This is a genomic window from Pseudomonas sp. NCHU5216, assembly GCF_052156495.1.
Taxonomy (GTDB): Bacteria; Pseudomonadota; Gammaproteobacteria; order Pseudomonadales; family Pseudomonadaceae; genus Aquipseudomonas.
This window is the reverse complement of the sequence record NZ_JBQLIX010000018.1, coordinates 1-96,977: the sequence shown is the minus strand read 5'-3', so window position 1 is coordinate 96,977 and position 96,977 is coordinate 1. Positions and strand designations below refer to the sequence as shown.

The window sequence follows — 96,977 nt, the reverse complement described above, 5'->3', positions numbered from 1 at the left end:
AGCCTTTTTGCCTTCTTTTGTGGCGTTTGACAAAAGAAGGTCGCCGGGGGGCGAAACGGGAGACATCAGCTAAACACCGATAAGCAGCTTGAACACCGAAACCAACACACAAACTTGCCAGTCCGGTCTCAAAACTGACTTTCCCGAGATTCCGCGAAGAACCAAAAACAACGCCCCGACAGAGCGGGGCGTTGTTGGTCATGCAGATATGGTCAGGGCTTCTTCAGACCATAGCTCTCATCGAGCATGCCAGGGCCATCGCTCTTGGGCGCATAGTCCTTGGGCATTTCATAATTCTTCGGCGGGGTCAGTCGCTCGCGCTTCTCACCGCTTTCGGCATTGTTGAGGCTGGCCAGCAGGCGCTGCCGGGTCAGCTCGTCCAGGGCCAGGCGGTTGGCGCCGTCGGACAGGTGTTCCTGCACGTCCTGGTAGCTCTGGGTGAGTTTCTTCACCAGGTTGGCGGTGGTGTTGAAGTGGGTCACCACTTCGCTCTGGTAGGCCTCGAAGCGCGCCTGCATTTCATCCATCTGCCGCTGCGTCCGGCTCGGCGCGGCATTGGGCGCCAGGCGGGCGAGCACAAAGCCCACGGCGATGCCGACCACCAGGGTCAGGGCAGGTATCAACCAGGCTGTAACGGTCTGTTCCACGAGTCCTTCCTCTCAAAACGGCTTTGCTTTACGTTAGCGGCTTGAGCCTGTGCTGTATATGTTTACCGCGCAGGCAGTTTGCTAGACGAGTCGACCCGTTGCGGGGTCACGGAGTTCAGTGTTGCTCAGTCGCGAAACCCCTCTTTTCATTCAAGGCCCCGTGGGCCAACTCGAAGCCCTTCAACTGGAAGTGTCGGACGCCCGAGGCGTGGCGCTGGTTTGCCATCCCAATCCGGTGCAGGGCGGCACCATGCTCAACAAGGTGGTGAGCACGCTGCAGCGTACCGCGCGCGATTGTGGTTATCACACCTTGCGTTTCAATTATCGTGGCGTCGGCGCCAGTGCCGGCAGTCATGACATGGGCACCGGCGAGGTGGACGACGCCGAGGCTGTCGCCGCCTGGCTGCAGGCACAATACCCGAACCTGCCCATCACCTTGCTGGGCTTTTCCTTCGGCGGCTTCGTCGCTGCTGCACTGGGCGCGCGCCTGGAGGCGCAGGGCCGGGTGCCAAGCAAGCTGTTCATGGTCGCCCCCGCCGTGCATCGCCTGACCGCCGAGGCGCCGCCGGCCAGCCAGTGCCCGCTGGTGGTGATCCAGCCCGAAGCGGACGAAGTGGTCGAGCCCCAGGCCGTGTACGACTGGTCGGCCAAGCTCGGGCGTGCCCATGAGCTGCTGAAAGTGGCAGAATGCGGTCACTTCTTTCATGGCAAGCTGACGGATCTGAAGGAACTTCTTCTGCCGCGTCTGTGAGCCTGGCGTAGGGTGCGCCGCGCGCACCTGCATTCGTGGTGCGCATGGCGCACCCTACGACCAACCTGGCATTCGAGGCATTCCGCGAGCCGACCCGCGCGAGCGCCGAAACAGTTCAAGCAAAGCGAATCTGATCATGACCACTCGTATCCTTACCGGCATCACCACCACCGGCACGCCGCACCTGGGCAACTACGCCGGCGCCATTCGCCCGGCCATCGCCGCCAGCCGCGATCCGCAGATGGACTCCTTCTACTTCCTCGCCGACTACCATGCCTTGATCAAGTGCGACGACCCGGCGCGCATCCAGCGTTCGCGCCTGGAAATCGCCGCGACCTGGCTGGCGCTGGGCCTGGATACCGACAGGGCGACCTTCTACCGCCAGTCCGACATCCCCGAGATTCCCGAGCTGTGCTGGCTGCTCACCTGCGTCACCGGCAAGGGCCTGCTCAACCGCGCCCACGCCTACAAGGCCTCGGTGGACAAGAACGTCGAGGCCGGCGAAGACCCGGATGCCGGGGTGACCATGGGCCTGTTCAGCTACCCGGTACTGATGGCGGCGGACATCCTCATGTTCAACGCGCAGAAGGTGCCGGTCGGTCGTGATCAGATCCAGCACGTGGAAATGGCCCGCGATATCGGCCAGCGCTTCAATCACCTGTTCGGCAAGGGCAAGGAATTGTTCGTTCTGCCCGAGGTGGTGATCGAGGAAGAGGTGGCCACGCTGCCTGGTCTCGACGGGCGCAAGATGAGCAAGAGCTACGACAACACCATCCCGCTGTTCGGCACCGCCAAGCAGCTCAAGGATGCCGTGGCGCGCATCGTCACCGACTCCAGGCTGCCGGGCGAGCCCAAGGATGCCGAAGGCTCGCACCTGTTCACCCTGTACCAGGCATTCGCCAGCCAGGCACAGCAGGCCGAATTCCGCGCCGAGCTGGAGGGCGGCCTGGCCTGGGGCGAGGCGAAGAATCGCCTGTACCACCTGCTCGAAGACACGCTGGGCGAGGCGCGCGAGCGCTATAACGCGTTGATCGCCAAGCCGGCAGACCTGGAGGACATCCTCCTCGCCGGTGCCGCCAAGGCACGCAAGATCGCCACGCCATTCCTCGGCGAACTGCGCGAGGCGGTGGGCCTGCGTTCGTTTCGCGAGCAGGTTCAGGTTGCCAGCGGCGAGAAGAAGAAGGTCAGCAAGAGCGCGCGCTTCGTCAGCTTCCGTGATGACGATGGCAGCTTCCGCTTCCGTCTGCTGGATGCCGATGGCGAGCAACTGCTGCTGTCGAAAGCCTTCGCCGATGGCAAGTCTGCAGGTCTGGCCAACAAGCGCATGCAGTCTGGCGAGGCGCTGGACGTACGCGCCGAAGGCCTGGCGTTCTCGGTGTGGATCGATGGCGAAAGCGTGGCGAGCAGCCCCGAGTTCGCCGATGGCCAGGCGCTGGAGGCGGCCATCGTCCGCTTGCGCGAGGCTTTGGCGCTGCAGGAGTGAAGTAGCCCGGATGCAATCCGGGACGAGCGTCGCCAGCATTCCCCGGATTGCATCCGGGCTACGGCTACGATTGCCAATCCACGGGGGCGTCGCTAAAGTGACGCCCCCGTTTTTACTTGCCGGCCGAGAGCCTGTTGAAAGGCTCGCGAGCTAGAGGCATGCAAGGCAGAAACAGGCGAGGAGGCGGAGTGTACTGGTGTACATGAGCACTCCGAGCCTGTTTTTAACGCAGCAGGCCCGACGCGCAGCAGACTTTGAACAGGCTCTAACGAATCATGACTCCCCTCGAGCGTTATCAGGCCGACCTCAAGCGGCCCGACTTCTTCCATGATGCGGCTCAGGAAAATGCCGTCCGCCATTTGCAGCGTCTGTACGACGATCTGATCGCGCGTGACCAGGATAAATCCGGTCTGCTCGGCAAGCTGTTCGGCAAGAAGCCGCAGGGGCCGGTCAAGGGCCTGTACTTCTGGGGTGGCGTGGGGCGTGGCAAGACCTATCTGGTCGACACCTTCTTCGACGCGCTGCCCTTCGAGCAGAAGATGCGCACCCACTTCCACCGCTTCATGAAGCGCGTGCACGAGGAGATGAAGACCCTCAAGGGCGAGAAGAACCCGCTGACCATCATCGGCAAGCGCTTCGCCGACGAGGCGCGGGTGATCTGCTTCGACGAGTTCTTCGTCAGCGACATCACCGACGCGATGATCCTCGCCACCCTGCTCGAAGAACTGTTCAAGAACGGCGTGTCACTGGTGGCCACCTCCAACATCGTGCCAGACGGTCTGTACAAGGACGGTCTGCAGCGCGCGCGGTTCCTGCCGGCCATCGCCCTGCTCAAGCAGCACACCGACATCGTCAACGTCGACAGTGGCGTCGACTACCGCCTGCGCGCGCTGGAGCAGGCCGAGCTGTTCCACTTCCCGCTCGGCCCGCAGGCCGAGGAGAGCTTGCGCAAGAGCTTCCAGAGCCTGCTGCCGGACTGCACCCATATGGTGGAGAACGAGGCACTGATGATCGAGAACCGCGCGATCAATGCCGTGCGCGTGTGCGAGGACGTGGCCTGGTTCGAGTTCCGCGAGCTGTGCGACGGGCCGCGTAGCCAGAACGACTACATCGAGCTGGGCAAGATCTTCCACGCGGTGATCCTGGCCAACGTCGAGCAGATGGGCGTGGCCAAGGAGGATATGGCGCGGCGCTTCATCAACCTGGTGGACGAGTTCTACGACCGCAACGTCAAGCTGATCATCTCTGCCGAGGTGGAGCTCAAGGATCTCTACACCGGCGGTCGCCTGAGCTTCGAGTTCCAGCGTACGCTGAGCCGTCTGCTGGAGATGCAGTCGCACGAGTTCCTCACCCGCCCGCACCGTCCCTGAAGAAAAACGCCCGCACTGTTCAGTGCAGGCGCAGTGCGATCACTGCGGCAGCAAGCTTCGCCCCAGCTCCAGCGCTTGCGCGCCGTGCTGGACGATCAGTTCACCGCCGTAGGTGACGATAAGCAGCGCCACGACCATCACCGTCATCGGCAGAATCCAGCGCTCATAGCGGTAGTAGAAGCTCTTGTCGCGCACCTCCTCGTTGGCGGCGTCTATCTCTGCCTCACCCACCACCTGCCTGGCCAGTAGGTGGTTGAGCGCCACGGGTGGGGACAGGTAGGCCAGCTCCATGGCGGTCAGGGTGATCATCCAGAAATGCACCGGATGAATGCCGTTGGCATAAGCGATCGGGGCGATGGTGGCCGACACCAGGATCACCACGCCAAAGGCGTCCATCACCATGCCGATGAGGAACAGCACGACCATCAGCGCGGTCAGTGCCAGCCAGATGCTCTGGAAGTCATGTGGCATCAGCTCCATGAGGCCGGAGCGTTCGATCACCCCGCCGGTGGACACCGACAGAGCCATCAGCAGGGTCAGCGCGCCGATATGGCCGACGGTGTCGTAGGTCGCTGCGCCCACGGCCTGGGTGAAGTTGCGTTGGCTGTTGCCCTGGTCGTTCTCGACGGCGGTGGGCGCTTCCACCAGCTTTTCGCCGCGCAGCTTGTCGAAGATCAGCACCACCAGCAGGATCACCGGCAGCATCACCGGGGCGGTGAATTCGTTCAGGCGCGTGTCGAGCATGTAGCCGTAGATCCAGATCACCACGATGGCGATGAGCAGGTACGGCGCTACCGGCACCAGGGCGCGAGCCATGGCGGGCACGGCGTCACGCGGGTGGGCGATGTTGATGGGCTGTTGACGCAACACCTGCGAGGCGATGAAGAACAGCGTCGAGGTCAGGGCGAAAACGGCGATGCCCCAGTTGTACAGTTCGGCCGTGGTCACCTGCTTGTTCAGGGCCGCGACCACCACGATCAGCAGGCAGGGGCGCAGCACCACGCCGAGCGAGCCGGACATCGCCGACACCGCCAGGGCAAACTGGCGACGACCGCCTGAGAGCAGCACTTCGCGGTAGATGATGGCCCCGGCGGCGATGACGAAGATACCCGACGCACCGGTATAGGCCGTCGGTACCGCTGCGCCGATCAGCAGGATCCAGGTCAGCAGTTCCGGCGACAGACGCCAGGGACGAACCAGGTCGAGAAAGCGATCGACCACATTGGTCTGCTTGAGCAGCATGCCGGACCAGATGAACAGCGCCAGATTGAGGAAGATGCCCGAGAGCTCGACGAGCTGGCCCAGGTAGATGGCGATGCCGCCATAGTGGCCCTTCATCGAGAACGAGGTGAAGGAGCTGATCGCCATGATGGCGTAGAGCGGCGTGGAGAGCAGCGCCAGCCCCAGGTTGCCGCCTGGTTCGGCATCTGCCGGTGGTTTCAGGAAGTGATAGACGCTGATCAGGAACAGGCAACTGAACAGGGCGATCCACAGGCCGTTGAGATAGGGCTTGCTCAGTGGCAGGTCGGCGTTGATCAGGGTGTTCAGATAGTGGCTGCAGGAAAACACCAGCAAGGCGTTGGCGATGATCATGCCAGCAGACGAAACACGGTGGTCGAGCCGGGTTCTGGCTGGGCGCAGCGAAATATGATGGTGGCGCAGGGTAGTGGTGATACCGGCGATGGAAATGAGCAACAGCAGAAGCAGCGCGCGATTGTCGGTGCCGAAGCGAAAGATGCCGAAGAACGACGTTTCCAGGCCCCGGTACAGCTTCAGCTCGGGGGTGATGTGGGCGACGACGGCGCCGTACATCTCGTGGCGTTGGGCACAGAGCTGAGCGGCGCGCTGCAAGGCGCTGCGCTGCGCTTGCGGATCGACCTGAGTATCACCGAACAGGTCGTCGATATCGCTGCTGGCCTGGGCGGGTTGCTTGGCCATCAGGGCATCGATGTCGGGGTTGGGGTCGCAGGTCGGTGCCACCGGGTCGGCGCGCAGCATGAAGTACTGCACGCCGGCAGCCGGATCACCGAACAGGCGCTCACCCATGCGCAATAGTTGGCCATGAAGCATTTCCCCGGTGCCGATGACCAGGGTGAGGGTCAGCAGGAGGAACACCGGCAGCGTGGAAAACCACCGGCCAAGCCGGGTGCGCTCCAGAGGCTGGGGCGGTGCAGGTTGGTCATGGCTGGTCATGGTCGAGGCAATGGACATGGCGGGCTCTACGGTCAAGGCGGAGTGGGGGCGTGCACGCCCCCGTTTCGTTGTTCTTATGCGAGCTTATTCGAGGTTCTGCGCACACTCGGCGTCGGCCGGATTGAGCTGGCAGCGCACGCGCTTCATCACGGCCATCATGCGCTTGTCATAGATGCCTTCGTCGGTCAGCGAAATACGCGCTTCACGCAGCATCACGGTGTACTTCTCCATGTCCTCGGGCGGGATGTCGATCCAGTAGCGGTTGTCGATCTCGCTTTCCGACTGCTTGACGATACTCATGGCGCGGTCGTACTGGCCGAGGGCATATTCGCGGGACTTCTGCCCGAAACCCTCGGGGAAGCGATCCGGGCGGATGACCAACTGGTAGGTCAGTTGCAATACCGGGAAGCGCGCTACACCGCCGCGTTCACCCATGCCCTTCTGCAGCTCCAGCGGTTTGTAGGCGGCCGCCGGTGCGCCGACCACATCCACCGAGCCGTTGTTGAACTTGCCGGCGAAGTTGGTCACGTCGGAGGCGACTGGCTGGGCGCCGATGCGCTGCACCATCTTCGCCTGGGCATTGTCGTAGTCCATGATCGCGAACTTCTTGCCCGACAGTTTGCTGATGTTGTCGATGGTGCGGTCGTTGACGAACAGGTAGGCCGCGCCCATGGGGACGATGCCCGCCACTTCGTAGGGGCCGTTGATCATGAACTTGCTGGCCTTGGGCGCGCTCAGGGTGGTGATCACCGTCTTCAGTGCCGCGTAGCTGGGCAGGGCGCCCAGGGCCTCCAGGCTGCCGGTGAACTTGTTGAACTGGCGGGCGCGCAGGCCCATGATCATCACGCCGTCGCATTGCCCGGCCTTGAAGTCCTCTGCAGCGATCTTCTCGTCGGTATAGGGCTTGAGCTCGATGCTGGCGCCGAAATTATTGGCCGCTAGCTGGTAGTCCTTCATGATGCTGTAGATATCGCCCTGGGCACCGAGGATGTCGAACACGCAGATCTTCTGAGCGAAGGCCTGCGGGGCGGCGCCCAGCGCCAGGCTGAACAGGGCGGGGGCGACTAGGTTGGCAAACTTCATGGCAGATACTCCGGGTCATGCCGCTGAGGCGGATGGCTTGTGACGACCTGCCTCAGAGCAGGTCGTCGATCTCGATGCCGGTATCGACCGGCTGCTTCTCATCCCAGAAACGCAGCAGGCCACCGATCGGCGTGCGGGTGCCGGTATTGGCCGTCCAGTAGCGATCGGCATTGTTCATGACGATGCTGCTGCTGATGGCGTCGACCTGGGCATAGGTCTGGTCCAGCTTGAAGCTGCTGCCCGGCGCTTCGGTGGCGCCGAAGGCGCGCAGAACGGTGCGCAGGTGTTGTTCATCGTTCTTCGCCGTGGCGGAGATCGCATACAGTGCGTGAGCCAGGCGCACACCATGGCGCTCGGCGATCTGCCGCGACTGTTCCATTACCTGCCAGGGATCCTGCCCATCGCCGCTGCCCGGCAGCATGTTCCAGACCAGGGCACGGGCTGCCATCGGCGCACCCCACCACTTCTCGTTGTCCAGGCAGGTCATGGCGCGTTCGGTCTTGGCCGCGATGTCCTTGGGCACACCGACGGCGTTCTGCGAGTTGATGTCGTTCTGGATGGCCTGCAGCCCCTGAATCAGGCCGAGCAGGTAGATCAGCTCGTCGATGTCCTTGTCGAAGGCCGGGCAGCCGGCGCCGACTTTGATGTCGAAGCGCTGCTCGTAATAGCGGACGAAGTTCTGATAGGACTGGTACTGGCGCCGTGCTGCCAGTTCGGCATAGCGCTTCTGGGTGATGCGTGCGTCCTGCGCTTCTTCGACCTGCTTGCTGCGCGAGGCGCGCAGGTAGCGCAGTTCCTGCTCGAAGGCGGTCTGCTCGGCACAGCTACCGGCGGTGAGGTAGAGCAGGGTGAGCAGTTGATGGTTGTCTGCCCCCAGGCCGCTGGTGGCCTGGATCAGGGGGGCGACTGCCGCGCCGGAATAACAGGCCATGTCGGCATCATGACTTTCCAGCATGGGGCCGACCAGATTGTTCTCCACGAAGCGCAACGATTGGTTGGCACCAAAACGTTTGATCGGGGTACAGGCTGTCAGTAGCACCAGGGATACGAGGGCACCCAGGCGCAGCGCACGAGAAACTCCCATGACACTCTCCTTCTTTATTGTTGTTGTGAGCGCGCATCCAAGCGCACGGTCGCATGTGTCTACCACGCGGCAGCGGGCGACTTACGGCAATCACTCTACTGGTAGCGGGTTGGGCTGATACCCAATCTTCTGGTGGGTGTGGCTTGTCGGTAGACAGGCTGTCTAGTCGCAGGCGTTACCGCGCCGAACGAGTGCGGCGAGATGGGCTGCCGCGCTGCTCTTCACGGTTGCTGCTGGAACTGTCGGCGATAGTGGTTGGGAGACAGCCCGGTGTGTTGGCGGAACAGGCGGGCGAAGAAGCTGGCATCGTCGTAACCGATCTCGTAGCTGACGGTCTTGATGCTCTTGCGGCTGGAGGACAGCAGGCTCTTGGCCGTTTCGATGCGCAGCCGCTGCAGGTAATGCAGGGGCTTGTCGCCGGTGGCAGCCTGGAAGCGGCGCATGAAATTGCGGATGCTCATGCCGTGCTCACGAGCCACGTCCTCGAAACGGAACTTGTCGGCGTAGTGTTCTTCCAGCCAGTGCTGGATCTGCAATACGGCGACGTCCTGATGCAGCTTCTGACCGCCGAAACCGATGCGCCCCGGCGTGTAGCTGCGCTGCACCTCGTAGAGGATGTCGCGGGCCACGCCTTGCGCCACGCTGACGCCGCAAAAGCGTTCGATCAGATAGATGTACAGGTCGCAGGCCGAGGTGGCGCCGCTGGCGCAGTAGAGGTTGTCGGCATCGGACAGATGCTTGTCCCGATTCAGTTGCACCTTCGGGAAGCGTTCGGCGAACTCGCCGAAGAACCGCCAGTAGGTGGCCGCTTCCTTGCCGTCGAGCAGGCCGGCCTCGGCCATCCAGAATACCCCTGTGGCCTCGCCACAGATCGCCGTGCCGGCCGCATGCTGGCGCCTGAGCCAGTCCAATACCTGGGGATAACGCTGACGCAGGGCGTCGAAGTCGTCCCAGAAAGCCGGCAGGATGATCACATCGCAACTCTCCAGGCCACCGTCCACAGGCACCTGAACCTTGCTGAAACTGTTCATGGGCTGGGCGTCCGGGCTGACCAGGCGGATCTCGAAGGGCGGTTCAAAGCCCAGGCCTTGCTGCCTGGCGTAGCGGATGCCGGCCATGTGGAAGAAGTCCTTGGCCTGCATCATGGCCGACGCGAAGACACCGTCGGTGGCGAGAATGCTGACACGGCGCAAGGTCGCGTGGGGGGCTTGGGTAACCATGTTTTTTGTTCTTGTTGAAGGCTAAGTGGTCATGCACTGGCTGGATCGTCTTATTTTTTGGCGCATGTGTCCAGTGTGACCAAGCGTTTGCTTGGCTAAAGTCGAGCAACTCTTCACTGCCCCGGACTTCAGGTAGCGCCATGATTCCCAGAACGATATTCAGCTCCGACCATGAACTGTTCCGCGACAGCGTGCGCAAGTTTCTCGAGCGCGAAGCCGTGCCTTATCACTCACAGTGGGAGAAGGACGGCCATGTCGATCGAAGCCTGTGGAACAAGGCGGGCGAGGCTGGCCTGCTCTGCTCACACCTTCCCGAGGAATACGGCGGCATGGCCGCGGATTTTCTCTACAGCGCCGTGGTGATCGAGGAGATCGGTCGTCTGGGTCTGACCGGCATCGGCTTCTCCCTGCACTCGGACATCGTCGCGCCCTACATCCTGCATTACGGCAGCGAGGCGCTGAAGCAGCACTACCTGCCCAAGCTGGTGAGCGGCGAGATGGTTACCGCCATCGCCATGACCGAGCCGGGGGCTGGCTCCGACCTGCAGGGCGTGAAGACCAGCGCGGTGCTCGATGGTGACGAGTACGTGATCAACGGCTCGAAGACCTTCATCACCAATGGCTGGCTGGCCGACCTGGTGATAGTCGTGGCCAAGACCGATCCCAAGGCCGGCGCCAAGGGCACCAGCCTGTTTCTGGTCGAGGCCAGCACGCCGGGCTTTTCCAAGGGCAAGCGCCTGGAGAAGGTGGGCATGAAGGCGCAGGACACCTCGGAGCTGTTCTTCCAGGACGTGCGTGTGCCCAAGGAGAATCTGCTCGGCCAGGCGGGCATGGGCTTCGCCTACCTGATGCAGGAGTTGCCGCAGGAACGCCTGACCGTGGGGGTCGGCGCGCTGGCATCGGCCGAGGCAGCGCTGCAATGGACACTGGACTACACCCGCGAACGCAAGGCGTTCGGCAAGGCGGTGGCGGATTTCCAGAACACCCGCTTCAAGCTGGCCGAGATGGCCACCGAGCTTCAGGTTGGCCGGGTATTCATCGACCGCTGCCTGGAGTTGCACCTTGAGGGCAAGCTCGACGTACCCACAGCGGCGATGCTCAAGTACTGGAGCACCGATCTGCAATGCAAGGTACTCGACGAATGCGTGCAACTGCATGGTGGCTACGGCTTCATGTGGGAATATCCAGTGGCGCGCGCCTGGGCCGATGCGCGGGTGCAACGCATCTACGCCGGCACCAACGAGATCATGAAGGAAATCATCGCTCGTTCGTTGGTGTAACCGCAGCTACAAGCCTCAAGCGGCAAGCTCCAAGGAAAAGCATGTGCAGGCGGGAGTTTCCACCTGCACACTAGCTCTTTGCAGCTTGCAGCTTGCAGCTTGCAGCTTGCAGCTTGTTTTTATGGCGCCGGGTTGGGTTGCCCCTTATGAATCGCCTCGATGCCGGCGAGCACTTCATCGGAGAGCTTCAGCTCGGCGCTGGCCAGGTTGCTGTCCAGTTGCTCCAGGCTGGTGGCACCGATGATGTTGCTGGTGACGAAGGGTTGTGCGGTGACGAAGGCCAGTGCCATCTGCGCCGGATCCAGCCCGTGCTCGCGGGCCAGGGCCACGTAGCGCGAGCAGGCCGCCTCCGCCTGCGGGTTGGTGTAGCGGGCGAAGCGGCTGAACAGGCTGATGCGTGCACCGGCGGGGCGTGCGCCACCTTCGTACTTGCCACTGAGCATGCCGAAGGCTAGCGGTGAATAGGCCAGCAAGCCGCACTGTTCGCGAATCGCCACCTCGGCCAGGCCTACCTCGAAACTGCGATTGAGCAGGTTGTAGGGGTTCTGGATCGACACCGCACGCGGCCAGCCACGGCTCTCGGCCAGTTGCAGGAACTTCATGGTGCCCCAGGGCGTTTCGTTGGACAGGCCGATATGGCGGATCTTGCCTGCCTTGATCTGCTCGTCGAGCACTTCCAGGGTTTCTTCCAGCGGGGTGAAGTCGGCGTCCCGGTGCGTGTAGCCGAGCTGGCCGAAGAAGTTGGTGGGGCGCTCCGGCCAATGCAACTGGTAGAGGTCGATCCAGTCGGTCTGCAGGCGTTTCAGGCTGGCGTCCAGCGCCGCGACTATGTGCTGGCGATTGAATTTGAGCTGGCCGTCGCGAATATGCGTGATGCCGTTGCCGGGGCCGGCGATCTTGCTGGCCAGGATCCAGTCGGCGCGGTCGCCACGCTGCTTGAAGTAGCTGCCGATGATCTGCTCGGTCTTGCTGTAGGTCTCGGCGCGCGGTGGCACCGGGTACATCTCGGCGGTGTCGATGAAATTGACGCCACAGGCCTTGGCGCGTTCGATCTGCGCATGGCCCTCGGCTTCGCTGTTCTGCTCACCCCAAGTCATGGTGCCCAGGCAGATGGCGCTGACCTTGAGGTCGGTGCGGCCGAGCTGACGATATTGCATGGCGATCTCCTCGTTTTTTGCTCGCGGAAAAAAGGATGCATCAAAGCAGGTTGCTATTTTCGCTGCAATCGGCATAATTCCGCGGCTCTCGACGCGGGAACGCCTAGCTCGCCGACAGAGAAGGTGGGGATGCCTAGCCCACCGAACCCCCTGCCGTGGCGGACGCGCTGACCCGAGCCCCCGATAGCGTCTGTTTCCGGCTGTCTTTGACTTGTCAAAGCAAGCACCATTCAGTAAGATCCGCCGTCTTATTTTCAGGGCGGCCCCTGAGGCTATAGCGAATGAAGACTTTTACTGCAAAACCGGAAACTGTTAAGCGCGACTGGTACGTCGTCGACGCTGCAGGTCAGACCCTGGGTCGTCTGGCCACCGAAATCGCCAGCCGTCTGCGCGGCAAGCACAAGCCCGAGTACACCCCGCACGTTGATACCGGCGACTATATCGTCGTGATCAACGCCGAGCAGGTTCGTGTGACCGGCGCCAAAGCGAGCGACAAGAAGTACTACTCCCACTCCGGTTTCCCGGGCGGCATCAAAGAGATCAACTTCGAGAAGTTGATCGCTCGTGCCCCTGAGCGTGTGATCGAGACCGCGGTCAAAGGCATGCTGCCGAAGAACCCGCTGGGTCGCGACATGTACCGCAAGCTGAAGGTGTACAAGGGTGCCGCTCACCCGCACACCGCTCAGCAGCCCCAAGAACTGAAGATTTAACGGAATAGTTCACTATGTCGGCGACTCAAAATTACGGCACTGGCCGTCGCAAGACTGCAACCGCACGCGTTTTCCTGCGTCCGGGTACTGGCAACATCTCCATCAACAACCGCAGCCTGGATACCTTCTTCGGCCGCGAGACCGCTCGCATGGTCGTGCGTCAGCCGCTGGAGCTGACCGAGACCGTCGAGAAGTTCGACATCTTCGTCACCGTTGCCGGTGGTGGTGTCAGCGGTCAAGCTGGTGCGATCCGTCACGGTATCACCCGCGCGCTGATCGAGTACGACGAGACCCTGCGCAGCCCGCTGCGTAAAGCCGGTTACGTCACTCGTGACGCCCGTGAAGTCGAGCGTAAGAAAGTCGGTCTGCGCAAAGCGCGTAAGCGTCCGCAGTACTCCAAGCGTTAATCGCGACTACGCTTGTCAAAGCGCCCAGTTTCCTTACGGAGCTGGGCGTTTTTTATGGGGCTGGAAAAATCCTGCGACAACGTGCCGCATATGCGCAGGCCGCGCCCGACAAGGCTTTCGCTGGCCTAGTGCTAGGTAATTACCTTGTCAGAAAAGGGGCTTTTCTTTACCATTTGGCGAATTTTTTGCGCGGCCCGATTTTTACTTAGTAGAGGCCTGAACAACAGGCCACAAAGCTGATGGGAGACGACTGAATGAGCAATGACGGCGTGAATGCAGGCCGGCGTCGCTTCCTGGTAGCGGCCACCTCCGTGGTGGGCGCTGCAGGGGCGGTAGGTGCTGCGACTCCGTTCGTGGGGTCATGGTTCCCCAGTGCCAAGGCCAAGGCGGCCGGGGCACCGGTGAAGGTGAACGTCGCCAAGATCGAGGCGGGTCAGCAGATGGTTGCTGAGTGGCGCGGTCAGCCGGTGTTCATCGTGCGCCGTACCGAGGAGATTCTGAGCAACCTCGTCAAGATTCATGATCGCATGGCTGACCCTGAGTCCAAGGCCTCGGTACAGCCGCCTTACGTGGATCCGACCGTGCGCTCGATCAAACCCGAGCTGCTGGTAGTTGTCGGCCTGTGCACCCACCTGGGTTGCTCGCCGTCCTTCCGTCCGGAAGTTGCGCCTGCCGATCTGGGGCCTGACTGGGTGGGTGGTTACTTCTGTCCGTGTCACGGTTCCCGTTACGACCTCGCCGGGCGCGTCTACAAGGCCCAGCCGGCGCCGTTGAACCTGCCGGTGCCGCCGTATAGCTACGAGACGGATGACGTCATCGTCATCGGTGTGGACCAGGAGAAGGCCTGATGAGCAAATTCATGGAATGGGTGGATGCGCGCTTCCCCGCCACCAAGATGTGGGAAGACCATCTCTCCAAGTACTACGCACCGAAGAACTTCAACTTCTTCTACTTCTTCGGCTCCTTGGCACTGCTGGTGCTGGTCAACCAGATCCTCACCGGTATCTGGCTGACCATGAGCTTCACCCCATCCGCCGAAGAGGCCTTCGCCTCCGTCGAATACATCATGCGTGATGTCGAGTACGGCTGGATCATCCGCTACCTGCACTCCACCGGCGCTTCGGCGTTCTTCGTGGTGGTCTACCTGCACATGTTCCGCGGTCTGCTCTACGGCTCCTACCAGAAGCCGCGCGAGCTGGTGTGGATCTTCGGCATGCTGATCTACCTGTGCCTGATGGCCGAAGCCTTCATGGGTTACCTGCTGCCCTGGGGCCAGATGTCCTACTGGGGTGCCCAGGTGATCATCTCGCTGTTCGGTGCCATCCCGGTCATCGGCGACGACCTGACCCAGTGGATCCGTGGTGACTATCTGATCTCCGGCATCACCCTGAACCGCTTCTTCGCCCTGCACGTGATAGCACTGCCGATCGTCCTGCTCGGCCTGGTGGTGCTGCACATCCTGGCGCTACATGAAGTCGGCTCGAACAACCCGGACGGCGTCGACATCAAGAAGAAGAAGGACGAGAACGGTGTGCCCCTCGATGGCATCGCGTTCCATCCGTACTACACCGTGAAGGACATCGTCGGTGTCGTGGTCTTCCTCTTCGTGTTCTGCGCCGTGGTGTTCTTCTTCCCGGAGATGGGCGGTTACTTCCTCGAGAAGCCGAACTTCGAGCAGGCCAACCCGTTCAAGACCCCGGCTCACATCGCCCCGGTCTGGTACTTCACCCCGTTCTACGCGATTCTGCGCGCGGTGCCGGACAAGTTGCTCGGCGTCATCGCCATGGGCGCGGCCATTGCCGTGCTGTTCGTCCTGCCCTGGCTGGATCGTAGCCCGGTCAAGTCGATGCGCTACAAGGGCTGGCTGAGCAAGATCTGGCTGCTGATCTTCTGCGTCTCCTTCGTCATCCTCGGCGTACTGGGTGTGCTGGCTCCGACTCCGGGCCGTACCCTGCTGTCGCAGGTGTGCACCGTCCTGTACTTCGCGTACTTCATCCTGATGCCGTTCTACACCAGGATGGAGAAGACCAAACCGGTTCCGGAAAGGGTGACTGGCTGATGAAAAAGCTATTTGCTGCATTTGTATTCGCTGCGATGCCTGTTCTGGCGTTCGCTGCTGGTGGTGAGGATGTGCATCTGGACAAGGTCGATATCGACCTGACCGACAAGGCTGCCATGCAGGACGGCGCACGTACCTTCGCCAACTACTGCATGGGTTGCCACTCGGCCAAGTTTCAGCGTTACGAGCGGGTTGCCAAGGATCTTGGCATCCCCGAAGAAGTGATGATGAAAAACCTGGTCTTCACCGGCGCCAAGATCGGCGACCATATGAAGAACGGCATGCATCCGGAAGATGCCAAGGTCTGGTTCGGTGCCGCTCCGCCCGACCTGACCCTGGTGGCTCGTGTACGTGGCAACGACTGGCTGTACACCTACCTGCGCAGCTTCTACGCCGACCCGACCCGTCCGCTGGGCGTCAACAACACGGTATTCCCGAACGTGGGCATGCCCAACGTGCTGGCTGGTCTGCAGGGCAACCAGGTCATCGGTTGCAAGCAGGTTCAGGTGGTCACCGACGGCAAGAAGCAGTTCGACCCGCTGACCGGCACGCCGATCACCCATGAGGCCTGCGATCAACTCGTCGTCGAGCCCAACACCGGCACCCTGAGCGAGGCCGAGTTCGACGACAAGATCAAGAACCTGGTGACCTTCCTGGCCTACTCGGCCAACCCGGTCAAGCTGAAGTCCCAGCGCATCGGCACCTACGTGCTGCTGTACCTGGCGTTCTTCTTCGTGTTCGCCTACCTGCTCAAGCGCGAGTACTGGAAGGACGTTCACTAAGTCGTTGCGACTCTGCCCGAAACCTGCGCGCCCTGATGGGCGCGCAGGTTTTTGTGCTTGAGGATCCTGGTGCTGCCTAGCATGGCAAGTGCCTGCGAGTCAGGAGTTGCTCGAAGCGTTTGCGTCTCTCATCGCTTGCCGTGGCGGGCGATGGCAAAACCGCTTCTGATCATTTTTCGTGTTTCTGGAATATAAAAGCGAGGAGGATCGCCATGGCGGTGACCAATAGGTTGACCTGCTACTCCGACCCCGCCGACCATTATTGTCATCGGGTGCGTCTGGTGCTCGCCGAGAAGGGCGTCAGCGTCGAGATCATCGAGGTCGAGTCCGGGCGTTGCCCGCCCAAGCTGGCCGAAGCCAACCCCTACGGCACCGTGCCCACTCTGGTCGATCGTGACCTGGCGCTGTACGAATCCTCCGTGGTGATGGAATATCTGGACGAGCGTTATCCACACCCGCCGCTGTTGCCGGTGTATCCGGTGGCGCGGGCCAACAGCCGTCTGCTCATGCATCGCATCCAGCGCGACTGGTGTTCGCTGGTCGACCGGATTCTCGATGCGCGCAACAAAGAGGCCGACAAGGCCCTGGCGCGCAAGGAACTGCGCGAGAGCCTGACCGGCGTATCGGCGCTGTTCGCCGACAAGCCTTTCTTTCTCAGTGAAGAACTGAGCCTGGTCGACTGCTGCCTGTTACCTATACTGTGGCGCTTGCCCGTGCTGGGCATCGAACTGCCGCGGCCGGCCAAGCCGTTGCTCGACTACATGGAGCGCCAGTTCGCCCGTGAAAGCTTCCGGGCCAGCCTTTCCAGCGTCGAACGAGACATGCGCTGACGCGCGAGGAGGAGACACCATGAATTCCAGTCGTCCCTACCTGATCCGTGCCCTGTACGAATGGATCGTCGATAACGACTGCACGCCGCACCTGCTGGTCAATGCCGAATACCCCGGCGTGCGTGTGCCGCCAGGTTTCGCCAATGATGGGCAGATCGTGCTCAATGCGTCGCCCACTGCGGTGCGCGACCTGCACATGGACAACCAGGCCGTGAGCTTCGAGGGGCGTTTCGGTGGCGTGGCGCACAGCCTCTACCTGCCATCCGAGGCGATCCTGGCGATCTATGCGCGGGAGAACGGCCAGGGCATGGTCTTCGATGCAGAGCCACACACCGCGCCTCAGGGCGAGGAACAGGGCCCGGAAGACGATGGCCCGGATGATGGCGGCGAACCACCACGCCCGAGCGGGCGGCCGAGTCTGAAAGTGGTCAAATAAGCGGCAAGCTTCAAGCTGCAAGCGACAAGTAAGAGCAAAAACAACGGGCGCCCTGGGGCGCCCGTTTTACTTGCGGCTTGTAGCTTGCGGCTTGCAGCTCAGTTTGTGTACTCGAACAGTCGTACCACTTTCTGCACCCCGGAGACGCCCTGTACCACGTTGGTGGCGGCGTTGGCTTCGGCGCGGTTGACCACGCCCATCAGGTAGACGATGCCGTTCTCGGTGATCACCTTGATGTCAGCACTGGGGACACTGCTGTCGGTCAGCATCTGCGCCTTGATGCGAGTGGTCAGCAGCGAGTCGTTGCTGCGTGCCAGCAGCGAGGCGGGCTGTTGCACCTGCAGTTCGTTATAGACCTTCTTCACCCCCTGCACGCTGCGTGCGCGCTGCGCGGCGAGATCCTTGAGCTCGGCGCGCGGCGTCTGCCCGGCCAGCAGGATCACACCGTTGTAGGCGGTGACCACGATACGCGAGGTGGGGCTGCTCAGGTCGGGATTGGCGTTGCTGATGCTGGCGGCCACGTCAGGGCCGAGGAACTGGTCGTCGATCTTGTTACCGATGCTGCGGCTGCCACAGCCGGCCAGGCTCAGGACAACGGCCAGGGTGGCGAGGATAACGGCGGAACGCTTCATTCTTCACTCCCGAATAATTGACTGTCGATCAGGTCGCAGAGGCAATGGATGGCCAGCAGGTGAACCTCCTGAATTCGTGCGGTGACTTTCGCCGGTACGCGGATTTCCACGTCTTCCGGCAGCAGCAGCGAGGCCATGCCGCCACCGTCGCGGCCGGTCAGGGCGACGACGGTCATCTCGCGATCATGGGCAGCTTGGATGGCCTGGATGACATTCGCTGAGTTGCCACTGGTGGAAATGGCCAGCAGAACGTCTCCGGGCTGGCCCAGTGCACGAATCTGCTTGGAAAACACCTCGTTGTAGCTGTAGTCGTTGGCGATCGAGGTGATGGTCGAGCTGTCGGTGGTCAGGGCGATGGCCGGCAGGCTGGGGCGCTCACGCTCGAAGCGGTTGAGCAGCTCGGAGGAGAAGTGCTGGGCATCGCCGGCCGAGCCGCCGTTGCCACAGGAAAGAATCTTGCCTTCGTTGAGCAGCGCCTGAACCATGATCAGGCTGGCATGTTCGATGTAGGGCACCAGAACGTCCATGGCCTGCTGCTTGGTGTCGATGCTGGCTTGGAAGAGTTGGCGGATTCGCGATTGCATGTCCATCGGTTAAAACCTTGAGTGTGCGGCCGTCAGGCGTCGAAGGCGTTCTTGATCCAGTCGAGGTGCGCGGTATCGCCAGTGCTGATGGCGACCACGTCGAAGCGGCAGGGGTGGCGGGTCCAACGAGCGTGTTGCTGGAGAAACAGTTCGGCCGCGCTGATCAGCTTGTTGCGTTTGCGGGCATCAATGCTTTCCAGGGCGCCGCCCCAGGCGCTGTGACGACGGGCGCGGACTTCGACGAATACTACTGTATCGCCATCGAGCATGACCAGATCGAGCTCGCCGCGGCGACAGCTCCAGTTCTGTTCGATCAGGCGCAGGCCATTACGTTCCAGATGCTGCCGAGCCGCCTGTTCGGCGGCTCGACCCAGGTCGTTATGGGCGCTCAATTGAGGCTGTCGGGCAGGCGTTGCACCTGACCGTCGCGGAACTCGGCCCAGGGCAACTGACGCTCGATGCGTTGCGTGGCACTCAGGCTGAGGGTGCCGGAGAGGCCGTCGATGCGCGATTCCGGCAGGGCCTTGAGCTGGCCCAGGCGCGGTGCCAGGCGGTAGGCATCGACGCCCATGGCGTACAGACGGCCCAGGCTGCCACCCGCTTGCGGCCACTGTTCGGCAACCTGCTGACGCAGCGGATCCTGCGCATCCAGCAGCCACGGTGTTTCACAGAAGCGGATACCCTCCAGATCCTGATACTGCGCCTGGCTGTGGGCGCCGGTGAAGAGGTGCGAGGTGGCGTAAACCGGCACGTCGCCGGCGTACTGGAAGGCCAGTGTGGGTTTGATCTGCTGGGCCTGCTGCGGGGTGGCGGCGAGGAAGATGAAGTCGATGTCCTGGCGGCGTGCCGGCTGCGCATCGAGGCTGGTGCCGAGGGTATTCTGCAGGCGGCGGGCGCGGGCTTCGCTTTCACGCAATTGGAACAGGTCGGCGATCTGCCGGGCCAGCTCGACGGGTTGGTCGACGTGCTCGGCGGCGATCAGGGTGCCGCCCTGGGCCTGCCAGCTCTGGCGGAAGGCATCCAACACGCGGTCGCCCCATTCGCCACGCGGCACCAGGGCCACGGCGCGGCGCATGCCGTCTGCCCAGGCACGGCGGGAAACCTCGCGGGCCTCGTCCTCGGCGGCCAGGCCGAACTGGAACAGTTGCGCCGGGCCTTCCTGACCGGCATCGCTGTAGTTGAGTGCCAGGGTGGTGATCGGCAGCTTCTCGCGTTCACTGAGCTGCTTGACCAGCGGCTTCTCCAGCGGGCCGACCACCAGTTGCACGCCATCGGCCTGCGCCTGTTGGTAGAAGGCGTCCAGCGAACCGATGCGCGAGCTGTCGTACAGCTTGATCTGCGGTGGGTTCTGCCCGGCTTGCTCGGCCTGGAAGTGCGCGGCCAGGAAGCCGTCACGCAGGGCGCGGGCGACACCGGCCAACTGACCTTCCTGTGGCAGCAGCAGGGCGATGCGAGTCAGTGGCTGGCTGGCCAGCTCACGCAGCTTGACCAGGGCTTGCGGCAATTGCTCGGCGGCCGGGTGTTGCGGGTTTTTCGCCACCCAGTCGTCGATGGCGGCCTGCTGTTGCTCCAGGGTCGGCGTTTCCTTGATCAGGCGGGCCAGTTCCAGCCAGCCGGCCAGGTCGTTGTCGGCACCGGCACTGGTCTGCGGAGGCAGGCTGGAAACCAGTTCCCAGATTTTCTCCTGGTTATCACTGGCGACCTGGCCGCTCAGCAGCGGCGCGATGAACACGCGCTCGCGGGCTGCGGCCAGTATCTGGCCGTCGGCCTCCAGGGCGCGGGCGCGAACCAGTTGCGTGCGCACCTGTTGCTCCACCGGCAGTTCTGCCAGACGCTCCAGGCTGGGGTGCTGCAGGGCCTGCAGGGCACTCTTGGGCTGCTTGCGGGCCAGAGCTAGCTCGGCGCTCAGGGTGCTGGCGAAGATCTGCTGCGCCGGTTGCAGGCCGTTGAGGTCGAGTTGCTCGAGAATGCGCGAGGCACGTGCGATGTCTTTCTGCTGGTAGGCCTGGTCGGCAGCCGACAGACGCAGCAGGGCGGCTTGTTCCGGCTTGCTCTCGGCAGCCTGTTGCAGCATCTGCTCGATGCTGGCTTGTGGCGTACGCGGTAGCTGGCCCAGGTTGTTGGAGGGCGAGCTGGCGCAGGCGGCGAGCAAGCCCGCTAGGAAGAGTGCTGAGAGAGGGCGCAGGCTAGCGATCATCGGGTCATCCTGATACTTGAGCAAAACGAGCGGCGATTGTACCCAAGGGCTGAGGTCGGCGCGATGTCGCTGGGTGCGCAAGCCATCAGAATGAGCACCCATTCAAGCAACGAGCCGTTTTGCGCTCGCGGACGAGTGCTGAGCCTTGCCCTCAGCGCTCTGTCGGTTCATCGCCTCCCGCGCAGCCCTCGTCGCAGGCCTTTATCCGAAGGTCGAACCTGGCCAGTGCCTGGCCGATCTCTTCAAGTCGTTGCGGTGCGAGGCTCGAGCCGCCATCGAGCCGAATCTCTTTCCCTGCCGGGTCGTCGCAGCTGACGCCAATACCGGGCACCAGGCCTGCGATGATCTCGTTCGCGCGATATTCCACGGCCAATTGGCGCAAGCGAAATCTCGCCACCTTGGCGAACGGGGTCAGGGGGAGTTCATCGAGCATGAACACATGGCGGGGGCGCGCGGGCGGTTCCGCGATCCGGGCAGCGATGAAGGTCGTCAGCTCATCCAGCGCGAGCACAACCCCTGCTCGGGGCACGAGGTACAGCACCGGCACTTCACCGGCATAGTCATCCGGCATGCCGACAGCGGCTGCCTGTAGCACATCCGGGTGCGCCAGGGCGGCGTCCTCGATCATCTGCGGGTCGATGTTATGGCCGCTGCGTATGATCACGTCCTTGGCGCGGCCCACCACTCGCAGTTCACCTGCCGCTGTGACTTCGCCCAGATCCCCCGAGTGCAGCCAGCCCCCGTTGGGATCCCCGATGACCCCTTCGGCGGTCAGATAGCCTTTGAACACATTGGGGCCACGCACCAGGATTTCCCCTCTGGCTCCTGGGTGAAGACCACTGTCGGGGCTCCCCAGACAGATCTCGACGTTTGGCACGGGCTTGCCCGCGCTGAGTGAAACGGGGCGGCCATCGGTGCGTTGCGCCGTTGCGATGCCGCTGGATTCGGTCATGCCGTAAAGCTGGCAAACCGGCTTGCCGGTCTTTGCCTGCAGACGCAGGAACAGCTCCTGGGGTAAAGGTGAGCCACCTGTCATGAGCGCTCTCAATTCATGGAGATCGGCCCCTTCGGTTGAGGTTTCGGCGATGGCTGCGAGGGTAGTGGGCACCCCGGCGAGCAAGGTGATGCGCTGAGCGTCCACGATCTTCCATATGTCATCGATGACCTTGCGGCTGCGCATGCCGAGCAGTGAGGGAAATACCAGGGTCGCACCTGTCGACAAGGTGGCGAGCAGCGCGTCGATGGCGCCGCCGACGTGAAACAGCGGCAGGCCACTGAGCAACCGCTCGCTAGTGCCCAGGCCCAGGCCTGAAGCAGCCATGAGCGAGGCTGAGGCCATGTTGCGCAGGGAGAGCCGGGCCAGCTTCGGCAGGCCTGTCGTGCCACCGGTATGAATCAGCAACCCCACGCGCTCGGGGTCGTTGGCCGGCAGCTCCGCGGTCGATGGTGCAAGCAGTTCATCCCAGGGTTGCGCCGTGCCGCTGCCGCCGCCGACGGAGACTGCAATGACCTCAGGCGGGTTGCGCATGCCGTCGAGGGCCATCTGCAGGCGCTCCCACACATCCAATGCCGGATGCGGCCCCATGCTGATCACCACACGACAACCCGAGAGTGCCAATTGACTGCGTAGAGCCTCTGCCGACAGCAGCAGATTGACCGGGAACGCGACGGCTAAGCAGGTAGCGGCAATCAGGGCTGTCACCGCCTGGGGCACGAAGGGCAGCAGGATCGCCACGCAATCGTGGCGCTGGATGCCGCGTGCCGCCAGCGCCTGGGCGACTGCCCGAACCTCGGCAAGCAGTGCGTCATAGTCGAGCGTTGCGCCGGCTCCCATGCCGTCGGCACAGAGGTACTCGAGAGCCGGGTGATGGGGATGCTGCGCCGCCGAGCAGGCAAGCAGGTCGAAGGGAGTCGGGCACGACTGCATACGCTGTTGCAGGCAGACGCTGGTGTTCGGGAGGGTCGCTGACACAGAAGTCTCCTTCGCTGCGCAAGGCGCGCAGCAAGCCGTGCAGGCAGGCTGCGAACGAGCGTCGCCCGCAGCGCGGCGTGAAGTGGTCGAGCCTGCCGGGGTATCGGCATCGCTCAGGGCAGGCAGGCCAATTACCGGGTTATTGGCCCCGGCGCTGGTCGAGTTCGCGGATGCGTTCACGGGCCTCGTCGCGCTCGGGAATCGGCCGGCCGCTATCGCGCCATTCGACGGCGGCCTTGAAGCCTTCGGCCTGGGCGTAGCGGCGGAACCAGAGGCCCTCCGGGTTGTGGCGGGTAATACCGTCGAACAGGGTGGCCATCATCTGGCTCTGTTCGATGCCCATGTTCAGCATCACCTGATTCACCACCAGCTTGTGCATCGCCAGATGCGACTTGGGCACGCCGGCGATGCGATTGGCCAGGGCCATGGTGGCTGATTCCAGCTCGCTGTTTGGCACCACTTCGTTGGCCAGCCCCCATTGCGCCGCTTGCCTGCCATCGATCACATCGCCAGTGAACATCAGTTGCTTGGCCCGGGCGAAGCCGAGGCGGTACGTCCACATCGCGGTTGTCGGGCAGCCCCACACGCGGGTGGGCATGTAGCCGATCTTGGCGTCTTCGGCCATCACCAGCAGGTCGCAGCACAGGGCGATGTCGCTGCCGCCGGCCACCGCATGGCCATGAACCTTGGCGATGGTCGGCTTGCTGCAGCGCCACAGGCTCATGAAGTCTTCGGTGTTGCGCTTCATGGCAGCGTAATCGACCATCGGATCCCACGGATGACCTTCCTGCTGGCAGGGGTGGTCGGTGAGCTGTTCGGCGTAGTCGCTCAGGTCATAGCCGCCACAGAAGCCCTTGCCGGCGCCTTCGACGACGATGACATGAACCTCATCGTTGGCCTCCGCCCATTCCACCGCCGCCCGGATATCGCCGGGCGTCTGTTCGGTGATCGCGTTCAGGCGTTGGGGGCGGTTGAGCAGGAGGCGGGCTACGCGGGGCGACTGCGGGTCTTGCTCGATGGTAACGGTGGTGAAGGCGGGCATCGGAGGCTCCAGTGTTGTTCGTTCGGGGGTGGAACAGTCAGAATTGACTGTAGGAGTCCGTCGATAAACAGTCAATGCTGACTGTTTCTCTCATTCACCTCTTTGATGAGTCCTCATGCAGAACACCACGCCCCTCACTACCAAGGCGCAGGCCACGCGTCAGCGATTTCTGGATGCGGCGGTCGCCTCATTGATCGAATGTGGCGTTGCGCGCACCACCACGTTGGAAGTACAGCGCCGCTGCGGAGCCAGTCGGGGTGCGTTGCTGCACCACTTCCCGACCCATGCAGCGTTGCTCTCGGCCACCATCGCCGAACTGGTGCGGCGCAACGACGAGGCGGTGCGCCGGGCAGAGTCGGCCATGAGCCATATCGACAATCCTGTGGAGCGGGCCGTCCGCACCCTGGCCAGCATGAGCGTGCAGCCCGCCTATCTGGCGGAGCTGGAGCTCTGGGGAGCGGCCAGAACCGATGCAGATCTGCAGGCAGCGGTCAGGAGCGCGGAGCGCGATGCCCGGGTCGAGCGCGAGCGAGTGGTCGACAGCCTGTTCTCGGCCATCGTCGACAATCCCAACTATGCGGCAGTCAAGGCCTTGAGCATCGCTTTTCTGCGCGGCTTGTCGCTCTCGAGCGTTCTGGTCAGCCATCCGGAGCACGATCAGAGGCTGATCGGCCAATGGATCTGGGCGGTGGAAGCGTTGCTCCAGACACCGGCACAGTCATGATGTCTGTAGGTATGGCCGCATCAGAGGACAATGAGGCCGCGCTCGGTGCTCGCGTGCTCGCCTCGATGGGGTCAGGCTCGTTTGCCATGCACGAGCACGCATAATGGATGGTGGTCGGGTCGCAATCGTCTGCATTGGCAGGCAAGCTGTCGCCCTGGTGAACGAGGCCGAACGCCCGGATCGGGTAAGCTGCGGCTTCACAGCGGAGAAAGACATGTATCAGTTAGCGGGGCTGCAGGCCCCATGAGTCAGAGCGCCATTACCAGTGTCCAGCCCGGCACCCTCTATGTGGTCGCCACGCCCATTGGCAATCTCGACGATATCAGCGCGCGGGCGTTGCGGATCCTGCGCGAGGTGGCGCTGATCGCCGCCGAAGACACCCGTCATTCGGCGCGACTGCTGCAGCACTTCGGCATTCAGACGCCGCTGGCGGCCTGCCATGAACACAACGAGCGTGAGCAGGGTGGGCGTTTCCTCGCCAGGTTGCAGGCCGGTGAGGATGTCGCATTGATCTCCGATGCCGGCACACCGCTGATCTCCGATCCGGGTTACCACCTGGTGCGCCAGGTGCGCGCCGCGGGTATGCCGGTGGTGCCGGTGCCCGGCGCCTGTGCGCTGATCGCGGCGCTGTCGGCGGCGGGGCTGCCCTCGGATCGCTTCATTTTCGAGGGCTTTCTGCCGGCCAAGGCGGCGGGGCGTCGCGCGCGCCTGGAGCAGGTGCGCGAGGAACCGCGCACGCTGATCTTCTACGAAGCGCCGCACCGTATCCTCGAATGCCTGGAAGACATGCGCGCGGTGTTCGGTGGTGAGCGTCCGGCCTTGTTGGCGCGTGAGCTGACCAAGACGTTCGAGACCTTGCAGGGGTTGCCGCTGGCTGAGTTGTGCGAGTGGGTTGCTGCGGACACCAATCAGCAGCGGGGCGAGTGCGTGGTGCTGGTGGCCGGCTGGCAGGCGCCGGAGGGGGAGGAGGCGGTCAGCGCCGAAGCTCTGCGCGTGCTCGATCTGCTTCTGGCGGAAATGCCGCTCAAGCGCGCGGCCGCGCTGGCAGCGCAGATCACCGGGGTGCGCAAGAACCTGCTGTATCAGGTGGCGCTGGAGCGCCAGAAATAAGCCACAAGCGGCAAGCTTCAAGCTGCAAGAAAGAGCAGGGGACGGCACGCGTTCCGGTAGCTTGCGGCTTGCCGCTTTGTTACCCTTGGCAACGGAGAGTCGATCGGACAGTCGCTGCCTTCGCAAGAAGGGGGAGGAAAGTCCGGGCTCCATAGGGCAGAGTGCCAGGTAACGCCTGGGAGGCGCGAGCCTACGGAAAGTGCCACAGAAAACAACCGCCTAAGCACGCAAGTGCCGGTAAGGGTGAAAAGGTGCGGTAAGAGCGCACCGCACGGCTGGCAACAGTCCGTGGCTAGGTAAACCCCACTCGGAGCAAGACCAAATAGGGTTCCATCGGCGTGGCCCGCGCTGGAACCGGGTAGGTTGCTAAAGGCGTGCAGTGATGTACGCCGTAGAGGAATGGCTGTCCTCGACAGAACCCGGCTTACAGATCGACTCTCCTCCCTCCTTCCTTTGTGATGCGCTTCTAGTTCTCGTCGGTTTGATACCGAAAAAATCTTACTCTTAACAAATTACTTTAAGTTTGAAATTCAGCTCTATGGATTGGCTGGATTTTGCACAGTCTTGCCTGTTCTGGCATCGCTTTCTCCCTCGCTTTTATTCGCTAAATCTCCGTCCTGTAAGGATTTTTCCGTTCTGGCGCGCCTTGACTGTGGGGCGGCTGCGTTCCTATAGTGTGCGCGAGTGGTGAAAAGTGGTACGAAGTGGGTATTTATGGGCATGGGAAGCTAATTACAGGGGAAGCGCAGCCGTGTTTCGCGGAGCTAACGCCATCAGTCTTGACGCCAAGGGGCGCCTTGCGATGCCGAGTCGGTATCGTGATGAGCTCGTTGCGCGTTGTGCTGGGCAGCTTATCGTGACCATCGATGCCGTCGATCCCTGCCTTTGCGTCTATCCCCTGCCCGAGTGGGAGCTGATCGAGAGCAAGCTGCGTGAGCTGGCTTCCTTTCGTGAAGAGAACCGCCGCCTGCAACGTCTGCTGATCGGTAATGCCGTCGACCTCGAGCTCGATGGCAGTGGCCGTTTTCTCGTTCCGCCGCGCTTGCGCGGCTACGCCAAGCTGGACAAGCGAGCGATGCTCGTTGGCCAGCTGAACAAGTTTCAACTCTGGGATGAAGACGCCTGGAATGCCGTAGCCGAAGCCGACCTGGCTGCCATCAAGGAACCAGGTGCTCTTTCCGATGACCTCCGTGACCTGATCCTGTGACCATGACCGATAGCGACTTCCGCCATATCACCGTGCTGCTCGCCGAAGCCGTCGAGGGCCTGGCTGTGCGCGCTGATGGCTGCTATATCGATGGCACCTTCGGTCGTGGAGGGCACAGCCGGCTCATCTTGCACAAGCTTGGCCCGGGAGGACGGCTGCTGGGGTTCGACAAGGATCCCCTGGCAATAGCCACCGGGAAAGCATTGGCGGCCGATGACGGCCGCTTTGTCGTTGTACAGCGCAGTTTTGCTGAACTTTCCGATGAGTTGGCTGTCCGCGGCCTGAATGGCTCTATCTCGGGGATTTTGCTGGATCTGGGAGTTTCCTCGCCGCAACTGGATGACCCCGAGCGCGGCTTCAGTTTCCTCAATGACGGCCCGCTGGACATGCGTATGAATCCGCAGGTCGGGGTCAGTGCCGCCGACTGGATCGCCACGGCTGACGAAGAGGAAATCGCCCGCGTGCTCAAGGAGTACGGCGAGGAGCGTTTCGCCAAGCGCATGGCCCGTGCCGTGGTGCAGCGCCGTGCCGAGCAGCCGTTCACGCGCACCGCCGATCTGGCCAAGGTGCTGACCGATGCCAACCCCGCCTGGGAGAAGGGCAAGAACCCGGCGACGCGCGCCTTCCAGGGCATTCGTATTCACGTCAACAACGAGCTGGGCGATCTCGAACGCGGCCTCGAGGCGGCGCTGGACTCGCTGGAAGTGGGGGGGCGCCTGGTGGTGATCAGCTTCCACTCCCTGGAAGATCGCATCGTCAAGCAGTTCATGAAGCGTCAGGCCAAGGGCGAGGCGGACAAGCTGCCGCGTGACCTGCCGATCATCCCCAAGGCCTTCGAGCCGCGCCTGAAGCTGATCGGCAAGCCGGTATTCGCCAGCGAGGCCGAACTCAAGGCCAACCCGCGCTCACGTAGCGCAGTCATGCGCATCGCGGAGAAGCTGCGATGAGCCGGCGTTTCGGCAAGTCCATGCCCGGCGGCAGCCTGCTGTTGCTGGCGCTGTTTCTCGCCATTCTGGTGTCGGCGGTGGCCGTGTCCTACAGCGCCCACTGGAGTCGTCAGCTGCTCAATGACCTTTATGGCGAGCTGAGCGTGCGCGACAAGGCGCAGGCCGAATGGGGCCGCCTGATTCTCGAGCAGAGCACCTGGACGGCGCACAACCGCATCGAGACGCTGGCCAGCGAGCAGCTCAAGATGCATATTCCCGACCCCGCCGCCGTGCGCATGGTGCAGCCATGATCGGTCTCGAAGGCGCGCTCTATCCCTGGCGTTTTCGCCTGGTGCTGGCACTGCTCGCCTTGATGGTGGGGGCCATCGCCTGGCGCATGCTCGATCTGCAGGTGCTCGACCATGACTTCCTCAAGGCCCATGGCGATGCGCGCAGCGTGCGGCACATTCCGATTCCCGCGCACCGCGGCCTGATCACCGACCGCAACGGCGAGCCGCTGGCGGTCAGCACACCGGTCACCACCCTTTGGGCCAACGGCAAGGAGCTGCAGGCTGCGCGCGACAAGTGGCCGGCGCTGGCTGCCGCGTTGGGCCAGGATCCGGCCAGCTTCGCCGAGCGCCTGGAGCAGAACAAGGATCGCGAGTTCATGTATCTGGTACGCGGCCTGACCCCGGAGAACGGTCAGCGCGTGCTCGATCTCAAGGTACCGGGCGTTTATTCCATCGAAGAGTTCCGCCGTTTCTATCCGGCTGGCGAAGTGGCGGCCCATGTCGTCGGCTTCACCGACATCGACGACCGTGGCCGTGAAGGCATGGAGCTGGCCTACGAAGACTGGCTGGCTGGCGTGCCGGGCAAGCGCCAGGTGCTCAAGGATCGTCGCGGCAAGCTGATCAAGGATGTGCAGGTGGCGCAGAACGCCAAGGCCGGCAAGTCCCTGGCGCTGTCCATCGACCTGCGCCTGCAATACCTGGCCCATCGCGAACTGCGTAACGCGCTGCTGGAAAACGACGCCAAGGCCGGCAGCCTGGTGATGGTCGACGTGAAGACCGGCGAAGTGCTGGCCATGGTCAACCATCCCACCTACAACCCCAACAACCGCCGCAGCCTGACTCCGGCGGCGATGCGTAACCGCGCCATGATCGACGTGTTCGAGCCGGGCTCCACCATGAAGCCGTTGTCCATGGCCGCAGCGCTGGAGACCGGGCGTTGGAAGCCCAGTGATGTGGTGCAGGTGGGCAATGGCACGCTGCGCATCGGTCGTTACACCATTCGTGACGTGACCCGTTCGGAAGGGCCGGCGCTGGATCTGACCGGCATCCTGATCAACTCCAGTAACGTCGGCATGAGCAAGGTGGCCTTCGATATCGGCGGCGAGCGCATCTACGACACCATGAGCAAGCTGGGCTTCGGCCGTGATACCGGCCTGGGTTTCCCTGGTGAGCGGGTCGGCAACCTGCCCAACCATCGCAAGTGGCGCGAGGCGGAAACGGCCACGCTGTCCTATGGCTACGGCTTGTCTGTCACCGCGGTGCAATTGGCCCATGCCTACGCGACCCTGGCCAATGGCGGCTCCATGGTTCCGCTGTCGATGATCCGTATGGACGGCAAGCCCGGCTCGATGCAGGTGGTGCCCAAGGATGTCGCCACCACCCTGCAAGGGATGTTGCAGCAAGTGGTCGAGGCGCCGCGCGGCGTATTCCGTGCGCAGGTGCCGGGTTATCACGTGGCCGGCAAGAGTGGTACCGCGCGCAAGATCAGCGTGGGCAGCAAAGGTTATCGCGAGAACGCCTACCGCTCGCTGTTCGCCGGTTTCGCCCCGGCGCAGGATCCGCGCATCGCCCTGGTGGTGGTGATCGACGAACCCGGCAAGGGCGCTTATTACGGCGGCCTGATCTCGGCGCCGGTATTCAGCAAGGTCATGGCCGGTTCCCTGCGTTTGATGAACATCGCACCGGACAACCTGCCGTCGGACGAGCAGAAAGTGGCCGCAGCTAGCCAGGGAGGGCGTAACTGATGCCCATGCCGCTCAATCAATTGTTGCCTGTTGCCGAGAGCAGTGTGCTGGTGCGCGAACTGACCCTGGACAGCCGCAAGGTGCGCCCGGGCGATCTGTTCCTGGCCGTGCCCGGCACCCAGCAGGATGGCCGTGTGCATATCGCCGATGCCATCGCCCGTGGTGCCGCTGCGGTGGCGTTCGAGGCCGAAGGGGCTGCGCCCATGCATGCCGACAGCGCCGTGCTGGTGCCGGTCAAGGGGCTGGCTGGGCAGCTCTCGGCCATCGCCGGGCGCTTCTATGGCGAGCCGAGCCGCAGCCTGCATCTGGTCGGCATCACCGGCACCAACGGCAAGACCAGCGTCAGCCAGTTGCTGGCGCAGGCGCTGGATCTGCTCGGTCAGCCATGCGGCATCGTCGGCACCCTGGGCAACGGTTTCCATGGTGCGCTGGAGCAAAGCAAACACACCACGCCGGATCCGGTCGGCCTGCAGTTCACCCTGGCTTCGCTCAAGCAGGCCGGTGCCCGTGCGGTGGCCATGGAGGTCTCCTCCCATGGTCTGGATCAGGGGCGTGTCGCGGCGCTGGAGTTCGATGTCGCGGTGTTCACCAACCTGTCCCGTGATCACCTCGATTACCACGGCAGCATGCAGGCCTATGGTGCCGCCAAGGCCAAGCTGTTCGCCTGGCCGAACCTGCGTTGCCGGGTGATCAACCTGGATGACGCCTTCGGTCGTGAGCTTGCGCAGCAGCCGCACGAGTCGCGCCTGATTGGCTACAGCCTGGCGCACTCCGACGCCTACCTGTATTGCCGCGACGCGCAGTTCGATGATCATGGCGTGCGCGCTCACCTGGTCACGCCGCGTGGCGAGGGCATGCTGCGCAGTAATCTGCTCGGCCGCTTCAACCTGAGCAACCTGCTGGCGGTGGTCGGTGCCCTGCTGGGCATGGACTACGCCCTCGACGAAATTCTCAAGGTGCTGCCGCAACTGCAAGGGCCGGCTGGCCGCATGCAGCGCCTCGGTGGCGGCGACAAGCCGCTGCTGGTGGTGGATTACGCGCACACTCCGGATGCCCTGGAAAAAGTACTCGAAGCCATGCGCCCGCATGTCGAAGGCCGTCTGCTCTGCCTGTTCGGCTGCGGTGGTGACCGTGATCGCGGCAAGCGCCCGCTGATGGCGGCAGTGGCCGAACGCCTGGCCGATGGGGTATGGGTGACCGATGACAACCCGCGCAGTGAGGACCCGGCGCAGATCGTCGCGGACATCCATGCCGGCTTCGTCGCGCCGGACAAGGTGCAGTTCATTCACGGCCGTGGCGATGCCATCGCCCGCCTGGTCGCCCAGGCTGAGGCCCGCGACGTGCTGGTGCTGGCGGGCAAGGGGCATGAGGACTACCAGGAAATCATGGGTGTGCGTCAGCCGTTCTCCGATCTGATCGAAGCGAACAAGGCCCTGGCGGCCTGGGAGGCCGCTCATGCTTAAGCCCTGGCTGCTCAGCGACGTCGCCGCCGACCTCAGTGCGCGTCTGATCGGTGCCGATGTGGCCTTTTCCGCGGTTGGCACCGACAGCCGTACCATCGCGGCCGGACAACTGTTCGTGGCGCTGACCGGGCCGCGTTTCGACGGTCACGATTACCTGGCCGACGTTGCCGCCAAGGGTGCCGTTGCCGCGCTGGTCGAGCGCGAGGTGGAAGGCCTGACGTTGCCGCAACTGCTGGTTGCCGATACCCGTCTGGCCCTCGGTCAGCTCGGTGCTCTGAATCGCCAGGCCTTCACCGGCCCGCTGGTCGCCGTCACCGGCTCCAGCGGCAAGACCAGCGTCAAGGAAATGCTCGCCGCCATCTTGCGTGTCGGCCTGGGCGGCGCCGTGCTGGCCACCCGTGGCAATCTCAACAACGACCTCGGCGCCCCGCTTACCCTGCTGGAGCTGGCGCCTGAGCATCGCGCCGGGGTGATCGAACTGGGCGCCAACCATGTCGGCGAGATCGCCTACACCGTCAGCCTGACCCGGCCGCAGGTGGCCATCCTCACCAATGCCGGCAATGCTCATGTCGGCGAGTTTGGCGGGCCAGAGAAAATAGTCGAAGCCAAGGGCGAGATTCTCGATGGGCTTTCCGAGCAGGGCGTGGCCGTGCTCAATCTCGATGACAAGGCCTTTGCCATCTGGCAACGCCGTGTCGCTGGGCGCCAGGTGCTGAGCTTCGCTTTGCGCGACAGCCGCGCCGATTTCCACGGCGCCGATCTGGCCCGTGACCAACGTGGTTGCCAGGGCTTCACCCTGCGCAGCCCGGCTGGCAGCGCGCGCATTCAGCTCAATCTGCTGGGTGAGCACAACGTCGCCAATGCCCTGGCCGCCTGCGCCGCAGCCCATGCCCTGGGCATGCCACTGACGGCGATGGTCGAAGGTCTGCAGGGCTTGCAGCCGGTCAAGGGGCGCGCCGTGGCGCAACTGGCAGCAAACGGTGTGCGGGTGATCGACGACAGTTACAACGCCAACCCGGTGTCGATGTGCGCGGCGGTGGATATACTCGCCGGCTTTTCCGGGCGCACCGTTCTGGTGCTGGGCGACATGGGCGAGCTGGGCGAATGGGCCGAGCAGGGCCATCGCGATGTCGGCCGGCATGCCGTGGGCAAGGTGGACGCGCTGTATGCCGTCGGCCCGCTGATGCGCCATGCCGTCGAGGAATTTGGCGCCGCAGGCCGCCACTTCGCCAATCAGGCCGAACTGATCGCAGCGCTTCGCGCCGAGCAGGCCGGCAGCACACTACTAATCAAAGGATCTCGCAGCGCCGCCATGGAAAACGTGGTGGCGGCGCTGTGCGACGTAGCTGGGGAGAATCACTAAATGCTGCTGCTGCTGGCGGAGTACCTGCAACAGTTCCACAAGGGCTTCGCGGTCTTTCAGTACCTGACCCTGCGCGGCATCCTCGGCGTGCTCACCGCCCTGGCGCTGTCGCTGTGGCTCGGGCCGTGGATGATCCGCACCCTGCAGGTGCGCCAGATCGGCCAGGCCGTGCGCAACGATGGCCCGCAGTCGCACCTGTCGAAGAAGGGCACGCCGACCATGGGCGGGGCGCTGATCCTCACTGCCATTGCCGTCAGCACCCTGCTCTGGGCCGACCTGTCCAACCGCTACGTCTGGGTGGTGCTGGCCGTGACCCTGGCCTTCGGCGCCATCGGCTGGGTCGACGACTACCGCAAGGTGATCGAGAAGAACTCGCGCGGCCTGCCGAGCCGCTGGAAGTACTTCTGGCAGTCGGTGTTCGGCCTGAGCGCTGCTGCCTTCCTTTATATGACTGCGCAGAGCCCGGTGGAAACCACCCTGATCCTGCCGCTGCTGAAAGACGTGAGCATCCCGCTGGGCATCGGCTTCGTGGTGCTGACCTACTTCGTCATCGTCGGCTCGAGCAACGCGGTGAACCTCACCGATGGCCTCGACGGCCTGGCCATCCTGCCCACGGTGATGGTCGGTGGTGCCCTGGGCATCTTCTGCTACCTGTCGGGTAACGTGAATTTCTCCGAATACCTGCTGATTCCCTACGTGCCGGGCGCCGGCGAGCTGATCGTGTTCTGCGCCGCCCTGGTGGGGGCCGGCCTGGGCTTTCTGTGGTTCAACACCTACCCGGCGCAGGTGTTCATGGGCGACGTCGGCGCGCTGGCGCTGGGCGCCGCACTGGGCACCATCGCCGTGATCGTGCGTCAGGAAGTCGTGCTGTTCATCATGGGCGGCGTCTTCGTCATGGAAACCCTGTCGGTGATCATCCAGGTCGCCAGCTTCAAGCTGACCGGCAAGCGCGTGTTCCGCATGGCGCCGATCCACCACCATTTCGAACTCAAGGGCTGGCCCGAGCCACGCGTGATCGTCCGCTTCTGGATCATCACCGTGATTCTCGTGCTGATCGGCCTGGCCACCCTGAAACTGAGGTAAGAGCGCGTGTCATTGATCGCTTCCGACCAATTCCGCATCGTTGTCGGCCTCGGCAAGAGCGGCATGTCCCTGGTGCGCTTCCTGGCGCGTCAGGGCGTGCGCTTTGCCGTGGCCGATACGCGCGCGAATCCGCCGGAGCTGGAAGCGCTCAAGCGTGACTATTCGCAGGTGGAAGTACGCTGTGGCGAGCTGGACGTGGATTTCCTCTGCCGTGCCACGGAGCTGTACGTGAGCCCGGGGCTGGCGCTATCGACTCCGGCGCTGGCCGAGGCGGCGGCGCGCGGGGTGAAGCTGTCCGGCGACATCGACCTGTTCGCCCGCCATGCCAAGGCGCCCATCGTCGCCATCACCGGCTCCAACGCCAAGAGCACCGTCACCACCCTGGTGGGCGAGATGGCGGCTGCCGCCGGCAAGCGTGTCGCCGTGGGTGGCAACCTGGGTACGCCGGCGCTGGATCTGTTGGCCGACGATATCGAGCTGTACGTGCTGGAGCTGTCCAGCTTCCAACTGGAAACCACCGATCAGCTCAACGCGGAAGTGGCCACCTGCCTGAACATCAGCGAAGACCACATGGATCGCTACACTGGCCTGCCGGCCTACCATCAGGCCAAGCACCGCATCTTCCGGGGTGCGCGTCAGGTGGTGGTGAATCGTGACGACGCCTTGTCGCGGCCGCTGATCGCCGACCAGGTGAGCTGCTGGGAATTTGGCCTGGGCAAACCCGACTTCAAACGTTTCGGCCTGCTGGAAGAGAGCGGCGAAAAGTGCCTGGCGTTTCGTTTCGAGGCCCTGCTGCCGGTGAGCGAGCTGAAGATCCGCGGCGCGCACAACCAGTCCAATGCCCTGGCGGCTCTGGCCCTCGGCCATGCCGTCGGCCTGCCGATGGAGGCCATGTTGGCCACCCTGCGCCAGTTCGCCGGGCTGCCGCACCGCTGCCAGTGGGTTGGCGAGCGTGCTGGTGTGAGCTACTACGACGACTCCAAGGCCACCAATGTCGGCGCGGCGCTGGCAGCCATCGAAGGCCTGGGTGCGGATATCGCCGGCAAACTGGTGCTGATCGCCGGTGGCGACGGCAAGGGCGCCGATTTCTCCGCGCTGAAGCAGCCGGCCGCGCGCTTCTGCCGCGCCGTGGTGTTGCTCGGGCGCGATGCCGAGCGCCTTGCCGAGGCGCTGGGTGACGCCACGCCGCTGGTGCGAGTCACGACTCTCGACGAGGCAGTGCAGCGCTGCAGCGAGCTGGCCGAGCATGGCGACGCCGTGCTGCTGTCGCCGGCCTGCGCCAGCCTGGACATGTTCAAGAATTTCGAGGAACGCGGGCGCCTGTTCGCCCAGGCCGTGGGAGGGCTCGCCTGATGCTGAGCTTCCTGCGCGTTCGTCCTTCACCGCTGCTGGGGCGTGGCTTCGATGTCGACTTCCCCATGCTCGCCGGCTGCCTCGGCCTGCTCGGCCTGGGGCTGGTGATGATCACCTCGGCTTCGTCGGAAGTGGCAGCGGCGCTGTCCGGCAATCCGCTGTACTACATGATCCGCCACATCATTTACCTGCTGATCGGGCTGGGGGCGGCCGGCGTGGTGCTGATGATCCCCATGAGCTTCTGGCAGCGTTACGGCTGGATGATGCTGCTGGCCGCCTTTGCCCTGCTGGTGCTGGTGCTGATTCCCGGCATCGGCCGCGAGGTCAACGGTGCGCGGCGCTGGATCGGCTTCGGTGCCTTCAACGTGCAGCCCTCGGAAATCGCCAAGGTGTTCGTGGTGGTCTATCTGGCCGGCTATCTGGTGCGACGCCAGGAAGAGGTGCGCGAGAGCTGGATGGGCTTCTTCAAACCCTTCATCGTGCTGCTGCCGATGGCGGGGCTGCTGCTGCTGGAGCCGGACTTCGGTGCCACCGTGGTAATGATGGGCTCGGCCATGGCCATGCTGTTCCTCGGCGGTGTCGGTATGCTGCGCTTCGGCCTGATGGTGGCGCTGGCCGTGGGTGCGGTGTTCGTGCTGGTGCAGACTCAGGAATACCGCCTGCAGCGTCTGATCACCTTCACCGACCCCTGGGCCGACCAGTACGGCGCCGGCTACCAGTTGACCCAGGCGCTGATCGCGTTCGGCCGCGGCGAATGGTTCGGCGTCGGTCTGGGCAACAGCGTGCAGAAGCAGTTCTACTTGCCCGAAGCACATACCGACTTCGTGTTTTCGGTGTTGGCCGAAGAGCTGGGGCTGATCGGCTCGCTGGCGACTCTGGCGCTGTTCGTCTTCGTTTGCGTGCGCGGCCTGTACATCGGTTTGTGGGCCGAAAAGGCCAAGCAGTTGTTCTCCGCCTATGTCGCCTATGGTCTGTCTTTCCTGTGGATCGGCCAGTTCCTCATCAATATCGGGGTGAACACCGGCCTGCTGCCGACCAAGGGCCTGACCCTGCCGTTCCTCAGCTATGGCGGTTCGTCCCTGGTGATCTGCTGCATCAGCCTGGCGATCCTCCTGCGTATCGAGTGGGAAAGCCGTCACGTGCTGGGCAACGAGGATGTGGAGTTCGATGAGTCGGATTTCGCCATCGAGCCGCCTTCCTTCGTCCTGGAGGAGCCTCGTCATGCGCGGTAACGTCCTGATCATGGCCGGCGGCACCGGCGGGCACGTGTTCCCGGCGCTGGCTTGCGCGCGTGAGTTCCAGGCGCGCGGCTACAGCGTGCATTGGCTGGGCACGCCGCGTGGCATCGAGAACGAGTTGGTGCCGCAGGCCGGTCTGCCGCTGCACCTGATCAATGTCAGCGGCCTGCGCGGCAAGGGCAGGCTGTCCCTGCTCAAGGCGCCGTTCCAGTTGTTGCGCGCCCTGTGGCAGGCGCGACGCATCGTGCGTGAGTTGCAGCCGGTATGCGTGCTCGGCATGGGCGGTTACGTCACCGGGCCCGGCGGCCTGGCTGCGCGTCTGGCCGGCGTGCCGCTGATCATCCACGAGCAGAACGCCGTGGCCGGTACCGCCAACCGTTTGCTGTCGCGTATCGCCACGCGCATCTGCGAGGCCTTCCCCGACACCTTCGCGGCTTCCGCCAAGCGTCGTACCACCGGCAATCCGGTGCGCGAGGAGCTGTTCCTGGAAACCCCGCGCGAGCCGCTGGCGGGGCGCAAGCCCAAGCTGCTGGTGCTCGGCGGCAGCCTGGGCGCCGAGCCGCTGAACAAGCTGCTGCCCGCCGCGCTGGAAAAACTGCCTGGCGAGATTCGCCCGCAAGTGTTCCATCAGGCCGGCAAGCAACACGCCGAGATCACCGCGGAGCGTTATCGCGATGCTGCGGTCGAAGCCGAGGTCGCGCCCTTCATCAAGGACATGGCGCGCGCCTATGGCTGGGCCGATCTGGTGATCTGTCGCGCCGGAGCGCTGACCGTCAGCGAGCTGGCCGCCGCCGGCCTGCCCTCGATGCTCGTGCCACTGCCGCACGCCATCGACGATCACCAGAGCCGCAATGCCGAATACCTGGCGAAGGAGGGCGCTGCCGTCCTCCTTGCGCAACATGCCACTGACGCGGCCAAGCTCGCCGCGCAGCTCACCGAGGTTCTGATGCACCTGGAAAAACTCACCGCCATGGGCGCCACCGCGCGTCGCCTGGCCAAGCCCGATGCCACCCGCACGGTGGTCGACATCTGCCTGGAGGTGGCCCGTGGCTAAGTCTCCCGCTGCGGTCAAGGCCGAAGTCCGGCGCATGCGCCGCATCCGCCGCATTCACTTCGTCGGCATCGGCGGCGCTGGCATGTGCGGCATCGCCGAAGTGCTGATGAACCTGGGCTACGAAGTGTCCGGCTCCGACCTCAAGGCCTCGGCCGTGACCGAGCGCCTGGCGAACTTCGGCGCCACCATCTTCATCGGCCACCGCGCGGAGAACGCCGAGCAGGCCGACGTGCTGGTGGTGTCCAGCGCCATCAACACCGCCAACCCGGAAGTGGCCACCGCGCTGGAACGCCGGATTCCGGTGGTGCGCCGCGCCGAGATGCTCGCCGAGCTGATGCGCTATCGCCACGGCATTGCCGTGGCCGGCACCCATGGCAAGACCACCACCACCAGCCTGCTGGCTTCGGTGTTCGCCGCTGGCGGCCTCGACCCCACCTTCGTCATCGGTGGCCGACTGAACGCCGCCGGCACCAATGCGCAGCTCGGTTCCAGCCGTTTCCTCATCGCCGAGGCCGACGAGAGCGACGCCAGCTTCCTGCACCTGCAGCCGATGGTTTCGGTGGTCACCAATATCGACGCCGACCACATGAGCACCTATGGCGGCGACTTCAATGTATTGAAGAAGACCTTCATCGAATTCCTGCACAACCTGCCGTTCTACGGCCTGGCCGTGCTCTGCGTGGACGATCCGGTGGTGCGTGAGCTGCTGCCGCAGGTGGGCCGCCCCACCGTGACCTACGGCTTCTCCGAGGACGCCGACGTGCGTGCGATCAACGTGCGCCAGGAAGGCATGCGCACCCACTTTACCGTGCTGCGCCCGGACTGCGGTCCGCTCGAGGTGTCGGTGAACATGCCGGGCAACCACAACGTGCTCAACGCCCTGGCCACCATCGCCATCGCCACTGACGAAGGCATCGACGACAGCGCCATCGTCGCCGGTCTCTCCGGCTTCCAGGGCGTCGGTCGGCGCTTTCAGGTCTACGGCGAACTGCCGGTGGACGGCGGCAGCGTGATGCTGGTGGACGACTACGGCCATCACCCGCGCGAAGTGGCCGCGGTGATCAAGGCCGTACGTGGTGGCTGGCCGGAGCGCCGCCTGGTGATGGTCTACCAGCCGCACCGCTACAGCCGCACCCGTGATCTGTACGACGACTTCGTGCAGGTGTTGGGCGAAGCCAACGTGCTGCTGCTGGTGGAGGTGTACCCGGCCGGCGAAGAGCCGATCCCCGGTGCCGACAGCCGCCAGCTGTGCCACAGCATCCGCCAGCGCGGTCAGCTCGACCCCATCTACGTCGAGCGCGGCGTAGATCTGGCGCCGCTGCTCAAGCCGTTGCTGCGTGCCGGCGACATCCTGCTGTGTCAGGGCGCTGGCGATATTGGCGCGGTGGCGCCGCAACTGATCAAGCACCCTCTGTTCGTCGGGGAGTCGAAATGAGCCTGCACAGTACCCTCGATCCCAAGGCCTTCGGTCGCGTCGCCGTGCTGTTCGGCGGCAAGAGTGCCGAACGCGAGGTGTCGCTGAAATCCGGCAATGCCGTGCTCAGCGCCCTGCAGGCAGCGGGCGTGGACGCCTTTGGCATCGACGTGGGCGATGACTTCCTGGCTCGCCTGAACAGCGAGAAGATCGACCGCGCCTTTATCGTGCTGCATGGCCGTGGCGGCGAGGATGGCTCCATGCAGGGCCTGCTCGAATGCGCCGGCATTCCCTACACCGGCAGCGGCATCCTGGCCTCTGCCCTGGCCATGGACAAGCTGCGTACCAAGCAGGTCTGGCACAGCCTCGGCCTGCCGACGCCGCGCCATGCCGTGCTGTGCTCGCAGGCCGATTGCGAGGCCGCTGCGCTCGAACTCGGCTTCCCGCTGATCGTCAAACCGGCCCATGAAGGTTCGAGCATCGGCATGGCCAAGGTGGAATCCCTGGACGCCTTGATCGCCGCCTGGCAGGACGCCGCGCGCTATGACAGCCAGGTGCTGGTGGAGCAGTGGATCGCCGGCCCGGAATACACCATCGCCGTGCTGCGGGGCCAGGTGTTGCCGCCCATCGGCCTGGGTACGCCACATACCTTCTACGACTACGACGCCAAGTACCTGGCCGATGACACCCAGTACCGCATTCCCTGCGGCCTGTCCGCCGAGAAGGAAGCCGAGCTGAAGGATCTCACCGCGCGTGCCTGTGAAGCCGTGGGCACCCAGGGCTGGGCGCGCGCCGACGTGATGCAGGACGCCAGTGGCCAGTTCTGGCTGCTGGAAGTGAACACCGTACCGGGCATGACCGATCACAGCCTGGTGCCGATGGCCGCGCGCGCTGCCGGCCTGGATTTCCAGCAACTGGTGCTGGCGATTCTGGCCGACAGCGTCGAGGCGAGGGGTTAAGCCATGGTCACCGCCGTGCGTCATCAGGACTCGCTGAGGGCTCCGCTACGCGGCAAGCCCGTGCCGCGTGGCGCCAGCCGTCTGGTGGCCAAGGAGCCGGTGCGTCTGCGCCTGCCCAAGGCGGACTTCTCCTGGGTCGCACGCCTGGCCTGGCCGCTGTTGCTGCTGGGCCTCGGCTTCGCTGCCTACGAAGGCGCGCAACGTTTGCTGCCGTACATGGATCGGCCGATCGCGCGTATCAGCGTGCAGGGCGACCTGGCCTACGTCAGCCAGGACGCTGTGCAGCGGCGTATCGCCCCCTTCACTCAGGGCAGCTTCTTCAGCGTCGACCTGCGCAGCATGCGCGAGGAACTGGAGCGCATGCCCTGGATCGCCCACGCCGAAGTGCGCCGGGTATGGCCGGATCAGATCGACGTGCGCCTGGAAGAGCAACTGCCCATCGCCCGTTGGGGCGACGAGGCGCTGCTCAACAACCAGGGCCAGGCCTTCGCCCCGCAGGAGCTGAACAACTATCAGCACCTGCCGCAGTTGTCCGGCCCCAAGCGTGCCCAGCAACAGGTGATGCAGCAGTACCAGATGCTCAGCCAACTGCTACGGCCCATGGGCTTCACCGTGGTCGGGCTGCAGTTGCGCGAGCGCGGCAGCTGGTTCCTCTCGGCCACCGAGAACGCCAGCGGACAACGCATCGAGATACTCCTGGGGCGTGATCACATCGTGGAAAAAATGCGTCGGTTCGCGGCTATCTACGAGCGCGAATTGAAGGAACAGAGCGCGAACATCGCGCGCATCGACCTGCGTTATGCCAACGGCCTCGCCGTGGCCTGGCGTGAGCCGGTGGAGCCGGCTGCGGCCGAGCAGAAAGTGAATTAAGAAGAGGCAGGACACTATGAGTAGCGCGCAAAGCGGCAAGATGATCGTCGGCCTGGACATCGGCACCTCCAAGGTGGTGGCGCTGGTGGGCGAGGTGACGGCCGATGGCCAGCTGGAAATCGTCGGCATCGGCACTCATCCGTCGCGCGGGCTGAAGAAGGGCGTGGTGGTCAATATCGAGTCCACCGTCGCCTCCATCCAGCGCGCCGTGGAAGAGGCGCAACTGATGGCCGGCTGCCGTATCCACTCGGCCTTTGTCGGCGTGGCCGGTAACCATATCCGTAGCCTCAACAGCCACGGCATCGTCGCCATTCGCGACCGTGAAGTCAGTGGCGCGGACATCGAGCGCGTGCTCGACGCCGCTCAGGCCGTGGCCATCCCGGCCGACCAGCGGGTGCTGCACACCCTGGCGCAGGACTACGTGATCGACAACCAGGAAGGCGTGCGTGAGCCGCTGGGCATGTCCGGCGTGCGTCTGGAGGCCAAGGTGCACGTGGTCACCTGCGCGGTGAACGCGGCGCAGAACATCGAGAAATGCGTGCGCCGCTGCGGCCTGGAAGTGGACGACATCATCCTCGAGCAACTGGCCTCGGCCTACTCGGTACTGACCGAGGACGAGAAGGAGCTGGGCGTGTGCCTGGTGGACATCGGCGGTGGCACCACCGATATCGCCATCTTCACCGAGGGCGCCATTCGCCATACGGCGGTGATCCCGATTGCCGGCGACCAGGTCACCAACGACATCGCCATGGCCCTGCGTACCCCGACCCAGTACGCCGAGGAAATCAAGATTCGCTACGCCTGCGCCCTGGCCAAGCTGGCCGGCGCCGGCGAAACCATCAAGGTGCCCAGCGTCGGTGATCGTCCGCCGCGCGACCTCTCGCGCCAGTCCCTGGCCGAGGTGGTCGAGCCGCGTTACGACGAGCTGTTCACCCTGATCCAGGCCGAGCTGCGGCGCAGCGGCTACGAAGACCTGATTCCCGCCGGCATCGTCATGACCGGCGGCACGGCAAAGATGGAAGGCGCAGTAGAACTGGCCGAGGAGATCTTTCACATGCCGGTGCGCTTAGGCGTGCCACATAGCGTCAAGGGCATGGCCGATGTGGTGCGCAACCCGATCTATTCCACCGGTGTGGGCTTGCTGTTGTACGGGCTGCAGAAGCAGCACGACGGCATTTCCATGTCGGTTGGCAGTCCTTATCAGGACGAAGGCAAGACCCCGGTATTCGAGCGCATCAAGCGCTGGGTACAAGGCAATTTCTGATTTTTGCAGTAGGCGTTACACAACTAGAAGGGAAGGAGAGAGATCATGTTTGAACTGGTAGATAACGTTCCACAAAGCGCGGTGATCAAGGTCATCGGTGTCGGTGGCGGCGGCGGTAACGCGGTCAATCACATGGCGGTCAGCAACATCGAGGGCGTCGAGTTCATCTGCGCCAACACCGATGCGCAGGCGCTGAAGAACATCGGTGCGCGCACCGTGCTGCAGCTCGGCCCGGGCGTGACCAAGGGCCTGGGTGCTGGCGCCAATCCGGAAGTCGGTCGTCAGGCCGCGATGGAAGACCGCGAGCGCATCGCCGAAGTCCTGCAGGGCACCGACATGGTGTTCATCACCACCGGCATGGGCGGTGGCACCGGTACCGGCGCCGCCCCGGTGATCGCCGAAGTGGCCAAGGAGCTGGGTATCCTCACCGTTGCGGTGGTGACCCGTCCGTTCCCCTTCGAGGGTCGCAAGCGCATGCAGATCGCCGATGAAGGCATCCGCTCGCTGGCCGAGAGCGTCGACTCGCTGATCACCATTCCCAACGAGAAGCTGCTGACCATCCTCGGCAAGGACGCCAGCCTGCTGTCCGCCTTCGCCAAGGCCGACGACGTGCTGGCCGGCGCCGTGCGCGGTATCTCCGACATCATCAAGCGTCCGGGCATGATCAACGTCGACTTCGCCGACGTGAAGACCGTGATGAGCGAGATGGGCATGGCCATGATGGGCACCGGCTGCGCCAGCGGTCCGAACCGTGCGCGTGAAGCCACCGAGGCGGCCATCCGCAACCCGCTGCTGGAAGACGTCAACCTGCAGGGCGCTCGTGGCATCCTGGTGAACATCACCGCCGGCCCGGATCTGTCCCTGGGTGAGTACTCCGACGTGGGTAACATCATCGAGCAGTTCGCCTCCGAGCACGCCACCGTCAAGGTGGGTACCGTGATCGACGCCGACATGCGCGACGAGCTGCACGTCACCGTGGTCGCCACCGGCCTCGGCGCGCGCATGGAGAAGCCCGTGAAGGTGGTCGACAACACCGTGCAGGTCGCTGCCAGCCAGCCGGTTGCCCAGCAGCCGGTGACCCAGCCGCGCGGCGAGCAGTCGGTCAACTACAAGGACTACGAGCGCCCGACCGTGCAGCGTCAGAGCCACAGTGGTGCGGCCACCGCAGCCAAGCTCAATACCCAGGACGATCTCGATTACCTGGATATTCCGGCTTTCCTGCGTCGTCAGGCCGATTGATGGAATGTATCAGGAGTATGAAGGTGATTGGTGTTCAGCAAAGGTCGGTTCTGCTATCATCCCCGACCATTGTTGAAAACAGTTCGCAACTAGCGATATAGCGGCCAAGCCATGATCAGACAACGCACCCTGAAGAACATCATCCGTGCCACCGGCGTTGGCCTGCATTCGGGGGAAAAGGTTTACCTGACCCTGAAGCCGGCTCCGGTGGATACCGGCATCGTGTTTCGCCGTACCGACCTCGATCCTGTCGTGGAAATCCGCGCACTGGCCGGGAACGTCGGCGAAACCACCATGTCGACCACATTGATCAATGGTGATGTCAAGGTAGATACGGTAGAGCACCTGCTTTCGGCCATGGCAGGCCTGGGCATCGATAACGCCTACGTCGAGCTCTCCGCATCCGAAGTGCCGATCATGGACGGCAGCGCTGGTCCCTTCGTATTCCTGATTCAATCGGCTGGCCTGCAGGAGCAGGAAGCGCCGAAGAAGTTCATCCGCGTTCTGCGTGAGGTCACGGTGGAGGAGGGCGACAAGCGCGCCACCTTCGTGCCTTTCGACGGTTTCAAGGTGAGCTTCGAGATCGACTTCGATCACCCCGTGTTCCGCAATCGCACGCAGAGCGCCAGTGTGGATTTCTCCAGCACCTCTTTCGTCAAGGAAGTCAGCCGGGCCCGCACCTTCGGCTTCATGCGTGACATCGAGTTCCTGCGTTCGCAGAACCTGGCGCTCGGTGGCAGCGTGGAAAACGCCATCGTGGTCGACGAGTATCGCGTGCTCAACGAGGACGGCCTGCGTTACGAGGACGAATTCGTCAAACACAAGATTCTCGATGCCATCGGTGACCTGTACCTGCTGGGTAACAGCCTGATCGGTGAGTTCAAGGGCTTCAAGTCTGGTCACGCACTGAACAACCGTTTGCTGCGTACGTTGATCGAGCAGACCGATGCCTGGGAAATGGTGACCTTCGAGGACGCCACGCTCGCGCCGATCTCCTACATGCGCCCGGCTGCGGCGGTGTAAAAAACTCTCTTTCCAGCTTTATTTGAGGCCACCTTCGGGTGGCCTTTTTTTATGATCCTTTGCGGAGGTCTCGGGAAGTCCAGTCTATACATCGGGCTGGCAATTATGTGTTTTCGGTGTTCAAGCTGTTTATCGGCGTTTAGCTGATATCTCCCGTTTCGCCCCTCGGCGACCTTCTTTTGTCAAACGCCACAAAAGAAGGCAAAAAGGCTTGCCCCGCCATCCGGCCCCGGCTGCGCCGGGGTTCGTGACTCGCTTCGCTCGCCCTTCGGGCCAGCCTTCGGCTGTTACTTCGCTTCGCTACGTTTCGCTCCATCGTCGCTCCGAGGGTCGGCGTACATGGGCCATCCCTGGCCCATTTCGCGGGGCCGCCATCGGTATCTCGTGGCATCCATGCTGCTCGCCCCTCTACGCAACGATTCCACTTACCCTCCTGAAGGGGCCATTCGCGCGCCTGAACGAACAGGCATTCCAGAATATACCTGGCGTGTTCTGTGAAGCAGCTGTGTAGGGCGTACTCGCGAAGCAGTACGCCGTTGGGGGTTGGACGTAGGCTGCGGTGCCGAACTGGGCATGGCCCGGCGGACTGTTCGCTTAGGCTCCTGAGTCCGCCCTACGGCTGCCCTCTCAAGCACTCTGCGCTACTTCTGGGTTATCTCGGGTTCAGGCGCGTGCAGAGCCCGCCCAGGAGGGTGAACGGAATCGTCGTGGAAGAGGTTGAGCGACATGGATGTCGCGACGACTGCATGGATGCAGGAGGTAGAGCGACGCAGGATGCCAAAGCCGAGAGCCGCGATGGGCCATGGATGGCCCTTCGTCGGTGGGCCGCATCCGGTCGGGCCTCTGGAACGGCGATGGAGTGAGCGAACCCTGGCGTAGCCAGGGCCGGATGAAAGGGCGGAGGTTTTGGTTACTTTTGCCCCAAAAGTGACTCGCCCGGGTGGGCGAAACCAAAAACATCAACGAAAACGCGGCAATCCGGAACAGGCACAAGAACAACCAACACAAGCTCGCCAGCCCAGCATGAACCGACCCCTGGCCATAACGAAATCAGGCCACTAGCCATGGCCAGTCGGCCTCAATCACATCATTCCGGTGCCTGCTGGCGATTTGATGTCAAGTTTGCCGACGAGCGGCAGCAGCCTCATTCGTCCTCACGAACATGACTGGCCAGTCGCTCGAGAGCCGCACGCAGCCTGGGGTCGCTGATGCCTTCGGCGCTGGTCTGGATACCTTGCGCGGCGCCCTTTGACAGGTAAGGGGCGTGACGAGTTCCACGATTATGTCCGCTTTGTGGTTGCACCTTGAACAGGATTTTCGTTAAGGTCGCGAATTCTTCCAGCGTCTGTAGCTGCCTTTGCAGTCTGCGTTGCTGGTAGCGCAAACGTGTTGCCCAGTGACCATCGGTCACGATCAACAACAGACAACCGCCTCGCCAGGACGCGACATGACAGTGTTCCCGGGCGGCAGGTTGTAGCTGGCTTTCGACAAGACGCTGCAGATGCGCGAGGCGTTGGGCCTCATCGAACAGCGCTTTCAGGGGCTTGGCTTCGCGTAACAGCGTAGCGGGTGCCTGGGCCGGCAAGGGACGGAACGACATGGCAGGAAGCCTTGAGTTACGGAGTCGCCATGGTAGCAGAACCCTCCATCGGCTGATCCTCCGTCATTAGGGGAAGCCATGCACATCATCTTGCTCAATGGCCGACAGGGTTCGGCTCGCTCCATCCATCTCAATCTGCGTTGGCTGTCGCTGATCGCAGTTCTTGCTCTGTCGCTGAGTCTGGCAGCAGGTGCGGCATTGGGGGCCAAGTGGTTGACGGCCGAGCCGCTGTCCGACAGCCGCCTGGCCGCGGCGCTCGATCAGCAGCGCCAGCAGGTGGGGGCGGTGCGCGAAGATGCCCAGCGTCAACTGGACGCCTTCGCCGCTCACGTGGCCGAGCTGCAGGCTCGCCTGACTCGCCTCGATGCCCTGGGCGAGCGCCTCACCGAGCTGGCCGATCTCGATTCCAGCGAGTTCGATTTCTCCCTCGATGTCGGCCAGGGTGGCGCCGAGGATTCGCTCGGCGCTTCGGTTTATGCGCCGCCGCCTTTCATGGCCGCACTCGATGAACTGGCGCTGCGCGTGGACAGCCGCGAACAACAACTGGAAGTGCTCGAACAACTGCTCGGCGAGCGTCGCCTGAATGAGGCGGAAACCCTCTCCGGGCGGCCCGTGCTGCAGGGCTACATCTCTTCACCCTTTGGTCGACGGGTGCATCCGCTGACCGGGCGGGTCAGCATGCACAAGGGCATCGACTTCGCCGCCAAGTCCGGTAGCGATGTGGTCGCCGTAGCGGCAGGCGTGGTGACCTTCGCCGGGCGCAAGTCGGGTTACGGCAATGTAGTGGAGATCAGCCACTCCGACGGCTACACCACCCTCTACGCGCACAACCGCGGCAACGTCGTTCAGGTTGGCGATCTGGTGCAGCGTGGCCAGACCATCGCCAAAGTGGGCAGCACCGGCCGTTCCACGGGCTCGCACGTGCACTTCGAGGTGACCAAGAACGGGCGCGCGGTCAACCCGGCGCTGTACATCGCTCGTAACAGCGGCGTCGAGTGATGCCTTGTCCTGTCACGACCTTGAATTCTCCTTGCGCGCCCCCATCTAGAACCCCGTGATCACTCGCCTCGGCGCTACCGAGGCGGTGTGGCGTGCCTCGGCCAATGCCTGTAGTGGGCTGAGAACGTCACTTTCCTCCCGGGTTTTTCCGGGTAGAATGCTCCCTTCGTCCAGCAGCCATGCTGGCTGCCAGGTCGCGATTTGCGCCGACCTCCATCCATTTCGCCGGAAGACCCTGCCGATATGTTTGCGCCTTTGTTGAAAAAACTTTTCGGAAGCAAGAATGAGCGTGAAGTCAAACGCATGCTCAAAGCGGTGCAGTCCGTGAACGCCCTGGAAGAGCAGATGATCGCGCTCTCGGACGAGCAACTGCGGGGCAAGACCGAAGAGTTCAAGGCCCGTCTGGCCAAGGGCGAAACCCTCGATCAACTGTTGCCCGAAGCCTTCGCCGTGGCCCGTGAGGCCGGCAAACGGGTGATGGGCATGCGCCACTTCGATGTGCAGTTGATCGGTGGCATGACCCTGCACGAAGGCAAGATCGCCGAGATGCGCACCGGCGAGGGCAAGACCCTGGTGGGCACTCTGGCCGTCTACCTCAACGCACTGTCCGGCAAGGGCGTGCACGTGGTCACGGTCAACGAATACCTGGCGCGCCGCGACGCCAACTGGATGCGTCCGCTGTACGAGTTCCTCGGCCTCTCCGTGGGCATCGTCACTCCCTTCCAGCCGCCGGAAGAGAAGCGCGCGGCCTACGCTGCCGACATCACCTACGGCACCAACAATGAATTCGGTTTCGACTACCTGCGCGACAACATGGCCTTCAGCCTGGAAGAGAAGTTCCAGCGCGAGCTGAATTTCGCCGTGATCGATGAAGTCGACTCCATCCTCATCGACGAAGCCCGTACTCCGCTGATCATCTCCGGCCAGGCCGAAGACAGCTCCAAGCTGTACATCGAGATCAACAAGCTGATTCCGCGCCTCAAGCAGCACATCGAGGAAGAGGAAGGCGTGGTGACCCAGGAAGGCCATTACAAGGTCGACGAGAAAACCCGTCAGGTCGAGCTCAACGAGGCCGGCCACCAACACGTCGAAGAAATGCTCACCGCAGTCGGTCTGCTGGCCGAGGGGGAGAGCCTCTACTCGGCGCACAACCTCGGTCTGCTGACTCACGTCTATGCCGGCCTGCGTGCGCACACCTTGTTCCACCGCAACGTCGAGTACATCGTGCAGAACGGTCAGGTCATCCTGATCGACGAGCACACCGGCCGTACCATGCCGGGCCGCCGCCTGTCCGAGGGCCTGCACCAGGCCATCGAGGCCAAGGAAGGGGTGAACATCCAGGCCGAGAGCCAGACCCTGGCCTCGACCACCTTCCAGAACTACTTCCGTCTGTACACCAAGCTCTCCGGCATGACCGGCACCGCCGACACCGAAGCCTTCGAGTTCCGCCAGATCTACGGTCTGGACGTGATGGTGATTCCGACCAACAAGCCGGTCGCGCGCAAGGACTTCAATGACCTGGTCTACCTGACCCAGGAAGAGAAGTACCAGGCCATCATCGCCGACATCAAGGACTGCCAGGCCCAGGGCCGGCCGATCCTGGTCGGCACCGCAACCATCGAGACCTCCGAATACGTCAGCCAACTGCTGAACAAGGAAGGCATCGAGCACAAGGTGCTCAACGCCAAGTTCCACGACAAGGAAGCCGAGATCATCGCCCAGGCCGGTCGCCCGGGCGCGCTGACCATCGCCACCAACATGGCCGGTCGCGGTACCGACATCCTCCTCGGCGGTAACTGGGAAGTGGAAGTCGCTGCCCTGGAGAACCCCACCGACGAGCAGATCGCGCAGATCAAGGCCGAATGGCAGAAGCGTCACCAGCAGGTGATCGAGGCCGGCGGCCTGCACGTGATCGCCTCCGAGCGTCACGAATCGCGGCGTATCGACAACCAGCTGCGCGGCCGTGCCGGTCGCCAGGGTGACCCGGGTTCCAGCCGCTTCTACCTGTCGCTGGAAGACAACCTGATGCGCATCTTCGCCTCCGACCGGGTGAAGAACTTCATGAAGGCCCTCGGCATGCAGTCCGGCGAGGCCATCGAACACCGCATGGTGACCAACGCCATCGAGAAGGCGCAGCGCAAGGTCGAGGGCCGCAACTTCGACATGCGCAAGCAACTGCTCGAGTTCGACGATGTGGCCAACGAGCAGCGCAAGGTGATCTACCACATGCGCAACAGCCTGCTGGCGGCCGAGAATGTCGGCGACACCATCGCCGAGTTCCGCGAGGAAGTGCTGACCGCCGCCATCAACGGCCACATTCCACCGCAGTCGATGCCCGAGCAGTGGGATATCGCCGGCCTGGAGTCCACCCTGCAGAGCGACTTCGGCATCAAGCTGCCGATCCAGCAGTGGCTCGACGAAGACGACAAGCTGTACGAAGAGACCCTGCGCGAGCGCATCCTCGCCGAGCTGATCGCCGCTTACAACGAGAAGGAAACCCAGGCCAGCGCCGAAGCCCTGCGTACCTTCGAGAAGCAGATCCTCCTGCGCGTGCTGGACGACCTGTGGAAGGATCACCTGTCCACCATGGATCACCTGCGTCACGGCATTCACCTGCGTGGTTACGCGCAGAAGAACCCCAAGCAGGAATACAAGCGCGAGTCCTTCACCCTGTTCCAGGAGCTGCTGGATTCCATCAAGCGCGACACCATCCGCGTGCTCTGCCACGTGCAGGTACGCCGCGAAGACCCGGCCGAGGAAGAGGCCCGTCTGCGCCGCGAGGCTGAGGCCATGGCCGAGCGCATGCAGTTCCAGCACGCCGACGCCTCGGCCCTGGCCGCTGAAGAGGGCGCGGCCGAGGAAGGTGATGTCGCCGTGGCCGCCGCTCCCGTGCGCGTCGAGCAGAAGGTCGGCCGCAACGAGCCCTGCCCCTGTGGCTCGGGCAAGAAGTACAAGCACTGCCACGGCCAGATCGGCTGATCGCGCCACTTGCAGTAGCAGGCGCTTCGGCTATGCTGCCAGCGCCCTGACAACGCCGCGACGGCTTTGCCGCTCGCGGCGTTTTACCATCTCATCCGGTCGCCGAGGCGATCACCGCATACTTGAAGGAGCGCATCTCATGGCTGTTGGTCTTGGCCCGCTGTCTACCCTGCACCCGGTTCCCGGTTTTGAGCTGGGCATCGCCTCGGCCGGCATCAAGCGTCCCGGGCGCAAGGATGTGGTGGTGATGCGCTGCGCCGAAGGTTCGCGCATCGCCGGGGTGACCACCACCAATGCCTTCTGCGCCGCGCCCGTGCTGCTCACTCGTGAGCGCCTGGGTGGTGAGGTGCGTTACCTGCTGACCAACACCGGCAACGCCAACGCCGGTACCGGCGACGATGGCCTGGCCCGTGCGCGCCGTGCCTGTGCGCGCCTGGCCGAGCTGACCGGCGTGGCCGAGAGCGCCGTGCTGCCATTTTCCACCGGGGTGATCGGCGAGCCGTTGCCGGTGGAGAAGATCGAAGGTGCGTTGCAGGCCGCGCTGGATGATCTGCGCAGCGACAACTGGGAAGCGGCGGCCACCGGCATCATGACCACCGACACCCTGCCCAAGGGCGCCAGCCGTCAGTTCCAGCACGATGGTGTGACCATCACCGTCACCGGCATCTCCAAAGGCGCCGGGATGATCCGCCCGAACATGGCCACCATGCTCGGCTACATCGCCACCGACGCCAAGGTCGCCCAGGGCGTGCTGCAGGATCTGGTGCGCGACGCGGCGAACAAGTCGTTCAACCGCATCACCATCGACGGCGATACCTCCACCAACGACTGCTGCATGCTGATCGCCACCGGCCAGGCTGCACTGGCGGAAATCACCGACGCCAGCGGCGAACTGTTCGCCAAGCTCAAGCAGGCGGTGTTCGAGGTGTTCATGGAAGTGGCGCAGGCCATCGTCCGCGATGGTGAAGGCGCGACCAAGTTCGTCACCGTGCAGGTCAATGGTGGTGGCACCCATCAGGAGTGCCTGGATGTGGCCTACGCCGTGGCCCACTCGCCGCTGATCAAGACCGCGCTGTTCGCCTCCGACCCCAATTGGGGGCGCATCCTCGCCGCTGTCGGCTATGCCGGCGTGGCGCAACTGGACGTGAGCAAGATCGACGTCTTCCTCGGCGAGGTGTGCATCGCCAGCAAGGGTTGCCGTGCTAACACCTACACCGAGGAGCAGGGCGCCGCGGTGATGGCCCGCGAGGAAATCACCATCCGCATCGAGCTGGGCCGTGGCGACTGCAGCGAAACCATCTGGACTACCGACCTGTCCCACGAATACGTCAAGATCAACGCTGAATATCGCACTTGAAAGCAGCTCCAAGCTGCAAGCCATAAGCGGCAAGTAAAAGCCAGGGACGACCATCTGCCTTGCAGCTTGCAGCTTGCAGCTTGCAGCTGCCCTGCCATTCCCGCGCCTTATGACCCCATGACGCGCGGGAATTTGCCATTTGCGGCTCGGGCTCTTAACGTCGAGCGACTACCCACTTCGAGGATGCGAAATGGCTTTGCAATTGGTGATCGGCGACAAGAATTACTCTTCCTGGTCGTTGCGTGCGGCGCTCGCCGTCGAGCTGGCGGGGACTGCCTGCGATGAGGTAAGGGTGCGGCTTTACCAGCCTGACAGCCGCGCCCGCCTGCTCAGCCATTCGCCGGCGGGCAAGGTGCCGGTGCTGCTCACCGAGCATGGCCCGGTGTGGGATTCCCTGGCCATTGCCGAATACCTGGCCGAGCATTTTCCCGAGGCCGGGCTTTGGCCTCAGGACGTCGCTGCCAGGGCCTTGGCTCGCAGTGTCTGTGCGGAAATGCACAGCGGCTTCGTCGCCTTGCGCAGCCACCTGCCGATGGATCTGGCCCGTGACCAGGCGCTGGCCGAAATCCCGGCGGATGCCAGGGCCGATATCGAGCGCGTGTGTGCGATCTGGGCTGACTGCCGCGAACGTTTCGCCGATCAGGGCGACTACCTGTTCGGCCAGGCCTGCATCGCCGATGCCTTCTACGCGCCAGTGGCCGCACGCCTGCGCAGTTACCGGGTGGCCCTGCCACCGGCAGCGGCGGCCTATGTCGAAACCATCTACCGCTGGCCGGCCTTCCAACGCTGGCATCAGGCGGCCTTGCAGGAGGTGAAGGGTTGAAGCGTGTACATGTCGCAGCGGCGGTGATTCGGGGTGTCGATGGTCGCATCCTGATCGCCAAGCGCCCGCAGGACAAACACCAGGGCGGCCTGTGGGAGTTTCCCGGCGGCAAGGTGGAGGAGGGCGAGGCGGTGAGCCTCGCTCTGGCCCGTGAGCTGGAGGAGGAGCTGGCCATTCGCCCCACAGCGGCGCGTCCGCTGATCCAGATTCGCCATGACTACCCCGACAAGCAGGTATTGCTGGATGTCTGGGAAGTCACGGCCTTCACCGGCGAACCGCACGGCGCCGAAGGTCAGCCGCTGGCCTGGGTCAGCGAGCGGCAGTTGCTGGAGTACGAATTTCCCGCAGCCAACAAACCCATAGTGGCGGCGGCTCGCCTGCCCGAGCGCTACCTGATCACCCCCGATGGCCTTGAACCGGGCGAGTTGCTGGCCGGGGTGCGCAGTGCTCTCGCAGAAGGTGTGCGGTTGATCCAGTTGCGCGCCCCGAAGATGTTCGACGCACAGTACCGTGACCTGGCAGTGGACGTGCAGGGCCTGTGTGCCGGCAAGGCGCAACTGATGCTCAAGGGGCCGCTGGAATGGCTGGGGGATTTCCCGGCGGCCGGCTGGCACCTGACCGCCGAGCAACTGCACAAGTACGCCGCTGGTGGTCGTCCCTTCCCTGAGGATCGCTGGCTGGTGGCCTCCTGTCACAGTGCCGAGGAGCTGGAGCTGGCGGCCAAGATGGGCGTGGATTTCGTCACCTTGTCACCGTTGCAGGCCACCGCCACTCACCCCGAGGCGCAACCCTTGGGCTGGGAGGCCGCCCGCGAAATGTTGCAGGCCTGCAACCTGCCGGCTTACCTGCTCGGTGGCGTCGGCCCGACGGACATCGAGCGCGCCTGGCAGATCGGCGCTCAGGGCGTAGCCGGCATCCGCGCGTTCTGGCCGGCCAACGGCTCGTAGGGCGGACTCAGGAGCGCCAGCGAACAGTCCGCCAGTCCATGCCAGGTTCGGCACCACGACTCCCGCCTCGCTCCTACCGTCCATGCGTGATGTTTCAGGCTTACTGCTTCGCGGGCTACGGTTTGTCTGCCGCCTGCCACAGCACTTCGTCGATACCCTGTCGCCTGGCGATCAGGCGGGCGGCAACGAACAGCAGGTCGGAGAGGCGGTTGACGTAGGCCAGGCCTTCGGCACGCAGCGGTTCCACGGCATTGAGGTGCTGGCAGCGGCGCTCGGCACTGCGGGCGAAACTGCGGCAGACATGGGCCTGGGCGATCAGTCGCGAGCCGCCCGGCAGAATGAAGTTCTGCAGCGGGCCGACTTCCTCGTTCCAGCGGTCAATGGCCGCTTCGAGGCGTTCCACCTCTCCCTGCTGCAAGGCCTGATACTCGGGCATCGCCAACTCGCCGCCAAGGTCGAACAGGCGGTGCTGGCAGGGGCTCAAGACGTCGATGATCTCCGCGAGCCCCTGACAGTTCGCAGCGGCTTCGCTCAACTCGGCCAGCAACAGCCCCAACTGGCTGTTGAGGGTATCCAGCTCGCCGATGGCTTCGATGCGTGGGTGATCCTTGCCTACCCGGCGCCCCTCGGCGAGGCCGGTTTCACCCTTGTCGCCGGTGCGTGTGTAGATCTTGGTGAGGCGCTTGCCCATTCTTGCTGGTTCCTCGTCGCTGCGGTCAGGTTCTTGTGGCGTTTAGAATAACGTCTTTTCACTCAGCTCCAGGCGATGCTCATGATCTTTCCCCGCTTCCTGGCCGCTCTCTCGCTATTGAGCATGGCCACCGCTTTTGCCCAGCCAGAACCGTCGTCCACGACCTTGTCGGTACGCGAAGGTGTGGCGTATGACCGCGCTAATGGCCTGGCGTGGATGCGGTGCAGTCATGGCATGCACTGGCAGGATGGCGCATGCCAGGGGCAGGTGGAGTTGATTGACTGGACGCGCGCGCAGCAGTGGGCCGAATCGCTCGGCGATGGCTGGCGACTGCCTGCGGTAGATGAGCTGGACGCTCTGTTGCGTTCGAGCGCCGAAGGGCCGTTGCTCGATCCGCAGATATTTCCAGGTATCACCGATCAAGGGGAAGGCGAGGCGCCGTACTGGACGTCATCGCTCTATGAGGGAATACCTTCGATGGTCATATACCTCGACCTGCTGAGCGGGCGCCTGGATGTCCACAGCCCGGGATTCGCTCTGGGGGCTTTGCTGGTACGTAATGTCCCGGGCAACGAGCTCTAGTGTCTAGGCATGTGGGGACAGGGGCAGGCGCAGGGTGAAACAGGTGCCCTGACCCTGGCGCGAGTGCACCTCCATCTGCCCCTTGTGGTTGTTGGTGATGATGAAATACGACACGGCCAGGCCCAGGCCGGTGCCCTGGCCGACTTCCTTGGTGGTGAAGAAGGGCTCGAAGATGCGCTTGCGGGTGGCCTCGCTCATGCCGGTGCCGTTGTCTTCCACCTGAATCTCCGCCCAGTGCCCGACCTGACGGGTGCGCAGGGTGATGCGCCCCGGTTCGCTGCGCTGCTCGACCTGATGAATGGCCTGGGCGGCGTTCTTCAGCAGGTTGAGCAGCACCTGTTCCAGTTCGTTGGCGGTGGCCGGCACCGGGCCCAGGTGCGGGTCGAAGTCGCGGACGATGTGCAGGGTCTTGAAGTCGAAACGGTCGGCCAGGTCGAAGTCGTTGCCGGCGATCTCCAGCGCCTGGTCGATCAAACCAGGCAGGTCACAAGGGGCCAGTTGCCGGTCGCTGCGACGACTGAAACTGAGCATGTGGCTGACGATCTTCGCCGCGCGCTGGCCGGCCTGCTGGATACCGTCGAGCAGCCGCGGGATGTCCCGCGCCTGCAGATACTGGTCGATGGCCTGCAGGCTCACGCCCGTCTGTTCGGCTTGCTCCAGGTTCTTTTCCAGCTCCGGCGACAGGCGCCTGCGGATGTTCTGCACGTTGTGCAAGATGGCGCCGAGCGGATTGTTGATCTCGTGCGCCATGCCGGCGGCCAGGCCGCCGACCGAGAGCATCTTTTCCGATTGCACCATCATCTCTTCCAGTGACAGGCGCTGGGTGATGTCGTCGATGCGGATCACCACGCCATGGCCGATGCCGCCCATCAGCGGGTAGAAGGTCAGGGCGTAGTAGCGCGGTTCGTCGTCCTTGGGCCAGGTGATGCGCTCGATCTTCTCCACTCGTAGCTGCTCGGCGGTGCGCTTGAGTTGCGGCAAGAAGGGCTTGAGCAGAGGGAAGGCGAGGAACACCGGCTGGTTCAGTGCCTCGTTCATCGGGGTGCCGGAAAGCGCGCTGGCCTCCTGGTTCCATTGGGTGACGTAGAGCTGCTCGTCGAGGGCGATCAGCGCCGAGGGCATGGAGTCGATGATGCTGTTGAGGTAGTTCTGGAAGCCGGTGAGTTTCTTCTCGATCTTGCTGCGCACCTGCACTTCCAGTTCCAGCTTGCGGTTGGAGTGGCGGGTTTCCTCGGCCAGGCTCTGGGCCTGATCGAAGGCCTGCTGGGCATCGTCGCGCGCACGCTTGAGCTGTTGTTCGCGCGCCTCCATGCGCATCAGCATGGTATTGAAGGCGTCGGCCAGGCTGCCGATCTCGTCCTTGTGGCCACGCTGGGCGCGCAGGGCGTAGTTTTCTTCGCGGGTGACCTGGCGCGACAGTTCTTCCAGGCGGCGGATGGGTTTGGTCACCAGGCGGCGAATCTGCCGCGCCACCAGGAACCACAGCGCCACGCTCAGCGCCAGGATCGCCAGGCTGGCGGTCAGGGTGCCGGTGTAGAAGGCGCCGGGCAGCTCGCTGGAGGCCACCAGCAGCAGGGCACCCGGGCGGCCGCTGGGGTGCGGCAGCTCCACCAGCAGGTTGGTGCGAAAGGCCGTTTCCCGCCAGCTTTCCAGTTCGCCGAGGTGTTGTGGCAGTTTCAGTTTCTCGCCGCGTTGCAGTTGCGCCAGGCTGTCGCCATTGCTGTCGTAGATCACCGCCGCGCGTAGCGGCGCATAGTCGTCCAGGCGACGCAGCACGGCCTGGGCCGAGTTCGCCGAGTGCAGCGCCTCACCGCTCAGCGCCGGGCTGGCGATCAGCCGGCCGAGGGTGTGCAGGGCTTGTGGTGCCATGCTCTGCTGGGTGATCCAGTAGGCCGCGCTGATGAAAGCCAGGTTGGCGATCAGCAGCACCGCACTGAGCAGCACGAGCAAGGCCGCGAGCAACTTGCGGCCGACGGGCAGGTTTTCGAGGTGCTGGCGCAGGGTCATGGGGGCGTGAGGTCGTCGGGCGAACTGGCAGGTTAGGCTTCATACGAAAAGTGCCTGCGCTCGGTGATGCTGCGTTGAAATCACTCTCAGAATGCTCATTTACAACACGTAAACTGCGCTTCTTCGAGTAATTTCGCCTTGCCTGACCTTCGCTCGACGACTTTTCGTACAGAGCCTAGCGCGCTCGCGTCGTCATTGCCATCCACTATCTGTTGCGGTGCGTTCGCGATCGCGCTGCTAGTCCAGGGGCAGGCCGCGTTTGGCCAGATGGGCACGCAGCCGTTGCAGCAGGGCTTCGAGCCGTGGCAGGTGCAGATCCTGCTGCCGAGCTGCGGTGCAGGCGTAGCCGAGCAGGTAGCTGATTTCGGTACGGCGCCCCTGAGTCACGTCCTGATGCATCGATGAGTAGTTGGCGGCGGTGGCGTCGATGACGCGCAGCACCTCTTCGTGCAACTGCTCGGCGGCGGCTGCCTGGCCGCAGTGCTGCAGCAGCTCGCTGAGTTCCTGGCACAGGCCGGCCACTTCGTCGGCATGCGTGCGCAGGCCGCCGTTGCGGCAATCATGCAGCACGGTCAGCGGGTTGATCGCGCAGTTCAGCGCCAGCTTGCGCCACAGCCGGCCGAGGATGTCCGGGCTCCACTGGTGGGGGATGTCGGCGGCCTGCAGATCGGCCAGGCAGGCCGGCGGGCTGGCATCCTGCGGGTCACCCAGCCAGGTATGCCCGGCGCCGGCGAACACCACCTGGAAATCCGCCTGGCGAAAGGCACCTTCGGTACTGGAGAGGAACAGGCAGCGTTGACTCGGCAGATGGCGCGCCACGGCGTCCTGACTGCCGAGGCCGTTCTGCAGCAGGAGGATCTCGGCGTCAGGCTGCAGGCGCGGCAGTACTTCGAGGATCGCCGCTTCGGCATCGTAAGCCTTGCAGGCCAACAGCAGGCGCTGGATTGGCGTCTCGGCATCGGCCAGCTCGGCGCCCATGGCATGGTGTTGCGCCTGGCCTTGCTCGACCAGGGTCAGGCCACCGGCCTGCGCGAAGGCCGCCAGGCGTTGGCGGTCGCGCAGGATCAGGCGTACGGGCAGGCCGACACGGGCCAGGCGGGTGGCCCACAGGGTGCCCAGGCTGCCGGCGCCGAGTATGTGCCAGCTCATGCCAGCGGCAGGCGCGTGGCGGCGACCCGGCCGCTGGCATAAGCGTCGGGCAGCGCCTTCTCGGCATGCTGCATCAGGTTGTCGGCCTCCAGTGGCAGTGCCTTGGCATCCAGGCCCACCAGGCTGATGCCAGCCTTCAGCGTGATGAAGCCCTCGCTGGTCTTGAAGGCCTTGAGGTTGAGCCCCTCGTGCAAGCGTTTGAAGCTGCTCGGTGAGCACTCGTGGAGGTCTTCGAGCAGGGTCAGCAGGCCGAAGTGGTTGCCGTCCAGGCGGCTCAGTACGTCGAGCGGGCGCACCAGTTGCTGCAGGCGCCTGGCCACGCCGTGGATCAGTTCGTTGTAGAAGCGCTCGCCATGCTTGCTGCGCAGTTGCTCCACCTCCTGCAGGCCGATCAGCAGGTAGCACAGGGCGCCACCGCGCGATTCGATCTGGCGCAGGCTGTCGGTCATCTTCTGGCGTAGATAGCGCAGGTTACCCAGGCCGGTAAGCGGATCCACCAGATTGCGCCGTTCCAGGCTGGCGACGCTCTGGGTGAGCATGCGGTTTTCCTGCAGCAGGCGCTGCAGGGTGTTGCACAGACGGTCGGCGGCATACACGCGCGGCACCAGTTGCTCGTTCATCGCCGCCTTGCTGATGAAATCGTCCACGCCTCGGTCGAAGGCTTCGCCGAGCACGTTCTCGCCTTCCTTGCCGGTCAGGAGGATGACGTAGGTGTAGTGATCGGCGGTTTCGTCCAGTTGGCGTACCCGGGTGGTCAGCGCCAGGCCGTCCATTTCCGGCATCAGCCAATCGGCCAGGAGCACACTGGCCGGGCGCTGCTCCAGTTGCTGCAGGGCTTCGGCGGCGCTGCTGGCGAAGCGCACGTCCTGATAACCGGCCTGGGCGAGCGCGCGACCGATCATGGCACTGGAAAACTTGGCGTCGTCCACCACCAGAATGCTGAGATGGGGGTTGGGCATGGGGCTGGCTCACGGCAGAAGGAAGGACGCCAAACGGCGATAATCAGTCCGGGTATAATGAGCCGGCTACAGTTATCGTCAAGTCAGGCGTGCTCCCTCCGTGAAGCGGATCGCGCCGTCCATCAGGAGCTTACTCATGCCTTCGTTCGACGTGGTGTCGGAACTGGACAAACACGAACTGACCAATGCGGTCGACAACGCCATCAAGGAACTCGATCGTCGTTTCGATCTGCGCGGCAAGTGCAGCATCGAGAGCAAGGACAAGGCGCTGACCTTGACCGCCGAAGCCGAATTCATGCTCGAGCAGATGCTCGACATCGTGCGCAGCAGCCTGATCAAGCGCAAGATCGACTGCCAGTGCATGGAGACCAAGGAGCCCTACGCCTCGGGCAAGGTGATGAAGCAGGAAGTCACCTTCCGCGAAGGCATCGACAAGGAACTGGCGAAGAAGATCGTCGCTCACATCAAGGATGCCAAGCTCAAGGTGCAGGCCGCCATTCAGGGCGAGCAGGTGCGTGTCACCGGCAAGAAGCGTGATGATCTGCAGGAAGCCATCGCCCTGTTGCGCGGTCACGAATTCGGCATGCCGCTGCAGTACAACAATTTCCGCGATTGAACCTTTGCGCCGCTTCGCTATCGCACTCTAGGTTGATAGCACTTTGACCGCCATGGCCCGCCATGGCGGCTTCGTTTCATGTACGGGAAACAGGAGCACCCAATGGAGATGAACGTCGATGAACTGGTCAAGCTGTCCGAAGCCTGGCTGCCCGTGGTGCTGGAGTACAGCGGCAAGCTGACCCTGGCACTGTTCACCCTGCTGATCGGCTGGTGGCTGATCGGCAAGCTGACCGGCAGCATCGGCCGCCTGCTGGAGGTGCGCAAGGTCGACCGTGCCCTGAGCAGTTTCATCGGTAGCCTGGTCAGCATCATCCTGCGCATTCTGCTGCTGATCAGCGTGGCCTCGATGATCGGCGTGGAGACCACCTCTTTCATCGCCATGATCGGTGCGGCCGGCCTGGCCATCGGCCTGGCCTTGCAGGGCAGCCTGGCGAACTTCGCCGGTGGCGTGCTGATCATGCTGTTCCGCCCGTTCCGCGCCGGCGACTGGATCGAGGCGCAGGGTGTGTCCGGCAGCGTCGACAGCATCCATATCTTCCACACCACGCTGAAGACTGCCGACAACAAGGTGGTGATCGTGCCCAATGGCTCGTTGTCCAACGGCCACATCACCAATTACTCGCGTGAATCCACGCGGCGTGCCGAGATCGTCGTCGGCATCGATTACTCCAGCGATATCAAGCGTGCCCGCGAGGTGCTGCTGGAGATCGCCAACGACCCGCGCGTGCACCGCGATCCGGCCCCGGTGGTGTTCGTCACCGGGCTGGGCGACAACGCGGTGAACCTGTCGATGCGCGTGTGGGTCAACACTGGCGACTTCTGGCCGGTGACCTTCGAGTTCATCGAACTGGCCAAGGAGCGCCTGACCGCTGCCGGGATCGGTATTCCCTTTCCGCAGCGTGTGGTGCATATGGCCAAGGCCGACTGAAGGCCCGAGCGCACAAACGAGAAGCCCCGGTTTACCCGGGGCTTCTTGCATTCAGGCTCAGGCTTTTTCGGTTTCGCTGAGCGTGTCGCTCGGCTGGCTGGGTGCCTGCTGGTCGCGGCGCCACTGCAGGACGATGAGGATGAGCGTGGGAATACCCAGCAGCGCGGTGGCGAGGAAGAAGTGGGCATAGCCCAGTTTCTCCACCATGACCCCCGAGTAGCCGCCGATCAGCCTGGGCAGCAGCAGCATGATGGAGCTGAGCAGGGCGTACTGGGTGGCGGAGAACTTGAGGTTGGTCAGGCTCGACAGGTAGGCGACGAAGGCCGAGGTGGCCAGGCCGGCGCTGAAGTTGTCGCAACTGATGGTCACCACCAGCATCTGCAGGTGGGCGCCCATGCCTACCAGGGCCATGAACAGCAGGTTGGTCGCCGCCGAGGCCAGGGCGCCGAGGAAGAGGATCGGCATGATGCCGAAACGCACGATCAACAGGCCACCGGCGCCAGCGCCGAGCAGGGTCATGATCAGGCCGAAGACCTTGCTGACGCTGGCGATCTGCTCCTTGGTGAAGCCCTGGTCGATGTAGAAGACGTTGGCCATCACTCCCATCACCGTATCCGACAGGCGATAGGTGGCGATCAGCGTCAGCAGCAGCAGGGCCTGCCAGCGGTAGCGCAGGATGAAGTCGTTGACCGGCGTCAGCACCGGCGCCATGCCGCCCCAGAACAGGCTGGAAATCGACAGGCCGGTGAGCAGGGTATAGAGCAGCGCACGGAGGAAGGCGCGGTCATGGTACAGCAGTTCCTGCAGGCTCATCTGGCCCTGGAACACCAGGCTCAGGTCGCTTTCGTAGAACTGCGTGAGCATCGCCGGCACCGAGATCAGCAGGATGATCAGCAGCAGCACCGAGAGCAACTGGTGGAAGAAACCGTATTTGGCCGCCGCCGTCTTCAGCACCGGCGCCAGGCCACCCCAGAACAGCCCCGAGGCACAGACGCAGGCCAGGGTGGTGTAGAGCATGGCACGCAGGAAGGCGCGGTCGTTGTACAGCAGCTCCTGGGCGCTGACGTTGCCCAGCAGCATTGGCACCAGGTCGCTCTGGTAGAACTGGATGAACATGGTCGGCACCGAAATCACCAGCACGATCACCGCCAGCAGCGACAGCAACTGGTGGAAGAAACCATGCTTGGGCGGCGCTGCATGGAGATGTGGCGGTGCTGGCGGCTCGCGCATCCAGATCGAGGTGAGCAGGCCCGGCAGCATGAGCAGGGCGAACACCAGGTAGGTGCCGGTCCAGGCGCTGAACTGGTAGTCCTGCGCGGTGGAGCCGAAACCCTCGGCGAAGTACAGGGCGCCGGCCGTGGCCAGCAGGGCAGCGACCCGGTAGCCGGTCATGTAGGCCGCAGCCAGGGCGGCCTGGTGGGTGTCGCCGAGAATCTCCAGGCGGTAGGCATCGACGGCGATGTCCTGGGTGGCCGAGGCGAAGGCCACCAGCACGGCCAGGGCGATCAGCCAGGACAGGTGCGTCTGCGGGTCGAAGTTGGCCATGCCGATCAGGCCGATGGCGACCAGGCTTTGCGACAGCACCAACCAGGAGCGGCGCCGGCCAAGCTTGCCCAGCAGCGGCAGGCGCCACTGGTCGAGCATCGGCGCCCACACCCACTTGAAGGCGTAGGCCAGGCCGATCAGGCTGGCGAAGCCGATGGTCTCGCGCGCCACACCGGCCTCGCGCAGCCACACCGAGAGGGTGGAGAACACCAGCATGTAGGGCAGGCCAGCGGCGAAGCCCAGAAGCAACAAGGCCAGCGTGGCGGGATTGGCATAGGTAGCGAGAGCTTCTCGCCAGGATTTGCGTGGCATCAGACTCGAATCAGGGCTGGGTCAGCGGATCGGTAGCGCACTCTAACTGCTGTGCTCCATCGCGCGCCAGCCATGACGACGCATATCCACCCGTTCGTTCAGTATGCTGATGCCCTCGGCGCGCAGGCGCGCGCGTTGTTCGGCGCCGGAGGCGCTGCCGGCCGGCAGGCTGAGGCGCCCACCGGCGGCGATCACGCGGTGCCAGGGCAGGCGCGTGCCTTCCGGCAACTGGCTGAGGGTGCGCCCGACCCAGCGCGCGGCGCGCCCGAGCCCGGCCAGCGCCGCCAGCTCGCCGTAGCTGATCACCCGCCCAGGGGGGATCTGCGCCAGTGCCAGGTACAGGGCTTCGCGACGGGTATCGGGGCTGGCCGTGGCCAGGCCGTGCTCTGCTGTTCTCTCCATGCTGGTCGCTCTTGTTCGGCTGACGGGTTCGTCATCAGGTGTGGATCATAGCCCGCGCCTTGCTGCGTGTTCGACACTGCCATTGGGCGGGCGGCGCTGAACTCTGCTGCGCTACGTCGGTCAGCTCTTGCTCTGCTGCCGGGTATCCGCATAATCCCCGGCTTTTCGCCCAACCGAGCTGATTGTCTCTTATGCCGCGCCCAACTTCGTTGTCCCTGCTCAGTCTGAGCATCGTCCTGTTCAGCGCCCCCGTCCTCGCCGATACCGTCTGGATGAAGAATGGTGACCGCCTCAGCGGCACCATCCGTGTCTTCGATGGCAGCAAGCTGCTGCTGCAGACCGACTATGGTGGCTCCATCCCCCTGGATTGGAAGAAGGTCGCCACCCTGGAAAGCGATCACGAGCTGCTGGTCAAGATGGGGCCGGTCGATGGCGAGCGTGCCAAATCTCTGCTCGCGGCCGAGCCGGGCAAGGTCACCCTGGCTAATGGCGAGGCGCCGAAGACCGTGGAGCTGGCGCAGATCGAGCAGATCATGAAGCCCAAGCCGCTGGTCGAGGACTTCGTCTGGAAGGGCAATATCGATCTGGCCCTGGACTACAAGCGGGCCGAGAGCGATACCGACGATTACAACGTGGATATCAACACCAAGGCGCGTCATGGGCTGTGGCGGCACAACGCACAGGTCGAATACAACCGTGAGTTGAAGAACGAGGTGGTCAGCACCGACAACTGGTCGACCGAATATGCCCTCGACCGCTTCCTCGGGGAAAAGCTCTTCTGGCAGGGGCGTGCCGAATACAAGCGTGACCGGGTCGAGGAGCTGGAGCGCCAGCGCACCCTGGGTACCGGCCCGGGTTACCAGTTCTGGGATGACGAGCTGGGCGCGCTCTCCTTGGCCACGCTGGTCAACCGTAGCGACTACAGCTTCAGCAACGGCGAGCAGAATCGTTTCTACGAACTCAGTGTGAAGTGGGACTACAACCGTTATCTGATCGGCAAGACGGTGGAGTTGTTCAGCACCGGCGAAGTGGGCCGGCCGCTGAGTGGTGCTGCTGATTTCAGCCTGGATGCCGAGGTCGGTCTGCGCTACAAGGTCACCGACTGGGCATCGCTGAACATGAAGGCCGAGAAGGATGTGGTCAGCGGTGCCGAAGGTGATCTGGACGAGACCCGCTACACCCTGGGGTTCGGTGTCGGCTGGTAAGCCTGGCCGCTGGAAAGCAAAAGCCCGCGAATGGATCGCGGGCTTTTGCGTTTTCAGCCTCGCTCTTATTCCGGCTGGCGCTTGTTCCAGCCCTTGCCGCCGGGCAGCAGCAGGTTGAGCAGCAGCGCGCTGATGGCGCACAGGGAAATGCCCGAGAGGGCGAATTCCTCGCCGCCGATGACCATGCCGCCGATGCCGAACACCAGGGTCACCGAGACGATGATCAGGTTGCGCGCCTCGGACAGATCCACCTGATGGCGAATCAGGGTGTTGAGGCCAACCACGGCGATGGAGCCGAACAGCAGGCAGAGAATGCCCCCCATCACCGGCACCGGGATGCTCTGCAGGGCCACGCCGAACTTGCCGATGAAGGCCAGGGCAATGGCGAACAGCGCCGCCCAGGTCATGATCTTGGGGTTGTAGCTCCGGGTCAGCATCACCGCGCCGGTCACTTCGGCGTAGGTGGTGTTGGGCGGGCCGCCGAACAGGCCGGCTGCCGAAGTGGCCAGGCCGTCACCGAGCAGGGTGCGGTGCAGGCCGGGCTGCTTGATGAAGTTCTTGCCGGTGACGTTGCCGATGGCCACCACGCCGCCGATGTGCTCGATGGCCGGCGCCAGTGCCACCGGCACCATGTACAGGATGGCGCCCCAGTGCAGTTCGGGGGCGATGAAATTGGGCATGGCGAGCCAGGAGGCGGCCGCCACGGCCTTGGTGTCGATCACCCCGAGCAGGGCGGCGATGGCGCAGCCCACGGCGATACCGGCGAGGATCGGCACCAGGCGGAAGATGCCACGACCGAGCACGGCCACCAGCAGGGTGGTGAGCAGCGCCGGCATGGAAATCATCATCGCCGTGGCGTAGGGCACCAGCACTGCGCTGCCGTCACCGGCCTTGCCCATGGCCATGTTCACCGCCACTGGCGACAGCGCCAGGCCGATGGAAATGATCACCGGGGCGATCACCACCGGTGGCAGCAGGCGGTCGATGAAGCTCGGCCCGCGCAGTTTCACCAGGGCCGAGAGCAGGATGTACACCAGGCCAGCGGCGACGATGCCGCCCATCACCGCAGGCAGGCCGAACTGGCCCTTGGCGGCCAGGATCGGCGCGATGAAGGCGAAGCTGGACGCCAGGAACACCGGCACCTGGCGTTTGGTCACCAGTTGGAACAGCAGGGTGCCGATACCGGCGGTGAACAGCGCCACGTTGGGATCCATGCCGGTGATCAGCGGCATCAGCACCAGGGCGCCGAAGGCCACGAAGAGCATCTGCGCGCCGGAGATGATCTGCCGTGGCAGCGGATCGTTGTACTCGCTCATGCTCAGGCGTCCTTCTGCTTGGTGCCGAAGATCTTGTCGCCGGCATCGCCCAGGCCGGGGATGATGTAGCCCTGTTCGTTGAGGTGCTGGTCGATGGAGGCGGTGTAGATCACCACGTCCGGGTGGGCATCGTTCACCGCCTTGATGCCTTCTGGCGCGGCCACCAGCACCATGGCGCGGATTTCCTTGCAGCCGGCCTTCTTCAGCAGGTCGATGGTGGCGACCATGGAGCCGCCGGTAGCCAGCATCGGGTCGATGATCAGCGCCAGGCGCGAGTCGATCTCCGGCGCCAGTTTCTCCAGATAGGTATGCGCCTGCAGGGTTTCTTCGTTGCGCGCCACGCCCACGGCGCTGACCTTGGCACCGGGGATCAGGCTGAGCACGCCGTCGAGCATGCCGATCCCGGCGCGCAGGATCGGCACCACGGTGATCTTCTTGCCGGCGATCTTCTCCACTTGCACCGGGCCGGCCCAGCCCTGGATCTCGTAGTGCTCCAGGGGCAGGTCGTTGGTGGCCTCGTAGGTGAGCAGGGCACCGACTTCCTGAGCCAACTCGCGGAAGTTCTTGGTGCTGATGTCGGCGCGGCGCATGAGGCCGATCTTGTGGCGGATCAGCGGGTGGCGAATCTCGCGAATGGGCATGGGGGCATCTCTCCGGCTGGCTGAACGTCCACCCACGGCCTCGCCTCTTCGTACCAGGCGTTCGGGCAGGAGGGAGGCGGTGGGCGGATTTTGAAAAAAATCGCGATAGAGTAAAGCATTGCTGCGGCCAAGTGTTGACCGACAGGCCCGGCACACGGCAAAACTCGGGCAAGGCGCTACGCTTGTCCGTCCGGGCTTGTTCAGTGCCGCGCGGGTCTGTACCTTTGCCCGCTTTTATCTGACGGCTCGATCAGCTTTCATGCTGCTCGGCCGCCGCCATTGCCAGCCGAAGAGAGAAAACCTCATGTCCGCCGATCTCGCGCACATACGCCAAGTCATGGAGCAAGCCGATTGCCTGTTCAGCGAAGCCCAGGTGGAGGCTGCCATCGACCAGGTGGCGACGCGCATCAATGCCGAACTGGCCGAGCGCAACCCCGTGGTGTTCTGCGTGATGAACGGTGGGTTGATCTTCGCCGGCAAGCTGCTGACCAAGTTGAACTTCCCGCTGGAAGCCTCCTACCTGCACGCCACTCGCTACCGCAATGAAACCAGTGGCGGCGAATTGTTCTGGAAGGCCAAGCCGGAAGTGTCGTTCATCGACCGCGACGTGCTGATCATCGACGACATTCTCGACGAGGGGCACACCCTCGGCGCCATCATCGACTTCTGCCACCACGCCGGCGCGCGTGCCGTGCACACGGCGGTGCTGATCGACAAGGAGCACGAACGCAAGGCGCGCCCGGATCTGCAGGCCGACTACGTCGGGCTCAAGTGCATCGACCGTTACATCTTCGGTTACGGCATGGACTACAAGGGCTACTGGCGCAACGCCGCCGGCATCTTCGCCGTCAAGGGCCTGTAAGGCATGCGCTACGCGCACCGAGACGTCACCGTGGGGGCGCGCACGGCGCACCCTACGTGTCCATGTCATGCCATCCAGCGAGTAGCCCGGATGCAATCCGGGGCCGGCCGCCGCCGGACTACGCCGGCTGCCGCTCGCCCAGCCAGCGCAGGGCCTTCTCCCGCGCCTGCGCCAGGTTGCGCACGTAGGCCAGTTCGCCCTCATGACGCTGCACCCCGGCGCGCCGCAATTTCAGGCGTACCTGGGCGGTGGCGCCGCTGAGAATCAGCGCCACGCCCTGCTGGCGATAATCGCGCAGCACATTGTCCAGGGCGGCGATGGCGGTCATGTCCAGCAGCGGCACAGCGCTGATGTCGACGATCACCACCTTTACCCCGGGGCTGAAACGGCGCAGCACGCTCAGCGCCTTTTCCGCCGCGCCGAAGAACAGCGGGCCGCGAATGCTGTAGGCCAGCACCTGCTCGGGCATGTCGAGCAGGGCCTGGCGTTGCTGGCGATCCAGCGCGGCGGTGTCAGTCAGCTCGCTCATGCGCTTGATGAACAGGCCGGCGGCCAGCAGCAGGCCGACGCCCACCGCTAGCACCATGTCGAACAGCACCGTCAGCACCAGGCAGGTGAGCAGCACCAGCACGTCGCCCCGTGGTGCGATGCGCAGGGTGTGGGCCACGTGTTGGGGTTCGCTCATGTTCCACGCCACCCGCAGCAGCAAGGCTGCCAAGGCTGCCATCGGCAGGTAGCTGAACAAGGGCGCCAACAGCAGGATGGCGGCCAGCACCACGCCGGCATGAACGATGGCCGCCACTGGCGAGAAGGCCCCGGCACGCACGTTGGCGGCGGTGCGAGCGATGGCGGCAGTGGCGGTGATGCCACCGAAGAAGGGCGCGGCCAGGTTGCCCAGGCCCTGGCCGATCAGCTCGGCATTGGGGTCATGTTTGCTGCCGGTCATGCCATCGGCAACCACGGCGCACAGCAGAGACTCGATGGCACCGAGCATGGCGATGGCGAACGCTGGCGCGATGAGTTGGCGGATCAGCTCGAAGTTCACCGCCAATGGTTGGCCGTCGGCGCCCGGCAGTGTCCAGGGCAGCGCCAGGCTGGGCAGGAAAGGTGGGATGCCGGGATGTTCGATGCCATCGAGGCTGTAACTGAAACGCTCGCCCAGCGTCGCCACGTGCAGACCGAAATGCTCCAGCAGCAGAGCCAGCAAGGCGCCCAGGGTGAGGGCGACCAGATGTGCCGGCACTCTGGGCACCAGGCGTGGCCAGAGCAGCAGAACGATCAGGCTGCACAGTGCTACCAGGCTGTCGCCCAGGCTCAGGCTGGGCAGGCTGCGCACCAGCAGCACCAGGGTGTCGGTCAGGTGGGTGGCACTGCCGGGCAGGGTCAGGCCCAGCAGATCCTTGACCTGCAGTACGGCAATGACGATGCCGATGCCGGCAGTGAAACCCAGGGTCACGGGGTAGGGCACGAATTCGATCAGGCGCCCGGCGCGCAGCAGACCCATGGCGATGAGAATCAGCCCGGCCATCAGTGTGCACAGCAGCAAACCGCCGAGCCCGTGCTGCTGGGTGATGGGCAGCAGAATCACCACGAAGGCCGCCGTGGGGCCGGAGATATTGAAGCGCGAACCGCCGCACAGGGCGATCAGCGGGGCGGCGATCAGCACGGTATACAGCCCATGCTGCGGCGGGGCGCCAACGGCAATGGCCAGCGCCATGGCCAGAGGGATGGCGATGATGCCCACGGCCAACCCGGCGCTGAGGTCGCCGCGCAGGGCCTGCCAGGAATAGCCGAGGCGCAGAACCTGGCGCCAGGCGGAGAACAGCGGTAAGGATTGGCGCGACATGATGGCCCCCTGAAAGCTCGCAGGCATTATAAGGCCAGTGGCCCTGTAACCGGCATTGACCTGGATCGCCTCTGTCACGGGCGTTGTGGCATGTGGGTGCGTTGAGCGTGGCGGGCGGCGGCGTTACACTGCCGCCCCTTTTCTACAGTTGGCGGAGTGGGCGATGCGTAAAGACAAGAAGCAGGTGATCGGCGAAGAGATCAGCGACGACGCCATCAAGCTGTTCCTCGACGTGGAGCCGGCCGATGCCACGCCGGCGTCCCTGCACAAGCTGATCAAGGCCTATCGTGGCCTGCGCGTCGATGACTTCGAGCGTTTCGTCGGCTTTTTCGTCGAGGCCGGCTACGACCTCTCGGCGCGTGATGCGCAGGGTCACGACTTCGTCGCTCTGATTCAGGATCAGCGCAATGCCGAGCCTTATATCGAGGTGATCAAGGCAGCGCGCGGCTGAAGGGGCTCTCTGGAGGCGACCTGCGATGCCATCGCGCTCATCGGGTTGCGAATGAATTCGCTCCTACAGGTTTTCTTCGCGCTTTGGGTGTTCGGGCGCACGGTCGGTAGGAGCGGATTTATCCGCGAAAGGGGTTGGCGCCGTGCTCGCCAGGATCGCGAATGAATTTGCGCCTATGCGGGTATCTCGCCTGTCGGCACTATTTCTTGCGGCCAATAAAAAACCGGCCACGAGGGCCGGTTTTTTAAGAACCTGCGCGCGACTTAGGCGGCAGCAGCTTCGCCCAGCGCTTTGATGTGCGCGTTCAGGCGGCTCTTGTGACGAGCGGCTTTGTTCTTGTGGATGATGCCTTTGTCAGCCATGCGGTCGATGACCGGAACGGCAGCGGTGTAGGCGGTTTTGGCAAGCTCGAGATCCTTGGCAGCAATAGCCTTGACCACGTTCTTGATGTAAGTACGAACCATCGAGCGCAGGCTGGCGTTATGGCTACGGCGCTTCTCAGCCTGTTTGGCGCGTTTTTTGGCAGAAGGTGAGTTGGCCACCGTCAAGCTCCTCGAAAACTGGGGGGTTACACAAATTAAGGCCGCGAATCTTGCCGGGCCGCTGGGCCAATGTCAAGTCCGCTGGCAGTTTTCGCCGCTGGCCTGACCAATGGCGGCTCGCTACACTCGACGCTTTTGCGCGGGCAGGGGATTCTCCGCTCTCGCGCTCGATCGGGAAAGCCCCACGTTCATGAATCTGCTCAAATCCCTGGCTGCCGTCAGCTCCCTGACCATGGTTTCGCGCGTGCTGGGTTTCGTGCGCGACACCCTCATTGCCCGCACCTTCGGCGCCGGCGTGGCCTCCGACGCCTTCGTGGTCGCCTTCAAGCTGCCCAACCTGTTGCGGCGGATCTTCGCCGAAGGTGCGTTTTCCCAGGCCTTCGTGCCGATTCTGGCCGAATACAAGATGCAAAAGGGCGAGGAGGCCACGCGCACCTTCGTCGCCTATGTCAGCGGTCTGCTGACCCTGGCCCTGGCGCTGGTCACCGCCCTCGGCGTGCTGGCCGCGCCCTGGGTGGTGTGGGTGAGCGCACCGGGCTTCGCCGAGGATGCCGAGCGCTTCGCGCTGACCGTCGACCTGTTGCGGGTGACCTTTCCTTATATTCTGCTGATTTCCTTGTCCTCGCTGGCCGGGGCCATCCTCAATACCTGGAACCGTTTCTCCGTGCCGGCCTTCGTGCCGACCCTGCTCAACCTCAGCATGATCCTCTTCATGCTGTTTCTCGCCCCCTATTTCGACCCGCCGATCATGGCCCTGGGCTGGGCGGTGCTGGCCGGTGGCCTGGCGCAACTGCTGTGGCAACTGCCGCATCTCAAGCGCATCGGCATGCTCGTGCTGCCGCGCCTGAACCTGCGCGATACGGGGGTGTGGCGCGTGCTCAGGCAGATGGGGCCGGCGATCTTCGGTGTCTCGGTGAGCCAGATCTCGCTGATCATCAATACCGTGTTCGCCTCCTTTCTGGTGGCCGGCTCGGTGTCCTGGATGTACTACGCCGACCGCCTGATGGAGCTGCCCTCGGGGGTGCTCGGCGTGGCCCTCGGCACCATCCTGCTGCCGGCCCTGTCGAAAACCTACGCCAGCCAGAATCGCGACGAGTACTGCCGCCTGCTCGACTGGGGGCTGCGCCTGTGCTTCCTGCTGGTGCTGCCTTGCACCCTGGCGCTGGCGGTTCTCGCCGAGCCGCTGGTGGTGGCCCTATTCCAGTACGGCAAGTTCGGCGCCGAGGATGCGCTGATGACCCAGCAGGCGCTGATGGCCTATGCGGTGGGCTTGCTGGCGCTGATTCTGATCAAGATTCTCGCCCCCGGCTTCTATGCCCAGCAGAACATCAAGACGCCGGTGCGCATCGCCGTGATCAGCCTGCTGGCGACCCAGGCGATGAATGCCTTGTTCGTCTTCGGCCTGGAGCTGGCGCACGTCGGTCTGGCGCTGTCCATCAGCCTGGCGGCCTGCCTCAACGCGGGCTTGCTGTTCTGGCAACTGCGCCGCGCGGGCATCTTCCAGCCGTTGCCGGGCTGGGGGGCATTCCTGCTCAAGCTGCTGCTGGCGGTGGCGGTGATGGTCGCCGCGCTGCTGGGGCTGCTGCAGATCATGCCGGCCTGGGCCGAGGGCGAGATGCCTTTGCGCCTGTTGCGTCTCGGCGCGCTGGTGATGGTGGGCGCAGCGGTATACTTCGGCATGTTGTTGCTGCTGGGTTTCCGCCCGCGCGACTTTGCCCGCAAGGCGCTGTGATGCCTGTTGTACGCCACGCGCTGTGCGTATAATCGGCCACTTTGTGAACAAGAAGCCTGTTATGCAGCTGGTTCGAGGTCTTCATAACCTGCAGCCGCCCGAGCGGGGCTGTGTGGTCACCATCGGTAATTTCGACGGCGTTCATCGTGGGCACCAGGCCATCCTGGCGCGTCTGCGTGAGCGTGCGGCGGAGTTGGCCGTGCCCAGTTGCGTGGTGATCTTCGAGCCACAGCCACGTGAGTACTTCGGCCCCGACACCGCGCCGGCGCGCCTGACCCGCCTGCGTGACAAGCTGGCGCTGCTGGCGGCCGAAGGCGTCGACCTGGTGCTGTGCCTGGCCTTCAATCGCCGCCTGCGTGAACTGTCGGCCGCCGAGTTCGTCCAGCGCGTGCTGGTGGACGGTTTGCGGGTGAAGGATCTGGAAATCGGCGATGACTTCCGTTTCGGCTGCGACCGTGCCGGGGACTTCGAGTTTCTCAAGGCCGCTGGCCAGCGCCATGGCTTCAGCGTCGATGCCTCGACCACCATCGAGGTGCGCGGTGGTCGCGTCAGCAGCACCCGCGTGCGCGAGGCGCTGGCTGCGGGCGATTTCGACCTGGCCGAAGCCCTGCTGGGGCGGCCGTTTCGCATCGCAGGAAGGGTGCTGCACGGGCAGAAGCTCGGCCGCCAGCTTGATGCACCAACGGCCAACATCCAGCTCAAGCGGCGCAAGGTGCCGCTGACCGGCGTTTATCTGGTGAGCTGTGAAATCGATGGCGTGATTCAACCAGGCGTCGCCAATATCGGCGTGCGCCCCAGCGTTGCCGGCGACGGCAGCGCCCATCTGGAAGTGCACCTTCTGGATTTCGCCGGCGACCTCTATGGCCGGCGCCTCTCGGTGGCTTTCCACCACAAGCTGCGTGATGAGCAGCGTTTCGCCTCGCTGGAGGCCTTGAAGGCGGCGATTGCCGCCGATATTGCCGCTGCCCGTGAATATTGGCAGAGCCACCCGCTGATGAAGAGCCCGACATGACCGATTACAAAGCCACGCTGAACCTGCCCGACACCCCCTTCCCGATGAAGGCTGGCCTGCCGCAACGCGAGCCGCAGACCCTGCAGCGCTGGATTGATATTGGCCTGTACGAGAAGCTGCGCAAGGCGGGCGAAGGTCGCCCGAAATTCATCCTGCACGATGGCCCACCCTACGCCAACGGCAGCATCCATATCGGCCACGCGCTGAACAAGATCCTCAAGGACATCATCACCCGCTCCAAGACCCTGGCCGGGTTCGACGCGCCCTACGTGCCGGGCTGGGACTGCCATGGTCTGCCCATCGAGCACAAGGTGGAGACCACCTTCGGCAAGAACCAGCCGGCCGACCTGACCCGCGAGCGTTGCCGCACCTACGCCACCGAGCAGGTGGAAGAGCAGAAGGCCGGTTTCGTACGCCTCGGTGTGCTGGGCGACTGGAACAACCCCTACCTGACCATGAACTTCGCCAACGAGGCCGGCGAAATCCGCGCCCTGGCCGAGATGGTCAAGAACGGCTTCGTGTTCAAGGGCCTCAAGCCAGTCAACTTCTGCTTCGATTGCGGTTCGGCACTGGCCGAGGCCGAGGTCGAGTACATGGACAAGAAGTCCGAAGCCATCGACGTGGCCTTCCCGGTCGCGGATGCCGACAAGCTGGCCGCCGCCTTTGGCCTGGCCAGCCTGAGCAAGCCGACCGCCATTGTCATCTGGACCACCACGCCCTGGACCATCCCGGCCAACCAGGCGCTCAACGTGCACCCGGAATTCACCTACGCGCTGGTGGACGTGGGCGACCGCCTGCTGCTGCTGGCCGAGGAAATGGTCGAAAGCTGCCTGCAGCGCTATGGCCTCGAAGGCCAGGTGGTCGCCACCGCACAGGGCGCGGCACTGGAACTGATCAACTTCCGCCATCCGTTCTATGACCGCCTGTCGCCGCTGTACCTGGCCGACTACGTCGAGCTGGGCGCCGGTACCGGCATCGTCCACTCGGCGCCGGCCTACGGCGAGGACGACTTCCATAGCTGCAAGCGCTATGGCATGAGCAATGACGAGATCCTCAACCCGGTGCAGAGCAACGGCGTGTACGTCGACTCGCTGCCGTTCTTCGGCGGCCAGTTCATCTGGAAGGCCAACCCGGCCATCGTCGCCAAGCTCGAGGAAGTCGGCGCGCTGCTCAAGCACGAGACCATCAATCACAGCTACATGCATTGCTGGCGGCACAAGACGCCGCTGATCTACCGCGCCACGGCGCAGTGGTTCGTTGGTATGGACCGGGCCGCGCCAGGCAGCCAGCCGAAAGCGGGCGGCACCCTGCGTGAGCGCTCCCTGGCGGCCATCGAGCAGACCAAGTTCGTCCCGGCCTGGGGCCAGGCGCGTCTGCACAGCATGATCGCCGACCGCCCGGACTGGTGCATCTCGCGTCAGCGCAACTGGGGCGTGCCGATCCCGTTCTTCACCCACAAGGAAAGCGGCGAACTGCACCCGCGCACTGTCGAACTGATGGAGGAGGTGGCGGGGCGCGTCGAGCAGGAGGGCATCGAGGCCTGGTTCAAGCTGGATCCGGCCGAGCTGCTGGGCGCCGAGGCCGAGCAGTACGACAAGAGCCGCGACACTCTGGACGTGTGGTTCGACTCCGGCACCACCCACTGGCATGTGCTGCGTGGCTCCCACGCCGAGCTGGCACACGCCAATGGCCCAGTCGCCGACCTCTACCTGGAAGGCTCCGACCAGCACCGCGGCTGGTTCCATTCCTCGCTGCTGACCGGCTGCGCCATCGACGGCCACGCGCCGTACAAGGAACTGCTGACCCACGGCTTCACCGTCGACGAGCAGGGCCGCAAACAGTCCAAGTCCCTCGGCAACGTGGTCGCGCCGCAGAAGGTGATCGACAGCATGGGGGCCGACATTCTGCGCCTGTGGGTGGCCTCCACCGACTACTCCGGCGAGATGGCGGTTTCCGACCAGATCCTGCAGCGCAGCGCCGACGCCTACCGCCGTATCCGCAATACCGCACGCTTCATGCTGGCCAACCTCAACGGCTTCGAGCCGGCCCGGGATCTGCTGCAGCCGGAGCAGATGCTCGACCTCGACCGCTGGGCGGTGGACGCCACTGCACGGCTGCAGGACGAACTCACCGAGGCCTACGCCGAGTACCGCTTCTGGAACGTCTACTCCAAGGTGCACAACTTCTGTGTGCAGGAGCTGGGCGGCTTCTACCTGGACATCATCAAGGATCGTCAGTACACCACCGCGGCCGACAGCGTGGCGCGTCGCTCCTGCCAGAGCGCACTGTTCCATATCTGTGAGGCGCTGGTGCGTTGGGTCGCGCCGATCCTGGCCTTCACCGCCGAGGAAATCTGGCAGTTCTTGCCGGGCGAGCGCGCCGAGTCGGTGATGCTGGCCACCTGGTACGAGAACCTCGCCCGCCTGCCGCAGGGCTTCGAGCTGGATCAGGCCTACTGGCAGCGCGTCATGGCGGTCAAGGGGGCAGTGAACAAGGAGCTGGAGAACCTGCGCGCGGCCAAGGCCATTGGCGGCAACCTGCAGGCCGAAGTCACCCTGTATGGCGATGACGCCCTGCGTGCCGACCTGGCCAAGCTGGGCGACGAGCTGCGCTTCGTGCTGATCACCTCCGCTGCCGAGGTCGCACCGCTGGCCGATGCGCCGGCCGATGCGGTGGTTACCGAGGCGCCGGGGCTGAAACTGAAAATCGTCAAGTCGGCTCATAGCAAGTGTGGCCGCTGCTGGCACTTCCGCGCCGATGTCGGCAGCCATGCCGAGCACCCGGAGCTGTGCGGGCGTTGCGTAAGCAACATCGAAGGCAGTGGCGAGGTGCGCAAGCATGCGTGAAGCCCGTTTCGGCAAACTGCCCTGGCTGCTGCTGAGCCTGCTGATCCTGATCGGTGACCGCATCACCAAGGACATTTTCGAGGGCGGCCTGAGCATGTATCAGCGCATCGAAGTGATCCCGGGCTATCTGGACTGGACGCTGGCCTACAACACCGGTGCCGCGTTCAGCTTCCTGGCCGATGCCGCTGGTTGGCAGCGCTGGTTCTTCGCCGGCATCGCCGTGCTGGTCAGCGCCGTGCTGGTGGTCTGGCTCAAGCGCCTCAAGCCCAGCGAAACCCTGCTGGCGGTGGCCCTGACCATGGTGCTCGGCGGCGCTCTGGGCAACCTCTATGACCGCGTGGTGCTGGGCCATGTGGTCGATTTCGTCCTGGTGCATTGGCAGAACCGCTGGTATTTCCCGGCATTCAACCTGGCCGACAGCTTCATCACCGTCGGTGCCATCCTGCTGGCGCTGGACATGTTCAAGAGTGACAAGTCGGCGAAGAAGGAGGTGGCGCAATGAACGAGGTACGCATCGGCCCGGATCGGCAAGTGACCCTGCATTTTGCCCTCAAGCTGGAAAACGGCGACGTGGTGGACAGCACCTTCGACAAGCAGCCGGCCACCTTCAAGGTCGGCGATGGCAACCTGCTGCCTGGCTTCGAGCAGGCGCTGTACGGCTTCAAGGCCGGTGACAAGCGCAGCGTGCAGGTGCAGCCCGAGCAAGGCTTCGGCCAGCCCAACCCGCAGAACGTGCAGGTCATGCCGCGCAGCCAGTTCGAGGGCATGGAGCTTTCCGAAGGCCTGCTGGTGATCTTCAACGACGCCGCCAATGCCGAGCTGCCTGGCGTGGTCAAGGCCTTCGACGAGCAGCAGGTGACCATCGATTTCAACCACCCGCTGGCCGGCAAGGTGCTGGACTTCGAGGTGGAGATCATCGAAGTCAAAGCGCTGTAAGCGTCAGTAGCCCGGATGCAATCCGGGTGCTGCCATCGATGCCTCGGATGCGTCCGGGCCATGCCAAGCGGGAACGATGCTCGCTCCCGCGTTACACTTGCCTCCTCCTGCAACGACCGCGTGCCGAGAGTCATCATGCATATCAAACTCGCCAATCCCCGCGGCTTCTGTGCCGGTGTCGACCGCGCCATCGAAATCGTCAATCGCGCCCTGGAAGTCTTTGGCCCACCGATCTACGTGCGTCACGAAGTGGTGCACAACAAGTTCGTGGTGGAAGACCTGCGCGCCCGTGGCGCCGTGTTCGTCGAGGAGCTGGATCAGGTGCCGGACGACGTCATCGTTATCTTCAGCGCCCACGGCGTCTCCAAGGCCGTGCGCGACGAGGCGGCCCGGCGTGGCCTCAAGGTCTTCGACGCCACCTGCCCGCTGGTGACCAAGGTGCACATGGAAGTGGTGCGCTACAGCCGCGAAGGGCGCGAATGCATCCTCATCGGCCATGAAGGCCACCCGGAAGTGGAAGGCACCATGGGCCAGTACGACGCCAGCAATGGCGGCGCCATCTACCTGGTGGAGGACGAATCGGACGTTGCCGAACTGCAGGTGCGCAATCCGGAAAATCTGGCGTTCGTCACCCAGACCACCCTGTCCATGGATGACACCAGCAAGGTGATCGACGCCTTGCGTGCCAAGTTCCCCGCCATTGGTGGGCCGCGCAAGGACGACATCTGCTACGCCACGCAGAATCGCCAGGATGCGGTCAAACAGCTCGCCAGCGAATGCGACGTGCTGCTGGTAGTGGGGAGCCCCAACAGCTCCAACTCCAACCGCCTGCGCGAACTGGCCGAGCGCATGGGCACCCCGGCCTACCTGATCGATGGCGCCGAGGATCTGCAGCCCGAGTGGTTCGAGGGTGTCGGCGGAGTAGGTATCACCGCCGGCGCCTCCGCCCCGGAAGTGCTGGTGCGCGGCGTGGTCGAACGCTTGCGCGCCTGGGGTGCGACGGGTGAGACCGAGCTCGATGGCAGGCCAGAGAACATCACGTTTTCCATGCCCAAGGAGTTGCGGGTGAGGGCGGTTTGATTCAATAAAAAGGCGACCCTTGGGTCGCCTCTTTATTTATAGAGTGGCATTAACGACGCCAGCAATCGGCGGTATCCCCTTTGCTATTGCCTTTCACGCCCTTGCTTGTCAGCGTCAAGTTACCGCACTTGTCATCGGCCATGGAGTTCTTGGCGGTGGCGGTCAGTGTGTAGCTGAACGCATCCACAGCGGATAGGGCAAGGCTGTAGTTTTCACTCCCACCGTCCTTGGGGGCTTTGCTGAATGGCAAGTCTGGGCCTGTTCCGTCGCTCTTTGTATATTTCCCGTTCGCGGTGTAGTAACGCTCCATGAAGTGCGAGAGTTCCATCAGTGCAGCCTGCGCGTCCGCTCTTTTGCTCTTGCGCACGTACTCCTGATAGGAAGGGTATGCAATGGCCGCTAGAATGCCGATGACGACAACAACGATCATCATTTCGATCAAGGTAAAGCCTTTGTTTCTGTTCATTGCTCTTATCTCTTGGGCGCGCAGGTGATGGTCTGTTGTCATCTTGATTCTTGCCAGGCATGGCGTCCATAGCGCTGTGATCCTGCAACCTTGATGCACTGTGGTGTGGCCGCCGCTGAACTCGCGTAGCAAAGCCACCGGTACAGAGGTGTGGCCCCCTTGATTACACCGATATCGGGGTCAGATATGCCAGAAACAGGGATCTGGTCATTCCCTTTGCCGATATTGTCTGCCTCACTCAAATTGCCATCTTTGTTGGTATCGAAGTAGGTGTAATTGAGTCTTGAACCACTGGTGATATTCAGCGCCATGACCCAGCTTGTACCGCCAGCCTTACAGGGATCCCTTGATGGCGTCATGCTGGTGAATATGACCCGATCCGAACGTAATGTCGCCTTGGATATTACTCGTTCGCCTTTAGCGCCTGATCCGCCTCGGCTAGATTTCCAGGCCAGATCCAGATACCAGCCTTTCTGGTTAGTTAAGTTGTTGTTGCTGACTGTGCGTCCCTGAAAACTGTTGGTCTGAACTTCCGAAAGAATCTCTTGGGCAAGTAAATTGGATCTAGTAACGGTGGTGCCGTCATCAACGATGGCATAGAAGCTCTGCGTGGGCGGTGACTCGGGAATTTCATTGTCACCAACTTTCATGTAGGAGCCCGTACCAAAAAACACCATGTGCTGGCCTTTTTCGTTGAAGGTCGAAGCCAATGGTGCAGTGATAGGTTGCCGGTTGTTTGCAGCATCTTGGGCAACAAAGAACGGGGCGGAAGGCGCTGTCCAGTTATCGACGTTGCTGCTAAGGTCAATACGCCACAGATTGCCTTTCGTGTCGCCAACATACAGGCGTTCAGCCACCTGGTCGCCATTCAGATCCGTCAGCAACGGCGCGCCCAAGTCGCCAGTGGTGTTAAGAGTGATGGTTTTAAGAACATTGCCGTTGGCTGCATCAAGGAACCAGATCTTGGCTGTGCTCTGTTCGGTACTATGGTATCCGCTGGTGACCACAACAGAGAACTTGCCATTGGGTAGTGCCACGATCGCAGGTTGACCAATCGGTGCCCCCATATCCGGGTGGCTGAACTCCCAGAGGAATTTGTTGGTGCCCATGTTCGTTGGATCTGTGATGTCCAGAGCAAAGACGCTACGTCCCCCTGCTCCGGTGGTACCAGCAACGATGGTTTTCCAGCTACTACCCAGCCATGCATCGGAAACGCGCGGTGTGCCGTCAACATAGTAGCGGTGGGAGTAAGTCGGGCTGGTCAGATCGATCAAGTTGGCAAAGACGCCATTTGGAATAAAGGCGAATAGCTCCTTACCGCCATTGCCATTTTCCGCCATGCTGGCGTTGAAGCCATGCAACATGCCGTCATTGGCGCCCACGATCACCATGGGCGTACGGTTGGCATTGTTCGCCCGGAACTGCGCATAAGCTTCGCGTGCACTTGTCCAACTGCTCCCTATCAGGCGCGTATAGCCGTAATCCTGATTGGCGACGAACTGCGGATCGGAGTTGATGATATCGCCCAAACGGCTTGCGCGCTGGCGGAATTGCTTGCTCTGATCATCTGTTGTGCGCTCCAGGCTGCGGTTTCCACGCAGGAACTCGAGTCGCCTTTGCGCATTTGTTGCATCATTTGCAATCCGTTCGCTATCGGTATGCAACAGGCTTTTAAGGGCATCGCCTATTCCGTTACTCCAAGTGAATGTGGTCGCGCTGGTGCTGATCATGCCGTTGCCTTCTGGGCTGGCATTGACCAGAGGCACCGGAGTGAAAATCTTGCGGTTATCGGTATCTTCGTCGCTTATTGAGTCGAGTGCAGCGGCTGCGCTCCAGGTCGCGCTTGTCGCAATTGTGCCGTTGGTGTTGACTTTCTTGGCCAGCAGGTCGCCGCTCCACAGCTTGCTGTTCAGCGAGGACTGGAACACAGCAGTGTCGGTTTCCAGACGCGTTGAGTTGGTTGCGAGAGTGGTAGTGGTGCTGTTCACTTCTTGGGCAATCTTCGCGAAAGCAGTCTTAAGGCTTTCAACCATGCGAGTTGCATCACTGGCTACGAAGAAATTGTCGGGACGTGGGTAATTATCAGCCAGCATGTCAGTAGTGGTGTGCCACCAGGCTTCCGGTAAGGCGGTACTGCGTGCATAGGGATCACCAAAGTCCTCTGGTACTTTGAAACCGCCATATTTCGTCGCTAGCCAGTACTGGTTTCTATTCTTGGATGCCAGAACCTGATTTTCCCTCACGTCTACCCAGAACGTGGAAATGGATTGTTTGCCCGCTAAGCCAGGACGTATGTCTGTGGTATTGGCCAAATAGGCGAGTCCAGCGATATAAGCCGAGTTGTCTCTACCAGTAAATGCTTGGGCCGAAGCACTGGTGGTAACGCCCTCGAGGTTGAAGATAGTCTGTGTAGCGCGCACAGCATCCATCGCCGTGTTGCTATTGATTGTAGTGTCGCCACTTACTTCACTAGGCTTGTTTGGCTCGCTAGAGCTATTGGTGTTGCCGGGCAGGTTCTTGTCATTCCAGGTATTGACATCGCCTATGCCAAGAATCACGTTTTTCTGGCAGGCGTATTCGATGGGATCATCCCAGGCAGTAATTACCGGGAAGTTGTCCGCCCAACGTGCGCGTGTGTTGCTATTGGCGTCGTTGTTGCTGGAATAAGCATCCACACTGGGAAGTCTTCTGAAATAGCGCATGGCTGTGTAATACAACTCACTAACCGGGTCGTAGCTCTTGTAGTCGTTATTGTTGAGCTGGCCGAATTTGTTGATGTAATTTAGTACCCCGCTATCATTAATAGTCACACCCATGGCAGTGCTGATGCCGTCCGGATTTTGGACTTGGATGCCTGTTTGTGGATCCCACTCCCTTGCAGCGTTATTCTCCTCTCCAACGTTGCGCGTGATTTTTTTGTCACCAATGAACTTCTGTTTCGCCCGCAGTACGCCACCGTCACGGGTAGACGACGGGTCATTTAGGTAGCCGAAGGCACTGTATCTCAGGGTGCCTGAGTATTGCTGTAGTAGACCTTCTGGCTTGTAGTTGCCATTCGGGTATTCTTTGCAGTTCGCTTCCAATCGGTCTGGCACGCAAACCTTGACGCGCATGTTAATCTTGTAAACGCTTTTCAGGTTAGGACGCCTGCCGTAGTCGGTGACAAGTCTGCCGTCGTTAAATTGTTTAGCATTGCTAGGGTCATAGTCGGTTTGCTCACTAACGGAGTTTGCGTCATCCCAAAGCTTGTCGCTCCAATTGGAGAAATAAATATAGGTTCCCAATCCTTGCTGGCGAATATTGAAATTGCTCCAATTTGAGTTTGCAGGGGTTGCCCCTTGGATTTCACTGGTAGGTACTCGGCCTTGGGCATCGGTGATTCGGTTGCCTGCGTCGTAACCGGGGTTTCTCGACTTGCTGAGAACGGTCAGATTGTTCTCATCTCTTACTCTGTAACCACCAGTGAGAGCACTACGAAATGGGTCGATGGTTGGCGTGCCTGCCCAGTTGAGGAAGTTGCCACTCCATTGGTAGCGGCCGCCGCATTTTCTATCGGTAGCGGAGTTGTTTGCGCCGGGCTCAAACCATTCATCGACTTTATTATAGGTGTAGCATTTGTTCGAGTCGAAATACCCCACGTAGGTTTTTGCCGAGCTGTAGTTGCCCAGGTTCGCCACGCTGACCAGCGTGGGCCATTCAACCGAAGGCACTAAGGCCAGGTTGCCAGGCACGCTGCCGCCGCCCAGCAATAAGGGAACCTGTGATACTTCGGCAGAATAAGCTGGTGCTGAAAGCAATATGCCGCTGGTTAGCAGGAAGGCCGTTGCTGTTTTAGCTACTTTGAAAGTCATCGCAAGGCGATTCATTGTGGAGGCTCCACGTGAAATTCGGAGAAGGGCAGGGCGCTTCATTGTTCAACCAGAAATACAGAGCTCAGCTTGCTCGTTGTGCTGGGAGTATTGGCATCATCCTTGGCCATGCCGAAGCCAGTGGCTGTAATGCGTACGATGGTGCCTTCTTCATCAGTCGGAACTCCCACTTCGGTACTGGTTCGGATGGTGGCTAGCTGCCTGAGCGTGTAGGTCGGGTCTTTGGCCACGCCTGGGAAGGATGCGTAGCTGCCGGTTTCGTCTGCGACCGATAGGGTGCCGAGAGTATTGGCTTCAAATTTATTGGTTACGACGCTCTCACCTTCACGCAGGGCAGCTTCTGCGGCCTGCAATGCCAGTTCCTGGTCTCTAAGGTTGCCTGCCATGCGTTCTTGCAAAGAGGTACCGCGCATGCTGGCAAGGCCGATGATGGTGACAAGCAACAGCATGATCAGTGCTACTATCAAAATAGCACCCTGTTGTTTTCTGGTATTCATAAGAGAACCTCTGTTCATGGCAGTCTATTGCGCAGGCTGACCACGGCTGTAAATACCTGACCAAGTCGGCGATCTGGAATGTCGATGCTGTCGGCCGATGTGCAGGCGCTGCCGCCCTTCTTGCAGATCAAGCCTTTTTCTCGGTCATAAACCTGGGCTTCGGGCGATACGTTCACTTCGTTGCCAAGCGCGAGGAGTCGAATTTTTACCGCTGCTACATTGTCCCAATTAGTGACCGCATCGGCTTTGACGAATGCATTATCAGAGATGGCGCGGTTTTCACCGGTGCCCGTGCTGATACCATATTCAAATTGCAGGTCTTGAATGCCCTCGATCAACTCCTGAGTAGAAGGCGTTGTGGTGCCAGTTTTCCAACTGGTTCGCCAGAGCGCAGGAATAGAACCATTGGCACCGTTCTTGATGTAGTACTGATTGCTTTGAAATAGTAGAACCTTAGTGATGGTGGGGGTGTAGGATCGGCTCAGATTGCCACTGCTGGATTTGCCGATAGTGGTGGCTGTGATGTCCCCGCTTTTAAAAATATCGCAACCGAGCGCGCTACTGATGAGCACATTGGTATTCTTGGCCTCACTATTGGTGCTGTTCATAGTGATACTTGTTGCGTCGATTGCTATATCTGAAGTGCCAAGTTCTCCAGCGCTGGTTGCTGCGTGTTTGATCAGTATGCTGTCAGTGCCGGGCGTTTTATCTGTGCCAAGATTGGCTGGCCAATCTGGCAGGTTGGTCTGGGCCTCCCAGCCTTTCAAAGCTTGATTGATGTTCAATCGGTCATCACTTGAACTACCGTCTACATCAGAAAAGCACTCGCCCTTGTAGCCTGCATTCCGCAGATCATAGGTAATGAAATCTATAGCGAAACGGCCGCTTTCTTGAACGCGGGAGAGTGCGCTATTGACTGAGTAGGTCTGCTTGCTGGACAGAAAGATCTGTAGCACCCCAAGCATCAGTAACAGGCTCAAGGCCATGGCGATCATCAGCTCGATAAGCGAAAGGCCGTGTTGTAGATGGACTGTGCGCATGCTCATATCTCTGTTCGATAAACGAAGTTAGCGGTTGCGTCAGCTGTTGCTGTAGTGCCATCTGATTTCTTGATCGCGCCACGGCTTTCATCCCAGTTGATGGTGATGGTCACGAGGCCAGTAGAATTGTCTCTTTCTATGCGGGCCTTGCCACTGGGCAACTTGGTGACAAGGGATATCCATTCACTTAGGTCTTTGTCCTTGCGAGTCGTTGTCGTCGTGTAGGTATTGGTAAGGCTGCTGAGGTTGTAGTCGCCGGCTTGGGCAGCCTTACGATTGGCACGCATGCGGTCAGTGATGTCTGCTGCCAGTATCGAGGCTTGAGAGCGATAATATGCGCTCTGGTTAGCTTGGATACTGGTCGCCTGCAGGCCTGCCAGGCCGAGCAGGCCGATGGACAACACCACGATAGCTACCAGTACTTCGATAAGCGTGGCGCCCGCTTGCGCTCGATGGGACAAGCCTGTCATGAGCAGTTCACCTTGGTTGTGCTGGTCGTACCAATGATGGATACCTCGACCTTGCGTTTTTGCTGATCAACGCAAGTGCTGGCGTTGACCGAGAAAACTGTGGTTGCCGCTGCCGAAGTCATGCCGTTGGGCCTGAAGGTCAGGCCCGCGTTAGGGCCTTCGACGACAAGGCTGCCTGCGCTGTCCCAGCTTTTGATTACCAGATTGCCTGCCATGATGATCCAGCCACCTGCCCAGTCGGTGCCATTCTGGCAGCCGTTACCCGCGGCGTTGCGACGGCAGATGGTGATGTCTTTGCCTCGTTTCACCGCTTCGGAGCGTGCCAGTTGCAGTGCGCCTTGCAGTTCGTTGGTAAGAGACAGGGTGCGGTTCTCCTGTAGGATGTTGCTGAAGGAGGGGGCAGCAATACTCACCACGATGGCCAATACGGCGATCGTTACCATTAGTTCGATCAGGGTGAAGCCTCGGTTAAAGCGCATGGCGGATCTCGCTGATTCTTGGCCAACAAATGATCGCAATTTACTGTCTGACAAGGCAGGGGGGGAGGATATCCGGTTGGTTAATCTGGCTGAGTGGTCGTTTACTCGCACCGGCTGTCATCAGAGGTGGATTCAAGTCTCGTTCTGCCTGCGATGTTTATCACAATGGCATATTTTGCCGTTGCCCCGTGGCACAGCGTGAGGGTGCCATTCAGGCTGTGGGTCATTCCGTTGGATTTGAAGGCGATATGATTCTGGTTGCGGAAATTAGACCAGTTCCAGCTATATGGCGGACTGATTGGCAGTGTACGTAACGCGATCTCGCTTTCATCCAAGCGTCCGCTCTGGTTGCTATCGATGAATACCACGAGTTGATTCTGCCAGCGGTTGCTGCATGCATCGATGTTATCGCAAAGGCTGACGGTGGTTCGCCTGGTAACCGCTTCAATACGAGAGAAGTGCAGCGCAGCTAGCATATCATCTACGTATGCTTTCTCTTGGGCTTGCTGCACATGACTGCTGAATCCAGGAATTACGATGGTCATGAATATGCCGAGAATAACCAGGCTAATCAGCAGCTCGACCAGGCTGTACGCCCTCTGTCTATTTTGAATCATCGTTCAAGTCCCTTTGCACGTATGATTGATGGCCTCCTGGCCAGCTTTTTCTTTACAGTCCTTGAGGCTCCGTTGTCAAGGCCAGTCATCCGTGTTTGAGGGGGATTGTGGCGGTGGATGTGATCGTTACTGGTGGTGGGGTTGTTGGGTTGTTGTCGGCTTATCAACTGGCGCTGGCCGGCAAGCGAGTACGGCTTGTGGAGCGCAGTTGGGTTGGTTCCGAATCCTCCTGGGCCGGTGGCGGCATCGTTTCGCCGCTCTATCCCTGGCGCTACAGTGCGGCGGTAACGGCGCTGGCGCATTGGTCGCAGGATTTCTACCCGGGTCTGGCCGATGAGCTGCTGGCCATGACGGGGATCGATCCGCAGGTGCATGTCACGGGCCTGTATTGGCTCGATCTGGACGACGAGGCCGAGGCGCTGGCCTGGGCGCGGCGGCAGGGGCGGGCGCTCGATCCGGTAGCGATGGAGCAGGTATATCGGCAGGTGCCGGTGCTGAGGCCTGGCTTCGAGCGCGCCATTCATATGCCGGGCGTGGCCAATGTGCGCAACCCGCGCTTGGTCAGAGCACTGCGTGCGGCGTTGGCGGCCTTGCCCAACGTGCAGGTGCATGAACACTGCCCGGTGCGTGGCTTCATCCAGGAGCAGGGGCGTGTATGCGGCGTGCTCACCGACAGCGGCGAGATGCGCGCCGAGCGTGTGGTGCTGGCGGCCGGGGCCTGGAGCGGAGAGCTGCTCAAGACGCTGGGCCTGGCGCTGCCGGTCGAGCCGGTGAAGGGGCAGATGATTCTTTACAAATGCGCCGAGGATTTTCTGCCGAGCATGGTACTGGCCAAGGGGCGCTACGCCATTCCTCGGCGCGATGGCCATGTATTGGTGGGCAGCACTCTGGAATATGAAGGCTTCGACAAGACCCCGACCGATAGCGCATTGGCAAGCCTCAAGGCGTCCGCCGAAGGGTTGTTGCCAGCGCTGGCGAATGCCGAGGTGGCTGGGCACTGGGCGGGGCTACGGCCCGGCTCGCCGGCTGGGGTTCCCTTCATTGGCGAGCTGGCGTCGCACCCGGGGCTATGGCTCAACTGCGGGCATTTCCGCAACGGACTGGTGCTGGCGCCGGCGTCCTGTCGACTGCTGACCGATCTGATGCTGGGCAACAGGCCGATCATCGATCCGCGTGCTTATGCAGTCGATGGCCGTCTGGCAGGCAGTTGAAAAACTACCTGCGTTGACAATACTGCATTAAAAACAACCTCAAAATGCTCATTTACAACACGTAAACTGCGCTTTTTCGGCTGTTTTTGCCTTGTCTTGTCTGCCTCGCCTACGTTTTTCAACGGCCTGCCGGCCTGACGCATGAAAGAACGCCGCGCCCATACGCATGGGCGCGGCGTTATTGCTTTCACACCAGGGTATTCAGGGCTTCGCGGCTGAAGGGCTGGATGTCCTGTTCGCGACCTTCACGTACCTTCAGCGCCCAGTCCGGATCCACCAGCAGGGCGCGGCCCACGGCCACCAGGTCGAATTCCTGCTTGTTCAGGCGTTCCAGCAGGTTTTCCAGGCTGGCCGGTTCGGCCATCTTATCGGTCTTGACCATGAATTGCAGGAATTCGCCATCCAGGCCGACACTGCCCACGGTAATGGTCGGCTTGCCGGTGAGCTTGCGCGTCCAGCCGGCCAGGTTGAGGTCGCTGCCCTCGAATTCCGGCTCCCAGAAGCGCCGGGTCGAGCAGTGGAAGATATCCACGCCAGCCTCGGACAGGGGCTTGAGGAAGGCTTCCAGCTCTTGCGGAGTCTGCACCAGGCGCGCGCTGTAGTCCTGCTGCTTCCACTGCGAGTAGCGCAGGATGATCGGGAAGTCCGGGCCAACGGCGGCGCGCACGGCCTGGATCAGCTCGATGGCGAAACGCGAACGCGCGGCCAGGTCGCCGCCGTAGCTGTCGGTACGCTGGTTGCTGCCTTCCCAGAAGAACTGGTCGATCAGGTAGCCGTGGGCGCCGTGGATCTCCACGCCGTCCATGCCGATGGCCTGGGCATCGCGCGCGGCCTGGGCGAAGGCGGCGATCACCTCGTCGATATCGGACTGGGTCATGCCATGCACCACCACTTCGCCGTCCTTTAGCTTTTCCATCGGGCCATAGCCGGGCACGCTGGCGTCTGGCTCGGTGCCCAGGCGGCGCACGTTGCCCACGTGCCAGAGCTGCGGGACGATCTTGCCGCCTTCACCGTGCACCGCCTCCACCACCTGCTTCCAGCCGGCCAGTGCATCCTCGCCGTAGAAACGCGGCACGTTCGGGTAGCCGTTGGCAGCCTTGTGGCCAACGGTGGTGCCTTCGGTGATGATCAGGCCCACACCCGCAGCGGCTCGGCGACGGTAGTACTCGACCACCTTGGCATTGGGCACGCCACCGGGCGAGAAGGAGCGGGTCATCGGGGCCATGACCACGCGGGTCGGCAGTTCCAAGTTACCGAGGCGGAATGGGGCGAACAGGGCTTGAACGGGAGCGCTCATCATCTTTCCTCTGGGGTTGAAGGGTCATCAGGCCTGCAGCAAACGCTCCAGGCGGGTGACGAAAGCATGCAGCGGTTGCAGGTTGCGGCCGACCTTGAGGCGGGCCAACACGCCCTGCCAGGCGTCGCTGATGAAGGTGGCGAGATTGCCGCAGTCCTCGTCGCTCGGCAGTTCACCGGCGGCCTGCGCCTGTTCCAGGCAGTCGCGCAGGATATCCACCGAGGCTTGCTGGATGGCTGCAACCTCAGCGCCGATCGCCGGCAGCATCTCGCTCATCTCAAAACTCAGGCTGCCGATGAAGCAGTGGTACTGCGGCGTCTCCTGCCGGGCGAAGTGCGCCAGCAGTTCGCGGTAGTAAGCGAGAATGCGTGCGCGCGGACTCAACGCCGGGTCATTGAGTGCCTGGGCATAACGCGCCAGGCGCGGGCGATAGATGAAGGCCAGCGCCTGCAGGGCAAAGTCTTCCTTGCTGGCGAAGTAGTGATAGAAGCTGCCCTTGGGAATCCCGGCTGCCTGGACGATCTCCAGCACGCCGGTGCCGTGATAACCGCGTCGGGTCATCACCGCCGAGCCTTTGCTCAGGATCAGGTCGCGCTTGTCGAGTCGAATGCTGTTCATGGCGTCGAGCATATGACCGGTCGTCTCGCTCGGCACAGCACTATTGATGTTGGTGATTAAGGGCTAGAAGAACACTAGGCGAATGCCCAAGCCAGAACAGGTAGGAGTGAGCTTTTGGGCAGGATTCGCGAGCAGAGCTCGCTCCTACGGATCAATTCAGGGCTGCAACCAGACCAGCGAGGCGAAGCGCCCGGTGCGAGCGCTGCGGCGGTAGGAATAGAAGCGCGGGTCGTTATAGGTGCACAGGCCGCCACCGCTGACTGCCGTGACGCCGATGGCGGCCAGACGAATGCGTGCCAATTGATAGATATCGGCCATGAATTTGCCTTCGCTTGCGCCCGGAACGAAGGCGCGCTCGGCCTCGGCATGCTGGCGCAGGAAGGCTTCGCGCACCTCGCCACCCACCTCGAAGGCCGCCGGGCCAATGGCTGGGCTGAGCCACACCAGCAGTTCCTGTGGTGCCACGTCCAGCGCCTTTACGGTGGCTTCCAGTACCCCGCCAGCCAGCCCGCGCCAGCCGGCATGGGCCGCGGCCACACGGCTGCCGGCACGGTCGCAGAACAGGGCGGGCAGGCAATCGGCGGTCATCGCCGTGCAGGCGATACCGGGGGTGGTCGTCCAGGCACCGTCGGCTTCGATGACTGTCGCCGGATCGGCTTCGGTCACCGCAATGCCATGCACCTGGCGCAGCCAGGCGGGCTGGCAGCCCAGGGTGTCGACCAGATGGGCGCGATTGGCGGCGACGGCTGCCGGGTCATCATCGACATGATCGCCGAGGTTGAAACTGTCGAATGGTGCCGCGCTGACCCCACCGCTACGCGTCGTCACGCAGGCGCGCACATTGGCCGGCGCGGGCCAGTCGGGCGTCAGCCAGTCGTGGGCGCTCACCCGACGAAGGCCTCGCGATCCTGACGCAGCAGGGTCAGCAGCCAGACCAGATCGTCCGGCAACGGCGATTCCCACTTCATGCGCTGGCCGCTGGCCGGGTGGTCGAGTTCGAGAAAGCGTGCATGCAGGGCCTGGCGCGGAAACTCCTTGAGGCTCTGTACCAGACTCTGGCTGGCCGCCGGCGGAATACGGAAGCGCCCGGCGTAGACCGGGTCGCCTACCAGCGGGTAGCCGACATGGCTCATGTGCACGCGAATCTGGTGAGTGCGCCCGGTTTCCAGCTTGACCCGGGCATGGGTGTGCGAGCGGTAGCGCTCCAGCACGCGGTAATGGCTGATAGCCGGTTTGCCGCCATCGGTCACCGCCATGCGCTGGCGCTGGCTGGAACTGCGGCCGATGGGCGCGTCGATGGTGCCACCGGCGGTAATCACGCCGATGCAGATGCATTCATAGATGCGGCTGACGCTGCGCTTCTGCAGTTGCTCGACCAGATTGGTCTGCGCCTGCAGGGTCTTGGCCACCACCATCAGGCCGGTGGTGTCCTTGTCCAGGCGGTGAACGATGCCGGCACGCGGTACGTTGACGATGTCCGGCACGTGATGCAGCAGGGCGTTGAGCAGGGTGCCGTCGGCATGCCCGGCAGCCGGATGCACCACCAGGCCGGCCGGCTTGTCGATCACCAGCAGGTGTTCGTCCTCATAGACGATGTTCAGCTCGATGTCCTGCGCCACCCACTCGCCCTGGGCCTCCTGCTCGGCATCGAGCACCAGCTTCGAGCCGGCATGCACGGTGTCGCGCGGGCGTGCCACGGCGCCGTCGACGGTCAGGCGGCCGTCCTTGATCCAGGCGGAAAGACGCGAGCGGGAGAACTCGTCGAACAGTTGTGCGGCGACCTGATCGAGGCGCTGGCCGCCCAGTTCGAAGGGCACTTCGGCCTGGAGTTGGATGGGCTGTTTAATGGTGGAAGTCATCTTCGGCAACGGCGGGCGCCCGGCCTTTGGTTTCGGCGACGGGCTTGTGGTTAAATACGGCGTCTTTGCCCCAGGGGGTTCCAGGGGGCGCTCATCATAACAGGACGGCCCTGCAGCCGTCACAGGGACGCAAGCCGCTATGCAAGTGAAACACCTGCTGCTGATCGCCATCCTCGCCCTTACCGCCGCCTGCTCTTCCAAGCAGCCGGAGGTCGATGAAAACCTCAGCGAGGCGGAGCTGTACCAGCAGGCCCAGGCCGACCTGGACAACCGCAGTTACACCCAGGCCATTGCCAAGCTCAAGGCGCTGGAGTCGCGCTACCCCTTCGGTCGTTATGCCGAGCAGGCGCAACTGGAGCTGATCTACGCCTACTACAAGAACGTCGAGCCGGAGGCCACCAAGACCTCGGCGGAGCGTTTCATCCGTCTGCACCCGCAGCACCCCAATGTCGACTACGCCTACTACCTCAAGGGCCTGGCCTCGTTCGACCAGGATCGCGGCCTGCTGGCGCGCTTCCTGCCGTTGGACATGACCAAGCGTGACCCAGGCGCGGCGCGTGACTCCTTCAACGAGTTCGCCCAGCTCACCAGCCGCTACCCGACCAGCCGCTACGCGCCGGACGCCAAGCAGCGCATGATCTACCTGCGCAACCTGCTGGCGGCCTACGAAATCCATGTCGGCCACTACTACCTCAAGCGCCAGGCCTACGTGGCGGCGGCCAACCGTGGTCGTTACGTGGTGGAAAACTTCCAGGAAACCCCGTCGGTCGGCGATGGCCTGGCGATCATGACCGAGGCCTACCAGCGCCTGTCCCTGGACGAACTGGCGGCCACCAGCCTGGAAACCCTCAAGCTCAACTACCCGGATCACCCCAGCCTGCAGGATGGCCAGTTCGTGCCGCTGGAAGAGGGCGACGACGAGCACTCCTGGCTGGCCAAGGCCACCCTCGGTCTGTTCGACTCCGCGGCTCCGCTGCCACCGGGCGAGACCCGCGCCAGCCAGGACGTGATTCGTCAGTACGAAGACGCCGAGCAGCAGATTCCGCGTGAGCTGCAGCAGGATGCCAAGACCGGCCAGACCGAGAAGAAGCGTTCCTTCTGGAGCTACCTGACCTTCGGCCTGTTCGACTGATTCTTAGGCAGCACGCAGACAAAGGAGGCTTCGGCCTCCTTTTTCATGGGCGTGAGAAAGCGCCAGGGGCGCGCTGCCTTTGCCGAACTGCGCACGGCTTGCCATTTGGCCTCTGTGCCGACGGCCTGCGCTTGGCTAAACTGCCAGCCTCGACCAAAGGAAAGCATGCACCATGGGACTGTTTCGCCTGTTGTTCTGGATCGCCATCATCTGCGCGGCAGTCTGGGTCTGGCGCCGTTACATCAGCGCGCCGAAACCTCGCCGGCAGGCGCCGCCGGCCGATGCCGCCGCGCCCATGGTGCGCTGCGCCCATTGTGGCGTGCACGTCCCCCAGAGCGAGGCGCTGAGCCAGGATCAGCAGTGGTTCTGCAGCCAGGCACACCTCGAGCAAGGCCCGCATGCCGGTGATCGCTGAGAGCTTCGCAGGCCTGGATAGCGTACCGGCCCGGCGGATTCTCAGGCTTTATCACTTCTATCGGCTGAGCATCGGCCTGGCGCTGGTGCTGCTGATATCCAGCAAGCTCGACGAGCAGTTGCTCGATCTGGTGCACATCGAGCTGTTTCGCACCGGTAGCTGGATCTACCTGATCACCAACATCTTCATCGCCGTGCTGGTGCACAAACCCCGGCACATGCTGCAACTGTTCAGCCTGGCGCTGGTGGATGTGATCTTCCTCTCGGCCCTGTTCTATGCCGCCGGTGGCACGCCCAGCGGCATCGGCAACCTGCTGGTGGTGGCGGTGGCCATCGCCAATATCCTTCTGCGCGGCCGCATCGGCCTGCTGATCGCCGCCATCGCCGCGCTGGCGCTGATCTTCGCCACCTTCTACCTGAGCCTGCGCTACCCCGCCGCTTCGTCCCAGTACGTGCAGGCGGGTGCCTTGGGCTCGTTGTGTTTCGCCGGGGCCTTGTTCATTCAGGGCGTCACCCGGCGCCTGCGCCTGAGCGAGACCCTGGCCGAGCAGCGCGCAGCGGATGTGGCCAACCTCGAAGAGCTCAACACCCAGATCATCCAGCGCATGCGCACCGGCATCCTGGTGCTCGACACCCAGCACCGCGTGCTGCTGGCCAATCAGGGTGCCACGCAGTTGCTGGGGCAGGGCGAACTGGCTGGCAAGATCCTCGACCCGCATTGCCCCGAGCTGGTCAAACGCCTGCAGCAGTGGCAGCACAACCCCACCCTGCGCCCGGCAAGCCTGCAGACGCAGGTCGATGGCCCCGTGCTGCAACCCAGTTTCATTTCCCTGCAACGCGGCAGGCAGCAACACACCCTGGTGTTTCTCGACGATATCTCGCAGATCGCCCAGCAGGCGCAGCAGCTCAAACTGGCCTCGCTCGGGCGCTTGACTGCCGGCATCGCCCATGAGATTCGCAACCCGCTCGGCGCCATCAGCCATGCCGCGCAATTGCTGCAGGAGTCCGAAGATCTGCAGGGGCCGGATCAGCGTCTGGCGCAGATCATTCAGGATCACTCCAAGCGCATGAACCTGGTGATCGAGAACGTGCTGCAGCTTTCCCGGCGACGTCAGGCCGAGCCGCAACTGCTCGATCTCAAGTATTGGCTGCATCGCTTCGCCAGCGAGTTCCGCAGCTCGGCGCCGGCTGACCGGCAGATTCACCTGCACACCCAGGGTGGCAGCCTGCAGACGCGCATGGATCCCCAGCAACTGAACCAGGTGCTGACCAATCTGGTGCAGAACGGCCTGCGCTACAGCGCGCAGCAGCACCGGCTCGGCCAGGTCTGGCTACGTCTGTTCCGTGACGAGGTCAGCGATCTGCCGGTGCTGGAGATACTCGACGATGGCCCCGGCGTGCCGCCCGAGCAGAAGCAGCACATCTTCGAGCCGTTCTACACCACGGAGAACAAGGGCACCGGCCTGGGCCTGTACATCTCCCGCGAGCTGTGCGAAAGCAACCAGGCCCGCCTCGATTACAAACCCCGCGAAGAGGGCGGTAGCTGTTTCCGCATCACCTTCGCCCATCCGCGCAAACTGAGCTGACCATGACCCGCCAGAGAGCCTTGATCGTCGACGACGAACCGGATATCCGCGAACTGCTGGAAATCACCCTGGGCCGCATGAAGCTGGACACCCGCAGCGCACGCAACGTCAAGGAAGCGCGCGAGTGGCTGGCACGCGAGCCCTTCGACCTGTGCCTGACCGATATGCGCCTGCCCGATGGCACCGGCCTGGATCTGGTGCAGCACATCCAGCAGCGTCACCCCCAGGTGCCGGTGGCGATGATCACCGCTTACGGCAGCCTCGATACCGCGATCAATGCGCTCAAGGCCGGCGCCTTCGACTTCGTCACCAAGCCCGTGGAGCTGGCCCGGCTGCGCGAGCTGGTGGCCGCCGCCATGCGCCTGCGTACCCCGGAAGATCAGGAGGCGCCCGTCGACAGCCGCCTGCTTGGTGAATCGCCGCCAATGAAGGCGCTGCGCAAGCAGATTCACAAGCTCGCGCGCAGCCAGGCACCGGTGTACATCAGTGGCGAGTCGGGCAGCGGCAAGGAGCTGGTGGCGCGCCTGATTCACGAACAGGGCCCGCGTGCCGAGCAGCCCTTCGTGCCGGTCAACTGCGGCGCGATTCCCACCGAGCTGATGGAAAGCGAATTCTTCGGCCACAAGAAGGGCAGCTTCACCGGCGCCATCGAAGACAAGCAGGGCCTGTTCCAGGCGGCCAACGGCGGCACCCTGTTCCTCGATGAGGTGGCCGACCTGCCATTGCCGATGCAGGTCAAGCTGCTGCGCGCCATCCAGGAGAAGGCCGTGCGTGCGGTGGGCGGCCAGCAGGAAGTGGTGGTCGATGTGCGCATCCTCTGCGCCACGCACAAGGATCTGGCGGCAGAAGTGGCGGCGGGGCGTTTTCGCCAGGATCTCTACTACCGTCTCAATGTCATCGAACTGCGCGTGCCGCCCCTGCGCGAGCGCCGCGAGGACATCGCCCAACTGGCCGCAGTGATGCTGGCGCGGCTGGCCGAAGGCAGCGGCCTGGAGCCAGCCAGGCTGCAAGCCGAGGCCCTGGAAAAGCTGAAGAACTACCGCTTCCCGGGCAACGTGCGGGAGCTGGAGAACATGCTCGAGCGCGCCTACACCCTCTGCGAGGACGACCAGATCAGCGCCGCTGATCTGCGCCTGGCCGATGCCTGCAGCCCCGCCGGGGAGGCCGGCGAAGCCAGCCTGGCGCAGATCGACAACCTCGAGGATTACCTCGAAGACATCGAGCGCAAACTGATCATGCAGGCGCTGGAGGAAACCCGCTGGAATCGCACCGCGGCCGCCCAGCGCCTGGGGCTGACCTTCCGCTCGATGCGCTATCGCCTGAAGAAACTCGGCATCGACTGAGCCGGCCTTCAGCCTCCGGAGACGCGGCTGCCGATGGCCGCACTGCCGTTGGCCTGTGCTTGCACCAGCAGGGCGCTGTGCAGGTGCTGCTCGAACTGGCTGACGATGCCGTCCCAGCTCAGGTGACTGGCATGTCGCCTGGCATTGAGGCGCACTCGGCGCAGCATTTCGGCATCGTTCAGTAGCCAGATGGCGGCCTCGCAGAAACCCAGCTCGTCGCCGGGCCGAGCCAAGGCGCCATTGTGCCCGTGGTGGATGTGCTGGGCCGCTGCGGCCTGATCGAAGGCGACCACCGCCAGTCCCGAGGCCAGGGCTTCGAGTACCACGTTGCCGAAGGTTTCCGAGAGGCTGGGGAAGAGGAACAGATCGCCCGAGGCATAGTGCGCCGCCAGGGTTTCGCCCCGTTGCAGGCCACAGAACAGGGCGTCCGGCAGTTGTGCCTGGAGGCTGCTGCGCAGCGGGCCGTCACCGACCAGGATCAGGCGCATGCGCCGCTGCGGATAGGCTGCCTGCAGGCGCTGGTAGGCCTTGACCAGCATGCCCAGGTTCTTCTCCGCCGCCAGGCGGCCGACATGCACCACGGCCAGCTCATCCGGCCCCAGGCCCCAGCTGGTGCGTAGCTCGTCACTGCGCCGGCCGGGGTTGAACAACTGGCTGTCGACGCCACGGGCGAGCAAGGCCAGGCGCTCGAAGTCACGGCGTTCCAGCTCCACCTTCTGGCCGACGCTGGGTACCAGGGTCAATTGCGTGCGGTTGTGGAACCAGCGCAGGTAATTGGTCAGCGCGCGGGTCAGCAGGCCGACACCGTAGTGCCCCGTGTACTGCTGGAAGTTGGTATGAAAGCCGCTGACCACCGGCACCCCCAGGCGCCGGGCAGCGCGCAGGGCGGACAGACCGAGCGGGCCTTCGGTGGCGATGTAGAGCACGTCTGGGCGCTGCCGCTGCCAACGGCGCAGGAGCTTGTGCAAGGACGACTGACCCCACTGCAGGCCGGGGTAGCCGGGCAATGGCCAGCCGCGTGTCAGCAGCAGTTCGGCATCGCTTTGCGTGCCGGTGTCGCTCGCCTGCCGGGGGCGCACCAGTTGCACACGATGGCCGCGTCCGCGCAGCCCCTCGACCAGGCGGCCGAGGGTATTGGCGACGCCGTTGATTTCCGGCGGGAAGGTTTCGCTGATCAGCGCGATATGCAGAGAGGATCCGTTCATGGAAGCAGTCTCTGCCTGGCCGATGTAACCAATGTGTCGTTATCGTGGCGCTTTTGTGACGGCGCGTTCGCGTACCCAGAACAGCGTGGCGCCGGCCACCGCTGCCGGCATCATCAGGATGTTCAGTCCTGGCACGAGCAGCGCCAGGTAGGTGATGCCGCCGAAGCTCAGGCTCTGCCAGCGTTTCTCGCGCAGCCAGGCAAGCATGTCCGGCCAGCTCATCTTGTTGTTGTCCGCCGGGTAGTCGATGTACTGCACGGCCATCATCCACACGCCGAACAACAGCCACAGTGGCGCGGCGACCAGGTTCACTACCGGGATGAAGCTGAGAATCAGCAGGGCGATGGCGCGTGGCAGGAAGTAGGCCAGCTTGCGCATCTCCCGGCCCAGGGTGCGCGGCACCATGGCCGTCAGCTCGGCAAGGCTGAACGGCGGGAAGTGATCCTCGCCGCGTACCACCACTTCCACCTTCTCGGCGAGAAAGCCGTTGAACGGCGCGGCGATGATATTGGCCAGCAGGGTGAAGGTGAAGAACACCATCAGCAGTACCAGCACCACGAACAGGGGCCAGAGGATGTATTGCAGAAAGCTCAGCCAGTTCGGCAGGGTGGGCATGAAGGTGTCGACCCAACCGCTGAACTCACGCACGGCGAAACCGATCAGCAGGGTAAAGAGGATCAGGTTGACGGCCAGTGGCAGTAGCACGAACAGGCGCAGGCCAGGGCTGAGCACCAGCTTCAGACCTTCGCGCAGGTATTGCGGGCCGGACAGTACGGGAGCGGCGGGCATGATGGCCTCCTGATGATGGATTGGCGCGACCATACCGACTTCGCCGCCAGGGCGAAAGTTCAGCGCAGCGGTAGGGGGTCATAGCGCCTGTCTATGTAGCGAATTGGTAATGCAAATTTCCTGGCGCCAGTAAGGCTCTGTAGCCTTGCGCACAGCCTCGCTTTCCGGGGGCTCTCACCCCCGCAAGCCTTCCCCAAGTGCTTCGAGAGTCCCCTTTTTATTGCGTGCTGGCCCTTCGCGCCAGTCAGGAGTCACTGCATGAGCAACCTTCGTCACGCCCGGGTCATCATCCTCGGTTCCGGCCCGGCCGGTTACAGCGCGGCGGTCTACGCTGCGCGAGCCAACCTCAAGCCGCTGTTGATCACCGGTATCCAGGCCGGTGGCCAGTTGACCACCACCACCGAAGTGGACAACTGGCCGGGCGACCCTCATGGTCTGACCGGCCCGGTGCTGATGCAGCGCATGCAGGAACACGCCGAGCGCTTCGACACCGAAATCGTCTTCGACCATATCAATGCCGTGGATCTGGCTGGCAAGCCTTTCACCCTGGTCGGCGACAGCGCCACCTACAGTTGCGATGCCCTGATCATCGCCACTGGCGCCAGTGCCCGCTACCTGGGCCTGCCCAGCGAAGAGGCGTTCATGGGGCGCGGCGTATCGGCCTGTGCCACCTGCGATGGCTTCTTCTACCGCGGTCGCGAAGTGGCCGTGGTGGGCGGTGGCAACACCGCAGTGGAAGAGGCGCTGTACCTGGCCAACATCGCCAGCAAGGTGACCCTGATCCATCGCCGCAATGCCTTCCGTGCCGAGAAGATCCTGCAGAACAAGCTGCAGGCCCGTGTCGCCGAGGGCAAGATCGAGCTGTGCCTGAATGCCGAGGTCGACGAAGTGCTGGGCGATGCCGGCGGTGTCACCGGCGTGCGCCTGAAGCACCAGGATGGCGCCCACAGCGAGCTGGCGGTGGAAGGCCTGTTCGTGGCCATCGGCCATACCCCCAACACCAGCCTGTTCGAGGGCCAGCTTGCGCTCAAGGACGGCTATCTGGTGGTCAACGGCGGGCGCGAAGGCAATGCCACCGCCACCAACATCCCCGGCGTGTTCGCGGCGGGCGACGTGGCCGACTCGGTGTACCGCCAGGCCATCACCTCCGCCGGGGCCGGCTGCATGGCGGCGCTGGATGTGGAGCGGTATCTCGACGGGCATTGAGGTCAGCCGTGCCTCGGCAGGTCGTTGCAAACCACCTCGGCTTGGCTGCCTGCGCCGCGTTGATATTTGCATTCGTGCAATCGTCTGTGGTTTTCAGTGGTCTTTGCATTTTTAGGGGGGAGTGCTGGGTTGATACTGGATTGGCGAGTTTTTGTGTTGGTTTCGGTGTTCAAGCTGCTTATCGGCGTTTAGCTGATATCTCCCGTTTCGCCCCCCGGCGACCTTCTTTTGTCAAACGCCACAAAAGAAGGCAAAAAGGCTTGGCCCC

General features: G+C 63.2%; 90 protein-coding genes and 1 other RNA gene. 54 read left to right on the top strand and 37 right to left on the bottom strand.

Going from position 1 to position 96,977, the window contains the following annotated elements; translation table 11 throughout:
- Both ACSVIK_RS14550 and ACSVIK_RS14545 read right to left on the bottom strand, forming a co-directional pair.
- A partial coding sequence (locus ACSVIK_RS14550; protein WP_442444987.1) for a hypothetical protein occupies positions 1 to 202 on the bottom strand: 202 nt, incomplete at its 3' end.
- A gap of 10 nt (positions 203 to 212) precedes the next feature.
- Positions 213 to 647 carry a YhcB family protein gene (locus ACSVIK_RS14545; protein ID WP_442444986.1) on the bottom strand — a complete coding sequence of 145 codons (435 nt, stop codon included), beginning with the start codon at positions 645 to 647 and terminating at the stop codon, positions 213 to 215.
- A gap of 121 nt (positions 648 to 768) precedes the next feature.
- Between ACSVIK_RS14545 and ACSVIK_RS14540 the strand changes: the two genes are divergently transcribed.
- The 3 genes from ACSVIK_RS14540 to zapE all read left to right on the top strand — a co-directional run bounded on the left by ACSVIK_RS14540 (position 769) and on the right by zapE (position 4,251).
- Positions 769 to 1,398 carry an alpha/beta hydrolase gene (locus ACSVIK_RS14540; protein WP_442444985.1) on the top strand — a complete coding sequence of 210 codons (630 nt, stop codon included), beginning with the start codon at positions 769 to 771 and terminating at the stop codon, positions 1,396 to 1,398.
- Positions 1,399 to 1,534: 136 nt separating this feature from the next.
- Positions 1,535 to 2,881: a tryptophan--tRNA ligase gene (locus ACSVIK_RS14535; protein WP_442444984.1), complete on the top strand. Its 1,347-nt coding sequence runs from the start codon at positions 1,535 to 1,537 to the stop codon at positions 2,879 to 2,881.
- A gap of 275 nt (positions 2,882 to 3,156) precedes the next feature.
- On the top strand, positions 3,157 to 4,251 hold the full coding sequence (gene zapE / locus ACSVIK_RS14530) for a cell division protein ZapE (protein WP_442444983.1): 1,095 nt from the start codon (positions 3,157 to 3,159) through the stop codon (positions 4,249 to 4,251).
- Positions 4,252 to 4,290: 39 nt separating this feature from the next.
- On the opposite strand, the gene ACSVIK_RS14525 is transcribed toward zapE, so the two are convergent.
- The 4 genes from ACSVIK_RS14525 to ACSVIK_RS14510 form a co-directional block, all read right to left on the bottom strand.
- A complete protein-coding gene (locus ACSVIK_RS14525) occupies positions 4,291 to 6,462 on the bottom strand; it encodes a TRAP transporter large permease subunit (protein ID WP_442444982.1) in 2,172 nt (723 codons plus the stop codon).
- Between the two features lie 66 nt (positions 6,463 to 6,528).
- Positions 6,529 to 7,527 (bottom strand): putative solute-binding protein, encoded by a 999-nt coding sequence (locus ACSVIK_RS14520; RefSeq protein ID WP_442444981.1) that lies wholly within the window; start codon positions 7,525 to 7,527, stop codon positions 6,529 to 6,531.
- Between the two features lie 52 nt (positions 7,528 to 7,579).
- Positions 7,580 to 8,611 (bottom strand): hypothetical protein, encoded by a 1,032-nt coding sequence (locus tag ACSVIK_RS14515; RefSeq protein WP_442444980.1) that lies wholly within the window; start codon positions 8,609 to 8,611, stop codon positions 7,580 to 7,582.
- Between the two features lie 221 nt (positions 8,612 to 8,832).
- Complete coding sequence (locus ACSVIK_RS14510; protein WP_442444989.1) at positions 8,833 to 9,756, bottom strand: GlxA family transcriptional regulator; 924 nt, start codon at positions 9,754 to 9,756, stop codon at positions 8,833 to 8,835.
- A 215-nt stretch (positions 9,757 to 9,971) separates the two neighbouring features.
- Here ACSVIK_RS14510 and ACSVIK_RS14505 point away from each other — a divergent pair, with 215 nt between their 5' ends.
- Complete coding sequence (locus ACSVIK_RS14505) at positions 9,972 to 11,111, top strand: acyl-CoA dehydrogenase family protein (protein ID WP_442444979.1); 1,140 nt, start codon at positions 9,972 to 9,974, stop codon at positions 11,109 to 11,111.
- A gap of 119 nt (positions 11,112 to 11,230) precedes the next feature.
- On the opposite strand, the gene ACSVIK_RS14500 is transcribed toward ACSVIK_RS14505, so the two are convergent.
- The gene (locus tag ACSVIK_RS14500) at positions 11,231 to 12,268 is read right to left on the bottom strand and encodes an NADP(H)-dependent aldo-keto reductase (RefSeq protein ID WP_442444978.1); all 1,038 of its coding nucleotides are present in this window, start codon (positions 12,266 to 12,268) and stop codon (positions 11,231 to 11,233) included.
- Positions 12,269 to 12,549: 281 nt separating this feature from the next.
- On the opposite strand from ACSVIK_RS14500, the gene rplM reads away from it, so the two are divergent.
- The 7 genes from rplM to ACSVIK_RS14465 all read left to right on the top strand — a co-directional run bounded on the left by rplM (position 12,550) and on the right by ACSVIK_RS14465 (position 17,492).
- Entirely contained in the window at positions 12,550 to 12,978 is a 429-nt protein-coding gene (rplM, locus tag ACSVIK_RS14495) for a 50S ribosomal protein L13 (RefSeq protein ID WP_268178934.1), read from the top strand.
- 14 nt (positions 12,979 to 12,992) lie between these two features.
- The gene (gene rpsI, locus ACSVIK_RS14490) at positions 12,993 to 13,385 is read left to right on the top strand and encodes a 30S ribosomal protein S9 (protein WP_013714129.1); all 393 of its coding nucleotides are present in this window, start codon (positions 12,993 to 12,995) and stop codon (positions 13,383 to 13,385) included.
- A gap of 254 nt (positions 13,386 to 13,639) precedes the next feature.
- Positions 13,640 to 14,233, top strand: coding sequence for a ubiquinol-cytochrome c reductase iron-sulfur subunit (gene petA / locus ACSVIK_RS14485; protein WP_442444977.1), 594 nt, complete (start codon positions 13,640 to 13,642; stop codon positions 14,231 to 14,233).
- Positions 14,233 to 15,444, top strand: coding sequence for a cytochrome b (locus ACSVIK_RS14480; RefSeq protein ID WP_268178932.1), 1,212 nt, complete (start codon positions 14,233 to 14,235; stop codon positions 15,442 to 15,444). The genes petA and ACSVIK_RS14480 overlap by 1 nt, the downstream gene beginning before the upstream one ends.
- Complete coding sequence (locus tag ACSVIK_RS14475) at positions 15,444 to 16,226, top strand: cytochrome c1 (protein WP_268178931.1); 783 nt, start codon at positions 15,444 to 15,446, stop codon at positions 16,224 to 16,226. The genes ACSVIK_RS14480 and ACSVIK_RS14475 overlap by 1 nt, the downstream gene beginning before the upstream one ends.
- A gap of 212 nt (positions 16,227 to 16,438) precedes the next feature.
- Positions 16,439 to 17,056 (top strand): glutathione S-transferase N-terminal domain-containing protein, encoded by a 618-nt coding sequence (locus ACSVIK_RS14470; protein WP_442444976.1) that lies wholly within the window; start codon positions 16,439 to 16,441, stop codon positions 17,054 to 17,056.
- A gap of 19 nt (positions 17,057 to 17,075) precedes the next feature.
- Positions 17,076 to 17,492: a ClpXP protease specificity-enhancing factor gene (locus ACSVIK_RS14465; RefSeq protein WP_442444975.1), complete on the top strand. Its 417-nt coding sequence runs from the start codon at positions 17,076 to 17,078 to the stop codon at positions 17,490 to 17,492.
- A gap of 98 nt (positions 17,493 to 17,590) precedes the next feature.
- Here ACSVIK_RS14465 and ACSVIK_RS14460 read toward each other — a convergent pair whose 3' ends face one another.
- The 6 genes from ACSVIK_RS14460 to ACSVIK_RS14435 form a co-directional block, all read right to left on the bottom strand.
- A complete protein-coding gene (locus ACSVIK_RS14460; protein WP_442444974.1) occupies positions 17,591 to 18,124 on the bottom strand; it encodes a BON domain-containing protein in 534 nt (177 codons plus the stop codon).
- Positions 18,121 to 18,714, bottom strand: a complete 594-nt coding sequence (locus ACSVIK_RS14455; protein ID WP_268178927.1) for a phosphoheptose isomerase — start codon at positions 18,712 to 18,714, stop codon at positions 18,121 to 18,123. Before ACSVIK_RS14455 ends, ACSVIK_RS14460 begins: the two co-directional genes overlap by 4 nt.
- Positions 18,715 to 18,740: 26 nt before the next feature.
- A complete protein-coding gene (locus ACSVIK_RS14450; protein ID WP_442444973.1) occupies positions 18,741 to 19,100 on the bottom strand; it encodes a YraN family protein in 360 nt (119 codons plus the stop codon).
- Entirely contained in the window at positions 19,097 to 20,905 is a 1,809-nt protein-coding gene (locus ACSVIK_RS14445; protein WP_442444972.1) for a penicillin-binding protein activator, read from the bottom strand. The genes ACSVIK_RS14450 and ACSVIK_RS14445 overlap by 4 nt, the downstream gene beginning before the upstream one ends.
- Positions 20,906 to 21,056: 151 nt before the next feature.
- Positions 21,057 to 22,877: an AMP-binding protein gene (locus ACSVIK_RS14440; protein WP_442444971.1), complete on the bottom strand. Its 1,821-nt coding sequence runs from the start codon at positions 22,875 to 22,877 to the stop codon at positions 21,057 to 21,059.
- Between the two features lie 139 nt (positions 22,878 to 23,016).
- A complete protein-coding gene (locus ACSVIK_RS14435; protein WP_442444970.1) occupies positions 23,017 to 23,919 on the bottom strand; it encodes a crotonase/enoyl-CoA hydratase family protein in 903 nt (300 codons plus the stop codon).
- A 115-nt stretch (positions 23,920 to 24,034) separates the two neighbouring features.
- On the opposite strand from ACSVIK_RS14435, the gene ACSVIK_RS14430 reads away from it, so the two are divergent.
- The 19 genes from ACSVIK_RS14430 to lpxC all read left to right on the top strand — a co-directional run bounded on the left by ACSVIK_RS14430 (position 24,035) and on the right by lpxC (position 44,244).
- On the top strand, positions 24,035 to 24,643 hold the full coding sequence (locus ACSVIK_RS14430) for a TetR/AcrR family transcriptional regulator (RefSeq protein ID WP_442444969.1): 609 nt from the start codon (positions 24,035 to 24,037) through the stop codon (positions 24,641 to 24,643).
- A gap of 243 nt (positions 24,644 to 24,886) precedes the next feature.
- Positions 24,887 to 25,753, top strand: a complete 867-nt coding sequence (gene rsmI, locus ACSVIK_RS14425) for a 16S rRNA (cytidine(1402)-2'-O)-methyltransferase (RefSeq protein ID WP_442444968.1) — start codon at positions 24,887 to 24,889, stop codon at positions 25,751 to 25,753.
- A gap of 95 nt (positions 25,754 to 25,848) precedes the next feature.
- Positions 25,849 to 26,196, top strand: an RNA gene (gene rnpB, locus ACSVIK_RS14420) — RNase P RNA component class A.
- A 308-nt stretch (positions 26,197 to 26,504) separates the two neighbouring features.
- The gene (gene mraZ / locus ACSVIK_RS14415) at positions 26,505 to 26,960 is read left to right on the top strand and encodes a division/cell wall cluster transcriptional repressor MraZ (RefSeq protein WP_268178920.1); all 456 of its coding nucleotides are present in this window, start codon (positions 26,505 to 26,507) and stop codon (positions 26,958 to 26,960) included.
- Between the two features lie 2 nt (positions 26,961 to 26,962).
- Positions 26,963 to 27,907, top strand: coding sequence for a 16S rRNA (cytosine(1402)-N(4))-methyltransferase RsmH (rsmH, locus tag ACSVIK_RS14410; protein WP_442444967.1), 945 nt, complete (start codon positions 26,963 to 26,965; stop codon positions 27,905 to 27,907).
- Entirely contained in the window at positions 27,904 to 28,197 is a 294-nt protein-coding gene (ftsL, locus tag ACSVIK_RS14405; RefSeq protein WP_268178918.1) for a cell division protein FtsL, read from the top strand. The genes rsmH and ftsL overlap by 4 nt, the downstream gene beginning before the upstream one ends.
- Positions 28,194 to 29,921 carry a peptidoglycan D,D-transpeptidase FtsI family protein gene (locus ACSVIK_RS14400; RefSeq protein ID WP_442444966.1) on the top strand — a complete coding sequence of 576 codons (1,728 nt, stop codon included), beginning with the start codon at positions 28,194 to 28,196 and terminating at the stop codon, positions 29,919 to 29,921. The genes ftsL and ACSVIK_RS14400 overlap by 4 nt, the downstream gene beginning before the upstream one ends.
- Entirely contained in the window at positions 29,921 to 31,384 is a 1,464-nt protein-coding gene (locus tag ACSVIK_RS14395; RefSeq protein WP_442444965.1) for a UDP-N-acetylmuramoyl-L-alanyl-D-glutamate--2,6-diaminopimelate ligase, read from the top strand. Before ACSVIK_RS14400 ends, ACSVIK_RS14395 begins: the two co-directional genes overlap by 1 nt.
- Positions 31,377 to 32,747 (top strand): UDP-N-acetylmuramoyl-tripeptide--D-alanyl-D-alanine ligase, encoded by a 1,371-nt coding sequence (locus ACSVIK_RS14390; protein ID WP_442444964.1) that lies wholly within the window; start codon positions 31,377 to 31,379, stop codon positions 32,745 to 32,747. Before ACSVIK_RS14395 ends, ACSVIK_RS14390 begins: the two co-directional genes overlap by 8 nt.
- Entirely contained in the window at positions 32,748 to 33,830 is a 1,083-nt protein-coding gene (gene mraY / locus ACSVIK_RS14385; RefSeq protein WP_442444963.1) for a phospho-N-acetylmuramoyl-pentapeptide-transferase, read from the top strand. It begins immediately after the preceding gene.
- Positions 33,831 to 33,836: 6 nt separating this feature from the next.
- Entirely contained in the window at positions 33,837 to 35,183 is a 1,347-nt protein-coding gene (murD, locus tag ACSVIK_RS14380) for a UDP-N-acetylmuramoyl-L-alanine--D-glutamate ligase (protein WP_442444962.1), read from the top strand.
- A complete protein-coding gene (ftsW, locus tag ACSVIK_RS14375) occupies positions 35,183 to 36,415 on the top strand; it encodes a putative lipid II flippase FtsW (protein ID WP_442444961.1) in 1,233 nt (410 codons plus the stop codon). The genes murD and ftsW overlap by 1 nt, the downstream gene beginning before the upstream one ends.
- Positions 36,405 to 37,475, top strand: coding sequence for an undecaprenyldiphospho-muramoylpentapeptide beta-N-acetylglucosaminyltransferase (gene murG, locus ACSVIK_RS14370; protein WP_442444960.1), 1,071 nt, complete (start codon positions 36,405 to 36,407; stop codon positions 37,473 to 37,475). Before ftsW ends, murG begins: the two co-directional genes overlap by 11 nt.
- A 34-nt stretch (positions 37,476 to 37,509) precedes the next feature.
- Complete coding sequence (murC, locus tag ACSVIK_RS14365) at positions 37,510 to 38,910, top strand: UDP-N-acetylmuramate--L-alanine ligase (protein ID WP_442444988.1); 1,401 nt, start codon at positions 37,510 to 37,512, stop codon at positions 38,908 to 38,910.
- A complete protein-coding gene (locus ACSVIK_RS14360) occupies positions 38,907 to 39,848 on the top strand; it encodes a D-alanine--D-alanine ligase (RefSeq protein ID WP_442444959.1) in 942 nt (313 codons plus the stop codon). The genes murC and ACSVIK_RS14360 overlap by 4 nt, the downstream gene beginning before the upstream one ends.
- Before the next feature lie 3 nt (positions 39,849 to 39,851).
- Positions 39,852 to 40,718 (top strand): cell division protein FtsQ/DivIB, encoded by an 867-nt coding sequence (locus tag ACSVIK_RS14355; protein ID WP_442444958.1) that lies wholly within the window; start codon positions 39,852 to 39,854, stop codon positions 40,716 to 40,718.
- 16 nt (positions 40,719 to 40,734) lie between these two features.
- The gene (ftsA, locus tag ACSVIK_RS14350) at positions 40,735 to 41,982 is read left to right on the top strand and encodes a cell division protein FtsA (protein WP_268178908.1); all 1,248 of its coding nucleotides are present in this window, start codon (positions 40,735 to 40,737) and stop codon (positions 41,980 to 41,982) included.
- Between the two features lie 45 nt (positions 41,983 to 42,027).
- Complete coding sequence (gene ftsZ / locus ACSVIK_RS14345) at positions 42,028 to 43,221, top strand: cell division protein FtsZ (RefSeq protein WP_442444957.1); 1,194 nt, start codon at positions 42,028 to 42,030, stop codon at positions 43,219 to 43,221.
- A gap of 111 nt (positions 43,222 to 43,332) precedes the next feature.
- The gene (lpxC, locus tag ACSVIK_RS14340; protein WP_442444956.1) at positions 43,333 to 44,244 is read left to right on the top strand and encodes a UDP-3-O-acyl-N-acetylglucosamine deacetylase; all 912 of its coding nucleotides are present in this window, start codon (positions 43,333 to 43,335) and stop codon (positions 44,242 to 44,244) included.
- 1,144 nt (positions 44,245 to 45,388) lie between these two features.
- Here lpxC and ACSVIK_RS14335 read toward each other — a convergent pair.
- Positions 45,389 to 45,844 (bottom strand): DUF721 domain-containing protein, encoded by a 456-nt coding sequence (locus ACSVIK_RS14335; protein WP_442444955.1) that lies wholly within the window; start codon positions 45,842 to 45,844, stop codon positions 45,389 to 45,391.
- A gap of 78 nt (positions 45,845 to 45,922) precedes the next feature.
- Here ACSVIK_RS14335 and ACSVIK_RS14330 point away from each other — a divergent pair, with 78 nt between their 5' ends.
- The 5 genes from ACSVIK_RS14330 to ACSVIK_RS14310 all read left to right on the top strand — a co-directional run bounded on the left by ACSVIK_RS14330 (position 45,923) and on the right by ACSVIK_RS14310 (position 52,949).
- Complete coding sequence (locus ACSVIK_RS14330) at positions 45,923 to 46,843, top strand: M23 family metallopeptidase (protein ID WP_442444954.1); 921 nt, start codon at positions 45,923 to 45,925, stop codon at positions 46,841 to 46,843.
- Between the two features lie 243 nt (positions 46,844 to 47,086).
- Positions 47,087 to 49,822, top strand: a complete 2,736-nt coding sequence (secA, locus tag ACSVIK_RS14325; RefSeq protein WP_442444953.1) for a preprotein translocase subunit SecA — start codon at positions 47,087 to 47,089, stop codon at positions 49,820 to 49,822.
- 139 nt (positions 49,823 to 49,961) lie between these two features.
- Positions 49,962 to 51,179 (top strand): bifunctional glutamate N-acetyltransferase/amino-acid acetyltransferase ArgJ, encoded by a 1,218-nt coding sequence (argJ, locus tag ACSVIK_RS14320; protein ID WP_442444952.1) that lies wholly within the window; start codon positions 49,962 to 49,964, stop codon positions 51,177 to 51,179.
- A gap of 190 nt (positions 51,180 to 51,369) precedes the next feature.
- Complete coding sequence (locus ACSVIK_RS14315) at positions 51,370 to 52,002, top strand: glutathione S-transferase family protein (RefSeq protein ID WP_442444951.1); 633 nt, start codon at positions 51,370 to 51,372, stop codon at positions 52,000 to 52,002.
- The gene (locus ACSVIK_RS14310; RefSeq protein ID WP_442444950.1) at positions 51,999 to 52,949 is read left to right on the top strand and encodes a Nudix family hydrolase; all 951 of its coding nucleotides are present in this window, start codon (positions 51,999 to 52,001) and stop codon (positions 52,947 to 52,949) included. Before ACSVIK_RS14315 ends, ACSVIK_RS14310 begins: the two co-directional genes overlap by 4 nt.
- A gap of 115 nt (positions 52,950 to 53,064) precedes the next feature.
- Here the strand turns inward: ACSVIK_RS14310 and ACSVIK_RS14305 are convergent, their stop codons facing one another.
- On the bottom strand, positions 53,065 to 53,640 hold the full coding sequence (locus tag ACSVIK_RS14305) for a cob(I)yrinic acid a,c-diamide adenosyltransferase (protein WP_442444949.1): 576 nt from the start codon (positions 53,638 to 53,640) through the stop codon (positions 53,065 to 53,067).
- A gap of 81 nt (positions 53,641 to 53,721) precedes the next feature.
- Between ACSVIK_RS14305 and ACSVIK_RS14300 the strand changes: the two genes are divergently transcribed.
- Complete coding sequence (locus tag ACSVIK_RS14300) at positions 53,722 to 54,222, top strand: DUF1566 domain-containing protein (RefSeq protein ID WP_442444948.1); 501 nt, start codon at positions 53,722 to 53,724, stop codon at positions 54,220 to 54,222.
- Between the two features lie 3 nt (positions 54,223 to 54,225).
- On the opposite strand, the gene ACSVIK_RS14295 is transcribed toward ACSVIK_RS14300, so the two are convergent.
- The 3 genes from ACSVIK_RS14295 to ACSVIK_RS14285 form a co-directional block, all read right to left on the bottom strand.
- Positions 54,226 to 56,229, bottom strand: coding sequence for a sensor histidine kinase (locus ACSVIK_RS14295; protein WP_442444947.1), 2,004 nt, complete (start codon positions 56,227 to 56,229; stop codon positions 54,226 to 54,228).
- Between the two features lie 237 nt (positions 56,230 to 56,466).
- A complete protein-coding gene (locus ACSVIK_RS14290) occupies positions 56,467 to 57,378 on the bottom strand; it encodes a putative 2-dehydropantoate 2-reductase (RefSeq protein ID WP_442444946.1) in 912 nt (303 codons plus the stop codon).
- Positions 57,375 to 58,337 carry a GGDEF domain-containing response regulator gene (locus ACSVIK_RS14285; RefSeq protein WP_268178896.1) on the bottom strand — a complete coding sequence of 321 codons (963 nt, stop codon included), beginning with the start codon at positions 58,335 to 58,337 and terminating at the stop codon, positions 57,375 to 57,377. Before ACSVIK_RS14285 ends, ACSVIK_RS14290 begins: the two co-directional genes overlap by 4 nt.
- A 136-nt stretch (positions 58,338 to 58,473) precedes the next feature.
- Between ACSVIK_RS14285 and ACSVIK_RS14280 the strand changes: the two genes are divergently transcribed.
- Positions 58,474 to 58,953 (top strand): YajQ family cyclic di-GMP-binding protein, encoded by a 480-nt coding sequence (locus tag ACSVIK_RS14280; RefSeq protein WP_003459380.1) that lies wholly within the window; start codon positions 58,474 to 58,476, stop codon positions 58,951 to 58,953.
- Between the two features lie 102 nt (positions 58,954 to 59,055).
- A complete protein-coding gene (locus ACSVIK_RS14275; protein ID WP_442444945.1) occupies positions 59,056 to 59,883 on the top strand; it encodes a mechanosensitive ion channel family protein in 828 nt (275 codons plus the stop codon).
- A 57-nt stretch (positions 59,884 to 59,940) separates the two neighbouring features.
- Here ACSVIK_RS14275 and ACSVIK_RS14270 read toward each other — a convergent pair whose 3' ends face one another.
- Both ACSVIK_RS14270 and ACSVIK_RS14265 read right to left on the bottom strand, forming a co-directional pair.
- On the bottom strand, positions 59,941 to 61,740 hold the full coding sequence (locus ACSVIK_RS14270) for an AmpG family muropeptide MFS transporter (protein WP_442444944.1): 1,800 nt from the start codon (positions 61,738 to 61,740) through the stop codon (positions 59,941 to 59,943).
- 42 nt (positions 61,741 to 61,782) lie between these two features.
- Complete coding sequence (locus ACSVIK_RS14265) at positions 61,783 to 62,142, bottom strand: MGMT family protein (protein WP_442444943.1); 360 nt, start codon at positions 62,140 to 62,142, stop codon at positions 61,783 to 61,785.
- A gap of 191 nt (positions 62,143 to 62,333) precedes the next feature.
- Between ACSVIK_RS14265 and ACSVIK_RS14260 the strand changes: the two genes are divergently transcribed.
- Positions 62,334 to 63,347, top strand: coding sequence for a DUF481 domain-containing protein (locus ACSVIK_RS14260; RefSeq protein WP_442444942.1), 1,014 nt, complete (start codon positions 62,334 to 62,336; stop codon positions 63,345 to 63,347).
- Positions 63,348 to 63,412: 65 nt separating this feature from the next.
- Here ACSVIK_RS14260 and ACSVIK_RS14255 read toward each other — a convergent pair whose 3' ends face one another.
- A complete protein-coding gene (locus ACSVIK_RS14255; RefSeq protein WP_442444941.1) occupies positions 63,413 to 64,663 on the bottom strand; it encodes a uracil-xanthine permease family protein in 1,251 nt (416 codons plus the stop codon).
- Between the two features lie 2 nt (positions 64,664 to 64,665).
- A complete protein-coding gene (upp, locus tag ACSVIK_RS14250) occupies positions 64,666 to 65,304 on the bottom strand; it encodes a uracil phosphoribosyltransferase (protein ID WP_442444940.1) in 639 nt (212 codons plus the stop codon).
- A gap of 304 nt (positions 65,305 to 65,608) precedes the next feature.
- On the opposite strand from upp, the gene ACSVIK_RS14245 reads away from it, so the two are divergent.
- The gene (locus ACSVIK_RS14245) at positions 65,609 to 66,166 is read left to right on the top strand and encodes a hypoxanthine-guanine phosphoribosyltransferase (RefSeq protein ID WP_442444939.1); all 558 of its coding nucleotides are present in this window, start codon (positions 65,609 to 65,611) and stop codon (positions 66,164 to 66,166) included.
- A 118-nt stretch (positions 66,167 to 66,284) separates the two neighbouring features.
- On the opposite strand, the gene dauA is transcribed toward ACSVIK_RS14245, so the two are convergent.
- The gene (dauA, locus tag ACSVIK_RS14240; RefSeq protein WP_442444938.1) at positions 66,285 to 68,012 is read right to left on the bottom strand and encodes a C4-dicarboxylic acid transporter DauA; all 1,728 of its coding nucleotides are present in this window, start codon (positions 68,010 to 68,012) and stop codon (positions 66,285 to 66,287) included.
- A gap of 163 nt (positions 68,013 to 68,175) precedes the next feature.
- Between dauA and ACSVIK_RS14235 the strand changes: the two genes are divergently transcribed.
- Positions 68,176 to 68,463 carry a PA4642 family protein gene (locus ACSVIK_RS14235; RefSeq protein WP_442444937.1) on the top strand — a complete coding sequence of 96 codons (288 nt, stop codon included), beginning with the start codon at positions 68,176 to 68,178 and terminating at the stop codon, positions 68,461 to 68,463.
- Between the two features lie 263 nt (positions 68,464 to 68,726).
- Here ACSVIK_RS14235 and rpsT read toward each other — a convergent pair whose 3' ends face one another.
- Positions 68,727 to 69,005: a 30S ribosomal protein S20 gene (gene rpsT / locus ACSVIK_RS14230; protein WP_003243036.1), complete on the bottom strand. Its 279-nt coding sequence runs from the start codon at positions 69,003 to 69,005 to the stop codon at positions 68,727 to 68,729.
- A 190-nt stretch (positions 69,006 to 69,195) separates the two neighbouring features.
- On the opposite strand from rpsT, the gene murJ reads away from it, so the two are divergent.
- From murJ to ispH, 6 genes are all read left to right on the top strand, one after another.
- Positions 69,196 to 70,737 (top strand): murein biosynthesis integral membrane protein MurJ, encoded by a 1,542-nt coding sequence (gene murJ / locus ACSVIK_RS14225; RefSeq protein ID WP_442444936.1) that lies wholly within the window; start codon positions 69,196 to 69,198, stop codon positions 70,735 to 70,737.
- Between the two features lie 61 nt (positions 70,738 to 70,798).
- Positions 70,799 to 71,749, top strand: a complete 951-nt coding sequence (ribF, locus tag ACSVIK_RS14220; RefSeq protein ID WP_442444935.1) for a bifunctional riboflavin kinase/FAD synthetase — start codon at positions 70,799 to 70,801, stop codon at positions 71,747 to 71,749.
- Positions 71,746 to 74,595: an isoleucine--tRNA ligase gene (gene ileS / locus ACSVIK_RS14215; protein WP_442444934.1), complete on the top strand. Its 2,850-nt coding sequence runs from the start codon at positions 71,746 to 71,748 to the stop codon at positions 74,593 to 74,595. The genes ribF and ileS overlap by 4 nt, the downstream gene beginning before the upstream one ends.
- On the top strand, positions 74,588 to 75,097 hold the full coding sequence (gene lspA / locus ACSVIK_RS14210; RefSeq protein WP_442444933.1) for a signal peptidase II: 510 nt from the start codon (positions 74,588 to 74,590) through the stop codon (positions 75,095 to 75,097). The genes ileS and lspA overlap by 8 nt, the downstream gene beginning before the upstream one ends.
- Positions 75,094 to 75,531 carry an FKBP-type peptidyl-prolyl cis-trans isomerase gene (locus tag ACSVIK_RS14205; RefSeq protein ID WP_442444932.1) on the top strand — a complete coding sequence of 146 codons (438 nt, stop codon included), beginning with the start codon at positions 75,094 to 75,096 and terminating at the stop codon, positions 75,529 to 75,531. Before lspA ends, ACSVIK_RS14205 begins: the two co-directional genes overlap by 4 nt.
- A 135-nt stretch (positions 75,532 to 75,666) precedes the next feature.
- On the top strand, positions 75,667 to 76,611 hold the full coding sequence (gene ispH, locus ACSVIK_RS14200; protein ID WP_442444931.1) for a 4-hydroxy-3-methylbut-2-enyl diphosphate reductase: 945 nt from the start codon (positions 75,667 to 75,669) through the stop codon (positions 76,609 to 76,611).
- A 49-nt stretch (positions 76,612 to 76,660) separates the two neighbouring features.
- On the opposite strand, the gene ACSVIK_RS14195 is transcribed toward ispH, so the two are convergent.
- The 7 genes from ACSVIK_RS14195 to ACSVIK_RS14165 all read right to left on the bottom strand — a co-directional run bounded on the left by ACSVIK_RS14195 (position 76,661) and on the right by ACSVIK_RS14165 (position 84,049).
- On the bottom strand, positions 76,661 to 77,077 hold the full coding sequence (locus ACSVIK_RS14195) for a type IV pilin protein (protein WP_442444930.1): 417 nt from the start codon (positions 77,075 to 77,077) through the stop codon (positions 76,661 to 76,663).
- A gap of 38 nt (positions 77,078 to 77,115) precedes the next feature.
- The gene (locus tag ACSVIK_RS14190) at positions 77,116 to 80,943 is read right to left on the bottom strand and encodes a pilus assembly protein (protein WP_442444929.1); all 3,828 of its coding nucleotides are present in this window, start codon (positions 80,941 to 80,943) and stop codon (positions 77,116 to 77,118) included.
- Positions 80,944 to 80,984: 41 nt separating this feature from the next.
- Complete coding sequence (locus ACSVIK_RS14185) at positions 80,985 to 81,443, bottom strand: pilus assembly PilX family protein (RefSeq protein WP_442444928.1); 459 nt, start codon at positions 81,441 to 81,443, stop codon at positions 80,985 to 80,987.
- A 14-nt stretch (positions 81,444 to 81,457) separates the two neighbouring features.
- Complete coding sequence (locus ACSVIK_RS14180; RefSeq protein ID WP_442444927.1) at positions 81,458 to 82,483, bottom strand: PilW family protein; 1,026 nt, start codon at positions 82,481 to 82,483, stop codon at positions 81,458 to 81,460.
- A 2-nt stretch (positions 82,484 to 82,485) separates the two neighbouring features.
- Positions 82,486 to 82,953, bottom strand: a complete 468-nt coding sequence (gene pilV / locus ACSVIK_RS14175) for a type IV pilus modification protein PilV (RefSeq protein ID WP_442444926.1) — start codon at positions 82,951 to 82,953, stop codon at positions 82,486 to 82,488.
- Complete coding sequence (locus tag ACSVIK_RS14170; protein ID WP_442444925.1) at positions 82,950 to 83,432, bottom strand: GspH/FimT family pseudopilin; 483 nt, start codon at positions 83,430 to 83,432, stop codon at positions 82,950 to 82,952. Before ACSVIK_RS14170 ends, pilV begins: the two co-directional genes overlap by 4 nt.
- A 101-nt stretch (positions 83,433 to 83,533) precedes the next feature.
- Complete coding sequence (locus ACSVIK_RS14165; RefSeq protein ID WP_442444924.1) at positions 83,534 to 84,049, bottom strand: GspH/FimT family pseudopilin; 516 nt, start codon at positions 84,047 to 84,049, stop codon at positions 83,534 to 83,536.
- A gap of 107 nt (positions 84,050 to 84,156) precedes the next feature.
- On the opposite strand from ACSVIK_RS14165, the gene thiO reads away from it, so the two are divergent.
- Positions 84,157 to 85,260, top strand: coding sequence for a glycine oxidase ThiO (gene thiO / locus ACSVIK_RS14160; protein ID WP_442444923.1), 1,104 nt, complete (start codon positions 84,157 to 84,159; stop codon positions 85,258 to 85,260).
- A gap of 187 nt (positions 85,261 to 85,447) precedes the next feature.
- On the opposite strand, the gene ACSVIK_RS14155 is transcribed toward thiO, so the two are convergent.
- From ACSVIK_RS14155 to rluD, 4 genes are all read right to left on the bottom strand, one after another.
- Positions 85,448 to 86,557: an NADH:flavin oxidoreductase gene (locus ACSVIK_RS14155; RefSeq protein WP_442444922.1), complete on the bottom strand. Its 1,110-nt coding sequence runs from the start codon at positions 86,555 to 86,557 to the stop codon at positions 85,448 to 85,450.
- Positions 86,558 to 86,584: 27 nt separating this feature from the next.
- A complete protein-coding gene (locus tag ACSVIK_RS14150; protein ID WP_442444921.1) occupies positions 86,585 to 87,175 on the bottom strand; it encodes a TetR/AcrR family transcriptional regulator in 591 nt (196 codons plus the stop codon).
- A 156-nt stretch (positions 87,176 to 87,331) separates the two neighbouring features.
- Positions 87,332 to 88,063, bottom strand: coding sequence for a peptidoglycan editing factor PgeF (gene pgeF / locus ACSVIK_RS14145; protein WP_442444920.1), 732 nt, complete (start codon positions 88,061 to 88,063; stop codon positions 87,332 to 87,334).
- The gene (gene rluD, locus ACSVIK_RS14140; RefSeq protein ID WP_442444919.1) at positions 88,060 to 89,034 is read right to left on the bottom strand and encodes a 23S rRNA pseudouridine(1911/1915/1917) synthase RluD; all 975 of its coding nucleotides are present in this window, start codon (positions 89,032 to 89,034) and stop codon (positions 88,060 to 88,062) included. Before rluD ends, pgeF begins: the two co-directional genes overlap by 4 nt.
- A gap of 139 nt (positions 89,035 to 89,173) precedes the next feature.
- On the opposite strand from rluD, the gene ACSVIK_RS14135 reads away from it, so the two are divergent.
- From ACSVIK_RS14135 to ACSVIK_RS14120, 4 genes are all read left to right on the top strand, one after another.
- Positions 89,174 to 90,166 carry an outer membrane protein assembly factor BamD gene (locus ACSVIK_RS14135; protein ID WP_442444918.1) on the top strand — a complete coding sequence of 331 codons (993 nt, stop codon included), beginning with the start codon at positions 89,174 to 89,176 and terminating at the stop codon, positions 90,164 to 90,166.
- A 172-nt stretch (positions 90,167 to 90,338) separates the two neighbouring features.
- Positions 90,339 to 90,581, top strand: a complete 243-nt coding sequence (locus ACSVIK_RS14130; RefSeq protein ID WP_442444917.1) for a PP0621 family protein — start codon at positions 90,339 to 90,341, stop codon at positions 90,579 to 90,581.
- A complete protein-coding gene (locus ACSVIK_RS14125) occupies positions 90,565 to 92,166 on the top strand; it encodes a sensor histidine kinase (protein WP_442444916.1) in 1,602 nt (533 codons plus the stop codon). Before ACSVIK_RS14130 ends, ACSVIK_RS14125 begins: the two co-directional genes overlap by 17 nt.
- A gap of 2 nt (positions 92,167 to 92,168) precedes the next feature.
- Positions 92,169 to 93,509, top strand: coding sequence for a sigma-54-dependent transcriptional regulator (locus tag ACSVIK_RS14120; protein ID WP_442444915.1), 1,341 nt, complete (start codon positions 92,169 to 92,171; stop codon positions 93,507 to 93,509).
- Between the two features lie 8 nt (positions 93,510 to 93,517).
- Here the strand turns inward: ACSVIK_RS14120 and ACSVIK_RS14115 are convergent, their stop codons facing one another.
- Together ACSVIK_RS14115 and cysZ are read right to left on the bottom strand one after the other, a co-directional pair.
- The gene (locus tag ACSVIK_RS14115; RefSeq protein WP_442444914.1) at positions 93,518 to 94,714 is read right to left on the bottom strand and encodes a glycosyltransferase family 4 protein; all 1,197 of its coding nucleotides are present in this window, start codon (positions 94,712 to 94,714) and stop codon (positions 93,518 to 93,520) included.
- A gap of 39 nt (positions 94,715 to 94,753) precedes the next feature.
- Complete coding sequence (gene cysZ, locus ACSVIK_RS14110) at positions 94,754 to 95,503, bottom strand: sulfate transporter CysZ (protein WP_442444913.1); 750 nt, start codon at positions 95,501 to 95,503, stop codon at positions 94,754 to 94,756.
- Positions 95,504 to 95,761: 258 nt separating this feature from the next.
- On the opposite strand from cysZ, the gene trxB reads away from it, so the two are divergent.
- Both trxB and ACSVIK_RS14100 read left to right on the top strand, forming a co-directional pair.
- Entirely contained in the window at positions 95,762 to 96,709 is a 948-nt protein-coding gene (gene trxB, locus ACSVIK_RS14105; protein ID WP_442444912.1) for a thioredoxin-disulfide reductase, read from the top strand.
- A gap of 8 nt (positions 96,710 to 96,717) precedes the next feature.
- Positions 96,718 to 96,977, top strand: a 260-nt coding sequence (locus ACSVIK_RS14100; protein WP_442444911.1) for a hypothetical protein, incomplete at its 3' end; no start/stop codon positions are given.

What these genes read in the sequence shown, in the direction of transcription:
- ACSVIK_RS14520 (WP_442444981.1), bottom strand. Translation starts at nt 7,527, where the DNA reads ATGAAGTTTGCCAACCTAGTCGCCCCCGCCCTGTTCAGCCTGGCGCTG.
- ACSVIK_RS14270 (WP_442444944.1), bottom strand. Translation starts at nt 61,740, where the DNA reads ATGCCACGCAAATCCTGGCGAGAAGCTCTCGCTACCTATGCCAATCCC.
- murC (WP_442444988.1), top strand. Translation starts at nt 37,510, where the DNA reads ATGCGCCGCATCCGCCGCATTCACTTCGTCGGCATCGGCGGCGCTGGC.
- ACSVIK_RS14290 (WP_442444946.1), bottom strand. Translation starts at nt 57,378, where the DNA reads ATGAGCTGGCACATACTCGGCGCCGGCAGCCTGGGCACCCTGTGGGCC.
- petA (WP_442444977.1), top strand. Translation starts at nt 13,640, where the DNA reads ATGAGCAATGACGGCGTGAATGCAGGCCGGCGTCGCTTCCTGGTAGCG.
- cysZ (WP_442444913.1), bottom strand. Translation starts at nt 95,503, where the DNA reads ATGCCCGCCGCTCCCGTACTGTCCGGCCCGCAATACCTGCGCGAAGGT.
- ACSVIK_RS14465 (WP_442444975.1), top strand. Translation starts at nt 17,076, where the DNA reads ATGAATTCCAGTCGTCCCTACCTGATCCGTGCCCTGTACGAATGGATC.
- ACSVIK_RS14280 (WP_003459380.1), top strand. Translation starts at nt 58,474, where the DNA reads ATGCCTTCGTTCGACGTGGTGTCGGAACTGGACAAACACGAACTGACC.
- ACSVIK_RS14135 (WP_442444918.1), top strand. Translation starts at nt 89,174, where the DNA reads ATGCAAGTGAAACACCTGCTGCTGATCGCCATCCTCGCCCTTACCGCC.
- ACSVIK_RS14480 (WP_268178932.1), top strand. Translation starts at nt 14,233, where the DNA reads ATGAGCAAATTCATGGAATGGGTGGATGCGCGCTTCCCCGCCACCAAG.
- ACSVIK_RS14150 (WP_442444921.1), bottom strand. Translation starts at nt 87,175, where the DNA reads ATGAACAGCATTCGACTCGACAAGCGCGACCTGATCCTGAGCAAAGGC.
- murJ (WP_442444936.1), top strand. Translation starts at nt 69,196, where the DNA reads ATGAATCTGCTCAAATCCCTGGCTGCCGTCAGCTCCCTGACCATGGTT.
- ACSVIK_RS14335 (WP_442444955.1), bottom strand. Translation starts at nt 45,844, where the DNA reads ATGTCGTTCCGTCCCTTGCCGGCCCAGGCACCCGCTACGCTGTTACGC.
- ACSVIK_RS14355 (WP_442444958.1), top strand. Translation starts at nt 39,852, where the DNA reads ATGGTCACCGCCGTGCGTCATCAGGACTCGCTGAGGGCTCCGCTACGC.
- pilV (WP_442444926.1), bottom strand. Translation starts at nt 82,953, where the DNA reads ATGACAGGCTTGTCCCATCGAGCGCAAGCGGGCGCCACGCTTATCGAA.
- ACSVIK_RS14120 (WP_442444915.1), top strand. Translation starts at nt 92,169, where the DNA reads ATGACCCGCCAGAGAGCCTTGATCGTCGACGACGAACCGGATATCCGC.
- ACSVIK_RS14295 (WP_442444947.1), bottom strand. Translation starts at nt 56,229, where the DNA reads ATGACCCTGCGCCAGCACCTCGAAAACCTGCCCGTCGGCCGCAAGTTG.
- ftsA (WP_268178908.1), top strand. Translation starts at nt 40,735, where the DNA reads ATGAGTAGCGCGCAAAGCGGCAAGATGATCGTCGGCCTGGACATCGGC.
- rluD (WP_442444919.1), bottom strand. Translation starts at nt 89,034, where the DNA reads ATGACTTCCACCATTAAACAGCCCATCCAACTCCAGGCCGAAGTGCCC.
- ACSVIK_RS14180 (WP_442444927.1), bottom strand. Translation starts at nt 82,483, where the DNA reads ATGCGCACAGTCCATCTACAACACGGCCTTTCGCTTATCGAGCTGATG.
- ACSVIK_RS14155 (WP_442444922.1), bottom strand. Translation starts at nt 86,557, where the DNA reads ATGAGCGCTCCCGTTCAAGCCCTGTTCGCCCCATTCCGCCTCGGTAAC.
- ACSVIK_RS14235 (WP_442444937.1), top strand. Translation starts at nt 68,176, where the DNA reads ATGCGTAAAGACAAGAAGCAGGTGATCGGCGAAGAGATCAGCGACGAC.
- ACSVIK_RS14255 (WP_442444941.1), bottom strand. Translation starts at nt 64,663, where the DNA reads ATGAGCGAGTACAACGATCCGCTGCCACGGCAGATCATCTCCGGCGCG.
- ftsZ (WP_442444957.1), top strand. Translation starts at nt 42,028, where the DNA reads ATGTTTGAACTGGTAGATAACGTTCCACAAAGCGCGGTGATCAAGGTC.
- ACSVIK_RS14285 (WP_268178896.1), bottom strand. Translation starts at nt 58,337, where the DNA reads ATGCCCAACCCCCATCTCAGCATTCTGGTGGTGGACGACGCCAAGTTT.
- ftsL (WP_268178918.1), top strand. Translation starts at nt 27,904, where the DNA reads ATGAGCCGGCGTTTCGGCAAGTCCATGCCCGGCGGCAGCCTGCTGTTG.
- ACSVIK_RS14165 (WP_442444924.1), bottom strand. Translation starts at nt 84,049, where the DNA reads ATGATTCAAAATAGACAGAGGGCGTACAGCCTGGTCGAGCTGCTGATT.
- lpxC (WP_442444956.1), top strand. Translation starts at nt 43,333, where the DNA reads ATGATCAGACAACGCACCCTGAAGAACATCATCCGTGCCACCGGCGTT.
- ACSVIK_RS14245 (WP_442444939.1), top strand. Translation starts at nt 65,609, where the DNA reads ATGTCCGCCGATCTCGCGCACATACGCCAAGTCATGGAGCAAGCCGAT.
- ACSVIK_RS14390 (WP_442444964.1), top strand. Translation starts at nt 31,377, where the DNA reads ATGCTTAAGCCCTGGCTGCTCAGCGACGTCGCCGCCGACCTCAGTGCG.
- rsmI (WP_442444968.1), top strand. Translation starts at nt 24,887, where the DNA reads ATGAGTCAGAGCGCCATTACCAGTGTCCAGCCCGGCACCCTCTATGTG.
- mraY (WP_442444963.1), top strand. Translation starts at nt 32,748, where the DNA reads ATGCTGCTGCTGCTGGCGGAGTACCTGCAACAGTTCCACAAGGGCTTC.
- ACSVIK_RS14535 (WP_442444984.1), top strand. Translation starts at nt 1,535, where the DNA reads ATGACCACTCGTATCCTTACCGGCATCACCACCACCGGCACGCCGCAC.
- ftsW (WP_442444961.1), top strand. Translation starts at nt 35,183, where the DNA reads ATGCTGAGCTTCCTGCGCGTTCGTCCTTCACCGCTGCTGGGGCGTGGC.
- ACSVIK_RS14510 (WP_442444989.1), bottom strand. Translation starts at nt 9,756, where the DNA reads ATGATGCAGGCCAAGGACTTCTTCCACATGGCCGGCATCCGCTACGCC.
- ACSVIK_RS14400 (WP_442444966.1), top strand. Translation starts at nt 28,194, where the DNA reads ATGATCGGTCTCGAAGGCGCGCTCTATCCCTGGCGTTTTCGCCTGGTG.
- ACSVIK_RS14435 (WP_442444970.1), bottom strand. Translation starts at nt 23,919, where the DNA reads ATGCCCGCCTTCACCACCGTTACCATCGAGCAAGACCCGCAGTCGCCC.
- ileS (WP_442444934.1), top strand. Translation starts at nt 71,746, where the DNA reads ATGACCGATTACAAAGCCACGCTGAACCTGCCCGACACCCCCTTCCCG.
- ACSVIK_RS14260 (WP_442444942.1), top strand. Translation starts at nt 62,334, where the DNA reads ATGCCGCGCCCAACTTCGTTGTCCCTGCTCAGTCTGAGCATCGTCCTG.
- ACSVIK_RS14305 (WP_442444949.1), bottom strand. Translation starts at nt 53,640, where the DNA reads ATGGGCAAGCGCCTCACCAAGATCTACACACGCACCGGCGACAAGGGT.
- ACSVIK_RS14330 (WP_442444954.1), top strand. Translation starts at nt 45,923, where the DNA reads ATGCACATCATCTTGCTCAATGGCCGACAGGGTTCGGCTCGCTCCATC.
- ACSVIK_RS14300 (WP_442444948.1), top strand. Translation starts at nt 53,722, where the DNA reads ATGATCTTTCCCCGCTTCCTGGCCGCTCTCTCGCTATTGAGCATGGCC.
- ACSVIK_RS14205 (WP_442444932.1), top strand. Translation starts at nt 75,094, where the DNA reads ATGAACGAGGTACGCATCGGCCCGGATCGGCAAGTGACCCTGCATTTT.
- ACSVIK_RS14505 (WP_442444979.1), top strand. Translation starts at nt 9,972, where the DNA reads ATGATTCCCAGAACGATATTCAGCTCCGACCATGAACTGTTCCGCGAC.
- ACSVIK_RS14470 (WP_442444976.1), top strand. Translation starts at nt 16,439, where the DNA reads ATGGCGGTGACCAATAGGTTGACCTGCTACTCCGACCCCGCCGACCAT.
- ACSVIK_RS14525 (WP_442444982.1), bottom strand. Translation starts at nt 6,462, where the DNA reads ATGTCCATTGCCTCGACCATGACCAGCCATGACCAACCTGCACCGCCC.
- ACSVIK_RS14265 (WP_442444943.1), bottom strand. Translation starts at nt 62,142, where the DNA reads ATGGAGAGAACAGCAGAGCACGGCCTGGCCACGGCCAGCCCCGATACC.
- ACSVIK_RS14475 (WP_268178931.1), top strand. Translation starts at nt 15,444, where the DNA reads ATGAAAAAGCTATTTGCTGCATTTGTATTCGCTGCGATGCCTGTTCTG.
- murG (WP_442444960.1), top strand. Translation starts at nt 36,405, where the DNA reads ATGCGCGGTAACGTCCTGATCATGGCCGGCGGCACCGGCGGGCACGTG.
- lspA (WP_442444933.1), top strand. Translation starts at nt 74,588, where the DNA reads ATGCGTGAAGCCCGTTTCGGCAAACTGCCCTGGCTGCTGCTGAGCCTG.
- ACSVIK_RS14190 (WP_442444929.1), bottom strand. Translation starts at nt 80,943, where the DNA reads ATGAATCGCCTTGCGATGACTTTCAAAGTAGCTAAAACAGCAACGGCC.
- upp (WP_442444940.1), bottom strand. Translation starts at nt 65,304, where the DNA reads ATGCCCATTCGCGAGATTCGCCACCCGCTGATCCGCCACAAGATCGGC.
- ACSVIK_RS14195 (WP_442444930.1), bottom strand. Translation starts at nt 77,077, where the DNA reads ATGAACAGAAACAAAGGCTTTACCTTGATCGAAATGATGATCGTTGTT.
- ispH (WP_442444931.1), top strand. Translation starts at nt 75,667, where the DNA reads ATGCATATCAAACTCGCCAATCCCCGCGGCTTCTGTGCCGGTGTCGAC.
- ACSVIK_RS14515 (WP_442444980.1), bottom strand. Translation starts at nt 8,611, where the DNA reads ATGGGAGTTTCTCGTGCGCTGCGCCTGGGTGCCCTCGTATCCCTGGTG.
- ACSVIK_RS14115 (WP_442444914.1), bottom strand. Translation starts at nt 94,714, where the DNA reads ATGAACGGATCCTCTCTGCATATCGCGCTGATCAGCGAAACCTTCCCG.
- ACSVIK_RS14460 (WP_442444974.1), bottom strand. Translation starts at nt 18,124, where the DNA reads ATGAAGCGTTCCGCCGTTATCCTCGCCACCCTGGCCGTTGTCCTGAGC.
- ACSVIK_RS14125 (WP_442444916.1), top strand. Translation starts at nt 90,565, where the DNA reads ATGCCGGTGATCGCTGAGAGCTTCGCAGGCCTGGATAGCGTACCGGCC.
- ACSVIK_RS14500 (WP_442444978.1), bottom strand. Translation starts at nt 12,268, where the DNA reads ATGCAATATCGTCAGCTCGGCCGCACCGACCTCAAGGTCAGCGCCATC.
- ACSVIK_RS14185 (WP_442444928.1), bottom strand. Translation starts at nt 81,443, where the DNA reads ATGAATACCAGAAAACAACAGGGTGCTATTTTGATAGTAGCACTGATC.
- ACSVIK_RS14430 (WP_442444969.1), top strand. Translation starts at nt 24,035, where the DNA reads ATGCAGAACACCACGCCCCTCACTACCAAGGCGCAGGCCACGCGTCAG.
- rplM (WP_268178934.1), top strand. Translation starts at nt 12,550, where the DNA reads ATGAAGACTTTTACTGCAAAACCGGAAACTGTTAAGCGCGACTGGTAC.
- ribF (WP_442444935.1), top strand. Translation starts at nt 70,799, where the DNA reads ATGCAGCTGGTTCGAGGTCTTCATAACCTGCAGCCGCCCGAGCGGGGC.
- dauA (WP_442444938.1), bottom strand. Translation starts at nt 68,012, where the DNA reads ATGTCGCGCCAATCCTTACCGCTGTTCTCCGCCTGGCGCCAGGTTCTG.
- zapE (WP_442444983.1), top strand. Translation starts at nt 3,157, where the DNA reads ATGACTCCCCTCGAGCGTTATCAGGCCGACCTCAAGCGGCCCGACTTC.
- trxB (WP_442444912.1), top strand. Translation starts at nt 95,762, where the DNA reads ATGAGCAACCTTCGTCACGCCCGGGTCATCATCCTCGGTTCCGGCCCG.
- argJ (WP_442444952.1), top strand. Translation starts at nt 49,962, where the DNA reads ATGGCTGTTGGTCTTGGCCCGCTGTCTACCCTGCACCCGGTTCCCGGT.
- ACSVIK_RS14395 (WP_442444965.1), top strand. Translation starts at nt 29,921, where the DNA reads ATGCCCATGCCGCTCAATCAATTGTTGCCTGTTGCCGAGAGCAGTGTG.
- rpsI (WP_013714129.1), top strand. Translation starts at nt 12,993, where the DNA reads ATGTCGGCGACTCAAAATTACGGCACTGGCCGTCGCAAGACTGCAACC.
- ACSVIK_RS14315 (WP_442444951.1), top strand. Translation starts at nt 51,370, where the DNA reads ATGGCTTTGCAATTGGTGATCGGCGACAAGAATTACTCTTCCTGGTCG.
- ACSVIK_RS14275 (WP_442444945.1), top strand. Translation starts at nt 59,056, where the DNA reads ATGGAGATGAACGTCGATGAACTGGTCAAGCTGTCCGAAGCCTGGCTG.
- ACSVIK_RS14130 (WP_442444917.1), top strand. Translation starts at nt 90,339, where the DNA reads ATGGGACTGTTTCGCCTGTTGTTCTGGATCGCCATCATCTGCGCGGCA.
- ACSVIK_RS14445 (WP_442444972.1), bottom strand. Translation starts at nt 20,905, where the DNA reads ATGATCGCTAGCCTGCGCCCTCTCTCAGCACTCTTCCTAGCGGGCTTG.
- ACSVIK_RS14360 (WP_442444959.1), top strand. Translation starts at nt 38,907, where the DNA reads ATGAGCCTGCACAGTACCCTCGATCCCAAGGCCTTCGGTCGCGTCGCC.
- rsmH (WP_442444967.1), top strand. Translation starts at nt 26,963, where the DNA reads ATGACCGATAGCGACTTCCGCCATATCACCGTGCTGCTCGCCGAAGCC.
- ACSVIK_RS14455 (WP_268178927.1), bottom strand. Translation starts at nt 18,714, where the DNA reads ATGGACATGCAATCGCGAATCCGCCAACTCTTCCAAGCCAGCATCGAC.
- ACSVIK_RS14170 (WP_442444925.1), bottom strand. Translation starts at nt 83,432, where the DNA reads ATGCGCTTTAACCGAGGCTTCACCCTGATCGAACTAATGGTAACGATC.
- secA (WP_442444953.1), top strand. Translation starts at nt 47,087, where the DNA reads ATGTTTGCGCCTTTGTTGAAAAAACTTTTCGGAAGCAAGAATGAGCGT.